Genomic DNA, 115,343 nt, shown 5'->3' with positions numbered 1-115,343 from the left:
TGCATCGCTGATGGATTGGCCCTTTCAAAATCAAAGGCTTTAATTGGAAGGGACCCGAAATCATACCGATCATTTGATAGAAGGATCTGGAATGAATCCTCAGGGAACACCTCACCCAGTGTTTCGATGATTTGAACCAATAAAGTCTGGACATCACGATTGGAATGGAACACTTCCGTCACCTTGAATAATTCCCGATAACGACGTTCTTCTTCATATATTTCCTGTATCTTCCATAAATGAGTGAGGTACTGATTGCTTGCTTCCCAAAATCCCGAAAGCCAGTCGGCATCAACCGATACAGTCCCCTTATTCCCTTCAAGGATCAAGACATAAGCTTCCACGTCGTCTTTTTGGAACAAAAAGCCTGATTGGCAGAAAGCACCACCACGGTCAATTGAATAATAAGGAGTATCCATGAAGCTTCCGGCGAAGTGTGGACCCACAGTCGGCCCCCCCTCACGTCCGTGCGATTCCAATAAACAATATTGGCCATTTCTTCTTACATACAACAGGGCTTTATCGATTTCGATACTCTCCTCGAGCAAGATGAGCCATGAATGAAACGTAAAGGATTGTTGTGACCCGCGGGAATCTTCCAGGATATGATCAAATAATTTAGATTTATAAAGATGTAAACGATCAGTTAGAATGGTCATTATCTCACCCGTACCTTAAGAGGTTTATGTATCTTTCGTTCAGCGTGATTTTGCAAGGACCACATCGTCCTTGTATACGATGAGCCATAAAGAGCCATTTGCAGAAAGCCGATGGATCTCGAGCGGCTTTACTTTCCCGGAAAGGTCCAGGGTCATCCGATGCCCATCATCGATTATCACGGACTTGCTTGTTTCTTCGTATTGAAATGACTGACGGGTGGAATGGGTAAACGAGGGCTCCCCCTTGTTCTTTTGCACTTCAAGTTCATTCGAAAAAAGGACCCAGCGTTCCTGGCCGATCCTCACCCAAAGTCCATCTCCGTCGGCATTTATTTTCATTTCCTGTATTTGTTCTTTCAGCGCCACACTGTGAAGTGCGCTAAAGTGATACTCACGTTCTTTCTCCACTTCATAAATGACGAGGATCGGTCGATTTCCACTATTTTTAGAGACCGCAACAACAGCGTTCTGATTTTTATCCTGTTGTTTTAGTACTTGCGCGGACATGAGTGGGGCATCCTCCGTTTCCTCTGGGGACGATAAAACATAACCGATGACAACTACAAACAAACAAGACAAAATCAATAAAAATCGTATGTACCTTTCACGCTTCGATTCTTTCAAAAACATTCACCCGACTAACTTATTTACCATCCTTCATTATATCATAGGAAAAGACTGAAGGACGATTCCGGATGGAATTATTTAGTGCAAAATGCGGTCAAATTCATGTTGAGTCTCTCTATCACCATGTTCGTTCACGGCACATTATATTAGACGGAGTGCGGTGCAGCCAGGTTTTCGAATGGTTCAGATTTTCATCAGATTTTACACATCCTGCAAGCTCCTGCTAAAATTGAGTCTTACGAGCGATCTTTGTTCTCCACCCGGTTTCAATAGAAACTGCTCATATCTCCTTGACTTCTATTCTTCTACATCATATAATGTTCTTTGTGTAAAATAATGCAGCTTCAGTGAAGCCTTTATGACTGTATTTTGTTCCTCTTTTTGTTGAGGTGTATCTTGTAACCCTCTGCTGCTAGGGCGAAGGTACATGAAAACAAAATACTCATAATTGTTAATTCACAGGTGTTTTTATTTTACAACAAAATAAAAACAATAAAGGAGGAGTCTCTCATGGCTCGTTATACTGGTCCAAGTTGGAAATTATCTCGTCGTCTTGGAATCTCTCTAAGCGGTACGGGTAAAGAATTAGAAAAGCGTCCTTACGCTCCAGGTCCTCATGGTCCTAACCAACGCAAGAAAATCTCTGAATACGGTTTACAACTTCAAGAAAAGCAAAAACTTCGTCACATGTACGGAGTAACTGAACGTCAATTCCGTAACCTATTTGACCAAGCTGGCAAATTACAAGGTAAACACGGTGAAAACTTCATGGCTTTACTTGAGTCTCGTCTAGATAACGTTGTTTATCGTTTAGGTCTTGCGCGTACTCGCCGTCAAGCTCGTCAGCTTGTTAACCACGGTCACGTAACGGTTAATGGATCTCGCGTAGATATCCCATCTTTCCGCGTACAACCTGGACAAACGATCTCAGTTCGTGAAAAGTCACGCAACCTTGACATCATCAAAGAAGCTCTTGAAGTGAACAGCTTTGTTCCTGAATTCTTGACTTTCGATGCTGACAAGCTTGAAGGTACTTTCACTCGCGTTCCTGAGCGTTCTGAATTACCAGCTGAAATTAACGAAGCTCTTATCGTTGAGTTCTACTCTCGTTAATCTTTGTGAAGAAGAAACTCTGCTCTTTATGGGCAGGGTTTTTTTGTTTTTCTGGGTGGTGTTTTTTGGATTGGGACGCTTGTTTGAGATGGTCGTGGATAGTGAGTCGTTGGCTGGCTGGTGCATTGGTAGGGAAAGCGGTGCGATTATTCAAACTCCGGTGGATTTATCCCAAAGCCGGTGCATGCCAAAAAAAACCGCTCGACCATCCCCTTCTACTCTCCGCAATTTCCACCCACATCACCACCGGATCCTAAACACCTAGACTCTGTGACAAGCAATAGCACAATATCGTACCAAAAACGCACAAAAAAACAACCAGCGCAATCCCCGAACAGAGATTGCGCTGGTTTCATGCACCACTCGTTTTTACACGTACTGAATTTTAAAGTATTTCTTCTTCCCGCGGCGGATGATCGTGAACTGTCCTTCGATCATGTCTTTCTCATCGATCACGTGCTGAAGATCCGTCACACGTTCACCGTTGATGTAGATTGCACCGTTCCCTACATCTTCGCGTGCCTGACGTTTGGATGGGGAAATCTTCGCATTTACGATCAAATCAACAAGACCGATCGCATCGCCCTTAGGTTGCTCGAATGATGGTACATCCTTGAAGCCTTCAAGGATTTCTGATGCTGAAAGTGACTTGATGTCTCCGCTGAATAGGGCTGCTGTAATACGGATCGCCTGTTCGAGCGCTTCTTCACCGTGGATCATTTTTGTCATTTCCTCTGCAAGTGCTTTCTGCGCTTTACGTAAATGAGGTTCCGTTTCAACGGATGCAGCAAGGGACTCAATCTCTTCATGAGAAAGGAACGTAAAGTATTTCAAGTATTTCACAACATCGGCATCGGCTGTATTGATCCAGAATTGGTAGAACTCGTATGGAGACGTCTTCTCCGGGTCGAGCCAGATCGCACCGCTTTCCGTTTTACCGAATTTTGTTCCATCCGCTTTTGTCACAAGTGGAATCGTAAAGCCGAATGCTTTTGTTTCTTCTTCATGTGTTCTGCGGATTAGCTCAAGTCCGGTAGTAATATTCCCCCACTGATCGCTCCCACCGATTTGAAGCTTACAGTTGTAATTGTCGTATAAATGGTTGAAATCCAGCGCCTGAAGAATCGTATACGTGAACTCCGTGAATGAAATCCCTGATTCCAGACGTGATGAAATCGTGTCTTTTGCTAGCATGTAGTTAACACCAACGTGCTTACCGTAATCCCTCAGGAAGGTCACGACATCCATCGCACCGATCCAGTCGTAGTTATTCACCATGACCGCACCATTTTCTCCTTCAAAATCAAAAATACTCTCAAGCTGGTTCTTGATGCTTGACGCGTTATGTCTGATCGCATCAATCGTCTGAAGTTTACGCTCTTCATTTTTACCGCTCGGATCCCCGATCAGGCCAGTCGCGCCTCCTACTAATACTAGCGGACGATGCCCCTCATTCTGGAAGCGGCGAAGTGTAAGGAACGGTAGCAAATGACCGATGTGCATGCTGTCTGCTGTCGGATCGATTCCACAGTAGATCGAAATGCTCTCTTTATCTAAAAGGGATTTCAACCCTTCTGCGTCCGTCTGTTGGTACGTGATCCCGCGCCATTCTAAATCCTTCAATAATTCCATGTCCAATCTTCCTCCTTCAACTATTCCATTCATCCGACATCCGCTGGACAAATAAAAAAGTCCCTGCATCTATGCAGGGACGCTGTCGCGCGGTACCACCCAAATTAAGGAAAAACATCCTTCACTCAAAAAAGATAACGGCTTTAACCGTTTGCTGCTACTAGGGGTTCACAGCAAAAGCTCGAGGATGTAATTCATCTGCATTTTGTGTCAGTTTTCAGCGGCCACTGACTCTCTGGATAACAGGGAATGCACACTACTTGATCCTTTCATTGCGGTAACAACTATATGTCAAATGAATGATAAATCAACACTTATCTATATTAGGTTTTTACCATAATGGACGATACAAGTCAAGAATGTCAAGAAAATCTTATATAGAAACACCCTTTTTATTTGACTTTTTACGACAGCTTCCAGCAGATATGCTATAATAGGAATGTTCTAGGGGGAGTGAAAATATGAGAGAAACGTGGAACAAATTACTTGAACGATTAGATCCTGTCATCAGGTTCTTTACAAATACCAAAGTACAGAAACGTGCAAGAATTACATATGGGGTATTTTGGAACCTCGCACTGGTAACCGCGGTCATCTTGGTCCTCGGTACCGCTTTTGCCGGCGGAGTGGGTGCCGGTTACTTCGCTTCCTTGGTAAAGGAAGAACCGATCCGACCATACGATCAAATGAAAAAGGACATCTACAACTATGAGGAAACGTCGCAGCTCTATTTCGCCGATGATGTCTATCTCGGCAAACTGAGGACGGACCTCGAACGTGAAGAAGTGAAACTTGAAAATGTTTCCGAATATCTTCAAAATGCAGTCATCGCCACTGAAGACGAGTACTTCAACGAACACAATGGTGTCGTTCCGAAAGCAATCATGCGTGCGGTACTGCAGGAATTCACCAATGCCTCCACTCAATCCGGCGGAAGCACGCTTACTCAGCAGCTCATCAAGAACCAAATCCTGACGAATGAAGTTTCCTTTGAAAGGAAAGCGAAGGAGATCCTCCTTGCCTTGCGTTTGGAACGCTTCTTCGAAAAGGACGAAATTCTTGAAGCCTACCTGAACGTCGCTACACTCGGACGAAATTCCTCCGGACGAAACATAGGCGGGGTTCAATCCGCTGCAAAAGGGATTTTCGGAGTCAATGCAAAAGATCTTACACTGCCTCAGGCTGCATTCATAGCGGGACTGCCTCAGGCACCTTTCAGCTACACTCCGTTCAAGAACAATGGAGAGCTGAAAGAAAATCTTGAACCCGGAATGACACGAAAAAATACCGTACTATACCGTATGCACCGAGAAGGTTATATCACGGATAAAGAGTACGAAGATGCTGTCGCCTACGATTTAACGAAAGATTTCATCGAGCCGAAAGCTTCTCCGAACGAAGAATATCCATGGTTGACAGCCGAACTCGAAAGCAGGGCCATCTCGATCATGACAGAGGTCCTTGCAAAGAAAGACGGGATCTCTAAAGAGGATCTTGTGAATAATGATGAACTTCAAGAGAAATACCATACACTTGCGGACCGTAACGTTCGTCAAAGCGGTTATGAAATTCATTCGACGATAAACAAGAAGATTTATGATCAAATGCAGAAGACGAAAGACGCCTATAACATGTACGGCCCTCCTAAGACCGTAACAAAGACCGATGATGAAACCGGAGAAGAAGTGCAAGTGGAAGAACCGGTCCAAGTCGGTGCCATTATGATAGAGAACAAATCTGGTAGAATCATAAGCTTCATCGGTGGACGTAACTTCAAGACCGAACAGCTGAATCATGCCACTTCGTCCTACCGATCGAATGGTTCCACAATGAAACCGCTCCTTGCCTATGCACCAGCATTGGAATACGGTTATATCTCACCAGGTTCTCCGATTCCTGACGTGGAATTGAACATCAATGGATGGACACCTCAGAACTATTCACTTAAAGAACGAGGGTTATATCCAGCACGACTGGCACTTGCAGAGTCCTTGAACCTGCCTGCTGTCAGAACCTATGCAAATATTTATGACAGGAATCCCTTCAACGAATTCCTGATGAAAATGGACTTTGCCAGACTTGGCCGGGTGGATAACAACTTATCCCTCACCCTTGGTGCAACGACCCAAGGTGTCTCGGTCGAAGAAAACGTCAATGCCTACACGACGTTCGCCAACGGTGGTAAATTCATCGATGCTTATATGATCGAGAAGATCGTCGATCAAGATGGAAACGTAGTCTTCCAACATAAATCAGAACCGGTTGATGTGTATAGTCCACAGACTGCATATCTGACTCTTGATATGATGCGTGACACACTTGACCATTCGAGGGGAACAGGGCGTTATGCGAAAACATTCCTGAACTTCTCATCCGACTGGGCCGGTAAATCAGGGACTTCCCAGGATTATAAGGACCACTGGTTTGTCGCTTCCAATCCTAGCATCACCTTCGGGACCTGGTTCGGTTACGATACGCCGTCCGATTTGAATACGCCAGCTTCCCGGGCACAATTCGGCCATTATGGGCTAAGGAACATCCGCCTATGGTCATACCTTTTGAATGATACAAGGGACCTTGCACCGGACTTGATTGATCCGGCAGGCTCATTTAAAGAGCCGGGCGGCATCGTGCGCCGTTCATTCTGTTCCATCTCCGGTCTGCTTCCTTCAGAAGCTTGTACGAAAGCCGGACTTGTGAAGAGTGACCTGTTCAATGCCAAATATGTTCCGACCAAAACGGATGACAGCTTATTGATGAGCCGTTACGTCATGGTCAACGGAAAGAAATATCTGGCTCTTCCTAATACACCGGAAGAGTTCTCACAGCCAGGGGTCATCCTTAACCCTGATTTCGTGAAGAATGTATTCGGTAAGGTTGCAGGGGATGCATCCAAATTGATTCCTCAAGATGATGAGCGATACAAGAATGTACTGATTGCGGAGAATAAAATCTCCGATGATGGTGCGGCACCAGGGACGGTTAAAGCGTCCGCAAACGGAAATAAAATCACATGGACTCCTTCTGGAAGTGGCGATGTGGTCGGCTACCGGGTCTATTCCAAATCCGGCAGCAAAGTAGGAAGCGTCAAATCCGGCGATAACTACTCCGTTTCAGTTGGCAACGGTGAATATTTCGTAAAGGCTGTCGATGTAGCCGGAAAAGAATCCTCACCGTCGAACACGGTTCAAATCGGTAAACCGGAACCGAAGCCTGAAAAGCCTGAACCGAAACCTGAGCCAAAGCCTCCAGGCGGGGATAAACCGACAGATCCAAAGCCTCCTAAACCAGACAAACCAGATGATCCACCACCTGCCGATGGCGGTGGCGGAGATGGCAATGGGGACGGAGATGGAGATGGAGGAACAGAACCTCCTGCTGAACCTGCAGAACCGACAGAATAATTTCTTAAAAACGGGCAAACGATCGTTTGTCCGTTTTGTTTGGATATAGTTAACCAAATTATATTCTTAAATAGTTCTAGCTGATGATTGGAGTGCAAGTCGAAGACTCCTGCGGGAGAAGTGGCCAATGTGAGACCCCGCAGGCAAAGCCGAGGAGGCTCACGGGTCACCCGCGGAAAGCGAAGTCTTGCACGGAAATCATCAGCGGATTTTTATGTGTTTCTTTTTTCTTTGTTAAGAACAAAAAAAATCCCCATCCAATAGGACAGGGATTTTTTTTGTATCAATCTTCCATCGTACTCAAATCACCAGTAGGTAAATCAAGCTCCCAAGCCTTCAGGACACGACGCATGATTTTACCGCTTCGTGTTTTTGGAAGTTTATCCCGGAATTCGATTTCACGTGGAGCGGCATGTGCGGCCAAACCTTTTTTGACAAACAAGCGGATTTCCTCTTTCAGCTCGTCTGTCACTTCATACCCGTCACGAAGTGCGATGAACGCCTTGATGATTTCACCGCGTACAGGATCAGGTTTCCCGATGACACCGGCTTCAGCGACTGCAGGGTGCTCAACAAGCTTACTCTCCACCTCGAATGGACCGACACGTTCACCGGATGTCATGATCACATCATCGACGCGGCCCTGGAACCAGAAGTAGCCATCCTCGTCCATATAAGCAGAATCCCCCGATACATACCAATCACCAGGCATGAAGTAAGACTCATACTTCTGCGGGTTATTCCAGATTTGGTTCATCATGGACGGCCATCCCTTTTTGATGGCCAGGTTCCCCATCCGGTTCGGAGGGAGCTCATTCCCCTGATCATCGACGATCGCAGCCTTCACTCCCGGGAAAGGTTTCCCCATCGATCCAGGCTTGATTTCCATACAAGGATAGTTACAGATTAACTGTCCTCCTGTTTCAGTCATCCACCACGTATCATGAATACGTAAGTTGAAGACCTTCATTCCCCAACGTACGACTTCAGGATTAAGCGGCTCTCCCACGCTCAGGATATGGCGAAGGGAGCTTAGGTCGAACTGTTTCACGACCTCATCGCCGGCACCCATCAGCATTCTGAAAGCGGTCGGGGCACTGTACCACACGGTCACACCGTAATCTTCAATCGTTTTATACCAGTTCTCCGGCTTGAAACGGCCTCCGACAATGACATTTGATGTACCTGTCAGCCAAGGCCCGAAGATTCCGTATGAAGTTCCCGTCACCCACCCAGGGTCTGCCGTACACCAGTATACATCTTCCTCCTTGAGGTCGAGCACCCATTTGGAAGTTTGATAGTGTTGAAGCATTGCATTATGAACATGCAATACACCCTTAGGCTTGCCTGTCGAACCAGACGTATAATGCAGGATCAGACCGTCATTCCGGTCCACCCACTCAATCGCGAGCTTATCACTGGCTTCTTTGAACTTTGCATTGAAGTCAACATGGACATCATCTTCTTTCACATTGTCCCCGATCAGGAATACATGTTTAAGATGAGGCAGTTCGCTTACAGGGACACGGTCAAGCAGTTCAGGAGTCGTAATCAGTACCTTTGCTTCGCTATCCTCCAGGCGATCACGAACAGCACCTTCCATGAATGCTTCGAATAGAGGGCCAACAATCGCACCAAGCTTCACCGCTCCAAGAATCGAGAAGTACAACTCGGGTGACCTTGGCATAAAGATGAACACACGGTCCCCTTTTTCCACATCACCGTACTGCTTAAGTACGTTCCCCGCCTTATTGGAACATTTCTTCATATCGGTGAACGTATATTTTTCATCACGTCCAGGATCCCGATAATAAAGGGCGACTTTGTTTTTCCGGAATGATTCTGCATGACGGTCAATCGCCTCATATGCTAAATTGACCCGCCCTGTTTCAGACCATGAGAATTCCTTCTCGACGTCCTTCCAATCAAAAGAACCATACGTATTCTCGTAGCTTTCCAGATTGTAATTCCCCTTTGTGACTGGTAGCGCTTCCACTTTCATATACCGAATCCCCCTTATGTAAGAATTTACATCCTTATTATAGTATATAATTGTTATTTTCTCAATTTTTTAAAAAATCAGCAAGGGCACTTAGCTACTGTACGTAAGGCCATAACTCCCAATACAGTGCGTTTTAATAGGTATTTCAAAATAATATTTAGACGATGAAAAGTAAATCAAACGTCTGAAAATTTCGTGAAAGCGCTCTACTTTTTCCTGTTTCATGTATAATAGATTAGGAGGAATATCATTAGGTGGTGTCCAGATGAAAGTAAAGAAAACCTATAATGCAACTGAGTTGAAGACAACAAAAGGAAATTTGATCATTGAAGGTCCCATTCATGCCGAAGAGCTGGCAGGACTTGATTTCCATGAGGATCTTGTTGCTTTCCGGCCTCCTGCACAGCAGCATAAAGCGCTAGTCGAAATCGCCGGATTACCGGAAGGGCGAATTATCATTGCAAGAGATCATCATACCATTGTCGGCTATGTTACATATTTGTATCCCGATCCACTTGAGCGTTGGTCACAGGGGAAAATGGAGAATCTCATAGAACTCGGTGCCATTGAAGTCATCCCCAAGTTCCGTGGAGCATCAGTAGGAAAGCATCTATTAAAGGTATCCATGATGGATGATCAAATGGAAGACTACATTGTCATTACAACAGAATATTACTGGCATTGGGATTTGAAGGGTACCGGGCTCAACGTTTGGGAATATCGTAAAGTCATGGAGAAGATGATGAATGCAGGCGGTCTCGAATATTATGCGACGGATGATCCAGAGATCAGTTCGCACCCGGCAAATTGCTTGATGGCAAGAATCGGGAAACGGGTCGATCCGGAGTCCATCCAACGCTTTGATCAGCTCCGCTTCATGAACCGTTTCATGTATTAAACGATTCGTTTTTTTCTAACTGCTCATATCCTATGATTAGCAACAACAAGTAGGAATACAGCTTTCGATAAAGAGGTGGAAAACATGATTGTAGAAGAAATTATGAATACGAATGTGGCTGCTCTGCAGCCTGAAGATACGATCGAATCAGCCATCCAATTGATGAGGGATAAGAAAATCAAGCATATCCCGATCACGAATGAGGATTCAGAAGTAGTCGGGATCGTCAGTGACCGTGACGTAAAAGACGGGACGCCCTCCATATTCAACAATGATTCTTCTGCTCCTGAATTGAAGAAACCGTTGAAATATATCATGAAGACGGATGTCATAACCGGACATCCCCTCGACTTTGTGGAAGAAGTCGCCGCATTGTTCTTTGAACATCATATCAGCTGCCTTCCCATTGTCAGGGAAAATAAGTTGATCGGCATCATCACTGAAACGGATCTCCTTCATACGTTGATCCAATTGACAGGGGCCAATCAACCCGGTTCCCAGATCGAGGTGAAAGTACCTCACAGGGCAGGGATATTATATGATGTCGCGGGGATCATACGCCGTCATAACAGCAATATCCTGAGTGTACTTGTTTATCCTGATAAAAAAGATGAAGCCTTTAAGATCCTTGTATTCCGGGTTAGGACGATGAATCCGATGAATGTGATAGAAGATCTGAAGAAAGAAGGATATGACGTGTTATGGCCGAACATGCCGGGAATGTCTTCATGAAGAAAGATGCCGTATTCGTATATTCAGATGAACTATTGCGATACCGCTTTAACGATCAGCACCCTTTCAATCAAACCCGATTGACGCTGACGATGGATTTACTGAAAGAAATCAATGCACTTCATCCAGACGACATCGTACCGGCCAGAATGGCGACGGATGAAGAATTATGTATGAACCATGACCCCCTCTATGTAAACGCTGTCAAGAAAGCGGGTACAGGTCACCTTTCCCCTGAGCAGGCCGAAGGATACGGAATCGGTACCGAGGATACCCCCATTTTCAATGGGATGCATGAAGCAAGTGCTTTTCTGGTCGGCGGTGCATTAGTTGCTGTGGATTATGTGATGACAGGCAGAGCAAGACACGCCCTTCATCTTGGAGGAGGGCTTCATCACGGGTTCAAGGGCAAGGCTTCCGGGTTTTGTATTTACAATGATAGCTCGGTGGCCATCCGTTATTTACAAGAGAAATACCGTGCCAGGGTGCTGTACGTGGATACGGATGCCCATCACGGAGATGGGGTGCAGTGGTCATTCTATGACGATCCAGACGTTTGCACGTTGTCCATCCATGAAACAGGAAGGTATTTGTTCCCCGGTACCGGCAACATCAATGAACGGGGGCATGGTAAAGGGTATGGATTCTCATTCAACGTTCCCCTCGATGCTTTTACGGAAGATGAATCCTGGCTCGAGGCATACGAAACAAGTTTCAGGGAGGTAGTGGAGTACTTCAAGCCCGACGTCATCCTGACTCAAAATGGGGCAGACGCCCATTACCACGATCCGTTGACTCACCTTTCAGCCACCATGAACATTTACAGGGAAATCCCCCGCATTGCCCATGAGCTTGCCGAGGAGTATTGTGATGGTAGATGGATTGCAGTCGGAGGGGGCGGATATGATATCTGGAGAGTCGTTCCGAGGGCCTGGTCCTTGCTCTGGCTTGAAATGACCGGTCGCTTGGATGCTGCAGATGAATTTCCCCAAGGCTGGGTGGAACGCTGGAAAGAGAAAGCAGGAGTCCCTCTACCAACCCAGTGGGCGGATGTCCCGGATCTATATGCTCCCATCCCTCGTAAAGAGGAGATCACGGAGAAGAATAGACACACGCTTGAAAAAGCTCTTTATCCCATCCGACAGCAGATCAAGCAGAAGCCAGGAAGTTAATATGCACGAAAAATGGCCCGGATTCTCGCAGATTCCTGGCCTTTCATTTTCACCCACCTCCAAGGATAAACCCATCCTTTAAAAAAGCATCCCAGCCTATAAAGCCGGGATGCCTCCGTATCCTTATTCTTCTTCATAACCAGGATCACTGATGATGATCTCCACTCTTCTATTTTTTTGCAAATTCGCCTCGGTATCATTCGATGCAATCGGTCGTGTATCTCCGTAGCCCACCGCAATGAACCTTTTGGGATCCAGCCCCTCGTTATCGATCAAATATCGAATGACGGCACCTGCCCGAGCCGATGATAATTCCCAATTGGAAGGAAATTGATAGGTGGAAATCGGTCTATTATCGGTATGCCCTTCTACCTTTACAAAGTTGGGGATTTGACTCAACAGTTCCCCTACTTTATTCAGGAGTGGATAGGAACTCTCCAAGATTGCTGCTTCACCCGAATCGAAGAGCGCCTGCTCCTGAAGGACCAGGACGACTCCCCTATCTGTTCTGGTCGCCACCACGATATCATTCAGCTTATTTTCCTTCAGATACGATTGAATGCCTGTCAGTAATTCCTTTAGATTTTCCTCATGGACGTCATCGTCCACGATTTCAGGGTTGCTGGAAGGTTTTTCAAAAGGAATGACAGATGGATAGAATTCAAGAATCTGTTTTTGCTGAAATGATTCAGCGATTGCCCTGAATTTTACAATATCGATCTGGGACATGGAGAAAAGAAGAATAAAGAATACAAGAATAAGAGTGATCAAATCTGAGAAAGTCACCATCCATCGCGGGGCACTGGACTTCGGCTCGGGAGCGCTCCTCCTTCTTTGCCTCATGAAGCGGATGCCTCCCGTTCCTCGGCATACTCCATCAATTCCTCATGTGATAAGAATACTTTAAGTTTTTCCTCTAAAAGTCTCGGATTTTGACCTGATTGAACGCCGACAACCCCTTCTATGATGACCTGCTTCATGAAGACCTCTTTCTCTGTGCGCATGGCCAGTTTAGAAGCCATGGGAATGAACACTAGGTTGGCAAGCAATGATCCATACAGCGTGGTGAGTAGCGCTATCGCCATATTAGGTCCGAGAGTAGTGGGATCATTCAAATTCTTCAGCATGAGGACAAGGCCGATCAACGTCCCGATCATCCCCCATGCAGGTGCATATTCACCCGCTTTATCAAGTAAACTTCTGCTTTTGCGGTGACGTTCTTCCAGTGCGATGATTTCAGCCGTCATGATATCCGTTATCACATCCGGCTCGACACCATCGACGGCCAGGAGGACCCCTTTCCGGATGAATGGATCCCCAAGCTCCTCTACTTCCGCTTCCAAGGCGAGAAGCCCCTCCCTTCTCGCTTTCTCTGACAAAAGGATGAAGGTGCGGATCACGCCCTGAAGGTCGTAGTTCTCCTCACGGAAGGATTCACGCATGACTCTGCCCAAATGCTTCAGTTCCTTAAGTGAGAAACTGACCAGCATGGCAGCGATCAAACCACCGATGACAATGAAAATGGAGGGAAGGTCCACGAATGAACCAAACCCTGAAAGCCCCTCGTTCGTCATGATCGCAAATGCTACAAATAGAAAGCCTACGACCACCCCTATGGGCGTAAGTACATCAAGCTTCTTCATATTGACTCTCCCCGTCAATCCGTTCTTTTGTCTTATGCTCTGTTCCGCTACACTGTCATACCCCTCGGATATCCTTCAGGAAGTCCAAGAAAAGCATGATACAGAGTCACTTCGTCTCATTATCACGATCGGCAAAATTATTTTGTTGAGCGGCGGTATTCAATGCGGTGAGGTAGCACAACCGTCTCTTCTTCAACCGTCTCTTTGTTCATGTATTTCGTCAACAGCCTCATGGCCACTGCACCAATATCATATAGAGGCTGAACGACAGAAGTAAGCTGTGGTCTCACCATCAAGGCAAGTCGTGTGTTGTCGAAGCTGATGATCTCGACATCATCCGGGATTTTGACTCCGCTGTCCTGTGCACCATGCACAACCCCGAGAGCAGTCTCATCGTTCCCTACGAAAATGGCTGTCGGCTTATCATTCAATTCAGAGAATCTTTGCCATGCTTCAAGACCTGAATCATACGTGTATTCGCCTTCGACCACGAGATCGTCACTGAATTCCACTCCTGCAGATGCCAGTGCTTCCCTGTACCCTTCAAGTTTGAACTTCATATTGATCGTATCGTGGAATGGACCACTCACAAATCCGATCCGCTTATGACCCTTATCAAGTAAATCTTTGACTGCATCATATGTCGCCGCCTTATAATCAATGTTCACAGACGGTACCCTATTCGTCTCTTCGACTGCTCCTGCAAGGACGATCGGAACCGGGGAACGCTCAAATTCCTGAACATGTTCGTCGGAAATATGTCCACCCATAAAGAGAATTCCATCCACCTGCTTACCAAGCATGGTGTTTAATAGATGCAATTCTTTTTCAGAGTTCTGATCGGAATTACTTAAGATGATGTTGTACTTGTACATCGTGGCAATATCTTCAATTCCGCGCGCTAATTCCGCGTAGAAGATATTTGAAATATCAGGGATGATGACCCCGACTGTTGTCGTCTTCTTACTCGCTAGTCCACGTGCGACTGCGTTAGGTCGGTACCCAAGGCGATCGATGACTTCAAGTACCTTCTTTCTTGTCGCAGGCTTAACATTGGGATTTCCGTTTACTACTCGTGATACAGTAGCCATTGAGACATTCGCTTCACGCGCTACATCGTATATTGTAATATTCATTATTGACACTCCTTTAACTTCTCGGCTTATTACTGTTATTTTACACTAAATATTCCATAAGAAAAAAGCGATTACAAACGTTTGTTAAAAAATGCACATATTTAGTGTGAAAAAGTACATTATAACAGTCTTTAGTCTATTTATCTGCAATTATGTTGATTATCATACGACAGACTTTTGATAACTGCAATGATTTAGGATATACCTTTCAAACCCGCTTTTGATTTCCGTGCAAGACTTCGCTTTCCGCGGGTGACCCGTGAGCCTCCTCGGCTTCGCCTGCGGGGTCTCACATTCGTCACTTCTCCCGCAGGAGTCTACGTCTTGCACTCCAATCAAAAGCTAGAATTGACGTTAATCAACAAAATATTGTAACAGTATCTCAACCACATCTTCCTCATGACCAAAAAGACTGGACTCATGCAGAGTCCAGTCTTTTTGGTTGCGTTATATTCACATACTGTTATTAAACGTTGATGGTGCGACCTTTCAGTAGTTCCTGGTAGAAGTGGTCGAATTGGTCGAGGTCCATTTGCTGTGCTGAGTCGGATAGGGCTACAGCCGGGTCCGGGTGTACTTCTGCCATTACACCGTCCGCTCCGATGGCGATCGCTGCTTTTGCAGTCGGGAGGAGAAGATCCCTGCGCCCTGTGGAATGAGTGACATCCACGAATACAGGAAGGTGAGTCTCCTGCTTAAGGATCGGCACTGCAGAAATATCAAGCGTATTCCGTGTCGCTTTCTCATAGGTACGGATTCCGCGTTCACAAAGGATAATGTCCCCGTTACCTTGTGAGATGATGTATTCAGCTGCGTTGATGAACTCATCGATCGTGGCAGCAAGCCCTCTTTTTAGTAATACAGGCTTCTTCACGGATCCTGCCGCCTTCAATAATTCAAAGTTCTGCATGTTCCTTGCACCGATTTGGATCACATCAATGTATTCAAGGGCAGGTTCGATGTCCGCTGGATTGACGATTTCACTCACTACGGCAAGATCATACTCGTCCGCTACCTTCTTAAGGATCTTCAATCCTTCAATTCCAAGTCCTTGGAAATCGTAAGGGGACGTTCTTGGTTTGAACGCTCCTCCACGCAGCAGTTTCAATCCTTTCGCTTTAATGGCCTGTGCCACCTGTGCCACTTGTTCATATGATTCAACTGCACATGGTCCGAAGATAAAATGCGGATTGCCATCACCAATTGCATCTCCATTGATATTCACGATTGTATCTTCGGCCTTCTTCTTGCGTGAAACAAGAAGCGCCTTTCGATGATCGTCTTTTTGCAGCTCCAGACCGGCTTTGAATACTTCCTTGAAAATATGTTCAATGGTCGAATTTTCGAAAGGACCATCATTATGTTCCTTGATTAAATCGAGCATCCCTCTTTCACGAACAGGATCATATCGGTATACTCCTTGCTTTTCCTTCACACGCCCGATTTCCTGAACGAGTTTAGCACGTTCATTAATGGTGTCTAATAGTTTTAAGTTCATCTCGTCGACTTTTTTTCGCAATTGATCGAGCTCTTGATTACTCACAATACAGCACCCTTTCTTGATTTTATCCTGTTCATACCGAAAAAACTGTTTCAGTTTCAATAAAGTATGATACATTTTTTATAGATATTGAAACTAATTATAATAGATGATTTCTTAAATGTCACGACAAATTTCTTTATTAATTAAACGCTTTTAAGCGCTAAAGTATTTTAGTATCTTATGAGACTGATTAAAAGTAGGTGTATAATTTGCAGAAAATTTTTTCATTGGACATCGGGACACGTTCGGTCGTCGGCATCATATTGGAAGAAAGAGATGGGAAATACCATGTCATCGACATTGAAGTAGAAGAGCACAAAGAACGGGCCATGCTTGACGGTCAAATTCACGATGTGCCTGCAGTTTCGGAGGTCATTACCTCCATTAAGCAAAAGCTTGAGCAAAAACAAGGGACCCTTCATAAAGTTTGTGTGGCTGCCGCGGGAAGGGCACTGAAAACGGAAAAATCGATTGCCTCTTTTGCAATCAAGGGGAAACCACTCCTGACGAAGGAAGATATTCTCCACCTAGAGCTCACGGCTGTTCAAAAGGCACAGGCGCAGGCAGCGGAGAGTGAAAAGGATTCACAAAGCTATCATTATTACTGTGTAGGTTATTCAGTCTTGTATTATCATCTTGACGGAGAGGAAATCGGAAGTCTGGTCGATCAACAAGGGAATGAAGCCAGTGTCGAGGTCATCGCCACCTTCCTGCCGAGAGTGGTGGTCGAATCGTTACTTGCCGCATTGAATCGTGCAGATCTTGAGATGGAAGCCCTGACACTCGAACCGATAGCGGCAATCAATGTCCTGATTCCACCGTCCATGAGGAGATTGAATGTTGCCCTTGTGGATATAGGTGCAGGCACGTCTGATATCGCCCTTACCAACAAAGGGACCATCACTGCCTACGGAATGGTTCCGACTGCTGGGGATGAAATCACTGAGGCCCTCAGCGATGCCCTGCTTCTTGATTTTCCATTGGCGGAAAAGGCCAAACGGGACTTGTACCGTTCCGACACGATCTCGGTGACTGATATATTAGGGTTCGACTCTGAGATCCCTTCGAATGAAGTGGTAGAGAAGATATTCCCTGCCATCAGTAACCTTGCCAAGAAGATTTCACACGAAATACTTCTATTAAACAATCAGAAACCACCGCAGGCTGTCATGCTTGTTGGAGGAGGCAGCTTGACACCACAACTGCCGAGAGAGCTCGCCAAATCACTGAGCCTTCCTGAGAACAGGGTAGCCGTCAGAGGGATAGAGGCCATACAGAATCTTTCCATTACAGATATACTTGCCAAGGGACCTGAACTGGTGACGCCTGTAGGGATCGCCATTGCAGCGAAACAATCACCCGTCCAATATGTAACCATCCATGTGAATGATCAACCGATCCGTTTATTTGAGGTAAAGGATTTAACGATCGGGGATGGTTTACTTGCTGCAGGCATCAAGATCAATAAACTGTACGGCAAGCCTGGTAGTGCCTACTTCATCACTGTGAACGGACAAGATGTCACTCTGCCGGGTGGATACGGGCATCCCCCAACAATTTATAAAAACGGCCAAGAAGTGTCCGTTGATGACAAGCTGATGAATCATGACAGAATCACCGTGATCAAAGGGGAAGATGGAGCTTCCCCACATGTGAGAATTTCAGATTTAATAGATGAAACGCCTGATAAAACGGTCATCATTGATGGGAATTCTCGTACTATCTCACCGGTGCTCAAAAAAAATGGGGCACATGTTAAAGCCGATTGCGTGATTGAGGATGGTGACAAGATCCAGTATGTGGGCAAAGAAACCATCACGGATGTCTTGAGAAAATCGGGCCATGAAGACTGGTTGGAACACATGAAGCCATTCCGTTTGACCATCAACGGCAAGGAAACCTATTTTCCCTCATTAGGTGGGAAAGTACTTTTAAATGGGATGGAGGCAAGACCCTCCTCTTCCGTTTCACACCTTGATACATTGACAGTAGAGCCCCCAAAGCAGATAACAGTCGGGATGATCCTTTCAAAAAGGAATGAATATCAAGAGAAGTCGATTAAGGTCCTCTTCAATGGTAGCCCGGTAATCCTGAGACAGTCATCTGCATCCGTCTACAAAGAGGGGAAGCCATTAAATATGGTTGACACAGTGCATTCTGGAGATTCCATCACGATTGAGGAAACAGTCACTCAGCCTTTTATTTTCCAGGATCTCTTTAAACACGTTGAAGTCAATAAGCCTGATCATGCTAACACGTCTTTCCAGTTAATCAGGAATGGAGAAGAAACTACGTTCTATGGAGAGATACACGCCGGGGACAGTCTGGAGATTAGATGGACAACGGCACATGAAAAATAGGAAAGAATAAAAAAAACTGGCGTAAAAGCCAGTTTTTTTATGATCCAACCTGTCCAGGGATGCTGCTCGGTTTATTCGTGCTGTGGACGTTGGTTGAGTCCGATGAGGGGATGGACGTTGATACGGAAGATGTTTCGGATGATTCCGATGTCACTTCTTCCCCCGCTTCTTTTACTTTACTTCCAATTTCCTTTAGATCTTCTGCCGCTTCTTTTGTCGTCGCGATAACATCAGTCGAGTCATCTTTTACTTGATTTACCTGGTCGATGACTTCGCCGTTCACTTTTTCATATAGCTTTTGTGCATCATTGATTGCTTCCTTCAATACAGAAGAAGCCGACTTGATTCGATCTTGCCAATCATTCACTACTCCTGAAGGGTTCTCCTTCACTTTTGAAACCATGTCCATCGTCGAGTCTTTCATTGAAGATGTACCATTGGTGACCTTTTTTCTTGTGTTTTTATCCAGCATGGCGACCGCACCGCCGACGACTGCGCCGACTACGATACCTTTCACTAGCTTACCGCTTCTCTTTTCCTTTACGGTAGGAATTTGATTACCAGTGTTCGATTCAGTCATTCTATTTTGGTATGATTGTACCATTTAAATTGATCCTCCTATGTTATGTGTTGGATTTGTTATTACGTTTAATTCCCCGTCCAGATGCAAATAAACTTTTATTGTGGAAATTCCTATTATTACCGACATTTATACAATGACACTGAGGCTATTACATAAAAAAAGAACCTGCGTATGCAGATTCTTTTTATAGTTTGCTTAGTTCCTTTTCGGTGATGTTCCAGTGGGAGGCGTTCCAGCCTGGTTTACCGTCGATGAAGAGGAACGCTTGGGGGGATTCATGCTTGATCCCGTACTTTTCGGCAATATGGTTTGAAAGTTCCCTTGATTCCTGTACGGCCAGATAAAAGCCATCTTCCTCCCTATTATTGTTGAGAAACGCCTGATAATCATTGAACGCGTTTGAACTGATCGGACATGTAAGGCTGTGCTTCATCAAGAAGAAGCGCGGCTTCGTCTCAGCCAGCTGTTCAAATTGTTGAACCGTTTCGATTTTTTGCATCTCTATGTTCATCCTTTCTAGCACGATCCTTCTAAGGAACGCTGTCAAAAATAGCGTGTACAAAAAAGCGGTGAAGTAATCATATCACTTCACCGCTCTTCCCTACAACTATTATTGATTGTATGTCTTTTCAGTCTCATCAAATGCTTTTTTTGTTTCCTCAAGCTTTTGATTGAGATCATCTGTTTCCTGGGCAGGGGTCGCGTCTCCAACAGCCACTCCCTCAAGCTCTTCATTCACAGCTTCCGTTTCGCCCTTCGTTCGGTATGACTTGAACTTGTCTTTCACTGTATTGGATTGTTCCTGTACCGTCTTTGAGAATGCTGCAGACTTTTCTTTCGCTACGGCTGCTAATTCGTTGCTCTTTTCAACCGCCGTATCCTTCCACTGACCTGATTTTTCCTTAATGACAATTGCCTGCTCGTTTAGGTCGTTTCGAAGATCCTTACCTGACTTAGGTGCAAGTAATAATGCTGTGGCAGCACCTACAATCCCCCCGATCAGTGTTCCGATCATGAAATCCTTTGAGTTGATGTTGTTGCTGTCAGTTGCTTGCTGGTTTTGAGTTTGGTTTTGTTGTGTCATTTGATATTTCCCCTCTCCTAATTGTTATAAGATCTTGCTCTTGTAACCAATTTTTCTTGAGTTTGAACATCTTCAGGTGTGGGTTTTTTATGAACAGCTTTATCATGGAGATTCGGCTGTTGTTCCTTTTTTTGCTTCCATTTGTCCTTCAGTTCGATAAAGGCATTCCCCCATCCAACAACCTGGGAAATCTTCCCCTGGTTCCTCTCGAGTTCAGTCGAGATGGATGTGCTGACTTTCTTCACCGAATTGTTTAGGCTTTGAATGGAATGGCCTACATCTTTTACTGCATAAACCACGGTGTTGAGATCTTCGGATTTCCGTTGGATGTCCTCCGCTAACAGATTCGTTTTATGTAGTAATTCAGTAGATTCCTTTGTTACTCCTTGAAGCTGGGATTCGAGACCATTCAAGGTCGATGACACACTATCGAGTGTAGAGCCCAGTGATTTCAAGGTTTTCATCACGCTGATAACTAAAATGAAAAATGCAATTGCGATTACCGCTACACTTAGATAAAGAATTATTTCCATATCGTACACCTCCATGTATAAAAATTCTTTACCCACCCCTTACACAAATAAAACATTATAGTAGGATTTCTTCTTCCAGCAAGCGAATTCCTGCCTGTTTTAAAAAAATACTTTTTTATCTTTTCATGTTTTCTTATTTATCATCCCAGTAAAATTTAGGGTACAATATAGGTTGAAACGTTAAAGGGGGTAATAAAATGAAAGATCCACGCATTGAAAAATTGGCTCGCAACCTGATCAACTATTCTGTTCAGTTACAGCCAGGTGAAAAGGTCCTCATCGAAAATTTCGGATTGCAGCGTGAACTGGTCACGGCTCTCGTGAAAGAAGCTTATGAAGCAGGCGGGTATCCATTCGTATCCATCAAGGATCATTCGGTCGACAGGGCGCTCCTCATGGGTGCACAGGAAGAACAGTATAACATGATGGCAGAATTCGAAGCCAATGTCATGAACGGAATGGATGCGTATATCGGACTGCGTTCCGGTGACAACATCAATGAGCAGTCGGACGTTCCTGATGAAAAAATGAAAATTCATGGTAACACGATCGGCAAGAAAGTACATAGGGAAATCCGCGTACCAAAAAAGAAATGGGTCGTGCTCCGCTACCCTAACGCCTCAATGGCCCAACTTGCAAAAATGAGCACAGAAGCATTTGAAGATTTCTACTTCAATGTCTGCAACCTTGATTACAGTAAAATGGACAAGGCAATGGACAATCTTGTGGAGCTTATGAATAATACGGATAAGGTCCGCCTCGTAGGAGAGGGGACAGACCTGACATTCTCCATCAAAGATATTCCTGCCGTGAAATGTGCAGGACGCCTGAATATTCCTGATGGAGAGGTATACTCTGCTCCTGTCAAGGATTCCGTGAATGGCACGATCTCCTACAATACACCGTCCCCGTATAATGGGTTCACTTTCGAGAATGTCAAGCTTACATTCAGGGATGGCAAGATTGTGGAAGCAACAGCCAATGATACGGACAGAATCAATAAGATCTTTGATACAGATGAAGGAGCAAGATACGTCGGTGAATTTGCCATCGGGGTGAATCCTTACATCCAACATCCGATGCAGGATATCCTCTTCGATGAAAAGATCGACGGAAGCTTTCACTTCACGCCAGGTGAATGCTACGAAGATGCGTACAATGGAAATCACTCCAATATCCACTGGGACATGGTCATGATCCAAAGACCTGAATACGGTGGAGGGGAAATCTACTTTGATGATGTCCTGATCCGCAAAGACGGACGATTTGTGCTTCCGGAACTCCAAGTGTTGAATCCCGAAAATCTGAAATAATAAATGAAGGCCCGTCCCTGGTGCTATGACGCACCTTAGGAACGGGCCTTTCTAATTAACCAATTATTCAACCTACGTTCAGTTTTCTTCTAACTTCTCTTTGAGCGTCGTTTCATAGGCTTCCTGGAACTTTTGGACATCGCCCGCTCCCATGAAGATCAGGACGCTGTTCTCATGATCCAATAGAGGGGTGGTGTCGTTTTCGTCAATGATTTCCGATCCTTCGATTTTGCTTTGAAGATCGTTAATCGAGAGCTTCCCATGATTTTCACGGGCTGACCCGAAAATCTCGCATAAGTACACTTTATCAGCCATATCAAGGCTTTCAGCGAATTCGGTCAGGAATGTTTGCGTTCGTGTGAACGTGTGCGGCTGGAAGACGGCGATGATATCCCGATCCGGATATTTCTGTCTTGCAGAATCAACAGTCGCTTTAATTTCAGTTGGATGATGGGCATAATCATCAATCAGGATTTGAGACCCCAGTTCTTTTTCCGAGAAACGGCGCTTCACTCCCTTGAAGCTGCTTAACCGCTCCTGGACCACTGCCGTATCCAACTCTTCATAGTGGCAGATCGCGATGACGGATAGCGCATTCAAGATGTTATGATCACCGAATGTAGGGATCTTAAAGCTTGCATAGAATTCATTCCGGACAAACACGTCGAAGGAAGTACCTTCGCGGTCACGATTCACATTTCGTGCCTGAAAGTCGTTCTCTTCAGCAAAACCATAAAAGACGACCGGAACCTGAGCCTGGATTTTTTGCAATTGCTCGTCATCACCGCACGCAATGATTCCTTTTTTCACCTGCATGGCCATCTCCTGGAATGCAGAGAATACATCATCGACATTGGCGAAATAATCAGGGTGATCGAAATCTATGTTCGTCATGATGGCATAGTCAGGATAGTACGATAAGAAATGACGTCGATATTCGCAAGCTTCAAATACGAAATATTGAGCATCTACTTCCCCTTTTCCTGTTCCATCCCCGATCAGATAGGATGTCGGTTTGGCACCGCTTATTACATGGGCAAGGAGTCCGGTCGTAGACGTTTTACCATGTGCACCCGTAACCGCCACGCTTGTGAATTTCTGCATGAAGTCACCAAGGAACTTATGATACCTTGTGATTGGTACACCCTGTTCCACCGCTGCTTCAATTTCTTCATGTGTGTCAGGAAATGCATTCCCTGCGATCACGTGCATATCCCCTCCGATGTTCTCTTTTTGGAAAGGTAGGATTTTTATATTTGATTCATCTAGAGACTTTTGCGTAAAGAAGTATTTTTCTACATCAGATCCTTGGACCTCGTAGTCCATATCGTGGAGTATTTGGGCAAGGGCACTCATACCCGATCCCTTGATTCCTACGAAATGATATATAGTCATAATAGAACCTCCAACAATCATCAATCTAAAGCATTATATGAAATGTATATTATTTTTGCTATCCGTGAAATTCGATCAGCAGGTCATGTTCTTCATCGCCCCAAACAATATGGGTTATGAAAGAAGTATACGTATGCTCTGACAACCTATGATACGGTAACATAAATCTTTCAACTTGAACATTATATCACTTTTTATCGGCGCTGACCATGAATGGACAGCTAATGCCCTAAAGGATGTATAACGGAGCTTCTTCTTTAAGGAACGCTCTCCATAATACTCCTTTTTCCTGATTCTTTTGACGGAAATGACGCCTGATTGACACCGCTGCATCGCAGTTAGTGGCTTCAAATACAGGACCTATGATCCACTGATCCGTCACAAGAGGGACTTTCCTTACGAAATAGATGGATCCTTTCTTGATTGCTCCACAATCCAGGCTGCCTCTGAGCTCTTCTTCCTTGCCATGGATGATGCTTTCTCCCTTGATCACGACGGCATTATCCCCTGAAAGACAGTCGGTGATGATGATTGGTTCGGGTGCCGCGGTCAAAAGAAGGGCCCCCATCATCCTCAATGGTTCACTCAGCTTCGTCGATTGAAGGAATTGAAAGCATACTGTCTGCCCGTTGATCGTCTTATAATCCAGAAGATACCATTGCAGGAACACATTTTCTTGCTCTTGTGACAGAAGTGGTGGTTCCTTTAATTGAAAGCGTTTGGCGAATATCATCTTGGCTCTGACCTTTTCACGTATATTCGTTTCCTTCAATGCGTAGTCAAGGGCATGCCGGTATAATTCGTCCATTTGCCTTTGGGCGATTTGCTGTTTTTTTCGCCGGTACCGGCTCAAATCCAAGAGTTCCTTCTCGTGCATTCTCTCACCTATCCAACTTCAACTATTTCATGCAAACTGCAAAGATTGATTCAGGAGTATCTTCCCAAATTCATGATGCCTGGGGAATATGTATGGACCATCAATCACGGTGTATGTACCCGTACCCCATTCATCCGTCGTACAAACTTCCTGTCAGACTAAAAAAACAGGTATCCTATCAATGTCATAAACAGGATACCATGTAAAAAATAATTGTACTAGTTTAAGCCAATGTCTCCAATTCACTCTCCGATATGAGGACATCCCTGGGCTTGCTGCCTCTTGATTCAGAAATGACTCCGCTATTTTCCATCATTTCCATTAATCGTGCCGCGCGGTTATAACCGATCCTGAATCTTCTTTGCAGACTCGAAGCTGAAGCTCCTCCCTGATCGATGACAAATTCGCACGCTTCTAGGAACAGTTCATCTTCTTCTTCAGTCACTTGCGCTTTCTTGATCAGCTCATCTTGTTGAAAGATGTAATCAGGTTCCCTTTGCTCCCTGACGTGATTGATGATTTCATCGATTTCATCATCGGAAACGAAGGTGCCCTGAAGCCTTACCGGCTTGGATGATCCGTTCTCAAGGAATAACATATCCCCTTTACCAAGCAGGCGTTCGGCTCCGCTTCCATCGATGATCGTTCTTGAATCGACTCCGGATGATACAGAGAACGCTACCCTTGTCGGTACATTCGCCTTGATCAAACCTGTGATGACATCAACGGAAGGACGCTGAGTGGCGATGATCAAATGGATTCCGCATGCACGTGCCTTTTGAGCGATACGGCAGATGGCTTCTTCCACGTCTGCAGGCGACATCATCATGAGGTCTGCCAGTTCATCGATGACAATGACGAGGTAAGGAAGCTTATCGCTATACTGTTTGTTCCGCTCCGCCAATTCGTTGAAGCGTTTAATATCCCTCACACCCGTATGAGCAAACAATTCATATCTTTTTTCCATTTCCTCAACGGCCCATTTCAACGCTGCTGTAGCAGCTTTGACATCGGTGATGACAGGACTGACAAGATGGGGGATTCGATTGTATGGTGCAAGTTCCACCATCTTCGGATCAATCAATAAGAGCTTCAACTCATCAGGTGACGCTTTATATAGAAGACTCACCAGGATGGAATTGATGCACACGCTTTTTCCAGATCCGGTCGCACCAGCAATCAGACCGTGAGGCATTTTACTTAAGTCGGTCACGATCGGCTGACCTGAAATATCAAGGCCAAGCGCCGCCGTCAGGGCAGATTTGGATTCCTGGAAGGCGGGACTTGCGATCACTTCGCTGATACAGACTGGCCGGCTTTCCTTATTCGGCACCTCGATCCCGATCGTATGCTTTCCGGGAATCGGCGCTTCAATCCGGATATCCTTAGCAGCAAGGCTCAGCTTGATATCATCTGAAAGATTCGTGATTTTGTTCACCTTCACCCCGGGCTCCGGCTGCACCTCGAATCTTGTGACCGATGGTCCTTGTGTGACATTCACGACCTTCGCCCTGACATTGAAATTGTGAAGCGTCTCATCCAGGAGTGATTTCTGGGCATCCAGCCAATCACTGCTCAGTTTCTTGGATACTGGAGGCACAAGGTATTCCATATCCGGGAATGTATATCCCTTCTTGTTTTTTACGGACGAAGCTAGTGCGTTATAGCTCTGGGCCGCTTCTTCCCCTTGGATCATGTCTTTATGATCACGGCTCGAATCAGTCATTCCTTTTTCAGGTAAGTCATGCTTCCTCTCTGTGGGTTCTAGGGGGGCATGCTTCACTTCAGGAGGATGAGATTCTCTTCGTTCAGTAGGTGCAGACTGTTCATGTTCATCTGCCTTCGCCGCCTGCATTGTCGGTTTCGATCCTTGAAAGCGATCATGGGCATTACCTGTTTGCGATCCTGAGAGCCTTTGCCTTTGATTCATCTGACGTTTATCCTGTTTCAGCATCAGGACGTTGAACGGAAGGTGCGACCTCTTCCTGGTTCTCGGTGCTTCTCTCTCGCTCGGGTCCTGTTTCTGATGGAGATCGACTTCTTCTTTCTGGCTCGTTTCTACTTCCTTGGTCAAGACAGTCGATTCGACTGATTCTTCTTGTGGAGACTCTGTGTTGTTCTCTACCCATTCATTTCTGCTATCAGATTGATGCTGATCGCCGTCAGTATCTCCCTGTTCGTTATACTCCATAACGCCCTGAATTTCAGGGGAAGCATCGTTTTCTTCTACGGATTTTTCTTGTCCGATTGGTAAAGTGGGCTGCTCTTCCTTTTGTGAAGAATCCAATTGCACGTCCAAAACAGAATCCTTCGTTTCTTCCATTGTAGAGGATTCAGTATCACCCTCTTCCCGCCAATCAGCTACCCCGGATGTTTCTTGTGAGGATTCAATGCTCACCTCAACCTCTTCTACTCCCTCTTCACTATCTGTTGATGTTTCAATCCTTCCGGCCGGTCCACTGTCAGAGATTTCCTCTTCACCCTTCGTGAACGAGAACTCATTCCCCACCAAGGAGGCTTGGATCAACGGTTCTTCCGTTTTTGGTACTTCACTGAAATCAGGGGGATAGACATCCACTTTTTCTTCAGTCGCCTGTGCACGATTATGTAAAAATTCCTTCAGCTCAAATTCCACTTCATCTTCTTTGACGGACTTGACTGGTCTCGCCTTAAACCCATAGATCGGTGATGGGATTTCAGTCGGGCGAAAAGGTCTACTGTTCCCTTTCTCCACTTTTTTTGTCTTTTTATGTTTATCATTCGTCACGGTATCCGTTGATGTTGATTCTTTTTTCACCGGTTTTTCAGGCTGGCTTTTCCTCGATTTACGATCGATTTGCATGCCTTCATTCCGAAGGGACTTCCGCCTGTCCTTTTGTTCGGCTTGTTCAGGCTCTCTGCGCTTCCTTACCGGGCGCGTGTCCTTTACTTCCTCCCCATCTGAAATAAGAGGAAAACGGAAGTTCCCTTTTGGATACTGGTATGTCATCCTTGCTTCGACTTCCCTGGAATGATTGATTGCCCTGTTATTTGAGAAAACTCTTTTTTCGGATTTCGGTTCTGTTTCTTCTACTTCTTCGACATATTCTTCGGTTGTTTCATCCTGATCGGATAGTTTATTCATGATTTTTTTAAACCAACTCACAATTATCACTCTTTCTTTGATACTTATCTTATATTTTATCAGTTAAAGAGAAAAATTCGAGTAATTTCGCTAGAATTAGAGAATTGTTAATTAAATGTGTCGAAAGCAATATTGGTGTAATATTGTTGGGATGGGAAAAGTTAGATTAAAGATTTAAAGAATGACCCTTCTCTACCGCAGTTGAATTCCGAGGAAGACTTCGCTTTCCACGGGTAGCCCGTGAGCCTCCTTGGCTTTGCCTGCGGGAAGAAAAGCAGAAGGGCTTTGAAGAGGGGCGGGTGGCATAAGTCGAATCTGCCTGGAAGGCGCTCTTTGCCTTCTTGGTCGGTTTGCCTTATGACATGTGCATCTAAGCCTTGGAGCTGGACACGTCTCACATTTGCTACTCTTCCCGCAGGAGACTTCGTCTTCCACTCCAATCAACAGCTGGAATCAGCTAAAAAAATTAGCCTTTTACAGAGGAAAAAAGAGATGTTGAACACCTCATGATTCTGTGTCTTATAACCAACATAATTTTTAAATATATTTAACATTACAGAAGATCAACATACACCTTACAAATTAAAAAACCCTAAGCCATCCATCATCGACTCAGGGCATTACGGTGTAATTCAATTATCCTTTAAAAGGCTGTCCAACTTCATAGCTGTCTTCAAGTACCAGGATCCCTTTTTCCTGAGGGGCATTCGGCAGGTCAAGTTCTTTTGCTGAACAGATCATCCCGGATGAAGGGACACCGCGGAGCTCTGCGTCTTTGATGACCATCCCGCTCGGCATGACTGCTCCAACTTTGGCGACAACGACTTTCTGACCTTGATCGACATTAGGTGCGCCGCATACGATTTGCAGGGTTTCTCCGCCTACATCCACTTTACAGATGTTTAATTTGTCGGCGTTCGGGTGCTTTTCCTTTTCCGAAACAAAGCCTACTACGAATTTAGGGGAGAAGTCTGCCTCCAGTACTTCTTCCACTCCGTTTTTCTTCAATGCTTCGTTGATTTGCCCGAGCTTATCGTCGTTCATCTCAACTTGTCCTTTTTCAGATAACTCCATGTAGCTAACCGCATTGAATAGGTTATAGCCGACGGTTTTGCCTGTTTCCTGACAGAAGATGCGGACAGCGTCCCCTTTTCCTTCATGATCGACTTTTCCTTCGAATCCAGGTTGTAGCGTAATGATCAGGGTGTCCCCGATTCCTTCAAGATTATAAAATACGTTCATCAATGTTTTCTCCCTTCACTTTTTACGATTTTTAGCCAGGATGAAGATCGGTTCAAGCTCTCCATCTTCATAGACGAATGATAATGCCGTTATCGGGACATTGCCCGTGGTGAAAAAGCTCATTGTCAACTGTGCCAGTACATCATAGCCGGTTTCATTCCGGATATCCCCAATGACAAGCACGTCTTGATGCGGTACGGATACGGTCATCTCGCCTTGTATATCTCCGCTGATTTTCTTTAGGAAGGCATCGTTCAAAATACGACTGGCGTCATAGCCGTCATTATTATTCAAGAAATAATAGATGTTTCCGGCAACCTCGTCTTTCTTCATCTGAGTCGGCAGCCCTCTGACGTTGAACAACGCAGTCTCTTTCATCTGCTCATGAGACCAACCTTCTTCTTTCAGCATGTTCTCATCGATCAGCCGATAGGTCGAACCAAGATCGATTGCATAATAGATCCTTGTTTCGGCCGTATGGTCATCCGTGACGAGCGGGATTCCATCATTAGATTCGGTGGCGAATGAAGTGGACCGGATGACAGGAAATACCTTTTTCTCTTTACTGTCCATATCGGCATCCGTCCCCATTACATTCAGCGCTTCCTCAACGTAATACACAACTTCATCGACAATTTTTTTATTATTTTCTTTCCACTTAGAGACGATGGGCGGAAGTGCTACCGTAATCCCTTTCTTGGTCTCGGTATTTTCTATGCGCAGGGAATCTTTCTCCCGATCATATGTAAACGTGCGATTCGGTTTTTCCAATCGCTCCTGAAGGATCCCTTTCAATTTTTTAATATCCATGGTTCCCCTCCTTCTTATACTGAACATCGTACCGTTCGATTAATAAACTGTCACTTAGAACATTTTACAATAAAATCGCGATAATACAAAAAAAATCCTTCATTTAAAAAGGGATACCCATTAAGGATATCCCTTTTCATCATTTGGATAGGCTGTTCATGAATTCTTGAATCTCTTCTTTTGTTTTGCGGTCCTTGCTTACAAAGCGGCCGGTTTCCTGTCCGTCTTCGAATGCAAGGAAGCTTGGGATCCCAAAGATATCATTCTCGATGCAAATATCGATGAATTGATCTCGATCTACATATAAAAATGTGTAATCGCTATATTCATTTTCTATTTCAGGCAAGATCGGTTCGATCACCCGACAGTCGGGGCACCAGTCAGCCGAAAACATAAAGACATGTTTACCATTTTGTTTTAATTCGTTGAATTCTTCCATCGTTTCTAGTTTGCGCATGTTATTTTCCTCCTGTATCGATCGTCATCTGGCCGGGTTTGATCCAGCCAATCTTTCTCATATATTCCGATAGTAACAGGGAGATGGCTGCAGGTCCAACGAAATGCAACAGAAGGACTTTCATGGCAGTATCCCAGGAGAACCCCATCGTCTTGAATGTCATGATCTGCCCGACCAAACCACTTGTCCCCATACCTGCACCTGCAGCATTATTTTCCATAAGCCAGAGCGTCGTCCCGATTGGTGCAAGGATCATTCCAGCAATGGTTGGCGGCAGCAGGATACGGGGGTGCCGGATGATATTGGGCACCTGAAGCATGGAAGTGCCGATTCCTTGAGCAAGGAGGCCACCCACTTTATTTTCCCTGTAGCTGATTACCGCGAACCCTACCATTTGAGCCGCACACCCAATCGTTGCCGCTCCGGCTGCGATACCACTAAGGTCAAGCATAAGTGCAATGGCGGCACTTGAGATCGGCGCGGTTAATGCAAGCCCCATGAGTGCAGCGACCAGGATCCCCATGATGATCGGCCTTTGTTCAGTCGCCCAGCTGATCCAGCTCCCAAACATGGTCATGAAATCCCCAATCCCGGGACCAGCAAAGGATGCTACTGAAAAACCTGCAAGAATCGTCACAAATGGTGTGACGATAATATCCACCTTTGTTGTCTTACTCACAAATTTACCGATTTCGGTCGAAACGACGGCTGCAAGGTAAGCACCTGCCGGGCCACCTAGAGTCGCACCTGCCGCCCCAGTCACCACAGCTGCAAACAACACAAGCGGCGGCGCACCCAATCCGAATGCAATGGCCACTCCGATTGCAGGTCCCATCAGCCCGATGGCCAGACTGCCCATTTCAATGAAGAATGTACTGACGGATTGTGGCAGGAACGTCGCCTGCTCCCCGATCGTTTTTATGATTAATCCAATGATCAATGAACTGAATAATCCGAGGGCCATATAACTTAAAGCATCTATGAAGTAAACTTTTGCGGATACCTTTATTCCCTTACGTTCCAAATATTGTTTCATTTTCAATCTCCTTTTCAGATGATAAGGAATACACACATTTACTAGTGTAAAGACACATGTAGTTTTTGTCTATATGTATTTTACGTAATCATATTTTTCTAAAAGTTCATAAAGTTCGTTGCAGGTGAAGAATCGAGTAGCGGAGTATTCGCACACTTGGCCGATAAAGGGTGTAATCATCAGAATGAAGGGGCGAATTAATCCGATAAAGGGTGTAATCATCGGAATGAAGGGGCGAATTAATCCGATAATGGGTGTAATCATCAGAATGAAGGGGCGAATGGATCCGATAATGGGTGTAATCATCGGAATGATGGGGCGAATTAATTCGAAAAAGGGTGTAATCATCAGAATAGAGGGGCGAATGGATCCGATAATGGGTGTAATCATCGGAATGAAGGGGCGAATTAATCCGATAATGGGGGAATCATCAGAATGAAGGGGCGAATGGATCCGATAAAGGGTGTAATCATCGGAATGAAGGGGCGAATGGATCCGATAAAGGGTGGAATCATCGGAATGAAGGGGCGAATGGATCCGATAATGGGTGTAATCATCAGAATGAAGGGGCGAATTAATTCGAAAAAGGGTGTAATCATCAGAATAGAGGGGCGAATGGATCCGATAAAGGGTGGAATCATCGGAATGAAGGGGCGAATGGATCCGATAATGGGTGTAATCATCGGAATGAAAGTGGTTTTTACGGGCATGAGTCCCATTTAGGTGATAGCAAGGAACCTCACGCGGTATATCGTAAAACAAAGTCTTACATCGAACCAACAACGGTCTTATAATGAGAGAACAACAAATTCAAAAGTAAATGACCATTATAAAAAAAGCCGATTTTCTACCGGGAACAGTAAAAAATCGGTTCGTCGTTTTATTTATGTTTTACAGAGCTGGCGATTTCCATCATCATTTCGGCATTGTCGGATAAAGCGTCCATTTGGGATTGGGTGGTCAGTTTCGTACCGCCGATCCCCACAGTGAGCTCATACTTTTCAGAATGGGGCAGTTCCTTGATGACGTAGTATCCAAATCGACCGTCATCCTTGAATTTCCCTTGCTGGATAATCGTTTCCTTCTCACTGATGGCCATATTATATAAAAGTTCACTATCCTTCTCTTCTTCTGGATTGGCGAACAGGATGAACGTATCAGAGCCTTTTGAAATAATGATATTATTGGAAGATTCTTTTTCAATCTTGGCACCGAATGGAAGATAAAAGCTTACATCACCGGCTTTTTCTTTAGCATTCTTGGGATCATCCTTGAACGTATCTTCCACCGTTTGCGCTGTCTGCTCTTTTTCTTTGTCTATCGTTGTATTGCATCCAGCCAAACTGAGTACAAGAAAGAAGAAAACAATCGACATAAATGTTTTCAATCTCTTATCCTCCCTTTTAGGCGAGTGTAGCACCTTATGTTAACTTACTTAGGGCCTATGCTAATAATACCGTCACATAGTACTATTGACAACCCTTTCATCCAGAAAAAACCTTTATTTTGTGGCATTGGTGGTTACTTTTTCTAATGGTGGGGTAAATATGATAAGATGACTAAAAAAGGAGGGGTTAACGAATGGAATTGACTGTCTACCTTGCAGGGGAAATACATAGTAGCTGGAGAGAGGATTTAAAACTGAAAGCGAAGGAGCTGGACCTGCCTTTAACATTTGTCGGTCCTATGGAGAATCATGGACGCTCTGATGATATCGGGGAGGAAATCCTTGGTGAACAGCATGACAAAGTTCTCCGGGACGATGCTGCCTCGGCCATCAATAATCTCCGGACGGAGCTTCTTATGAAGAAGTCCGACCTTGTCGTTGCACTATTCGGGGAAAAATACAAACAATGGAATACAGCGATGGATGCCAGTACCGCAATCGCCATGAATAAGCCGCTGATATTGATCCGCCCTGAAGAACTGCACCATCCTCTTAAAGAACTATCGAATAAAGCAAATGTAACATGTACGACAATTGAACAGGCAACGAAAGTACTTTCATATATTTTCGAAACCGAATAACCAGATTATTCAATAACTGACAGTAATTTTGACTTTAAGACCTAAAAAGCATGCCGGTATAATGATACCCGGCATGCTTTTTCATTGTAGATAATTGTGTCTCTCCACCCAAATTATCTTACTATTCTAAAATAATAAAATGTTGGTAAAATAAAAACATTTTATGATATAATTACTAGTTTTAAAAGTTTTTTTGACTTTATGAAAATATTAAAATATTATAGTAAAAGAACTAAGGAGGTTGTAATATGTCGTCAATCAATAAACAGAAAATTGTGGATAGTGTTCCACAAAAGGGATTCTTCGGACATCCTAAGGGGCTATTCACGCTCTTCTTCACTGAGTTTTGGGAGCGCTTTTCTTACTATGGAATGCGCGCAATCCTCGTTTACTACATGTATTATGAGGTATCAAAGGGTGGCCTCGGCTTAGATGAAGGTACAGCTTTAGCAATCATGTCAATTTATGGTTCACTTGTCTATATGTCAGGTGTAATCGGAGGCTGGCTTGCCGACCGATTATTCGGTACGTCCAAAGCAGTCTTTTATGGCGGGATTTTGATCATGTTCGGGCATATTGCCTTATCATTCCCGGGTAGCTTATCGATGTTTTTCGTTTCAATGGTATTAATCGTACTGGGTACAGGTCTATTAAAGCCGAATGTATCCACTATCGTTGGTGAAATGTATGCAGAAAATGATACACGCCGCGATGCTGCGTTCAGTATCTTCTATATGGGAATCAACATGGGTGCGTTCCTTGCACCACTTCTGACTGGTGCACTTATGAAGAGCTATGGATTCCATTGGGGATTCGCACTTGCCGCAATCGGTATGTTCTTCGGACTAGTTGTTTTCATGATCACAAAGAAGAAGAGCCTGGGTCTTGCTGGTACGTATGTACCTAACCCGCTTAATGCCGTTGAAAAGAAAAAATACGGCTCAATGACTGCTCTTGTAGTAGTTGTACTTGCCATCATCCTTGGAATTACGATTCCTAATGGATGGTTCACGCTGGATGTATTCATTAATTTAGTCGGAATTTTCGGTATCCTGGCTCCTACAATTTACTTCATCGTCATGTACAGAAGCCCGAAAACGACAGCGACAGAACGTTCACGCGTACTTGCTTATATTCCATTATTCATTGCAGCAGTCATGTTCTGGGCAATCCAGGAACAAGGTTCTACAATCCTTGCTGCATATGCAGATAAACGTACACAACTGGATTTCTTGGGAATTGAGATTTCTCCTGCCTGGTTCCAGTCACTGAACCCACTATTCATCATCCTGCTTGCTCCGATCTTTGCAGGAATGTGGGTGAAGCTTGGTGATCGTCAGCCAACGATCCCTCAGAAATTCGCATTTGGTCTTTTATTCGCTGGACTTTCATTCTTAGTTATCCTTCTTCCTGGATACTTCACAGGAGAAGATGCATTAGTTAGTCCATTATGGCTTGTATTGAGCTACTTTATCGTTGTACTTGGAGAGTTGATGTTATCACCTGTCGGTTTATCAGCAACTACCAAACTTGCACCTGAAGCTTTCTCTGCTCAAACAATGAGCCTTTGGTTCCTGGCTTCTGCCGGAGCACAGGCACTGAATGCACAGCTTGTAAGGTTCTATTCAGCGGATTCTGAAATGCTTTACTTCGGATCCATCGGTGGAGCAGCAATTCTATTAAGTATCATTCTATTCATGATGTCTCCGAAGATCCAAGAGTTCATGAAAGGTGTCAAATAAGAATCCCCCACTTTCTTTCAGGGGATCTACATGATATAGCAAAAGGCTTTGCGCAAATGCGCAAAGCCTTTTATCATATTACCAGAACCAGCAGCAATTCCTGCGGCGGCATCTTCCACGGTTATCTTCTGCACCTAGTACATTGTCTCGTCTACGGCATCTTCCGCGATTGTCTTCTGCACCAAGTACGTTATCTCTTCTGCGGCATCTTCCGCGATTGTCCTCTGCACCAAGTACGTTATCTCTTCTGCAACATCTTCCGCGGTTGTCCTCAGCACCAAGTACGTTGTCTCTTCTGCGGCATCTTCCACGATTGTCCTCAGCACCAAGTACGTTGTCCCCGAATAGATCCCAGCAATTGCTCCTGCGTCCTCCGACACGGTCATTTCTTCTACAGCTCATAATCTAACCTCCCTGTAATGGAATTATCAGTAAAAATCACCGATATAGTTTATCCTATGAAGGGGTCATTAGATTGGTATGGGCCAAGTATTCAGGTATCTATAAATAGTTCAATATCAGCCTTCGAGCTGTTTGCGATACTTCCATTGCCCAATCAATAACTGGACAACGTGAAGGAACATTTCATCCCTTGTCACCGCACCGTTGGTAAACACACCTACCGCACCATCATTTTGACGGATGTCAGACCGATTTGTGAATTCTTCCATAATCGGACCAAGTTCCCTGCCTGCTTTCAGTTCCTTGGCGATTTCCGCAGGAAGCGATATACGCGCCCCTCCTGCAATGATTTCATTGCCATTTCGATCAACAAGTGCCCCCCAGTTACAGAGGAACATACCGTAAAGGGTTTCTGTCACTCCACCTTCAAGACCGATTCCAACTTCACAGTCTGACATCCTTAGTACGTTTTTGGCACGATTCAACGCTCCTTCAATTGTCTCCTGATCTGAGAAAGGCTGTTCATTGACATTAGATTCCGTCTTCAAGCATTCGAAATAGTTATCAGCATAGTGCTCCCTGAACCCTTTCTGAATGGCTTCCACCTTTGCTTTGTTCTTTGTTCCAATTGCGATTCTCAACAAATTGCCTTACCTCTTTTCTTTCTATATGCTTTACATGTCAGATCCTTCTTAAGTTCCTGCATCTCCTACGCTAAAAAAACTGCCTCCTTGGAGACAGTTCATGATTTGCTTGTTCACTCATCCATTTTGTTTTATGGATTCGATGGTAGAACGATCACATTGCTTAACCAGCTTAACAATCAGTTCCTTGGCAGCTGCATAATCGTCAACATGGATCATGGATGCGTGTGTGTGGATATAGCGTGAACAAATGCCCACAACCGCACTTGGCACACCCTCATTCGACATATGCACCCTTCCGGCATCCGTCCCGCCTTGCGACACAAAGTATTGATATGGGATGTCGTTTGATTCTGCCGTATCCAAGACGAACTCCCTCATGCCTTTATGCGTCACCATTGAGCGATCAAGGATCCTGAGAAGCGCACCCTTGCCCAGTTGCCCAAACTCATTCTTATCCCCTGACATATCATTCGCTGGGCTTGCATCAAGGGCAAAGAAGAGATCAGGATTGATCATATTCGCTGCAGTCTGTGCTCCTCGAAGACCCACTTCTTCCTGGACAGTCGCTCCAGAGAACAGTGTGCTCGAAAGTTCAACACCTTGAAGTTCCTTCAATAATTCGATCGACAAGCCGCAACCATAGCGATTATCCCATGCTTTCGCAAGGATTTTCTTCTCATTCGCCATCGGTGTGAATGGACAGATCGGAACGATTTGCTGCCCCGGTTTGATGCCGATTTCCAGTGCGTTCTCTTTACTATCCGCCCCGATATCAATGAGCATATTCTTCATATCCATTGGCTTTCTGCGTTGTTCCTCTCCCAATAGATGTGGTGGGATACTTCCGATCACACCGATGACAGGTCCGTTATCAGTAATGATCTGAACACGCTGTGCAAGCAGAACCTGACTCCACCAGCCACCTAGCGTTTGAAAACGCAGCATGCCATTATCAGTGATGTTCGTGACCATAAAGCCGACTTCATCCATATGGCCAGCAACCATGACCACGGGATCTTCTGCCTTGCCCCGTTTTACTCCAAAAATACCCCCAAGACGGTCCTGTACGATTTCATCGGAATACTGTTCCAATTGCTCCCTCATGAATTGGCGCACGGCATGTTCATTGCCAGGTGCACCAGGCAACTCGGTTAACGTCTTAAATAAATCCAGTGTATCTTGTTTCATTTATTCGGCCCCTTTATCATTAAAATCAGATTATGTATACGTTCATTTTACAGAACTTTCTCACGTCTTACCACCAATTCGAACAAAACCGGTTCTCTTTTTTTCTGATTCTTTGTTAGAATGTACCTATATACGTGTTTGTAATCATGGCTTGGAGGGATAATGATGAATTGGAAATCGTTTATCTTAGGATTGGGGATCGGTGCAGCGGGTGGTATCTTACTAAGCGATAAACTGAAGGATGCACGCTTCATTTCTGCCGAAAAAGTGTTGAAGGACGTAAAGGAAGCTTTTAAGAAGGAAGGAAAGGTCGATGGCTCCTGGATTACAATGAAGCCGGAGGAATTAAAAAAACATTCCATATCCACTAACGTTTATAAAGGGGGTATATCCAGGAGAGTCGAGGGGCGTCTTGAGCAATATGAATTCCTGGCAGACGCACATACGGGAACGATCATCGAAGTTTATCCAGTCACTCATTAATGACAAAAGGATGGCAACCACTGTGTGGAGCCACCCTTTTTTCTTTCACTCTGTTAAACGCCTCTGCTCGATTCCGCGCATCAGCTGGAAGCTTCATAAAATCCACTATATTCCGAAACAAAGCTCAACGAGTTCTACGGACTTCATCAATGACTTCTCCATCTTTATTCCACTTCAACGCCCTGTATACAGCATCATGATAAAATAAGAACCAATATTCCCCACTCAACGCCCGGTTGATCCATTTGTCTTTTGCCTTTATGGAAGTCATTGGATAATCATCGTAAGCAAGGACCCATAGAGGATTTTTATGGGCATGTGTCGGCATGATGTCCGCCATATGGATGAAGGTTTCACCACCATCCTCAAGGACGATGATCGAATGTCCGTCACTGTGTCCCCCAGTGTGAATCATCCTAAGCCCCGGAAGAACGATCAACTCTCCTTCAAACGTCTCTACCTGATGGGTGATGCCTTCCCAATTCTCTTTCCAATATGTATTGCGGGAACGGATATTGGGCTCTCTCATTTCATCCCATTCCACCTTTGAAGTATAGATGGTCGCGTTCGGAAAAGCAGATACAAGCTTTTCACCCTCATACTTCGTCAACCCGCATGCATGATCGAAATGCATATGCGTCATTAGAATGATATCGATATCCGCCGGAGTCAGTCCGAGCTCTGATAACGACTCTTCCACGGCTGATTCCTCAAGGACACCATAATTCCGTTTTTGCTTATCATTCAGCTTTCCTTTACCCATCCCTGATTCGATCAAGATGTTTTTACCCTGATAGCGGAAGAACAATGGATCGGTCCTTAATTCGATCTGGTTCAATTCGTTGACGGCATACTTTTTGGACCAAAGAGGTTTCGGTACCACACCGAACATCGCCCCTCCATCCATATGGGTGACTCCACCATTCAACCAATGGATGGTCAAATCCCCAACTTTCATCGTTTCCATCATGTCTGATTCCCCCTTTATTCATATGTCTTTATTTTATCAGAATTTATGGACAACTTACACAGATAAAGACCCGTTGTCACCCGGAATGCCATTTCATCCATCTCTCCATCGAATTGGATTCCGTAAACATCGTTGCTTGTGGAGAAGCGGGGAGTGGGGGATTTGTGCTAAAAGGAACTCTGTTTCCGCGGGGCGTCAGATAGCGTCTTCCCGCAATTACTATGCTGCGGATTCTCATCTTTCGAGCAGAATCCTTAGGAATCTCCGCCTTACACATCAATCAACTGCTGGAACCGACTTACTATCAATGTTCCTAAATGAAAAGAAGTGCCCCATATAACTCGGGACACCTCTTCTTCATTATTGGTTTTGGTACTGCGCTTCGACACGATAAATCCGCTGGCCTTTAGCCGAGAATTTTTCTTCGTACTCGGTCATGATGTTGCCTTCGAAGTCGCTTTTGTGAAGATCGAGACTGAGGAACTTCAAGTGCAGTCCGTACCACGAGAAACTCTTCAATGAATACTCGAACAATCCTTGGTTGTCGGTTTTGAAATGGATTTCTCCACTTTTGATCAGGATATCCTCATATAACTTAAGGAAGCTTTCATGTGTAAGTCGGCGCTTCTCATGGCGATTCTTAGGCCAGGGATCGGAGAAATTCAGATACACTCTGCTGACTTCGCCGGATGCGAAGTATTCAGTCAAATTACGAGCGTCTACATTCAATAGCTTAACATTTGGGAGATCTGCCTCGATCAGACGGTCAAGGGCCGTCACGATGACACTCTCATACAGCTCGATGCCGATATAATTAATTTCTGGGTTGGCCCTTGCCATTTCCGTGACAAATTGACCCTTTCCTGTTCCTACTTCTATATGGATTGGATTGCCGTTACCGAAAACGTCATCCCATTTTCCTTTTTTCTCTTCGGGATTCGCAATCACAAATTGTGGATTGTCGCTTATTTTTTCAGAAGCCCAAGGCTTATGTCTTAAACGCATGCTGTGACACCTCATTCATTAGTTTTAAAGCTGCTTTCATATAGGATGTTGTAAGGGCTTGTCCCCATTAGAAGCCGCAAGCTGAACGCCCAACATTTCATATGAAAACAGCTCTACCGAAAAAACAATAACAGATGTACGAAAACAGTGCAACTACTAATTAGGATGCACGTTAAAAGCACGTGTGATTAAACCAAAATAGCACGAATAAAAGAAAAAGGAATTCACACACTAAACGTGAATTCCTTTTTTTAAAATAAGAAGATTTAAGTTGAAAGGGTGAAGCGTATGCCTTTAAATTCCCAGTATCAGTTAACATTATTAAAAGATATATTATCCAATCATCAAACCGATTGTTGCGGTAGCGTATCCGAATGCGAGCAAGTCGAACGACTGGTAAAATCGCTGATGGTCAATGTCGACATCGATCAAAATATCAAGCCGATCCTGCAGGAAATCTATGATTACAGCCAAAGCGGTGCAGGCAGCTCCGATCTTGACTCCCATATTACGAACAACAAGCAGAACCTTGCACAATGGGTTTCTGATATGGATCAATTCTCCTGACTACACAATTTTATGCAAGTACTCGATCCAGTGGTTCATTTCATGGAACCGGCCCTTTCCTTTATGCCACTGGATGGAAAGAATTGTTTGGGCCACTACATACCACTTCATTCTCAGTCTCAAGTTGTCTGTAAGGGGCACTCCGTATTGAGTGAGCCACTCATCCCACTCTTCCTCAGGGATATACCAGTACAACAACAATCCTACATCAAAAGCCGGGTCGGCGATCATCGCCCCATCCCAATCAATCAGATACAGCTGGTTGTAGTCAGAGAGCAGCCAGTTGTTATGGTTGACATCCCCATGGCAAACCACGTATTCATCCTGTTGCACTTCATCAAGTTCTTTTTGAAGGAAGGATAATGCTTGCCTGACGATTGGGAGGGATAAAAGGTCGAATTCAAGACCGGTCTCCACTTCCGTCAGCATATGATCAGGTTGAAAAGGTTCTTTCCCCAATCTTTCAAGCATCGTGGAAAGGGGCTTCGAAGAGTGGATCTTCTTCAGTAGCCTCGCCACACGTTCATTCTTCATTTCTTCAGGATTCAATTCCCTTCCATTCAACCAGTGCTGTGCCGTGATGACGTCCCCATTTTCCATTCGCTTGGTCCACACCAGTTTCGGGACGATCCCTTCTGCTGATAATACGGCTACAAATGGAGAAGAGTTACGTTTAAGAAACAGTCTCTGCTCCTGATACTGTGCAAAGAAAGCTTCTCCTGTCGCACCGCCTGCGGGGACTATTTCCCAATCTTGGTCAAATAAGTGTTCCAATATATTCACCTTCTATTGGTCCTTAGTCATGTTTCGTTTATCTTAACCTTACTTTATTATCGTCATTTAAACGTGTTAGTTGAACAATCATTCATTAAAAAAATGCCTTCATAAAACAAAAAAGACAGCTATTGGGCAGTTCAATCAATAGCCATCTATTTTCGATTTTATCGTCATCTTCTCATTTCGTCAAGCATTGGAACGATGTGTCAGCGGACAAGCACGTTGGAAGAAAGAGCTTCAACCGTGATCGAATCTCCGTCCAGCTTCCCTAACCCATTCACATTTGCTTGATTTCCGTCAACCAGAATCGTCCAAGCTTCACCTTGTGGCAGGGGTATTTGCAGCGTGCCGGTTCCAGAATGGAACAGGAGAAGGAGTTCCTTCCAAGGGCCATAAGAATGGACATGTTGATAATGGACCTGGACCAGATTCTCGGAAGGATGTGAGACCATGGCATATTTTCTGATGCTCTCCGTAGTTCCAAGCCGGAGGGCGCCGTGACTTTTCCTGATTGAAATCAGTTCCCTTACGTAATCGATATCTTCACTATACCTCTCCCTGGCGAGCCAATCCAGCTGGTTTACCTCGATGGGGGAATCATAGCTGTTTTCAATCCCCTTCTTTGTTCGGAAAAACTCCTGACCTGCATGAATGAACGGGACACCTTGAGAAAATATGACCATGCTAGTCGCAAGCTTATGTCTTTTTTTCAATGTTCCATCATCTTCTTCAAGGCAGGCCTTCATCTTATCCCAAAGCGTATGATTATCATGGGACTCCACATAATTGACCGATTGAACCGGTTCTTTAAAGATCCCCACTTCACCTGCTTTTGTCCCGATGCTCCCGGTCACTACCTGTTCCACTTTCTCTTCCAATTTCCCGTGACCAAGGGCAAATCCCTTATCATACAAATTGAAGGTACTCCCTTTGATGGTATCCCTGAAACAATCATTGAATTGACCGATCCCCTCCAAGTGATGGGCATTCCGGAGATTTGCTTTTTCATTGGCAGGAAGCGGGGTATTCAAATCCCAGCCTTCCCCAATTAGGATCGCGCCTGGTAAGATCTTGTTTACCTCTTCACGAATTTCCTTCATCGTGGTGATATCGAGGATCCCCATCAGATCGAACCGGAAACCGTCCACTCCGTAAGCCTCTATCCAATACATGATGGAATCCTTGATGAACTTGCGCGCCATCGCACGTTCCGAGGCGAAGTCATTTCCGACCCCTGTTCCATTGGAAGGCAAGCCGTTTTCATCATGCCTGAAAAAATACCCTGGAACGAGCTTTTCAAAGGAAGATGTTTCCTTAACGAATACGTGGTTATAGACCACGTCCAGGATGACCCTGATATTCTCTTCATGAAGGGACCCGATCGCCGCCTTCAGCTCGCGTATCCGTTCAGAGGGATCATCAGGTTTCATGCTGTAGCTTCCTTCCGGGGCATTGAAGTTTAGTGGATTGTAACCCCAGTTGTAGCGTTTGTCCCGTGGATCATCCGATACACCGTCAAAATCATTCACCGGGAGCAGCTCCACATGTGTAATGCCGAGTTCCTTTAAGTACTTAATGCCACTAGAATAACCGTTTGGTGTTGAAGGATCTTTCTCTGTGAATGCAAGGTATTTACCTTTGAATTTCATTCCGCTTTCCTTCGCGCTTGAAAAGTCCCTGACATTCAATTCGTAAATGATGGCATCCACCGGGGACGATAGGGGCTTCAACGGTTTACAAACTGGCCCGATGCGCTCCGGGTCCACTACATATCCCCACTCGCTATTATAAGAAACAGACTTCGCATAAGGATCCACCAGCTCATTCCAGACCAAGTTGATACAAGTCATAAATGTATAGTGGAGCCCCTCTGCATCCCTGTTGATTGTGAGCTCCCAGACACCATTCCCCCCTCTGTTCATTGAATGAGTGACGGGTTCTTCATCCTGCGGTCCCTTCAATTTAAGCTTTACTTCTGTTGAAGTGGGAGACCACACCTTGAAAACGGCTGAGCCTTCATGGAGCGTCACACCAAGATCATTGCCGTCATAATAAAATCGCCGATCGAACTCTTCCGTACGAATGACCGCCCCGATCTGCAGGTCTGTTTTTGTTCCATGTTCATCGACGATATCATACGTAATCCCGAAGTCCAGTTCTTCGGAGAGCGTTGCAGTATATTTCATACTATCATCCAAAGGGATTTTCTCTTTCAGTTGGAGTTCCATTTCCCTTCCATCTTTCAATAAGGCAAACCGGCTGGAATGACCACCGTGATATGCATACGGGAGAATGAACGTAATCGTTGAGAATGTATCCAAGAATGCTTCATATTGCCTACTAATGACTAACACTTCTGCCACCTGCTTCTATTTAACATTTTCCAGTTGCCGGGAAGGACCTTGACGTCCAGATCCACCTTTCCATCGATGCTGCCTGCCGTTTCTCCATCAGCGTGGACAGGTACCTCTTCCCTGCTTCCGATCCTGATCTGTCTTCCCTTTAATGTATGAACTTCTTTCAATTCAGTATGTTTTCCGAAAAAGACGGAAATAAACAAAAACAATAGCTTCCATTTCGATAACCCCGATACAATGGTGATATCAAGCTCCCCATCGAAGGGACATGCACGTGGTGAAATTTTCATCCCACCGCCGAAATACGGCTGATTCGAAATCGTGATGAACCAAACGCCGTCCCACTTCTCTTTCACGCCGTCTACCTCAATTTCCATACGGTAGGGCGTGAATGTCAGCGTTTCCACGCAAAGAAGGATCGGGTAGACCAGTTTCCCCAATGACCACTGATTCAATCTTTTCTTCAAGCGTGATTCATTTGCCTTTTTAGCAATGGAGGCATCGAAGCCTACCCCTATATTATTCACAAAATATTGTTTTTGCCCCCCGCCTAAAGAGAAAAGACCCGCATCGAAAGAAATTCCTTCACCAGATGAAATCGTATCTTCGACCAGCCGATAGGCCTCCTCGGGATCGGATGGCCAATGAAAGCCCCTGGCAAAATCGTTTCCACTTCCACCCGGGATATACCCGATTGCAATGTTATCAAAACCCGCGGTGCCGGAAATGATGGAATTCATTGTGCCATCCCCTCCGACCCCGATGACATATAGCAAATCATTGGGATATGTACTTCTTAGCTCTTTGATGATTTTTCCTACATCCGCTGGATGATGAGTGATATGAAGGTCGTATGGGATGTTGATTGTCTTTTGGATCTTTTTCCACGATGTGAGGGACCGGTCATTTCTGGCGGAGGGATTCACAATGAATACAGTCTTCATCGTGAATCCTCTTCAGGTAAAGATTCCCACTCTTTAAGGGTTTCATTTTGGTAGTGCATCCGCTTGAAGGATGTTGTTTGACAATAATCCAGAATGCTTTTCGCTGCTTTCAATTGGACACTTTTAATCGGTGATGGATTCGACCGTTGCTGCTGGAACCATCCTTCGTGCATTCTCTTATCTATGAAATGATATCCTACCGGGGCAAGTGGATAATCAATGTAACCATTCCTGCTGATCACCCCTTTGTGAATGGGCAGGTCCACCCCTGCGAATTCAACGATCTGCCCGATGATCCTTTCCATCCTCCGCAAGGAAATCAACGGATTCAACACTTTCTTTTCAGTGTCGCCCCATTTCTTCAACCAGAAACGTTCACCGGAACCGATATAGGCAGTACCGTCTTCAAACTCTAGAAACGACAGGCACCATATCGCGGTCGGCGTAATCATGATAACCTCCAGCTCTAAGGGGGCATTCTTTATTTTGAAGACAGGGTAATATAAAACAAGCGTATTATCCGGAAAGCGCTGAAGCAGATACTTAAGGCGCTCATCATAGGAGTAACTGTTATCCACATAAGATTTCTGGGAAATGGTCGAGCTTGCCCATCTTAATTGAAAATCGAAGATGGAGTCCAGGAAGTGCTGCTTCAGCTCCTCTTCCGTTGCACTCTCTGAATGATGCCCCATCTCTAGCTCGATCTCGTCATCATCCGCCTGTGAAGGGATTCTTTCCTCATTCGGCTCATCTTCTTCCTTTTTCCGAAAAAGAGAGAAGAGTTTCCGTTTCACAGAATGTCTCTCAGTTTCTGGTTCTTCATTTTCAAAAACGGGGACCGAGCCCCCATTTTCCCAATGGTGTTTCATTTTTTCCCATTGCTGTTTTTTTAATCGGACAAATTGGGAAGGATATCTATATAAATCGATCTCGTATCTTGAAACATAATCTTGGAGTTTAATTAGCTGCGCCACATGGGATCCTTCCTTTCGAGTTCATATTAGGGCATGTCTTTCATTTGTATGGTGTGAATCGCTTCGTATTTAGGTGTACGGTCCATATGCGTTTGATACAGCACCACTTCCTTGATCTGGTGAAGTCGTGTATTTTCTGGGTTGAAACCGCTCAACCACTCTTTTGAAAATGATGATGGCCCTTTCCACTTCCGCCCTATGGTGATATGCGGGCTGAAAGGCTTCTGATCCAACTGGAAGCCGGCTTCTTCACTCGCTTCAAATACCTTTTCACGGATCTGGTGAAGACGGGGAGAAGGTTGAACCCCCATCCAGAATATTCTTGGTGCCTCACGATTCCCAAATGTGCCAAATCCAGAGAGCGAGAGCGTAAAACATCCTATTGTTTTGATCGATTGTTCCACAAGGGTGATGGCATTACTTAGCCCTTCACCCGAGGACTGCCCCAAGAAGGCAAGGGTGATATGATAATCCTCAGGATGGACCCACTTTCTGAGTGGATCTTCTTCCTTGAGCGGAGCCGTCAGTTCCACAATCTCTTCTTTCATTTCGGACGGTAATGATAGTGCAAAAAAATAGTGAGGTTGTAACATGACAGTTCATTCCTTTTTGTCAGGCTTGTTCCCGTGATGCCTTCTTATTAAACCATCTGACTGAAGGAGTCAGGTTGCATCGTTCAGCCGCCTCTGATCCTCTGCATCTTTCGGGCCTTTTGATTACCTTCTATTTTAGCAAAATGTGCTAAGAAAAGAATCACTGAATACAACTGCAACAAAAATGAAATACAAAGCCAATTTAGTTGATAAGATTTATGTGAATGAGTACGATAGTAATAGAATGTGCAGGAAAGGAAGTTGACGATGAAAGTAGTACAGAATATTGCTGAATTGATCGGGGACACGCCCCTTGTCAAATTGAACCGACTGAACCCCGCTGAGGGAGCGGATGTTTATGTAAAGCTTGAATTCTACAATCCGAGCAAAAGCGTTAAGGACCGTGCGGCTTTTCAGATGATCATTGAAGCTGAAAAAGAAGGGCTATTGAAAGAAGGGTCCACCATCATCGAACCGACCAGCGGCAATACGGGTATCGGACTTGCCATGAATGCAGCAGCAAGGGGATATCGTTCCATCCTCGTCATGCCAGACACGATGACACAGGAACGGATCAACCTCTTGAAAGCTTACGGGGCAGAGGTTGTATTGACACCGGGCGATGAGAAGATGCCAGGGGCAATCGAAAAGGCAAAAGAACTGACAAAAGAAATTCCTAACAGCTTCATGCCGATGCAATTCGAAAATGCAGCCAACCCGAACGCGCATCGCCAGACAACGGCGCTTGAAATCATTGAAGCCATGGATCAAATCGGGAAGCCCCTTTCCGCTTTCGTCGCAACGGCAGGGACCGGCGGAACGATTACGGGAACAGGTGAAGTGCTGAAGGAACACTACCCCGACATCCAAGTTCATGTGGTAGAGCCTGCAGGATCGCCTGTCCTATCAGGTGGAAAACCAGGAAAACATAAGCTTGTCGGCACAAGCCCAGGCTTTGTGCCGGATACGTTGAACACGGAAGTATATGACAAAATCCACAAAATCGAAGACGAACAAGCCTACGATATCGCCCGTCGCATGGCCAGTGAAGAAGGGATCCTTGTCGGACCATCATCCGGTGCAGCCTGCTATGCAGCCATCGAAGTTGCCAAAACATTGTCCCCGGACGATGTGGTCATCTGCATCGCATGTGACACCGGAGAACGATATCTCTCAAGCGACCTCTTCCGCTTCTAACCATCGAAGGTACGTCCCTCATCGCGTTAACGCGATGAGGGACGTACCTTCTTTTGTTTTACATGATCAGTCAATGAGACAATGCTTTGTTACGGATTTTGAATATGACGATGGCGAGGATGGATAAGGTGACAAACGTGATGAAGTAGCCGCTCGTGATGACATTCATGATATGGAACGGTGCCCGATGGACGTAGGAAGCCTTTACCCACCCTCCTTCCTCTTTTACGGCAATTCCAGAGGAAACCGGGACTCCTTTCCGCGCATAATAGTTTGTTCCGACAGGGTAATAGTTTGAAGCATCTCCGTAATAATTTCCCGTCACCTCATCGGCCTTTGTCTTTACCTCCCCAATCAGTCGGCCAATATCATCTTCCTCTACCTTCTCTCCAAGCTTCACTTCATATACCTTCCCTTCCCACACTACGAAAGGATACGCCCATGATAATGCATGGGCGTGGAAAACAGCCAAAAAGACAAACATCATGGTCAATGTGGCGATCCTCTTCATGATAACCAACCTCCATGAATCAACGTTTTTAACACGAATATGGAATATATTAACTATATCAGATTCTGATTCCAAGCAAGGATACATTTCACGAATTCTTAAATAAAAAAAGCCCGCCCCTCCGCAAGAATGCAAAGGGTACGGGCATTATTACTGTTCCTTCATTTTCCGGTAATGCGAGATGAACAGGTCGGGTGAAGACTTTACGATATAGGTCAGTACCCCTTCAATGGTGTGGAGATAAAGAAACGTATAACGTGCGGAAAGATGCTTCTTCGTTATATCCAATACCTGGGGAAGCGTAAAGCTTCTCTTAGGGGTCACAATCCGATCTTCATAAAGGTACAAATATTCTTCTTTCTCGACCGTCAGCTGCTGGTTGTCTTCAATCAACCGTTCTTTTTTCATATAAGCTTGAGAACAGATCCAATTCATCTCGCAACCTCCGTTAAACTTCTTTCTTGCACGCTGCTTTGATTCGATCGGTAAACCATGATTGCAAAGCCATCGTTACTGGGCCTGGAACACCCTGTCCGACGACTGTATCATCCACCTTGATGACCGGCATGACTTCCGAGGTGGTACTTGCAATGAAGATCTCATCCGCCTCGAACAGTTCCTCCACGGTGAAGGTGCGTTCCACAAACGGTACACCGTTTTCATCCGCCAAATCTTTAATGACTCTTCTTGTGATTCCATTGAGGATCAAATTCGTGACAGGATGAGTATAAACGGTCCCATCCTTTACAATGAATACATTCGATGACGAACCTTCCGTCACCGTCTCCCCCCGATGCTGGATGGCCTCGAAATCTCCTTTCGAAGCAGCCTCTTCTTTCGCAAGGATATTCCCCAGCAGATTCAGGCTCTTAATGTCACATCGCAGCCAGCGGATATCTTCGACAAGCGTCGCTGTCACGCCTTCAGACATTTGCTTAACTGGGCGCTTGAATTCCTTTGTATAAGCAATCACACTCGCCGGGACATCTTTCCCAGGAAAATGATGCTGCCTCGGGGAGATCCCCCTGGAAACCTGCATATAAATGAACCCGTCTTCGACCTTGTTGACTTCAATCAACCTACCTACCATGGAAGTAAGTTCCTCCATCTCATAAGGGACGGTAAGCTTCATTTTTTCTGCGCTTTTATACAAGCGTTCCAGATGCTCACTCATTGTGAACACGGTTCCCTCATACACACGGATGACCTCATAAATCCCATCACCGAATTGATAGCCACGGTCTTCAATATCCACTTTCGCATCTGATCTTTCTATATATTCCCCATTAAGAAATACCGTCTGTTCCATCTTATCTCCTCTCCTCCCGGGTCTTCTAAATTATGACCGACATGCTAATTCATAAATGGCTTGAGCATAAATCGCAGTAGCCTTGAGGAGATCTTCTATATACATATATTCATCCTTCTGGTGGGCGATATCCTCACGACCTGGGAATAACGGACCGAATGCGACACCCGCTTCAAGACTTCTTGCATATGTCCCGCCTCCGATGGTGATCAGTTCCCCTTCTTCACCGGTTTGGTCTTCGTACACTTTCTTTAACGTTTGTACAAGCTCATCATCCGATGATACGTGGTGAGGCTTGCTGTCGGTGAATTTCTCAACGGTAAAGCCTTCAATGGAATGAAGTGTTTCTTTCGCTTGTTCCATATCATAATGGACTCCGTAGCGCATATTCAGTCCCAGACGGCCGCCTTCACGATCGAAATACCGAAGTTTACCTACATTGATTGTCAAGTCACCGGTGATTTCATCATGATGATTCACACCAAGATTCACGCCGCGGGATTCTTTGTAAAACTTCTCTTTTGTAAAAGAAAAGAAAGCCTCTGCATTTGAGTCCAATGGCAGTTCTGTCAGGAACGCAGCAAGATATAGGCCTGCATTCCTTCCGTTATCCGGCTCCATTCCGTGAGCAGACACACCTTCCACTTCAAAGATGACTTCTCCATTTTCAAGATAATAGCTGCCTTTGATTTCTTCCTTTCTCGTGAAGATTTCAAACTGTTGCACCCATTTCGTATGGTCCTCTTCCAAGTGGACAACGGCCTTTGCATAGTCCGGCACCATATTATAGCGACGTCCCGACTCAAAGGATATCACTCTGTTTGGAGATGCCTTTCCTTCATCATTGATCGTCTGAACAAGATCGTAGTCCGCAATCCCTTTCTCAGCGTAGATGATCGGGAAATCAGCGTCAGGAGCGAATCCGATTGAAGGCATTTCTTCTTTTTTGAAATAATGATCCACGCATCTCCAATCACTTTCCTCATCGGTCCCGATAATCATCCGGATCCGTTTCGTGAAGTCGGGTTTCAGTTCTTTGACGATTTTCATCGCATAGTAAGCAGCCATCGTCGGCCCTTTATCATCGATCGCCCCGCGTGCAAAGATCTTTCCATCCTTGATTTCACCGCCAAACGGATCCACACTCCATCCGTCACCTTCAGGAACGACATCAACGTGACAAAGAATGCCCAGCAGGTCATCTCCTTCCCCGAACTCAAGATGACCGGCAAGGTGATCCACGTTCTTCGGAGTAAAGCCGTCCTTCTCCCCAAGCTCCAACAAGAAAGTCAGCGCTTCCTTGACACCTTTCCCAAGAGGGGCATCCTCTGTTGCATTCTCTTCATCCAACACACTCTTAATCTGCAAGAAATTCTGTAGATCCTTCAATAAATCATCTTTTCGCTTTTCTACTTCCTGTGTCCAATTCATCATTAACACCTGCTTATTATGTATTTATACAACATTCATCTCCCATTCTATACTGTTTCAGAAGGAAATCCAAACAAGGAGAAAGGCCAAATTTAAATTTTCAACTGTTAAATTTTCAGAATTATTCATCTTATTAATAAGAACCTCATAAACTGTTGTAAGCAATGAACTCAGCGTTAATTGTTTGTAAATTTAGATAATATTTATAGAATTTTTGTAGAATTAAGGGTACAATAATAATTGTCAGACATCTTATGAGTACACGATAAAAAGAAAAGGGGTTGTCTAAAGCGCATAGTACATAGGTAGCACTTCTTGAGGTGCACAAATGACGGTGTAGTCTTTGACTTTGGAAAAATGATGAGGGAGTGGTTCTTTGAAACCTTCAACCAATCGTATGCTAACAAGGATTAAGTCTGTATACATGTACATCAATAAGAAAGGTACTGTAACAACTCAAGATCTCGTTGACGAATTTGGCATTACTCCTCGCACCATTCAAAGAGATCTCAACGTGTTAGCGTATAATGACTTGGTACAAAGCCCAAGCCGTGGCCAATGGACAACAACCGAGAAGAAAGTAAAGATGTCCTCGTAGAGAGAAAGATAGAGTCCAGCCCCTGAAGGTTGATGGCCTTCAGGGGCTGGACTCTTTTTTTAATGCTTCGCTTAAGATCCAGAACGATAATCCTTCAGCATCTGCACTTCTTCATCCGTCAGTTCGCGGTACTCCCCAAGCTCAAGGTCTTCATCAAGCTTCAAAGGCCCCATTGAAAGGCGCTTCAGATAGACAACGCGCTTCCCTACGCTTTCAAACATCCGCTTCACCTGATGGAATTTTCCTTCCGTGATGGTCAGCTCAATTTCGGATGTTGAGCCTGATGTTAAAATGACCAGATCACCAGGCTTTGTATGATAACCATCTTCCAGTGTCACACCTTCTTTAAAAGCTTCTACGTCACGGTCCGTCACCTCTCCGTCGATGACGGCAAAGTATGTTTTTGGTACGTGCCGTTTCGGGGAAAGTAGCTGATGCGATAATTGTCCATCATTGGTGATAAGCAGCAGCCCTTCCGTGTCCTTATCAAGCCTTCCGACTGGGAAAGGACTGAAAATCTGGTCTTCGATCTGGAGGATATCGATGACGGTCTCGTCATTCGCATCCTCTGTTGCAGATATCAGACCCGGAGGCTTGTTCATCATCAGATAGATAAATTCACGATACTCCACTTTCTCCCCGTACAGCATCACGGTGTCTTTCTCTGTATCCACATGGACCTTTCCATCTTTCATTACTTCTCCATTTACTTGCAAGCCGCCATCCTTCAGCAACTTCTTCACTTCTTTCCTGCTTCCATATCCCATGTTCGCAAGTAATTTATCTATTCTCATCATTACACTCCTATTCTCATAATTTTTTGATGCTCAGGTTTGGGGTAAACGCCCATTCAACATTCAATCTTACACATAGCCTATTAAAGATACGCAAGAAACCTACATGGAGGACTTGAGGTGATAGAGATGTATCCTTATCGACAACAAGGAACCGGCGGCATTTTGATCCCGATCCCACTTCCCGGCGGAGGACAGCAATATCCCGGATATCCTGGATATCCAAGTTATCCCGGGGGTGGAGGCGGAAGCGGCAGCTTCAATGACCGCCTTGACCGTCTTGAAAGACAGTATCAGCGGTTGGACCGCAGGGTGGACCGCCTTGAAAGACAAGTGGAAAGGTTGGAACGTAAACTCGGGTATTACAATCAGTAATAGGTACCAGAAAGGGGATGAACATAAATGATCATCCCCTTTTCTTTTATCCGATTCTCAAGCGACTTCTCAGTCTATCAATCCTGTCCCCGAATAGCTTGTCCGCCAGCTTGCTTCTCAAACTTAAATAAAAATAAACCAAAGCCCCTGCTCCACCGCAGATCACAACAAGGATGATCGACTGAAATGTGGAAGCGGGATTCAAGAATTGCTTTAACACGCCATACAAAATCAATACAACAACAGCCATGGCCACATTCATCATCCCGATGGCCACCGTCCGCCTGAAAATAAGGTTGAATTTGTAGCGTGCGTACTTCTTGATCACATATAAATTAATCGCGATCGCAACGGCATAACCGATCGTCGTTGCAAGCACCGCACCCTGTGTTTCAAACAACCGGATCAGCGGAATATTCAACACCAGCTTCAGCAGCAGGCCGACGAGCAAGCTGAAAATCGTGAACTTCTGCTCATCGATTCCCTGAAGGATGGCTGCCGTAACGGCAAATAGTGCAAACAAGATCGCCACAGGCGCATACGTCCGGAGAATGGACGTGCCAAGTGCGTCACTATGATAAAACAACGTGTAAGTCGGTTCCGCCAACAGTGCAATCCCAATCGACGCAGGTACCGTCAGGAATAGCAAAATCTGAAACGATTGGTCGATATTCCTGCGCATCGTACTCCTGTCACCGCTTGTATACGATGTCGTAATCAGCGGAATCAACGTCATCGAGAAAGCAGTTGCCAATGATACCGGTATGATGACAAGCTTGTGAGTGTAGAAATTCAATACGGCAAAAGCATGGTCAGAAATTTTGGCATTGCCGATATCCGCCATCGCCGTGTTAAACGTGATTTGATCGACAAGCTGAAACAATGGATTGGCTAGGCCAACAAAAATGAACGGTATGGAATAAGCAATGATCTCTTTGTACATTTTAGGCAAGGAAATATCTTCTTGCCCCCGGTCCTCTTCCAGAAGCTCATCCAGATGAGGCTTCCGTTTAAACCAATACCAGATCAGCACGCCAAGACTCGCGAGCCCCCCGACAAAGGCGGCAAACGTCGCTACGCTGATCGCTGTCGTGACTGAGCCATCCATGATGTCCAGCACGACATAAATACCACCAAGCAAAAAGATGATCCGTACGATTTGCTCGATGACCTGTGAGACCGCAGTCGGCCCCATCGATTGATGACCCTGGAAGAAACCTCGGATCAAGCTCATGAACGGAATAATGATCAAGGCAAAACTGACCGCCCGTATGACCGTCATCACCTGCGCGACGGAAATGACCTGTTCATCACTCTTGATCGTCATTTCCGCAAAGACCGGAGCGAAAATGTACATCACCAGGAATGAAAGGATCCCCGTCAATGTCATCAACAGCAAGCCTGATTTAAACAGCTTCCTCCCAACCGCGTATTCACCGATTGCATTATATTTCGAGACAAACTTCGAAACAGCCAATGGAACACCGGCCGTCGCGATTGTCAGGAAAATGGTATACGGAACATATCCATATTGATAGAGAGATGCCCCTTCCTCATGACCCTTCAACAACTCATCAAACGGTATAACATAAAAAAGACCCAAAAACTTAGAAATGAAGGTCCCTAACGTTAAGATAAACGTTCCTTTTATTAATTTAGATGACATAGTATCCCTCTCTGAGAAAAGCATGTTTCCTTTCCGGAACATGCGTGATGCTTCAAATAAATTTTCACACTATCATAGTTTACTACTGTACGTATCGAATGACAATTTTTTTCGGACAGAGGTTGCTTTTCCCCGCTGCTTAGGTCTTTTTCCCCTATGCTCACTGAAAAATCATCCAGCATCCATTAACTTTACGATCTTAACTTTTTAACAGTGCACGTTTTTGATATGATTAACTTTTAAGAAGTAAAACGATAAAGTTGGTGAAATAATGTCAGCATATGACGTAATCGTTATAGGAGGAGGACCATCCGGTTTGATGGCAAGCATCGCGGCCGGTGAGAACGGCGCCAAGGTCCTCCTAGTAGATAAAGGGACGAAGCTTGGCAGGAAGCTGGCGATTTCAGGAGGCGGCCGCTGCAATGTGACGAACCGTCTGCCGATTGATGAAATCATCAAGCACATCCCCGGGAACGGCCGCTTCCTTTACAGTGCTTTTTCCGAGTTTAATAATGAAGATATCATCTCTTTCTTTGAAAACTTGGGCATCCAATTGAAAGAAGAAGACCATGGACGGATGTTCCCGGTCTCCAACCGTGCACTGGATGTAGTAGAGGCGCTTCTGAATAGAATGAAAGAACTGCGGATCGAAACCAGAACGAACACGGCCGTTGAAGAAGTGATGTACGAGGATGGCGAAACAAAGGGAATCCGGTTGATGAATGGAGAAGTGATCCATGCAAAAGCCGTCGTCATAGCGGTTGGCGGAAAGTCCGTTCCTCATACTGGATCGACCGGGGACGGATATCCATGGGCAAGGAAAGCAGGACACACGATCACCGAGCTATTCCCGACCGAGGTACCGTTGACTTCCGATGAACCCTTCATCAAACAAAAAGCCTTGCAAGGGCTGTCTCTCCGTGATGTTGAACTGAGCGTCCTGAACCCTAAAGGAAAAAAACTGACCTCACATAAAATGGACATGATCTTCACGCACCTTGGCATTTCAGGTCCAGCCGTATTGCGCTCCAGCCAATACGTCGTGAAAGCGATGAAGAAATGGAATCTGACCCACGTCACGATGGTCATCGATTCGCTCCCTGAACAGAACGAAGAACAGCTCTTTCAATCTCTTTATAAGGGTGTAAAAGAGGACGGGAAGAAATCCGCCAAGAACATCTTCAAAGGACTTGTTCCCGAGAGGTATCTATTATTCTTACTCGAAAAGGCAGGCATCGATGAGGACGAAAAAGGCGACCACCTTTCCTCCGAGAAGGTCCGTCAGCTCACAAAGCTGCTAAAGCAGTTCACGTTCACAGTGAACGGCACGCTTTCGATCGAGAAAGCCTTCGTGACGGGCGGTGGGGTTTCAGTGAAAGAAATCGAGCCAAAAACGATGGCATCAAAGAAAATGCACGGCCTATTCTTCTGCGGTGAAGTCCTCGACATCCATGGATACACCGGAGGCTACAATATCACAAGCGCACTCGTGACCGGCAGACTCGCCGGCTTCAATGCCGCAAAAGTGTAAAACAAAAAAGGTTGATCGTCTGAAACTCGACGCATCAACCTTTTTATTTACGATAAACCACCATTGCAGAAAAACAATATATCTGTTCATCTACCTCTTCATTCAGGGCAGCAATATGATATTTTATATCAACGATCTTCTTTTCATCCATCTTACTCAGAAAGTGATTCATGTCCTTCTCCAAATCCTTTTCATGCTCATAATCAAACACCTTCACCTGGATCATCCCATCACCCCTCTCCCCTTATTTACATTCAGTATGAACAACTATTTTAATTTTCAATCAATTCCATATAAAAAAAAACACATCCCTTTCATCGAGGAATGTGTTTTCTCAAGAATCGTACATTATTTCTTCGGTGCCGTCTCGCCAGCCCAGTTCAACATGCCACCTTCCATGTTTACCACTTTATAGCCTTGCTCCTGCATATAATGGGCAACATTTCCGCTGCGATTGCCTGAACGGCAGATGAAGATATACTCCTTGTCCTTGTCAAACTTGTCCAGTGACTCAGGAATGTCACCCATCTTGATATGACGTGCCCCAGGGATCATACCCCCAGCCACTTCCTCATCTTCGCGGACGTCAACCAACAATAGGTCTTCGCCGTTTTGAAGCTTCTCGTTCAGTTCATCCGTTGTGATCGTCTTGATTTCAGTCATTTCCTTCACCCTTTCAAGGTCATTTCAGTTTGATTATATCAAAGGAATACCCATACACAAAAAACTTTACACTTATGGGGATTTCGGGGGAGTATGGCACGCCTTTTCGTTACACGGTGCCTGGCTCAAATCACACCTTTTGTGCCTGGCTCAATTCACCTCTTTTGTGCCTGGCACCGCCAACTCCCTTCCACCAAAATCCAAGTAAAAAGGGAAGGTCCCTCACCAAGGTCCCTTCCCTTCATTACAATCAGTTCGCCACGATATTTACAAGCTTACCAGGTACCGCAATCACCTTGCGGACGGTTTTCCCTTCGATCTGGCTCTTGATTTCTTCGTTTTCCATTGCTGTTGCTTCAAGATCTTGTTTATTCATATCACGTGGAATCATTATTTTCGCCTTCACTTTACCGTTCACTTGAAGGACGATTTCGACCTCATTATCAACAAGCTTCGACTCGTCGAATGAAGGCCATTCCATATATGTGATGGAATCTTCGTGTCCTAGCTTTTGCCAAAGTTCCTCTGTCATATGAGGTGCAATCGGCGCAAGAAGCTTCACAAATCCTTCAATATACTCTTTCGGCAGAGTCTCTGCTTTGTACGCTTCATTGATGAAGACCATCAGCTGCGAGATTCCTGTGTTGAAACGAAGGCCTTCATAGTCTTCTGTCACTTTCTTGACCGTCTGGTTGTAAATTTTATCAAGGCTGCTGTTAGGTGTGTCGCTCACTTTGCTTGATAGAGATCCATCTTCTTCGACAAGCAGGCGCCATACACGGTCAAGGAAGCGGCGGGCACCGTCAAGTCCGTTCGTGCTCCATGCAACGGATGCTTCAAGCGGTCCCATGAACATTTCATAAAGACGAAGTGTATCGGCACCGTGCGATTCAACGATCTCATCCGGGTTGACGACATTCCCTTTGGATTTACTCATCTTTTCATTGTTTTCACCGAGGATCATCCCTTGGTTGAAGAGCTTTTGGAACGGCTCTTTCGTTGGCACTACTCCGATGTCATATAAGAATTTGTGCCAGAATCGTGCGTACAGAAGGTGAAGGACTGCGTGCTCTGCCCCACCGATGTACATATCGACCGGAAGCCAGTCATCCATCTTCTTCGCATCGGCAAGTGCTTCCTCGTTATGAGGATCGATGTAGCGAAGATAGTACCAGCAGCTTCCTGCCCATTGCGGCATCGTATTCGTTTCACGACGACCTTTTTTGCCTGTTTCAGGGTCTTCGACATTGACCCAGTCGCTGATGTTGGCAAGCGGTGATTCACCTGTGCCGGATGGCTTGATTTCCGTCGTTTTAGGAAGCACAAGCGGAAGTTCGCTTTCCGGTACACCCGATGTGGTGCCGTCTTCCCAATGAATGACTGGAATCGGCTCACCCCAGTAACGCTGACGGCTGAACAGCCAGTCACGAAGGCGGTAAGTTACTTTCTTCGTGCCGATTTCTTTTTCTTCAAGCCAGCTGATCGCTTTGGTGATCGCGTCTTCTTTCCCAAGACCGTTAAGGAAATCGGAATTGACGTGTTCTCCATCACCAGTGTAAGCTTCCTTCTCAACATCTCCGCCCGCTACCACTTCTACGATTGGCAAATCAAATTGTTGGGCGAATTCGTAATCTCTTTCATCATGGGCAGGAACGGCCATGATAGCACCGGATCCGTAGCTTACAAGAACGTAATCAGCAATCCAGATCGGCATTTTGCTTCCGTTTGCCGGGTTGATGGCATAAGCACCAGTGAATACACCTGTTTTTTCCTTTGCTAGGTCGGTACGTTCAAGATCACTCTTCGTTTTTACTTTATCAAGGTAGGCTTCAACCTTTTCTTTCTGTTCTTCTGTTGTGATTTTTTCAACAAGATGATGCTCCGGGGCAAGAACGGCATACGTTGCACCGAAGATTGTGTCTGGACGCGTTGTGAAGACATCGAATGATGCATCATGTCCGTCGATGTTGAAGATGACTTCAGCACCTTCAGAACGGCCGATCCAGTTGCGCTGCATATCCTTGATGCTTTCCGGCCAATCGACATCTTCAAGATCGTCTAGAAGGCGATCCGCATATGCCGTGATCTTTAGCATCCACTGTTTCATCGGGCGACGTTCAACCGGATGTCCACCGCGCTCACTCTTCCCGTCGATGACTTCTTCATTGGCAAGAACCGTACCAAGCGCCGGACACCAGTTAACCGCTACTTCATCCACATAAGCCAAGCCTTTTTCATAAAGCTTAAGGAAAATCCATTGCGTCCATTTGTAGTATCCAGGATCTGTTGTATTCACTTCGCGGTCCCAGTCATACGAGAATCCAAGTGCCTTGATTTGACGGCGGAAATTATCGATGTTCTGTTTTGTGAACTCCGCTGGGTCGTTACCTGTATCAAGCGCATATTGCTCCGCAGGAAGACCGAATGCATCCCATCCCATCGGATGAAGGACATTATACCCTTGCATACGTTTCATCCTTGAAAGGATATCCGTCGCCGTGTATCCTTCAGGGTGTCCTACGTGAAGGCCTGCCCCTGATGGATAAGGGAACATATCCAAAGCGTAGAAATTCTTTTTCGACTCGTCCTCGGTCGTTTTAAATGTTTTGTTTTCTTCCCAATACTGCTGCCATTTTGATTCAATGCTCCTATGATCAAAACTCATATTGAGATCCTCCTTTAAAAGATGTGATTTGAAAAGCACATTGTTCTTTATCGCTGTAAAGCAACCGGAACACGTTGCATTTCTTGATAAAACAAAAAAACTCTCATCCCAAATAAAAATATTTGGGACGAGAGTTATGTTTACATTCTCCCGCGGTACCACCCACATTAGTGTACGCGCACTCAGCTTCATTCATCCTTAACGCGGAAAACGGCAAGTCTTACTGTTCGTTCACACTTGCAACTCAGCAGGCGAGTTCATGATGCTCCCGGTTGACTTTCACCACCCGTCAACTCTCTAAGACAGAAAACATTCACTACTACTCCCGATCAACGTCTAAATATAAGAATCATTATATGTATTCACTATTTTAGGAGAAAATATTCAGGAGCGCAAGCCCAATGTTGTGGAATTCCATAAATTCGAGACCATTTTGATTTATAAAAAAAGAAACGACCCCATACAAGAGTCGTTTCCCCTAAATTATTGAACCGTATATCCACCATCAAGCACCACTGCCTGGCCGGTGACGCCTCTAGCTGCATCACTGCACAGGAACATCGTATAATCGGCAATCTCTTTAACGTCAAGAAGCCTTTTTTGCGGTACAAGCGGATAGATGACTTCCTCCAGCACTTTTTCAAGTGGGACATTTCGGTTCTTTGCCAGATCTCCAAGCTGATTCTGTACAAGCGGGGTATCCACATATCCAGGACAGACCGCATTCACGGTGACACCATGTTCCGCAGCTTCTAGTGCTGCGACCTTAGTCAAGCCGATGACTCCGTGTTTGGCAGAATTATAAGCCGCTTTCCCGGCAAATCCCACCAGACCATTAATCGATGCCATATTGACGATTCTTCCGAAGCCCTGTTCTTTCATGATCGGCAATGCATGTTTGATCGCCACAAACGGGGCCGTCAGCATGACTTTTAGTAAAAATTCGAATTTCTCCGTTGGGAAGTCTTCGATTGGTGAGACGTGCTGAAGTCCTGCATTGTTAATCAAAACATCAAGCCTTCCATAATGATTCACAGCAGTCCCAATCGCTTCTTTAATATCTTCTTCAGACGTCACGTCACAGCGGATGCCCACTGCTTCATATCCTTCTTTCTTAAGGGAGAGTGCAGCATCCTGCACTCCTTCTTCCTTCAAATCAGTCAGCACCACTTTTGCACCGTTTGCAGCGAATTCCTTTCCGATCTCATAACCGATTCCCTGAGCTGCACCGGTGACAAACACGACTTTATTCTCTACCATGAAGAAACTCCTTCCTTAAATACCTAATCCCAAGCTGAATAAGATAATGGCTAATGTCAGCCCAAGTAACGGAACAATGACCGTGAGTGCCCCGACTGCACCATAGGCTTCACCATGCGTTTCGTTACAGATCGAGCGAATCGTCGTGACAACGTATCCGTTATGAGGAAGTGAATCCAGTGCTCCAGAGGAAATGGCCACAACCCTGTGTAGGGCTTCCGGATTGACACCCATATCGACATAATGCGGTGAGAGGATCGGGAGTGCAATCGCCTGACCGCCGGATGCAGATCCGGTCATACCTGCGATGACACTTACCGCAATGGCACCTCCGATTAGAGGAGAACCCGGGATATTGGTCATAAAATCAACAGCCGTCGCAAATGCAGGGACCGCTTTCGCCACTCCACCAAATCCGACCACCGCTGCTGTATTCCCGATGGCAATCAATGCGCCGATCGTTCCTTCTGAAACTGCATTCCAAAAACCTTTGAAATATTTTCGATTTAGGACGTAAGCAGAAATGACCCCGCCAAGTAGCGCAATGATCAACGCCGATTGCTTTAACGAATCGTGGAAGATGAACGCAAGGACGAGGACAATCAGTAATGGGATCAGACCCATCAAAGGATTAGGCAACGGTCTGTCTTCATCGATGACCGGATCCTCTTCACGTGACTGGAATCGTTCCCCTTTTTTCACTGCTTTCGAAATCATGCGCTTCAACCACCAGTAACCGAACACAGCCATGAACACAGCGACAATCAAGCTGACTTCCCAGCCGGCATATGGCGTCGTCCCTAAATATTCAATCGGGATCCAGTTTTGGATCTCAGGAGATCCTGCCGACGTCATCGTGAATGTAACCGAACCGAATGCAAGTGCTGCAGGAATGAATCTCCGTGGCAGGTCCGCCTGTTTGAAGAGACTGACGGCCATCGGGTAAACCGAAAAGGCCACAACGAATAAACTGACCCCTCCGTAAGTCAACACGGCACATGCCAAAACAATGGCGAAGACCGCAAATTTCATTCCCAATTTTTCAACAACAAAACGCGACACACTATCAGCCGCTCCGCTATCCTCCATCACCTTACCGAAGATCGCACCAAGCAAGAACATTAAATACCACGCGGCAACGAAACTCGTAAATCCTGACATATAATTTGAAACCAGATTCGCTTCCCCTTCACCCGCCAGCTGCGGGAATAGCGGCATCCCGCTTAACACGGCCACGAATATGGCAGAGATCGGGCCGACGATTAGTATATTCATCCCCCGCATGGTTAAAAAGATTAATAAAATAAGTCCACCTATGAGACCAACCATACTTAACATATTGTGTTCCCCCTTTTACTTTCTGATTTTCCCCAACCTTTTTGTAATCGTTTACATTTTCTCGAATGCCAAATGCCCTCTCCTTTCCTTCATAATCACTCAACTACCTACATGCAACAATTGTGCCAACTTTCAAATTATGATTATCAAGGTTCACTTCACTCTGTCCGTCCGAAGTTTCGGACTCTCCCCCACAAACATTCACAAAATGTACACAAAATCATATAACCGAAAAAACCGTCCGGAAAGTCGGACTACATTCCGAGTTTTCGGACTATTCAAGAAGATGATGCTTATTTAATTTTTCATACAGAGTCGATTTACTGACTCCCAAGGCTGATGCCACTTTTCGTTTATCCGATTTGAATTTCTTCAAGCTCTGTTCCAACACGCTTCTCTCCGTATCATCCAGGATTTCCTTTAACGATTTTGATTCTGCATGAAAGATTGTCCCCGATTTCATATATTGGGGCAGTGAATTCATTGTGATCCGATCGTCACTCGATAAATAAGTGGCCGCATTGATGATATTTTCCAACTCCCTCAGATTACCCGGCCAGCTGTAGGAAGTAAGGACTTCCATTACTTCTTGGTGGAATCCCTTGATCCTCTTTCCAGATACTTTCATGGATTTCTCCAGAAAAAAATCGGCAAGCCCCGGGATGTCATCACGTCTTTCCCGCAATGGAGGGACATTGAACGGAACAACATTGATACGATAATAGAGGTCACTCCTGAACCTTTTTTCTTCCATCATTTTCTCAAGGGGGCGGTTGGTAGCGGCAATGATCCTTACATTCACTTGATCGACCCGTGACGAACCCACCGGCTCTACCTCTCCTTCCTGCAATACCCGCAGGAGCTTCGACTGCATATTGAGGGGCATGTCCCCGATTTCGTCAAGGAACAGCGTCCCTTTGTGAGCAAGCTGGAATTTTCCTTTTTTCCCGCCTTTTTTCGCACCCGTGAAAGCCCCTTCTGCGTAGCCGAATAATTCCGATTCCAAAAGTTGCTCCGGAATCGCCGCACAATTCACTTTGATGAATGGTTGAGTGCTCCTTTCACTTAATTGGTGAATACTATGGGCGAATAATTCCTTTCCTGTCCCACTCTCCCCTCTGATCAGGATGGAGATGTCACTCGGAGCGATCATTTTAGCCTTCTCTTTCAACTCCCTGATGCTTTCAGATTCCCCAATAATATCGTTGAGGCTGTATTTCACCCCTGTGTTGATATCTTGTATATAGCTTTGAATCTTAGATATCATATTCTTTACATGGGAACTCATTTGCATCCATTCACTTGTATCCCTGAAGATGACACTGCCGAAAGCACCGATCGTCTCACCGCCCACGATGATCGGGATGCGGTTGGCGATCATATAATTGCCCTTGATGTACTGAAGATCGGCTACTTCTTCCTTTCCGGTTTCCACTACCTTGTGCATCCTTGTATTTTCGATCACAGTCGTAACATGGCTGCCAATCGCCTTTTCACGGTCAACCTCCAAGAATTTGCAATAGTTATCATTGATATAAATGATAATCCCTTCTTTATCGACTACAACGAGCCATTCAAAAGCGTTCTCCAGGATGATTTCAATCATTTCAACGGAGACTTTCTTTAATAAGCTGCTCATACACTCTCCCCATTCCCAATCTCATTTCGTTAAGCCGGTCATTCTCCCACTATTCCAAATAATCTTAATTATTATAGTAGCATATCTCCGCAACCTTGGATGCGTTGGAACGTGCATTAAATACAGGAAGTGTGTTTATAACAAGGCTGAAGGGGGAACTCTCTAAGTAAGCATGAGGAGGTGATGGAATGAAAGCAGGTCAATTAAAAATCTATTACCTGGAGGACGATGGAACCATTCCGAACAATCCGGATTTGCCTGTCATCATCTACCCAAGTGAAGTCGAACACACAGACGAATTGGAGAACATCTTTCATCACAATCAGTGGCGGAATAGCTGGGTGAACGGCATCCACGAATACGACCACTATCACAGTAATACCCATGAAGTACTCGGGGTCATCGAAGGGCATGCACATATTCAGCTCGGTGGTGAGCGGGGTGTGAAAGCTACGATTCAGAAGGGGGATGTAGCCATCCTGCCAGCAGGGACCGGTCATAGGAAAATTGCCTGCAGTCCCGATTTCAAAGTAGTCGGCGCATACCCCGACGGAGCAAGATACGATACAAAGGAAGGATCATTAAAAGACCGGCCACAAGTCCTTTTCGACATCAAGAATGCTCCTCTTCCAGAACTTGATCCCGTCCACGGCAATCATGGACCGATTATGAAATATTGGATACGCAACAGGAAGGGAATCAGTGAAAGTTAGGAAACCATTCATCCCTTTCTTTTAAAAAAAGTTGTAATGTGATTCAGTACGTGTTATTCTATTATAGCGATGAGCTGAATTGTGTAAGTCGGTGATCACGCCTTAATGGCAACGAACTATGTGGAGTTTGGATCATCCGCCTCAATTTTTTGCAAGTGGGCTTCCGTAGGAAACGGAAGCCCTTTTTATTTTGCATTATCAGAGAGATAGTGAAATAGAGAAAAGCCAATGAGATATCCTTCTCATTGGCTTTTATTGTACGGGTAACGAAACCGGTACTTCTTTTTCTTTCTTTAACGGCCGGTCATAAAGACTTGCCAATGAGAGTGAAAGAATGAAGAAACCGATCAGCGTCATGAATAACACCTGCATACTGAACAAATCGACCAGCACGCCTCCAATCAGCGGTCCGATCATTCTTCCCCCCGTAGCTGTACTATTAACGATTCCTTGATAAAATCCTTCCCGTCCCTTTGGTGCAAGCGAATTCGCAATCGTCGGCACGGCTGGCCAAATCAACATTTCACCCACTGTCAAGATGATCATCGAAACGGCAAACCACTGAAACTGCCCTGAAACAGACGCCACCCCAAATGAAATCATGAAGATGACAATTCCAATCATGATCTGTAGCTTCAGATTGTCCTCGAACCGCTTGATCACCTTTCCTAACAAGGGCTGAGCGAGTACGATCAATGCCCCATTAATGGTCCAAAGGAGACTATACTGCTTCAAACTGATATTGATTTCCTGTGTATACGTGGCGATCGTCGACTGCCACTGTACATATCCGACCCAGCATAATAGATATGCTGCACAGAGAATCAGGAGTGCGGTCAGTTTGGATTTGTTTCTGATCACTTTTTTCTCACTCAAAATTGAAGCCTGACCAGTGGAATCTGCCGATATATGGCGATACCCGAAAAGGGCAATCAAGAAAAAGGCAAGATACATGAGTAAATTTGCAAGGAAGATATAGTTGAATGAGAAAGAGGCAACCAATCCACCCAACGCAGCTCCGACTGCTACACCGATATTCTGTGCCACATACACGGAATTGAACGCTTTGCGTCCTCCCTCAGGCCATACAGAACCAGCCATGGCATACATGGAAGGGAACACGATACCGGATCCGAAACCGATAATCGTCAAGAATACTACATAATAAGGCCAACCATGCCAAAGATTCATGCCGATCAAGGCAGTCAATGTAATCATGATCCCTAGAAGGATCGAGCGATAACCCCCTAATTTATCAAAAAGACTTCCCCCGATAAGATTCCCCGCTACACTGGCACCAGCATTGATCATCAGTACCAATCCTGCCACTGATAGAGATTTACCGAGATGTTCATGCAAATAGATTGTATTAAGCGGCCACAAGAAGGAAGAACCGGTGACATTCACCATCATCCCAATAGCAAGCAACCATAGTGATTTGGGCATTTTCTGCTTCCTCCCACTTATTTATTTCGAGTCCCAAAAGAATTTTACTCCTTTTGATGTGGGTGAGCAAGAACTATTTTTGAATTTTTCAGCTGTGTTTTTTTGTTTGGAAAGGGGAAGGAAAAGGGGGCGTGGTTGGATTGTTGTGTTTTGAGCCTGGCTCAATTTCGGCACTTTGAACCTGGCTAAATCACGGCACTTTGAGCCTGGCTCAATCACGGCACTTTGAGCCAGGCTCAATCACAGCACTTTGAGCCTGGCTCTATCACGGCACTCTGAACCTGGCTCAATCACGGCACTTTGAACCTGGCTCAATCACGGCATTTTGAGCCTGGCTCAATCACGGTATTTTGAGCCTGGCTCAATCACGGCACTCTGAACCTGGCTCAATCACGGCACTTTGAACCTGACTCTATCACGGCATTTTGAACCTGGCTCAATCACGGCACCTTGAACCTGGCTCAATCACGGCACTTTGAACCTGGCTCAATCACGGCACTTTGAACCTGGCTCAATCACGGCACTTTGAACCTGGCTCAATCACGGCATTTTGAGCCTGGCTCAATCACGGTATTTTGAGCCTGGCTCAATCACGGCACTTTGAACCTGGCTCTATCACAGCACTTTGAACCTGGCTCTATCACAGCACTTTGAGCCTGGCTCAATCACGGCATTTTGAGCCTGGCTCAATCCACCACGCTTCCAACAAAAAAACTAGGCACCCAAGAAGCACCTAGTTTCCACAATCATTTTCCATTGTTTTGATTTGATTTGACCGGCTGACCTTGTTTTTCGTACCGTTTCTTCGCCTGTTTCACAGGATTGTTTTCCGCTCCGAATTCTGTATCCAGATTACGGAAATCGCTTCTTGTTTTTTGTTCAGGATTATTTTGCTTAGAACGTTTTTTCAATGTAATTTTCCTCCCACTACCGTCGGATCGTGTTCTAATAAAATCATCTCATTCTGAAGGCTTTGTAGCTGAAGCCTCATGCGGTGAAGCTGTTCACGCTGCTGTGCATTGGCGCTATGTGCCAGGTCACGTACATCATTGACGGACTCTTCAAGCTTTTGCATCGCATTTGTGTATTCCTCGTCGTGATAATGCTCTTGCTCCATACCTGATTTATATTGTTCTTGAGCGTAACGAATGGCATCTTCACATTTCTGGATACAGTCTTCAATCGATTGTCTTGTTGCCATATCGACTACCTCCTGCTCTCTTTGATTTAAAGAAGAGTGAATGTCTGCTCTCCTTCTTCATTAGTTTTAACCTTCCGAACGCATTCAAAAGTGGTAATCTTCGCCTATTTCCACAGTGAGGATACCTTGATGACCCCGTTCATGTTAAAATCGTCTTTGATGAGAATACCCATACATAAAGACGAAGAATTTAGGAGGTGTTTGTCATGGTGACAAACCCGTTTCCATATGCAGCAGATAACAAACGCTACCATACATGGAATTATCATTTACGGAATCACTTTGGCCACAAAGTGTTCAAGGTCGCGCTTGATGGTGGCTTTGACTGCCCGAATCGTGATGGTACCGTTGCTCACGGAGGCTGTACTTTTTGCAGTGCGGCAGGCTCTGGCGATTTTGCCGGTGACCGTGTCGATCCATTGGAGAAACAATTCAATGACATCAAAGAAAAAATGCACAAGAAATGGAAAGACGGCAAGTATATGGCTTACTTCCAAGCCTTCACGAATACCCACGCACCGGTGGATGTCCTTCGTGAGAAGTATGAGTCGGTCTTAAAGCAGGAAGATGTCGTAGGGTTATCGATCGCAACACGTCCCGACTGCCTTCCTGATGATGTCGTGGAATATCTTGCGGAACTCAATGAGCGAACCTATCTATGGGTTGAACTCGGACTTCAGACTGTCCATGAAGAAACTGCTTCGCTGATCAATCGTGCCCACGACTATCAATGTTACGTGGACGGAGTAAAAAAGCTGAGAAAACATGGCATCAGGGTGTGTTCACATATTATTAACGGCCTGCCGAAAGAGAATACAGAGATGATGATGGAGACGGCCAGGGAAGTAGCGAAACTTGATGTGCAGGGGATCAAGATCCATCTTCTGCATTTATTGAAAGGGACACCGATGGTCAAGCAGTATGAGAAAGGACTGCTTGAGTTCATGGACTTCGATGACTATGTAAAGCTTGTATGTGACCAGCTGGAGATCCTTCCTCCCGACATGATCGTCCACAGGATTACTGGTGACGGACCGATTGAACTTATGGTCGGACCGATGTGGAGCGTGAATAAGTGGAACGTCCTGAACGCGATTGATCATGAATTGAAGGAACGGGACAGCTGGCAAGGAAAATATTTTAATGTGGATGTGAAAGCATGAAACTGGAAAGAATTTTACCATTCGCCCGAAAGTTATTGGATAATGCGGTGAAACCGGGCGATATTACAATCGATGCAACACTCGGAAATGGACATGATACGTTGTATCTTGCTCAGCTTGTAGGGGAGAACGGAAGGGTTTACGGATTCGATATCCAAGAAGAAGCCATCCAGAATACGAGAGATCAACTCTCCACCCATGAGCTTCTAGACCGTGTAACCCTGTTTCAGCAGGGCCACGAAACCGTCATGAATGTCATTCCTCCTGTCCATCATGGAAAGATAACCGGAGCCATCTTCAATTTAGGTTATCTCCCCGGAGGTGACAAGGAAATCGTCACCCGTCCGAAGACGACCATATCGGCAATGAACCAGATTCTTGAAATGATGGCACCTGAAGGGATCCTCATACTCGTCATTTATCACGGTCATCCAGAAGGTGCCGTTGAACGCGACTACCTTCTGCGATATGTCGAGCAGCTCGATCAACATTATGTACATGTACTGAGATACCAATTCGTCAACCAACTCAATAACCCTCCATTCATCCTTGCACTGGAGAAAAGATAAAAAAAAGAGGGACGTACCTTTAGCACGCTAAAGGTACGTCCCTCACTGCTTTAAAGCAGTGCATCGGCGATGAGTTGGAATGATTTGAGTTTATCTTGGAAGTCATAAGTGATGGTGACCAGCATGATTTCATCGGTTTGGTATTGTTCGCTCAGTTCAAGGATTTCCCTCTTCACTTTATCAGGGTTTCCGACAATCATGCGCTTACGGTTCTCTCTCACGCGGGCTGCCTCGAAAGGACTGTATTGATAGGCAGCCGCTTTCTCTGGACTCGGTGTTCCCGTAGATCGCATCCCCTGTTCAATCATGATCAACGACAAGTCCATACTTGATGCGATTCTTTCCGCCTCTTCATCCGTTTCTGCACAAATCGTGAACACAGCCACTGTATTTTTCGGTTTGTCGAGATAGTCGGATGGGACAAAATTGTTGCGGTAAGCTTGTGTGTATTGCGGACCGCCTTCTCCGTTGATGAACTGCGCAAATGTATATGGCAACCCTTTTTGTGCCGCAAGCATTGCGCTCGAAGGACTAGAACCTAGCATCCACACCTCAGGCATCGATTCGATTTTCGGTGCCGCAGTCAACCCTTGATACGGATGGGAAGACGGCAGGGAATCCGTCAGATAACCAAGCAGTTCATCAATTTGTTCTGGATAACGATGGACATCCCGATGCTTGCCTTCGCTCAACGCCATGGAAGCCATCGGCATTCCCCCGGGAGCCCTTCCAAGGCCAAGATCGATCCGGTCGGGATTCAATCCTTCAAGTAAACGGAAATTTTCAGCAACCTTATATGAACTATAGTGCGGCAGCATCACTCCACCTGAACCGACACGGATCCGTGAGGTATTCTGTGCCAAATGAGCGATCAATACCTCCGGTGATGAGCCGGCAAGGCTCGGGGAATCATGGTGCTCCGATACCCAGAAACGGGTGAATCCCAGTTTCTCAGTCATTTGGGCAAGTTTCACTGTATGGTTTAACGCCTCTTGAGGGCTCATCCCTTCTGAAATAGGCGACTGATCTAAGACGCTTAATTTAATACTCAAGATTGGACATCTCCTTTATCTGATGTGAGTATTATTATCAATTCATCGGTAAAAAATGTCCAATCACATGCTTAAAGGGTGACGGCATAGAAGCCGTCACCCTTTATCATTCATACTTATTTGTAGATCAATACCTTACCGACAGTACCGTCAGCACTTTGACCTGTCACACGGAACTTCAATCCGTAATTCGGTACATCGCGGCCTGCATCTACAAGACCTTTATTGCTGTAGTCTGCACTGTCATCGAACAGTGGAGTCTGTGCAGTCTGATTATCTTTCATTGTGATTCCAAAAATACTTGAATAATCCAGGAACATCTTCTCAGACTTGTTCAAGCTGAATGCAGCATCGTGAACTTGGTAGCGTGTAGAGCCGACAGCCCCGTCACTCCAGTAGTTCGTGCTTTGATCTGCATCGACAATACCATTGAATCCTTCTCCAGGATGGATGCCTGTCCAGTTTTCACTGAATTGCTTATCAACGTACCATACGAGTAAGCCATCATCGAACGTCATCAAGCTTGCTCCGCGGCGGATGTTCGCAAGACCTTTATCCACCCCGTTATGACTACGCCATTCCAGCAAGTAGTAATGCTCGGAACGCTTGATTCCATCACTCTTGTCAAAACCATTCAACGTAAAGGCTGTTTCCCCTTCTGCATCATCAAACAATACTTCTTCGCCATCAACGACGATTGAGAGGTCATCAGCATATAAACCAGGGTTGGAAACCGCTGCATCCGTCACATATTCGATTGCGACTTCAACTTCTTGACCCGCGTAAGCAGATAGATCGAATGAAGCGTCAATCCAGCCATCCGATGAACCAGTGATCCCGTTACCAAGGTTTGCATCATATGGATTTTCGTTTGTTGTGAAGTCACTTGCAACAGGGTGACCATTCACTGTTACATATGCATAATCCCAATCCTTTTCAATATCATACCAAGCTTTGAAATTGAATTGAGCAGATGTTGCATTTGTCAGATCAACTTTTGTCGATAAAGTATTATGCAAGTCATCCGCACTTCCGGAGAAGTACTCATATTCACCGCTTGCCGGCTGATTGATCACTGTTTCTTTTTGTGGGAGATTCACTTTGATTACATCATTGTTCGTCCCTTTGGTATTCGCTTCATCAAGTATTCCTTCCAACCCTTTGGAATCGATATCTTCTAGAGCCACTTCTGAACCAGTCAACCAATTCCCTTTCGTCCCTTCATTATCGACAACCGCCGAAGCTTGAAGCATTTCTTTCATATACGGACTGAATCCAGTAGGCATCGTTCCAGGGATGTCACCCGCCCAGCTTCCGCTCGACATGATTGACCAGTAGCTGATTGGTTCACCTGCACCTGAATATTGAGTATCATACTCATCAGGCAGGCCAAGGTCATGTCCGAATTCATGCGCCATTACACCAACCGCACCGTCTTCAGGCTCAATTGTGTAATCATAAGCTCCCATCGTACCGCCCCAGTATGGAACAGTCGCTGTAGTACCAGGAAGTTTGTAAACTCCGCCAAGATTCCAGCGGTGAGACCAGATTGCATCAGAACCAAGGGAGCCTCCACCCGCTTCTTCACCCACACCAGAGTGAATGACCATCAAGTGATCAACCAATCCATCTGGTTCAAGGTAATTTCCGTCACCATCATAATCAAATCGATCCCACTGGTCATAATCCTCAAGATTGACATCGGGATCTGCAGCTGCTGCTTCCAATGCTTCTTTTACAAGGCCTCTTGCATCCACGTCACTGTCATCTTCGGTCGGATAGTTCCCCCCGTATTCAGCAGCGGACTTGCTTGCCGTATACCAGCCTGCAACTTCCCCTTCCACGGAATAGCTTCCGCCGGATTGCTGTTCATAGTATTGCTTCATGGATACATATGTTTTCCCATCCGGACCTGTCCATCCGCCTTCACCGAATAACATGTCTTGATAATGCTCGCGGGAATAGGCATCTTCTCCCTCATAATGCATGTCCGTTTCTTCAGGAGCCAGCGTGTTATGAGGCTTATCAGGATAGTCAACCAACAGGACGAGTACTTTATCGGTACGCATTTCACCATCGTATGCTTCTTCTTTCACCGATCCAGGACTGTTTTTCTTGGCTTGTCCCAATTTATTTCCTTTTCCTGAAGTCAAACTGTTATTTTTCATTTCCTCTTGCAATTTTACCTTTGTTTCTGCCTCTTTCCCATGAAGTTCCCCTTCTTCTTTCTTGGCACTGTCTGCTTTATTTTTAAGGAACTTGTTTAACGCTTTCTCTGCTTCTGCCGGGCTTGCGTTTTCTGCGATTTTCCCATTCTTCTTCAACATCTCGATCAGACGCTCATCGTTCGCAATGCCTAAGTCGAATGGTCCTCCATGACTGTGATCTTGCTTAACGGTCGGCTTCGCCAATACATTCTCCGGCACTACGGTCGAAGCTGATGCAGGTACCGCAAAAGCACCGATACTCAAGGCCGCCGTCATCGCCATCGATAAAACTTTACGTGTTTTCAACACGTCATTCCCCCTTCGTATGTACTATATTTTTACAACTAATTACAATATACAAGATTTTTCTGAAAAATCCATATATTCTGACAACATTTGAATATATTCGACTAGTAAAAAAATTAACAAGAGTCTTTCTGCTTACGTAAATTTAGAACGAAATGGAAAAAGGCTAGCCCTATTGTTATAGGACTAGCCAAAAAATATTTTCCCTTGACGCAAACACGCCAACATCCATTATTTTACTTTCTTTAACTTACGGTACATTTTACCATTCCAAAAGAAGAACTTTGTCACCCAACCTGCTTCTCCTAGGAATTCCTTTGAAAAAGCCTGGACCCTTTCCTGCCTCCTGGCTTTCTCATCGGACAGATAAACCCCGATCAATCCTTTATTGATCAAGCGGTGAAATCCTGCATGAGGAAGGCCGTTCGTGTGTTCATCCGCTTTCCTGAGGAAATGGATGAGTCTTTCCTTCAGGTGTTCCTCATCTTCATAATAAAAACAGAAATTCAGGTCGCCTCCCTCATGGTCCTCCTCTTGATCAATGAAATAATCGAGAAGGATATGAAGGCCCTGTATATAAGGAAAGTAACCACATTTGATTTTTTCAGTGTAAGAAGATTGAAAGTCCGGCCGGCTCGCGTAAGCCACAAGGCAAAAGATCCCGAGGGTCGAGCCTGAGCATGCAGAAAATTCGTACCAATCCATTTCCGGAAGGCGGGAACGATGAGCCTCAAACCACGATTTCAGCCTATCTTCCCTCTCTTCCTTCTTCACATGCTTATGTATTTGCAGATCACAATAATACGCACACAACTCCAGTAGCTCACGTTTGATCTGTTGATAATGTGGGATGGCAGCCAATGAATCCTGACATGTTCTGACGAGGTCGTGTAAATAGCCCGCATCATCCTGATCTTCACGGAGCGCATAATATTGAACGGGCTCAGCCCCGACAGTGAGTGCGTCTTTCATCGATTGATGAAGGAGCTCGAAATCCGCCGGATCGAGGGACGTACTGCGATCGCAAAGATTGTCAAGATAATCACTGATGGTTTGGTAAGCCACCGTGAAGCGGATCGTCTCCCTTTTCATCTTCTGCGATAAGATGGACAGGATCGATCCCCCTTCACAATGAAACGTTTTATGTTCGATACTTGCCAAAGCCTGATTCCTCAACTCTTCGTTTGGTATCGAACCGGCCCTTCCCTTCCAGTAATCCAACTCCTGATGAACGAGAGGAAAGATATCCCGGTAAACTTTTGTCATCAATGAAAAAGGACTTACAGGTACTGACAAGCACATCACCTCATTATAAGATATATCCCAATGCCTTCAGACGGCTTTCGACAAAGACCTTGGAATACTCGAAGATTTCTTCTCTTTCCGGTTCATTATAGATTTCATGATAGCATTTCGGCCACTCTTTATAATGCATCTCTGAAAGCGAAAGCTCATTGAACCATTTCTTGACCGCCTTTTTATCGACAATCTTATCATCGCCCGCCTGCATGACCAGAAGCGGGACATCAGGCATCTTGTCAAGATTGAGCTTCGCAAGTTTAATGGCTTGAGTGAGCTCCCTGTACCATCTGACGGAAACCTTTGTAATATATAACGTATCATTACTGTCAATTTCCCTTACATCCGCATTCCTCGTTGCCATGTCGACCGTTAGCCCAGACGGGAATTTCACCATTGGAGCAACCTTGTTCAGCCCAAGTGACAGCAGTTCCACAGGCTTCGAAGGTCCGTCCACAAGCCCCAGACATGGAGATGATAAAATCACCCCGGCAAGATTGATGTGCGATTCCTGAAGCATCCTTACTGCAATGAGCCCTCCCATGCTGTGGCCGATGAGGAATACAGGTAGATCGAATTGATAGGCAGCCTGCACCCAGTCTTTCACTTCTACCATATATTCGTCAAAGGAATCGATATGTCCTCTTTGCCTTCTTGACGTCATCCCCTGCCCCGGCAGGTCACCCATGATGACATGGAATCCCGATGACCGCCACATTTCAATGAGCCATCCATACCGGCCATGATGTTCCATTGCTCCGTGAATGATGACGATGACTGCTTTTGCCTCTTGATCTGTTTCCCATTTCCACATGGCAAACCCTCCTTAAATGTTTCTCAAATGGTTCGTATCTGCTACCATTATTATAGTAAATATTATTGAAAGGGGTAGTAAAAAATGCTCTATCCATATCATGATAAAAAACCTGTGATTGCAAAATCTGCATTTATTGCTGATTATGTAACGATTTCAGGGGATGTCGAAATCGGGGAAGAATCCAGTATCTGGTTCAATACTGTCATCAGGGGGGACGTAGCGCCTACCAGGATCGGTAGCAAAGTGAATGTACAGGATAATTCCATCCTTCATCAAAGTCCTGATAACCCCCTCATCCTTGAAGATGAAGTCACCGTGGGCCACGGAGTCATCCTACATAGCTGCAAAATCAGAAAAAAAGCCCTCATCGGAATGGGTTCGATCATCCTTGATAACGCCGAAATCGGAGAAGGCGCATTCATCGGCGCCGGCAGCCTTGTTCCCCAAGGAAAAGTCATCCCTCCGAACACCCTCGCCTTCGGCCGTCCCGCAAAAGTCGTGCGGGAATTGAACGAACACGACATCAGCGAAATGAAACGCATCTCCAGGGAATACGCAGAGAAAGGTCAGTATTATAAAAGCATCAAACCACTTTGACGCTTATACTTGGGATACCCCAACATTCCGATGATTACTCTTGTTAATTTACGGGATGTTGGGGTTAGGTTGGAGTGGATTTGGTACCGGGGTGTGGGGGTGGCGGTTGCGCGGGGATTTGTGCGTGGGTTGGTTGCCCGGATTTGAGCGTGGGTTGGTTGCCCGGATTTGAGCCTGGCTCGGGTTGCCTGGATCTGAGCCTGGCTTGGTTGCCCGGATTTGAGCCTGGCTCGGTTGCCTGGATTTGAGCCTGGCTCGGTTGCCCGGATTTGAGCCTGGCTATGCCAATCCCAAAATTTATCGGCCGTTTTTTCATTTTATCTGCCAAAAAAAATTTTTATCTGCCATTTTTTCATTTTATCTGCCATTTTTCCATTTTATCTGCCAAAATTTCGATTTATCGACCATTCTTCAAAAATCGACAATTATCGCAAGCTCGCGCACAAACAAAAACACTCGCTCACCCACTCAACAACTCACCCATTCCCACACCGAAACGCAGACCCCCCCAAAAAATGCCGAACCGACCGAACCACCGAACCCGCATCACAACCCAACTCCCACTTAAACCCCAACTCCCCCATCCAAGCACCACAACCATAAAAACACCAAATCCACCCCAAAACAAAAGCCAACACCCATAAAAAGTGTTGGCTTTCTCATACCTGTTATTACTTAAGAGCCTCAGCCTTCAAGACTTCAGCTTTGTCCGTACGCTCCCAAGGAAGGTCAAGATCGTTACGGCCGAAGTGTCCGTAAGCAGCTGTCTGCTTGTAAATCGGACGACGAAGGTCAAGCATCTTGATGATTCCTGCAGGGCGAAGATCGAAGTTGTTGCGTACAACATCAACGAGTACGTCTTCAGAAACTTTGCCAGTTCCGAATGTATCAACTGAAATGGATACCGGCTGTGCTACACCGATCGCATACGCCAATTGAACTTCGCATTTTTCTGCAAGTCCGGCTGCAACGATGTTTTTCGCTACATAGCGGGCTGCGTATGCCGCTGAACGGTCAACTTTCGTAGCATCCTTACCAGAGAAGGCACCGCCTCCGTGACGTGCATAACCACCGTACGTATCAACGATGATTTTACGTCCTGTAAGACCAGCATCCCCTTGAGGTCCACCAATGACGAAGCGGCCTGTAGGATTGATGAAGTATTTTGTGTTCTCGTCGATCAGTTCCTTTGGAACAACCGGATCGATGACATATTCTTTCAGGTTACGCTGGATTTGCTCCAGTGAAACTTCTGGATGATGTTGTGTTGAAATGACGATGGTGTCGATGCGGACAGGCTTGTCATTTTCATCATATTCTACCGTTACCTGAGTTTTACCGTCCGGACGAAGGTAAGGAAGGGTTTCTTCTTTACGAACTTCAGTCAATTGACGGGATAATTTATGTGCAAGTGAGATTGGAAGAGGCATAAGCTCCTTCGTTTCGTTACATGCAAATCCGAACATAAGACCTTGGTCCCCAGCACCGATCGCATCGATTTCAGCATCGCTCATTTGTCCTTCGCGCGCTTCCAGTGCTTGATCGACACCTTGTGCGATATCGGCAGACTGTTCGTCGATTGAAGTCAATACGGCACAAGTTTCAGCATCGAAACCATATTTTGCACGAGTGTATCCGATTCCGCGGATGGTTTCACGGACGATTTTCGGGATATCAACATACGTATTCGTCGTGATTTCCCCTGCAACAAGTACAAGACCTGTCGTTACGGATGTTTCACACGCTACACGTGCATTCGGATCATTCGTTAAGATCGCATCAAGAATTGAATCAGAAATTTGGTCACAAATTTTATCTGGATGTCCTTCCGTTACGGACTCAGATGTAAACAGACGACGTTTTGTTGACATTGAGGTTCCTCCTTAAGCATATTGCCGGCTTTCCCCGGCAAATGAATTAAACAGATACGGTACTCATTTCCCTAAGTAGTATGAAGTAAACATGGTTTTTTTATAAGGCAGAGTATGACTCCCTTATCTAAACTCATGAAATTTAGTCACCTTTGCTGCATGATAAAATAGAAAAAACCTTTCCTCCATAAAAGTACAAAGAGGAAAGGTTTCACATCATAGCCGCGCCTTTTCTCTCTTATCGTTCAAGGTTATCCACCTTGCCTCAGTTTAGCACCTTCGCTTAATGGGTCCTTCAAATTCCAAGGACCAACTATCTATTTAGCAGGTTGCTGGGTTTCATAGGGTCTGCTCCCTCCACCAGCTCAGGATAAGAGTATCCGTTCAAGGTACAATAATAACGTTAACGATACAGGGTGTCAAACATTTTTTCAGATGAAAAGTTTAACAGAAGGACGATCATGTTACGTGAGGAAACATGCTACCTCCGAGTTACGTTAGAAAATAGAAATATGATTAATTTCAAGCGGATTCCAGCAGTTGATTGGAGGGCGAAGCGAAGACGTAAGTAGTAAGGATGTTATGCGAGACGTTCCAGCTCCCGTGTTTAGAGGTAAGTGACCGTGGCAAGAGCCTCACAAATGTACCATGCCTAATGCCAGTCGCATCTTGTGATTCCTCCACTCGTATACACGCTTGCAAAAAAAGCAAAGCCTTCCACAGAATCAGGCGGCAATTTAATCCCCCATTTTAATAAGAAGAAAAACAAGATGCCATAATGCAGCCTAAATAATTTAAATATTACAAATTTAAGTCACATTATAAAAAACCGCTAAATAGTATAGACTAATAAATTAATTGTGTTATACTAATTTTTGAAAAGATACAACTTATGGGAAGTTAAATTTATATAAAGGAAGGGTTCTAATGAATTCAGTGAGCATGTCTAACGAGTTAACAGAATTACTTAGCGGGAAAAACATCAAAAATCAACTGTCTGTTTCACAATTAGTGGAAAAAGTCCTTCAACGAAATGAAGGCGTTTTAACTTCTTCAGGTGCGGTAAGAGCTGAAACCGGGAAATATACAGGACGCTCTCCTAAAGATAAGTTCATTGTCGAAGAGCCTTCAACGAAAGATAAAATTGATTGGGGAACCGTGAATCAGCCGATTTCCTCTGAATCATTCGATAAATTATACCATAAAGTCCTCTCATACTTAAAAGAAAAAGAAGAAGTATTTGTATTCAATGGATTTGCAGGTGCAGATCCCAAACATAGACTCCCGATCCAGGTCATCAATGAGTTTGCCTGGCACAATCTATTTGCGCATCAGTTGTTCATCCGACCGGAAGTGGAAGAGTTATCTTTACACAACTCCGAATTCACGATTGTGTCGGCTCCGAATTTCAAGGCTGACCCTGCCGTTGATGGAACAAATTCTGAAACATTCATCATTGTTTCATTTGAAAAGCGCATCGTCCTTATCGGTGGTACGGAATATGCGGGGGAAATGAAGAAATCCATTTTCTCTGTCATGAATTACATGCTTCCTGAAGCAGATATCCTTTCCATGCACTGCTCGGCAAATGTGGGCCGTGAGGGGGATGTCGCATTATTCTTCGGATTATCCGGTACCGGTAAAACAACTTTATCCGCTGACCCGAACCGCCGCTTGATCGGTGATGACGAACATGGCTGGTCCCCGAACGGTGTATTCAACATCGAAGGTGGCTGCTATGCGAAATGCATCGGTCTGACTCGCGAAAAGGAACCTCAGATCTTTGATGCGATCCGATTCGGTTCCGTATTGGAGAACGTTGTCCTTGATGATGAATCCCGCATCGCGGATTATGATGATAACTCCCTGACGGAAAACACACGCGCCGCTTATCCGCTTCAAGCGATGGAGAACATCGTTGAACCGAGCGTTGCAGGTCACCCGAATACGATCGTCTTCCTGACTGCGGATGCATTCGGCGTACTTCCTCCGATCAGCAAGCTGACAAAGGAACAGGCCATGTATCATTTCTTGAGTGGATACACGTCCAAACTCGCTGGAACAGAGCGCGGCATCACTTCACCGCAAGCAACATTCTCTACTTGCTTCGGATCACCATTCCTGCCGTTGGCAGCGACTCGTTACGCGGAAATGCTCGGTAAGAAGATCGATGAGCATAATGCGGAAGTTTACCTCGTCAACACCGGTTGGACAGGTGGAGAATATGGTGTGGGTAACCGCATGAAGTTGTCTTATACACGCGCCATGGTTCAGGCAGCGCTAGAAGGTGAATTGACGAACGTTGAAACAGAAAAAGACGAGATCTTCGGCCTGAACATCCCGGTTCATGTACCAGGTGTTCCTGATGAAGTCCTTCAACCTGTGAAAACATGGGCAAATGAAGAAGCATATAAAGTTAAAGCAACGGAACTTGCGCGTCAATTCAACGATAACTTCAAGAAATTCAATGATGTTCCTGTCGAAATCGAATCAAAGGGCGGTCCATCAGTAAAATAGTCGTAAACAAAAAAACCAGCTTACTCACTTTATGATGTGTAAGCTGGTTTTTACGTGTCATCAAAAGGACTCCTTCCCTTTCAACAAACGCTAAAGCCCCTTCTTCCGTCCGGTAATCAAATTCCAAAGGAACACGATTACGGCAATGACCAATAATAGATGGATGATTGCGCCGCCGATCTTGAAAATCAGTCCTAAGAGCCACAGGACGACAAGGATCCCGATGATGGTCCACAACATGTCTACCGCCTCCTTCATCATGTATTGATGCTAACTTTCCCTAAAAGTCCTGTTTTAAAACAAAAAGATCATTTACTGAAAATTACGCTTTACTAAATATTAGAAATTTTGGTAATATATCAATTAAAACTTATAAAGGGGATAGGGGTAATGATCAGAATATTGACAAGAGCGGATGACGAAAAATGTCAGCAGTTGATTCAACAAGAACCTGCAGAGAACTTATTCATCATCGGGGATATTGAAGCATTCGGTTATGAACAGGATTTCCAGAGAATCTGGGGTGATTTCGACGAACAGGGAAATTTAAGGGGAATCCTCCTCAAATATAGAGAAAACTTCATTCCCTACTCTCAAGGTGAATTTGATGCAGAGGGATTTGCTTCGATCATCAATGAATGTAAGGACTTTTCAATCATGTCGGGGTTGAAGGCCGTAACCTCTAAAGTGGAGCCGTTCCTCACAAAGAAACACAAATCGAAACGACAAATGTATTATGCCAAATTGGATCACCAGAAATCGTTATCGGACGAAAAGCTTGATCATGTTATGGAAGCAACCGTTAATGAACTGCCTAGACTGGTTAACCTCCTGAACAGCATACCTGAATTCAGTGGCGGAAGTTTTACGGTCGAGAAAAGAAGGCATGGGATCGAGAAAGGAGTGGCCCGCAGTTATTTCATTGAAGAAGACGGTCAGTATATTTCCTCCGCTTCCACGACTGCCGAAAACAGCATGTCAGCGATGATCGTTGCTGTCTGCACCCACCCTGATCATAAGAAAAAAGGATACGCAACCCAGTGCATGACCAAACTGTGCAGGGATGTCCTCGAGGAAGGCAAGGAGCTATGCCTTTTCTATGACAACCCCGAGGCAGGAAGGATTTATAAACAGATTGGCTTTGAGGACATCGGATACTGGATGATGTATAAATTTTAAATGAAAAATAGGAGGATCCCTAATCAAGGATCCTCCTATTTTCATCAAGCCACTGCATCCGTACGATGAGTGATCAACTTTGCCTGAACTAGGCGTTTTCTAACCGTGATACCGATCCAACTAGCCAAAAATGCTTTGATCAGTCCGACTACGATAAAAGGATAAACCCCTGCAGCCATCGCCTTCCCCCAGCTGAGGTCGGCGACAACCTTCAATTGGATCATCCCGATGATCAGAATGACGACCATTCCGATTGTATTCGCCACCATCGCCATTGTAAGGTTGAACGCTGTCTTCTCCAGGATGAGACCCGTAAGAAAGGCGGCGATGATGAAGCCGAAGATATATCCGCCAGTCGGTCCGACAAGCACCTGTGCTCCTCCGCTGAATCCAGCGAACACCGGGACACCGACTGCTCCAAGTGCTGCATAACCGATCATCGAAAACGAGCCATATCGACTGCCGAGTATGGTGGCCGTAAGCCCCACCGCCAACGTTTGTCCGCTAATCGGTACAAGTGGAAGTGGAATTTCAATCTGCGCAAAGATCCCTGTGATAGCGGCAAAAATGGCGCACTGGATGATCATCCTTAATTTCTGTCCATTCATGACCTGTACTCCCCTTTTTGTAAACTCTATATATTTTAAAGTTAACACATTTACACCGGTTCGGAAAGTGAATTTTCACCTTTGAAAACTTTTTCCACGAACCAACGAATCAGATAGGAAAGCACCATATAAATGAAGAATGACCACAAGGGATGCCAATGATATGCCTTGTAGTAATCAAGCCATCTAAATAAGGGTTCACTGATGAATGAAGCCCCTCCCGCCAACACGACATTTGCTACAAAGAAGGCCTTCCCTTTAGGAAAATATAGATAAAGGAGCATATAGGTGACCGGGATCAATCCATAATCAAATAGATAGGCCTTTGGATAGATGGGAAACAATTCTGTCGGATACCCCCACCAGCCGAGCTCAAAGCCAAGCCCATCCAGATTCGACGCCACCAAAATCCAAGTAAGTCCGAGAAATAACACCTTAGGCAGTTGCTTGCGGTTCACCAGTTTAAAGAAAATCAGCCAAAAAATGATTATCAATGCAATGATCAGCCACCATTTAAACGTAAGGAAATTATGTTCTAACCAGTAATCAATGTTCAATTTTGTAGACTTCATCAGTTCCTTGTGCACAAAGTCATATTGTTTCATCCGTCTACCTCGTCTTTTTACTAGTTTAAGGTTTAGTATGTACATATTCCCTCAAAAAGGATCCCAATTAATTCAAGTGAGGTCAAAAGATCATCTTTTAATCGAAATCAAAAAAAAGAACCCGAAAAGGGCTCTTAATTCGTTGTATTCAATGAGATCAACTGATAGAAAATCGTTGTTTTGTCTTCATGCCACTGAATCTTTTCTATTTTGGCGTATCCTCTTGAAGGGCTTTTTTTGGTTGTCTTGACCTCAATCGGGGTATGGATCGGATAAAGACGGTATCCCTCTTTCTCCAATTGGAACAAGTTATCATCCACCCGAATTTCTTTTCCTTTCGTGACAAGTAACGTATTAAGCTCAAGCCCCATTCCCATGGTGATTCCCCTTTACACCTGTTTTTTCATCCACTCACAGAGCATCTGGACAATTTCACGGTTTTTCAACGGCGGGAAATAATGGGTAAATTCATTGAAATAATAAGTTTCCACTTTCTTTCCTGCCTCTTTCAACCTTTTTTCTAATCTATATGCGTGATGTATTGAAACGTTCTCATCTTTTTTTCCGTGTATGATCAAGACCGGGACGTCCAGTTCCTCGACCGAGTCCAGCGGTGTCCTCCACTCATAACGTTCCGGATATTTATTCGGGCTCCCGCCGATCACTCGTTTCATCATCCTGCGGAGATCCTTTCTTTCCTCATAGGTAAGAAACATATCCGATACCCCTCCCCATGTGACGATGCTCGTGACCCCATTGGTTCCGATCCCGGTCAGGAGCGCCATGACGCCTCCCCTTGAGAATCCGAAAACATGGACACGCCCCTCTTTCACTCGCTCATGCTTTTTTAAAAGTTGAAGGGCCGAAAACGCATCCTCCCGGTCATCCCCGGCAAAATCCTCGTTCCCTTCCCCTCCCCTGTTGCCTCGATAATAGGGAGCGAACACGATGAAGCCTTGCTGTGCAAATTGAGCAATCCGGGCTGGCCTCACCATCCCGACTCCTTTAATGCCGCCCCTTAAATATAGAAAACCGTCATATTGCCCGTCGCTTACCGGCTGTGCCAGTAGGCCCTTCACTCTCAATCCTCCGGAATAGTAGACGATTTCATATAGTTCGACATTTGGATTCGGAGAAGGAAATAAGGTCTTTTTTACGACTGTTCCGTTCTTCATACTCTCTTCCTTTCAAAAATGGGCACTGGGTATTCACACATTTTTTGCCCAACACATAGACTATTTTATCAAATCTCACACTGGAGTGATTAACACTCTCCCATAAAAGCATCCTACCCCTCTGTAAGAGAACAGAAACGCCAGAGAGGGGATGTTTTGTGGTTATGCTTCATTTTAAGGAGGAAAACATTCATGAAAAGATGGACCAGAATCGTCTCGAGCCTGCTACTGACGATCTTATTGACCATTGGACTGACAGCCTGTAGCACCGAAAAAAATGAGAATCAGAAAGTTCGGGTTGCCGAAGTGACACGTTCCATATTCTACGCTCCCCAATATGTCGCCCTTGAAAAAGGTTTCTTTAAAGATGAGGGTCTTGATGTCGAACTCACCACCACATGGGGCGGTGACAAAACGATGACCACCCTTCTTTCCGACGGAGCAGACATCGCGCTTGTTGGTTCTGAAACGTCCATTTACGTTCATAGCCAAGGAACGGATGATCCAGTCATCAATTTCGCCCAGCTTACTCAAACGGACGGTACCTTCCTTGTTTCGCGTGAAAAGGTTGAAGATTTCGATTGGGAACAGCTAAAAGGCTCAACTTTCCTTGGACAGCGAAAAGGTGGTATGCCTCAGATGGTAGGGGAATATGTACTGAAGCAACACGGCATCGATCCCCATAACGATTTGAACTTGATCCAGAATATCGACTTTGCCAATATCGCCAACGCTTTCGGTTCAGGAACCGGTGATTATGTACAGCTGTTCGAACCGACTGCCTCCATCTTCGAAAAAGAAGGCAAAGGCTACATCGTCGCTTCATTCGGAACGGAGTCCGGCCACGTCCCATATACAACGTTCATGGCAAAGGACAGTTACATGAAGGAAAACAAAGAAGCTGTTGAAAAGTTCACAAATGCATTGTACAAAGCACAAAAATGGGTGGCTGACAGCTCTCCTGAAGAAATCGCCAAAGTCATAGAACCATATTTCGCCGATACAGAGCTTGATATCATTGAAACCGTGGTCGACCGCTACAAATCCCAGGGATCCTACGCAACTGATCCGATCCTGGATACGGAAGAGTGGGAAAACCTGCAACGCATCATGGACGAAGCCGGGGAACTGCCGGGGCATGTCGACCACGAGACACTTGTGAATACTTCGATCGCTGAAAAAGCAAGTAAATAAGGAGTATACGGTTCTTGGAGCGGTTTGTTTTGGTGCTAGGGGGTTGTTTGGTGCCTGGCACAAACCACCGCTCTTCACCAAAATCTATACACAGGGCTGACTCCTTGTCAGCCCTTCCTTAATATTAGAAAGACTGGAGGCGCATGAATGTGAATTTCCTGTGCTTAGATAAGATTCATCACACTTACTTTACCCCGAAAACGGCAACGAATGCCCTGTCCGATATTTCATTTGAAGTGAATGAAGGTGAATTCATCTCTTTCATCGGACCGAGCGGCTGCGGGAAGACGACTCTTCTTTCGATCATCGCCGGGTTGATCAAGCCAACAGAGGGAAAGGTGCTTTTGCATGGCAAACCTGTCGGGTCCGGGAAGAATCAGATGGGGTATATGCTTCAGCAGGACTATTTGTTTCCTTGGAAAACAATTGAAGAAAACATCTTTTTAGGATTGAAGATCATGGAGACCTTTTCAAATGAAAAAAAGCAAAAGGTCTATGAATTACTCGAGGAGCTTGGCCTTTCTGGAGTGGAGACCTCCTATCCGAGAGAGTTGTCGGGGGGGATGCGGCAAAGGGTCGCGCTTATCAGGACACTTATCACCGAACCGGAGATCCTGCTGTTGGATGAACCTTTTTCTGCGCTTGATTATCAAACGAAATTGAAGCTTGAAGATCTTATTTTTACAACCTTGAAAGCTTTGAATAAGACAGCTGTGCTCGTCACCCATGATATTGGAGAAGCCATTGCGATGAGTGACAGGATCATTCTCTTTGCCTCAAAGCCTGGGCGGGTGCATAAAGTATTTGAAGTACCACAGGAGTTGAAGGAACTAAAGCCGTTTACGGTGCGGAATCATGAAGCGTATCCGCCATTTTTTCAAACGATCTGGAAGGAGCTTGAGGGCCTTGAATCAGGAAACCATTAAGAAGAAACATGCTGAATACATTCATTCGCTTCGGAAAGAGAGACGGCTGGTATGGTTCTATCAGGCTTTGATTTTTGTGGTGTTCTTCTCCCTTTGGGAAATTTCAAGCCGCAACAGCTGGGTCGACCCACTGATTTTCAGCTCACCGTCTAAGATCTGGGGATTGTTCCTGGATAAATTAGCGGACGGAAGCCTCATAGCAAATTTATCGGTGACACTCGGGGAAACCATTCTTGGATTCATATTGGGGACATTGCTTGGGACGATGCTCGCCGCGCTCCTTTGGTGGTCACCCTTCCTGTCCAAAGTATTGGATCCCTATCTTGTCATCCTTAACGCTATGCCAAAGGTGGCACTCGGGCCGATCCTGATTGTCGGACTTGGTCCAGGATTCACGTCCATCATCGCGATGGGGACCGTCATTTCCGTCATCATCACAACGATTGTCGTCTACACTTCGTTTAAAGAAGTTGATCCCAACTATTTGAAAGTCATGATGACGTTCGGTGCCAAAAGGGGGCAGATGTTCAAAGAAGTGGTCCTTCCGGCATCATTCCCCACGATCATCTCAACGCTGAAAGTAAATGTAGGTTTATCCTGGGTCGGGGTCATCGTCGGTGAATTCCTTGTATCTGCAAAAGGACTGGGGTACATGATCATTTACGGATTCCAAGTGTTCAATTTCACGCTCGTCCTCCTCTCCCTGCTGGTCATTGCCGTGTTTGCGACAATTATGTATAAGGTTGTCGAACAATTGGAGAAGAGATGGATCAAGTCATGAATTGTAAATGTTTTAAGGCAAGTTCCACTACTTTGTCTTTCATGATGAAGCTGAATTCAGGGTGAGTCTGCATCTCGGCAAGCTCGCCTTCCCATAGCTTGTAACCATTGGTTTCAAGGTAATCTTTCTTCCTCACCAGCTCTTCCGCTTGGGCGAAGAAAATCGTCTTTACGAATGGGTCACGGTCATATACCTTATATTCCCCCACAAAAGTGGGTTCGGTGATGACACCGCCTGTTTCTTCAAACGTTTCCCTGATGGCCGCTTCTTCAAGCGTTTCCCCCTTCTCCCTCTTTCCCCCGGGGAATTCGAGGCCTCGCTTCTTATGATGGGTCAGCAGCCATTTATCCTCATAACGGCAAATAACGAGGACATGCTGTGAATCCTGTCCGAAGAAATGTTTTTGAAATGCAAGTTCCACTTTTACACCATTGGCATCGATAAATTGTTCCATGAGCATTCACCTCTCCTTTATCTAATCACAAATAAAAAGCATTGGTCCACAATTAAGTATGGGGACCAACACTTTTATCCATCTCAGTAGCGGGGAGTATCCTCATCCAGGATACGCATGCTCTCAATATGTTTCTTCGCTTCTTCATCACCTAGATCATGGATCATGCTGTATACCTGTCGTAGGTTTTCATCGTATGCATCATTCTGTCTGTCAAAATGATACTGGATATACGGGACATGGGCACGATAGAAATTCTGCCAATCAACTGAATGGCTTGAGTCAAAGATTTCACGCAATCTGGTTATCTCTTCATCCGTTGCCGAAATTTTAAAGTTCCATGGTGAATCCGTCGAGCTCCTTGAAATTTCACCCGTGGCGATTTCAATATAATAGTCATGACGTTCGTCCAAGCTTTACAACCCCTTCCGTTTTATATCATTCTTTTTCCTCATTTGAACGTTTTCTATTCACTCCTCGATCTAAACGAAAAGCGAGGAGGGAATAGTGAAGGATGTCTAGGCAAGGAATCGGGCAGATTGCCTTATAAGAGTGAAAATTAATTGGAGATAACATGAATATTGTCTGTATTCTTAAGTATAGTATCAGTAAGAATCGATTTTTAATGGCAAGGCGCTTATCATAGAAGATTTCGGGTAAATACAAAATAAAATCTAGAGTAATTCCATCTCATTTCTGTTAAGATGGATGAAAGGGAGGTGAAGTGCATGAAGTTGATTGAAGAAATTTATGAAATGTACCGCGGCAGAATCAAAGGTACAGACGAAGACTTAGACCTCATTGCCCTTACGATCTTAGAAGATACTTCCAGAAACGAGATTATCGAACTCATCCAGGAGATGGAAACGGAAGAACTGGAATATTTCCTGCGACTATACATATTCGAAACATTGAAAGAAAAATGGTCAAAAAGTGAAGAACGAGTCAGGCTGGAACGTAAAAGCCTCCATTGACCCCTTACAAAAAGCCTTAAACAGCAAATACTGTTTAAGGCTTCTTTCTTATCCTTTCAAATCGACTGCCTGCCCTTTGGTCGGATGTGGTGCATGATTCGTTTGCATATCCCTGAGCATGACGGTTACATTGGCTGCCTGAGTGGACATTTGACTCTTTAACAGATTCATACTGAGTGTGTGCTGAAGTTCCGCTACCTGCTTCCCCATGATGGAAGATACATTCACGGTAATCCCTCCCTTCTCTTTCATCATACCAAAATCACCCATCTTTCAAATAGAGCGGATACGAGCAATGTGCGGGACTATTATACTAGGGAACGCATTTCAAAAAAATGTAGAAATTAAAGACTGATATTACCACCTGCTGTGATAAAATAATGGATAAAAGGGGGCCAGAGCTGTGTCTTTAACACTTGTGTTGATTATTGCAGTCGTTATATGCATCCTGGTGATTTTCGTCAGTGCCTTGACAACGTCGAAAGCATATACGACCGTTAAGCATACCATTGATCCGCTTGAAGATAACCCACACCTGAAGCATATGGATGAACAGAAGGAAGATTCAGGCGATGAAAATCAAAAATAAGTAGAAGCAAATAAATCCCCCCGGCGATAAGTGCCGGGGGGATTTTCAATATTAAGCAAATACTTGCTTTAAGTCTTCTTTACTTTGACTGAGCCAGAACTTCATTAATTTCTTTGCGCCTTCCAAATCATGAAGCTTCGCCTGTCCGCATTGCTTTTCGTTTGCAGCGGGAATTTCCTCGATTTCGACTGCTTCCTCCATTGTCGCTTGGAGCAGGTCAATGATTTCTTCCACCTTAGGCTCACCACTGACAACAAGATAGTATCCTGTCTGGCATCCCATCGGAGAAATGTCGATAATATCAAAGTGAGCATAAGGTTCTGCATATTTACGGATGGTGAATGCAAGCAGATGCTCCAGTGTGTGTATGGAGTCAGGCTTCATTGCCTGTTTATTTGGCTGACAAAAACGGATATCGAATTTATTTACAAGGCCGTCACTGCCAACCTTATGCACTCCACAATGTCTTACATACGGTGCTTTCACCGCGTTATGATCTAGTTCAAAGCTTTCTACTGATGGCATATATGATCACTCCCATTGATTTCTATTCTTAGTATAACGTAAATTCATAGTAATTTCATCAACTTAATATGTTTTGAGTTCTTTTTTCTTTTCCATCCCTGTTACACACTTCGCCATTAGGGGGTTTCGGCCCTCTTTACAGTTATATTTCAATTCAGGAACCATCTCCTTTCATCAATATAGGAATGTTTGATATAGTAGAAGAAAATAGACGAGGAGATCACAGAATGAAACGCGTTTTATTGTTACTTTTCCGATTTTACCAAGTCGTCATCTCCCCTCTGAAACCCCCGACTTGCCGATTCTATCCGACCTGCTCACATTACGGAATGCAGGCTGTGGGGAGATTCGGTGCTTTACGGGGAGGTTATCTTACGATCAAAAGGATCGTGAAATGCCATCCCTTCCATCCTGGTGGAATCGATCATGTTCCCGAGGAATGGCCATCACGCAAGACCGAAGACTAGCTCCCATACTCGGAGGTGGTCTTTTTTTATGGCTGTTTCTTAAGCATTATTGCTTTAGAAGGATCAAGTAGTGGTTGAATTGCCCTCCAGGTACTCGCTTTCCGCGGGGCGTGAGTTGAGCCTCTTCGGGCAATGCCTTGCAGGGTCTCTACTTTCACGCAATTCCCGTAGGCGAAGCCGAAAACCGGAAAGGAAAATCCACGTGCCTCCTATGTGATAAATCTAAATAGATCAATTCACGCGCCGAGTTTGTGGACCAGACCTTTATACGGAAAGATAAAATGTGAAAACCCACGAATATCAGAGTGCTAACCGCAGTAGAGATTTTTGCCTTCGTGCCGTGTTCTTACCTTCTATTCCATTAAGAAACGGGAGGTTCAATAAGAACTAAACTAAGCTACAAACTTTATTCAAATTAAGTTGTGTAGGCTTATCATTATTCATAACCGATTCCAGCGGTTGATTGGAGTGCAAAACGAAGACTCCTGCGGGAAAAGCGAGTTAGGTGAGACGTGTCTAACTCCAGTGGTCTGCTCCCGTTTGAAAATTAACCTTCGACTTTTGAGGCAAAAAACGCCTCTAAAGACGAAGAACATTTTTCAAAGGGAGCAAAACGCCCACTTCCGTTTTTCGGACCCACAGGAGCGAGAGCGACGAGGAGGCTCACCAACCGCCCGCGGAAAGCGAAGTTTTGCACGGAAATCAATAGCGGTGATGAATGGAATCAAATAAGTTGAGAAGTCAAAATAAACTTCTCCATTTAGGGCTGCCTAAAAACAAATCCAAAATCAGGGTAGCGTGAGTATCTTGACGGTTTCGTTCATATCAGGAGGCTCACGGGCTACCCGCTGAAAGCGAAGTCTTGCACGGAAATCAATAGCGGGGTTCAAAACAGTCACCCCCAAAATATCAACTAACTTTGCGAAAAGAGCCTTTTTTTATTTCCCTCGTCTTTCCTTTACGGATTAGGAAAAGATAATAACAAGCCATCCGAAAACTTTTACCTTGCCAATTTCGGCTCACGATAGTAAAATAACGTTTGTGCTAAATCGTAATCATTACAATTTATATTGCATATACATTGATGAACGAAAAGGAGGATATCCCTTGAACTATATTCGAATCGGTTTGTTTTTATTAATTTCATTTCTCCTCACTGCATGCGGGGCTTCTACCACTGAAAAGAAATCGGAAAATGAAGAGCTGGAAATTTACACAACGGTGTATCCGCTAGAGGATTTCACGAAAAAAATTGGTGGGGAGTATGTTGATGTCCACAGTATCTATCCACCAGGAGCAGATGAACATACGTTTGAACCTTCTCAGAAAGATATGATCGACATGGCGGAAGGTGATGTATTTTTCTATGTGGGCATGGGGCTCGAAGGATTTGTCGAAAAGTCCAAATCAATATTGGAGCAGGAAGATGTAACGGTTGTTCCCGCAAGTAAAGGACTTGAAATCGAGCATTCGGAAGATGAAGAGCATGATGAACACGGAGACGATGATCATGGCCACGAACATGATGGTGATCCCCATATCTGGCTCAACCCTGCTTATTCAAAACATATGGCGGACATCATAGCAGATACTCTGATTGAACAAATGCCAGAGCATAAAGAGGACTTCCAAGCAAACCTGAAAGAGTTGAATCGCGAACTGGATTCTCTTGATGCCGAATTTATGCAGATGGCAGAAGCCGCACCGCATAAAACGTTCTACGTTTCTCACGCTGCATACAGCTATTGGGAAGATCGTTATGGTCTTCACCAGGAAGCCATTGCCGGATTGAACACGTCGGATGAACCTTCACAGAAAGAATTGAAGGCAATCATCGAGAAAGGGAAAGAAGACGATGTCAACTACATCTTATTTGAACAGAATGTCTCATCCCGACTGACAGAGGTTGTCCAAAAGGAACTGGGTGCAAAATCACTGAAGCTTCATAACCTCTCTGTGCTGACTGAGAAGGATCTCCAGGAAGATGAAGATTATTTTTCACTGATGAGAAAGAACATTAAAACCTTGGAAAAAGCACTTCAATAGTCATCTTTCAACACCACCTGATTTAGGGTGGTGTTTTTTTATTTTATCTGTGTTTGCAAGTATGAATATATTTTTCCATTAAGTGGACAATAAGGGAAGCTAATGAAATGGTAAGGGAGAATTGGAAATGGATGAATTAGTTTTAGCACGATCTTTATTCGGGACCACGATGGCTTTTCATATTATCTTTGCAACCCTCGGTGTCGGGATTCCTTTGATGATCCTTGTGGCGGAGATCATGTTTCAGCGTACGAATGATCTTGATTATTCTGTCATGGCGAAGCGCTGGACGAAGGCGTTTGCGGTGCTTCTTGGCGTTGGGATTCCGACGGGCACGATTGCCGGGGTACAGCTGTCACTCCTGTGGCCTGGGTTCATGGAGGTCATCGGCCGGGTGATGGCACTGCCTTTTCAAATTGAGATTTATGCTTTTTTCATCGAGGCACTGTTTATGTCCATTTATGTATACGCAGCAAACCGGATCAAGCCTTGGATGAGGATTGTCAGTCTGGTCCTGGTGGCAATCGGGGGCCTTGCATCGGCCGTGTTGATTACGAATGTACATGCATTTGAAGGGACGCCTGCAGGTTTCGATATTGTGGATGGGAACATTACGAATGTCGACCCTTGGAAAGCGTTCTTCAATCCAAGTTTCTTTGTGACAGCCGGGCATGTCGCTTTATCTGCTTATGTTGCAGGGTCCTTTACGATTGCATCGGTCGCAGCGTTCAAGATGCTCAGACTTCCATTTGAATCACGAGTATACAAATTTCACGCAAAGGCGCTGATGATTTGCTTGCTCACTGGGGGAGTGTTCGCATTCTTCACCGCAATCAATGGTCATGAGTCCGCCCAGAAGCTTCAAGAATACCAGCCTGAAAAACTGGCTGCCGCAGAAGGTTTATTCGAAACCCAGACACATGCACCTCTATCAATCGGGGGATTTACCGATCGGGAAGAGCAAGAAGTGAAATGGGGCATCGAAATTCCTTGGGCATTGAGTTTCCTGGCAGGAAACAGCTTTGATACCGAAGTGATCGGATTGAATGACTTCCCCGAAGAATATTGGCCACCATTATTCGTGCATACGCTATTCAATGCGATGGTCGGGATCGGCTCACTACTGATCGTGCTTGCACTCGTTGCGTACGTATGGAAGAAGCTTTTGAAGAAGGACCGTTTTCCAAAGTGGTTGATGTGGCTTTTCGTTGCAGCCGGTCCCCTCTCCATCCTGTCAATTGAGTTCGGCTGGATCTTCGCCTGTACAGGTCGACAGCCATGGACCATTTACCGGATCCTGAGTACGGAGGATTCCGTCACGTCGACCGGTAACATCGCGACGCTGTTTGTCCTCTTCGTCACGGTGTATGCCGTATTGGCTGTTGCCGTCGTATTGGTCCTGCTTTATTATTTCAAACGCAATCCGCCTCAAAAGGATATCGATAAAGCAGAAAGCACGGAAATTCCACTGAATGTATAAGGAGGGATAAATATGACTCAAGTGTTAATCGCCATTACGATCCTTTGGGGCTTCGTTTTCATTTATGCCGTGATGGCGACGATGGACTTCGGTGCAGGCTTCTGGTCGATGCTGTATATCAACCATGATAAAACGAAAGCAACCAATATTGCCAACAGATATTTATCCCCGACGTGGGAAGTGACGAATACGTTCATCGTCGCGCTGGTCGTGGCGGTCTATAGCTTATTTCCAGGTGCAGCCTATTCCCTCGGGACCGTCCTGTTGGTTCCAGGTAGTCTGATCCTCCTGCTGCTTGCGATACGAAGCGCCTTTCTGGTCTTTTCACATGTCGCAGATGATTACCGCAAACCGTTGACCTACATAACAGGAATAACCGGACTATTGATCCCGGGGCTTTTAATCAGCGTCCTGCCGATTTCCCACGGTCCATATATCGACTTTGAAGATGGCCAGACGCTCCTTTTGGGCAAGCTCTTCACCAGTCCACATGAATATGCGTTCTTTGGTTTTGCAGTGGCAAGTACACTGTTTCTATCATCGCTCTTATTGGCGGACTATTCGAAAGCATCCCGTGAATTCGAGGCGTTCAAGGTGTATCGTCGTGATGCAATGATCATCGGTCCCATCTCGGTTTTGATGGCATTTTTAATCATGTTCACAATGAAGAATGAAGCAAACTGGATTTATGAGCGGATGATGGAGGATTTGAACATCCTGCTCATTTCCCTTCTTGGATTCCTGGTTGCCGGTGCAGCTCTCTTCCTTCCAACGAATAAAGAGGGATTGAAAGGGATGCCGCGAGTCGCTGTAGTGGCAGTTACCTTTCAGTATGTATTGGCAAGCTACGTATATGGAAAGGCTCATCTTCCATATATCATTTATCCGGAAGTGACGATCCAGTCGGGGTTTACAGACCCGAATTCGTTCAGGGCAGTGTTCATCACTTATATCGTAGGCTTCATCATTCTTTTTCCAGGCTTTGTCTATTTCTGGAGTCTATTCATGAATGATAAGCGTTATTTAAGGCAAAAAAGTTAAAAAGAAGGCCTGGAGTTGTTGTCCAGGCCTTCTTTTAATCATTTGTATATGTTGACCTATAAGGAAAACTCTTCTGTGAATGATGTTACTTCATTCATTCGCTTCTCGTTCAATCCAACCCCGATTCCCGGCTTTTCGAATCGTTGCACAGAGCCTTTTTCAACTACAATCGGAGTATCGATAATATCTTCTTCCCAGTACTTCGATGAAGAGGATATGTCCCCCGGGATCGAAAAACCGTCCAAAGTGGCAAGACAAATATTATGGGCACGGGATACGCCGAATTCAATCATCCCCCCGCACCACAGTTTGATGCCGTTATCCTGACAAAGTTGATAGATTTCCAGTGCTGGGTTATACCCTCCCACTCTGCCCAGTTTGAGGTTGACGACACCGCAGCTATTTAAATGGATCGCACTTTTCATATCATGAGGGGTGACGATGCTTTCATCCAGGCATATAGGGGTATTGATCCTCCCTTGTAAAATGCTGTGTTCGACGAGGTCATCGACCCCAAGTGGCTGCTCGATCATCTCGAGGCCGAATTCGTCAAGTTCCTTCAGATGGTCAGCGTCTTGGAGTCCGTACGCTGAGTTTGCATCCGCGAGAAGCGCCAGGGAAGGAAATGCAGCACGTAAAGCACGGACAATTTCAATATCCTCGCCTTTTGAAATCTTGACCTTGATCCTCTCATATCCTTCTTCAAGCAGCCCCTTTGCTTGATCAATCATTGCTTGGGTTCCGTTCGCACCGACGACGGCACCTGCCAGTACACTTCTTCGTGTACCCCCGAGGAGGTTCCAGAGCGGTGTGTCCAGCTGCCTTGCATAAAGGTCCCAGATCGCCATTTCAAGCGAGGCCTTTGCCATTGCATTCCCCCTGACGGATTGAAACATCATACCAAGCTCACGGGGATGGGCCAATCCATGACTTTCAATCAGAGGGATCAACACATCCTTCAACATGTGATAGCAGGTTTTCACCGTCTCCTCCGTATACCATGGAGTCGAGAATGCCACCACTTCACCCAGCCCTGTGACCCCATCTCTATCAACGGCCTCGATGATGATTCCTTCCCTTCGTTCCACTTTTTGAAGGTGAGTGTTGAATGGGGATTTGAGAGGCATCGTAATGAGATGCAGTTTAATCCTTTTAATGTTCATCCCGGAACCTGCCTTTCTCCCATTCATCTCTCAATATCCTTCTGAGGATCTTATTGGACGCATTACGTGGGATTTCCTCCACGAATACAACCTTCTTTGGCTGCTTGTACGGAGCCAGATGCTGACTGCAGAATGACTGGATATCACTACCGCTCAATACGCTCCCTTTACTTTTAACAACGAATGCACATGGCACTTGGCCCCATTCGTCACTTGAAACCCCCGCTACACCTACATCTTCAACGCACGGATGCGAAGTGAGCACGCTTTCGATTTCTGCGGGGTAGACGTTCTCCCCGCCGGATATGATCAAATCAGAACGGCGGTCGAGGACGAACAAGAACCCTTCTTCATCCACATAGCCGATATCCCCTGTCGATAGCCATCCGTCTTGAAATGATTCTTCATTCGCTTCTTCACGGTTATAGTATCCTTTGGTCACATTCGGACCTTTCACCGTGATCTCACCCTCTTCGAAAGCCTTTGCCTCCCCTTCTGGATTGAGGATCTTGAGTTCTGAAGGAAACAGGGGCTTCCCGGCAGAGCCGAGCTTGGATAAACTATATTCCGGCGATAGTGTGACGATTTGAGAAGATGTTTCCGTCATGCCATATGTTTGATAAACAGGAATCCGTTTATCTTTGCATGCCTCGAGCATCGGAAGGGGTGCCGGCCCTCCCCCTAGAAGCATACAGCGGAAATTCGCGTGATAAGATGATTCGCCTACATCCTTCAAGAGCCGTTGAAGCATGTTACTGACCGCAGACATGATCGTGATGGAACCGTTCATCAATTCTTCATTGATCCGCTTCACATCAAACTGCTCAAAAAGGCGCACATTCATACCATATATGACGCTTCTCATCAAAATGGAATATCCACTGATATGGAATAATGGCACAGAGCAAAGCCAGGTATCATTTTCACTTATACCGAGGTTCAAAGAAGAGCCGATTGCGCTCCACCAGTGATTTCCGTACGTCTGAAGCACCCCCTTCGGAGCACCGGTCGTCCCGGAAGTATACATGACCGAACATACTTGGTCCAACTGAAAATGATCCTTTATCTCCACAGGTGCTGGATTCGTTGCTTCAAGATCTGAAATTTTCACTTTCCTTACATTCAGAGTTTCGACTTTTTCATAAAAGGCATCATCCATAATGACCGTATTCAATCCCATGTCCTGGATCTGGAATGAAAGTTCCCTCGTACTTAGCCGGTGATTCAGGAGCACGGTTGCAAGGCCTAATTGCTGTACGGCATGTATGATGGTGACTGCTTCGACCGTGTTCTTTATCATCAACCCGATGAATTGCTTTTCGGAACCATGGATAAGGCTCTGGATCCTTCCCGCAGTCTCGATGGTCATATCCCACAGATCGCGAAATGAATAATCGCGTGCATCACTCCTCAGGGCAATCCGGTCTGGTGTCAAGAACGATCGTTGTTTAAGCCAATTCGGCATTTGTTGGGATGTCATAATGCTTCTACTCCAATTCAAATAATAGTTTATCTTCATAGGCTACGGCCTTCCGATGTAACATATACACGCGCCCCGCTTACAATTGGGGCCGGGACTTAGGACCGTGATTTCCAACCAAATGAAAAAGCCTGATGAATCCGTCGAGATTCATCAGGCTCACCCTCTATTAAGGGAAACGAGGGAATTGTCCGAAGTCTGGTTTGCGTTTTTCTTTGAACGCGTCTCGACCCTCTTTTGCTTCGTCTGTTGTGTAATAAAGCAATGTAGCATCTCCTGCCAGCTGCTGAAGACCAGCTAACCCATCTGTATCCGCATTGAATGCAGCTTTAAGGAAGCGTAGTGCAGTCGGGCTCTTTTCAAGCATTTCAGAAGCCCACTGTACCGTCTCTTCTTCAAGTTTCTCATAAGGTACGACCGTATTGACAAGGCCCATCTCAAGCGCTTCTTCAGCATTGTATTGACGGCACAGGTACCAGATTTCTTTCGCTTTCTTGTGTCCGACGATGCGAGCAAGATAACCTGCACCGTAACCAGCATCAAAGCTTCCCACTTTAGGGCCGGTTTGACCGAAGATCGCGTTATCCGCTGCAATCGTGATATCACATACAACATGAAGCACGTGGCCTCCACCGATTGCGTAGCCAGCTACCATCGCGATGACCGGCTTAGGGATGACACGGATCAAACGCTGTAAGTCCAATACGTTCAAGCGTGGAATTTCATCTTCGCCAACGTATCCGCCATGTCCGCGTACACTTTGGTCCCCGCCTGAACAGAATGCTTTCTCGCCCGCGCCCGTTAGGACGATTACACCTACTTTGGAATCATCACGTGCATAAGCAAATGCGTCGATCAATTCCATAACGGTCTTCGGACGGAATGCATTGCGCACTTCCGGACGGTTGATCGTGATCTTGGCAATCCCATTATATGTTTCATATAAAATATCTTCGTAGTTTCTTTCTGAAACCCATTCAAAAGCCATTTAAACATCCTCCTTTATGTAATTGAATAAAACATCCTCTATTATTGTACCAAACTTTCGTGGATCTTCCACATGAATTGCATGTCCTTTGTCGAAAAAAGGAATAATTTCCCCTTTCGGGATCGATTTTCCCATCTCTTCTGCAATCGTAACAAACTTCTGATCAAGCTCCCCCACCATCAAAACGACCGGGAAAGAGAGGTCACGCAGTTCGTCCCACCAAGACGGCTGTGCCCCGGTCCCCATCCCCTTCAAGGAATTCGATAATCCGACGGGAGATTGCATCAGGCGCTGATGGCGAATCTCTTCCTGCACTCCGAGTGGCAATCTTTTTTGCGTAGAGAATAAAGGGATGCCTTCCCAAAAGTCCACAAAAGACTCTATGCCTTCTTGCAAAATCTTATCTGCAAGCGCGTGATCACTCTTTCGTCTCGCATCCTGCTCTTCCTTTGTTTTCAATCCAGGGGATGCACTCTCCAATATGAGTAACCTGACATATCCAGGGTAGAGATTTGCAAAGTGAAGGGCAAGCCTCCCTCCCATCGAATAACCGATCAAGACCGCTTCCTTGATGTCGAGCGTTCTCAGTAGGCATTCAATGTCCCGGGAGACGGCATCCATTGAGTACCGCTGGACATCGGTCGGCGACGCACTTCTTCCATGACCGATTAGATCGATTGAAATGCATTGAAAGTGATTCTTAAGCTGATCCGTGATGTTATCCCAAGTACGGGAGTCACCTGTGAAGCCGTGAAGGAAGACGAGCGGGAACCCTTCTCCTTTAACTTCTACAAAATAATCGATCTCATTCACACCGACAATCATCAAAGATTCCCCTTCAATATTTCCTGGGAAACAAAATTCCACATTTTCCGATGGATTGCAACATTTTCTTCTCTGTTTGTCAGCACTTCGATAATGTTGATCCCTTTTTGTCCCTCTGCATGCTTTAACGCTTCGCTATATTCTTCTTCTTCTTTCACCAATGTATAGCTCGCCCCATAAAAAGCAGCTGCGGAAGAAAAATCAAGATCCATCGGTGTGCCAAATAGCTCTTCGAAGTGTGTGCCGTCGCTTGCTTGTGGAAGATAGGAGAAAATGCCGCCACCGTTATTGTTCATGACGACGATTGTCATGTCCAGATTATATTTCTTTGCCGCCAGAAGTCCGTTGAGATCATGGAAGAAGGCAAGGTCCCCTATCAATAGATAAATGGGGGCTTGCACTGTGCTCATGCCGAGTGCTGTCGAAACGACCCCATCAATTCCATTCGCTCCACGGTTGGCGTAAACAGAAACTGACTTTTCACTGTTGAAGAAATAAGTATCGATATACCTGATCGGCATGGAATTGCTGGCAAAGATCGAGGCACCATCTGGAAGGTGTTCAATCAGTTGCTTGACCGCTTTTCCTTCATTCCACGGCTGATCACCGTCTTTTAGGATTCTTCTTGATGAATCGTTTACTGATTTCCACTTATTCATCCATTCTTTTTCTTCATGATTTATGCCAGCGCCAGTCTGTAAGTCCATACAGAAAGACCTCTCATCGCAATAGATGAACTCCGTAGCCCTTGCAATCGGATCCTGCCATTCCTCTCCGCTCGAGACGACCCAGTGGGGAATATCCTTCAGTCCTTTCAAGAAAAGGGTCAATGGTTTGGATACAGGCATGGCACCGAACCGGATGATCAGTTCCGGGTGAAGCTCCTCGTTTACTTCCTTCACTTTAAGGAATGCATCATATGTCTCGATGACCCCATCCTTCGGATGTGATCCGCTTCTCACTTGCGAAAGGGGATCTGCAATGATCGGAAAACCATAATGCTCCGAAAAATCAGTAATGGATTCGAGGGCTGAAGGATCGAGTCCAGGTCCGCAAATGATCAGTCCATCACGTTTCTCCCTCAGGGTTCTAGACAGGTCATCGCGCATATCGGGTGTCAATCCCCTCACACCGCTTGAGACCCTTTTTTCACTTTGGTTGTTTGTGAATGTCACGTCTTCCAAAGCAGGGATCAAAGGCTCCCTGATCGGGAAATTGAAATGCACGGGTCCGGCGGGTGCCGACAGAGATAGACCGACACCTCTTGTTGCAGAAGCTTTTGCATATTTCAAAATGCCAGGGGTCGATTCAGGCAGTGCCATATCGACACTCCACTTCACGTGCTTTCCATAAAGGTCGATCTGGTTGATTGCCTGCGGTGCACCGACTTCCCGAAGCTCATGTGGTCGATCTGCCGTCAGGACAATGAGCGGTACCTTTGCATAGCGCGCCTCTACGACGGCAGGATAATAATTCGCTGCAGCCGTTCCAGACGTACAAAGAATCACGACAGGCTTGTTCTTAGCCTTTGCGATCCCGAGTCCAAAGAATGCAGCCGATCGTTCATCGACGTTGATATACGTCCTTACACCTGGATGGTGAGTAAATAATAACGCCAAAGGAGTAGAACGCGATCCCGGGCTTATGACCACCTCTTCTACTCCATTAGCTGTCAGCTCGTCTATAAATGCTGCTAAATACTGTGTTAATCGTTGTTGATGTTCATCCATTGATGTTTCCCCCTAATGCTCTCAGCATTGGTCGAAATTTCATTTGAGTTTCCCTGAATTCACTCTCGGGGTCGGAATCCGCTACAATCCCGCAACCAGCGAATAGAGTTGATTCGCTTCCTTGTAAGAGTCCTGAACGGATCGCTACCGCAAACTCCCCGTTTCCATACGCATCCATCCAGCCGACAGGTCCTGCATACAGTCCCCTGTCCATTTTTTCTTCCTGACGTATGACATGGAGTGCCTTTTCCCTCGGGACCCCTCCGAGAGCAGGGGTCGGGTGAAGCTTTTCCACCATTTCTAGAAGAGAGGTATGAAGGGAAGCCCTTCCTACAACGGGTGTATATAAATGCTGGATATCTTTCATCTTCATCAATCCCGGCTTTTCAGGCATGGTAAGTTCTTCACAGTAAGGGTTCAATGCCTGTCGGATATTCTCGACGACCAAATGATGCTCATATCTGTTCTTCTCATCATTCAGGAGCTCTTCCCCAAGTCTCTCATCCTCATCAAGTGAGCTTCCTCTTGCAATGGAACCCGCGAGACAAGTGGACAGTACTTCTTCCCCCGTCTTTTTGACGAGGCGCTCGGGTGTGGCACCGATAAAGCAGCTGCTATCTTGTTCGAAGCTGAATATGAAGCTGTCTGGCTGCTGCTTCCACAGGTTGTCCAATACAAAGTCGGACGTAACAGATGAATCAAAGGTTACTTTGCATTTTCGAGCAAGCACAACCTTTTCCATCTCCCCGGCCTTCAACGTATCCACGACGTTCTGTACCGAATCTTTCCATTCGGCTGGATTATAGTCCTCGACACCATTTACCGTCGCTTCATCAGGTGTGGAAGGATATTTGGCCTTCCTCAGTAATTCATCCTTGAATTGAAGCAACTCATTCAGCGAATCCTCATCCTCCGGTCCACATAGGACGTTCACTGTCAGATAATCCGATTCTTTCGATTTCGTCAGCATAAAAGATGGGATTTGTAATGTGCCGTTCTCGAAATCATCCCATTCTCCGCCTTTTTGATTCAAAGGATCAAACCGGAAGCCTCCGAACATTAATGGTCCGGTTCCCGCCCACCGATCAGTGGAAAGGATGACCGCTTCCTCGATAAAGCGCTTCCACTCATTCTCAACCGCAAAGAATTGATCCCTTTCATCCTCCGTAGAAATCATCAACGCCGATCCAAGCCCTGCGATCGTAATCGTATGATCCCGGTCCTTCCATAAGAAGCGTGCCCCTTTGAACAAAGAATGGCCTTCATTGTAAAAAGAAAGCGGATCGATGGAATCGATTTTTTCCACGATGCTGAACAGAACGGGGTGTTGATATTGTTTAGCCTTTTCCCTGGCTGTATCATATGCATTTTCAATATTGGTTTTATGGATGGTAACCAACCCGAATTCCCCCAAACAATCACGTACATGATTCAAAACTTATTATAAGATACACCTCAGTACAAGGTGTGTCAACGATATGAATGATAAACAATCAATATTATCCTTATTATATAATAAACCCTTTTTCCGTATTTGAGAAACCTAAAGGGTTGTAAATGTGTTCAAATATTGGAAGAAACTTTTGGATTTATGGTTCTGCTGCTTGCAGCAAGACCAATCCCGCACACTCTTAACAGATGCCACCATACCGAAAAAAAGATTGACACTCCCCTTCCCATTACCTACACTTTAATCTGTAAAGGAATTGTAATGTTTTCAGAAAAATTCCTTCAATTTAAGGAGAGAGGTTTATGGCACAACAAATGACTAATACGATTGAAGCAGATAAAGGTTTTAAAATTTGGTGGCAGCTCACAAGGCCCCATACGTTGACTGCGGCATTCGTTCCCGTCTTGCTAGGAACTGTACTTGCCCTTCAATATTCAGATGTAAGATTCTCCATGTTTTTAGCGATGCTTGTGGCATCATTGCTCATACAGGCCGCTACCAATATGTTCAATGAGTACTACGATTATAAGCGTGGACTCGACACAGAACACTCAGTCGGGATCGGCGGTGCCATCGTCAGGAACGGAGTGAAGCCGTCAACGGTCATGGCGATTGCATTTTCCTTTTACGGAATCGCCCTTCTGTTAGGATTTTATATCGTCGCCAACAGCACATGGTGGCTGGCAGTGATCGGGCTAGTTTGTATGGCAGCGGGGTACTTCTATACGGGCGGACCCTTGCCGATTGCATACACCCCGTTCGGAGAAATTGTCGCAGGTTTGTTCATGGGTCTGATCATCATCCTGATTTCATTTTATATCCAGACAGGCATGATCACCACCGACAGCATCCTTATATCCGTCCCTGTATCCATTTTGGTCGGAATGATCCTGATGGCGAACAATATCCGCGACCTTGACGGCGATAAGGAAAACGGAAGAAAAACCGTCGCCATCTTACTCGGTCGCAAAGGAGCCATCGTGCTTCTTGGCAGCATGTTCGTCCTGACGTATGCATGGATTGCTGGATTGGTCCTATTCGGGGACATGTCCCCTTGGATTTTTGTTTCTTATCTTAGTATCCCAAAAGCGGTGAAAGCTACAAAAGGGTTTATTGGTAAATCACAGCCGCTTGAAATGATGCCTGCCATGAAGGCGACGGCACAAACCAACACGATCTTCGGTTTCCTCCTTTCGATTGGATTACTGATTGGATACTTATTTTAGCTCTGTAAGGTGAAAACCGGGTTTAGATGACCCGGTTTTTTTTTGCTTAAAAAGCAACAAGGGGAATCATCCAGGCATGCTTTTTTATGTTTTAATCATGGCAGTTTCGGATAAAGTATGATTAGACAATAAAAAAAGTCACTCGGTTCAAGGAGCCGAATGTCAAAATAAAGGATGTGAGAAGATTGCTTACAAATCAACAGCAAGAAACCTTGAAAAGAGAACTTCTTCAGCAACAGTCTCAGTTAAAGGAGCATTTACATCAAGACCTCGACAGTCTTCATCATACGAACGAACGGGATAATGCAGGGGAACTCTCCCTCTATGACAACCATCCAGCCGACATGGGCACAGAGCTATACGAACGCGAAAAAGATTTCGCAATCGACGATCATGCAAAAATTGAATTGAACAAAATAAATCGTGCCCTGCAGGCGATGCAGGAAGGAACGTATGGACAATGTAAGGAATGCGGGAAGGAGATTCCTTTTGAACGACTGGAAGTCCTGCCGACGACCCTATTCTGTACAGAGCATTCGCCAGAACAGTCCAAAGCAGGGGACCGTCCCGTTGAGGAAGACGTCCTCCAGCCGCCTATTGACAATGAATTCAGGCATCAATCCGACGGAAATGTCCGCGATTACGATGACAGTTTCCAAGAAGTGGCGCGCTACGGAACATCTGAAACCCCTTCGGACTTCGAGGGAGATTATGAAGATTATGGAGAGTTATATCAGGGTGAAGACCATTCAGAAGGATTCCCTGAGGATTATGAAAGCTTTGCCGCAACCGATATAGAGGGCTCCGATCGCAAAACGTATCCGTCCAAGAAACATGATGACTATGAGGAGATGCTTGAAGCAAATCACATGGAATCGACGATTGGGGATATCCCTTATAAAGACGGCGACAGTTACATCAATAACAATGACAAGAAGAAGAAAGACTAAGCATGAACGCCAAGGCACTGCAGTGCCTTGGCGTTCAACGTGTCAATATGAAACTGCTCACTCTTTGCCCCTTCTTCGACTGGATGCATTCACTTACGCCAAAAGGTGGTGCAATCCGCCTTGTCCATCATATTGAAATCAATCATTTTCTTCAACAATGAATAATTCACCGTACTTTTCCAAGGGATCCGGATCAACATCTTCGTATGTTCATACCCTGCTTCCACAATGCTTTCTGAAAAATGCATGATCCCTTCCCTCTCAGGAGCAACAGCCAAATGCTGTTTGGATGCGCTAAAACCGATGATAAACGTGCCATGGTGGGTGAACATCGGCTGATTCCACTTAATGACCGGTACTAAATCCGGGTATTGATTGGTGATCCAGCCCAATACCTCTTCCGTTCTTGAGTGTTGTGAAGGGTTGTCCAGCCCCTCTAGAAATTCCCTGAATACTTCCATCCAAATTCCTCCTGATCAGAATAATAGTCAGATTTCAACTAATCATTCAATCCTTTACCATCAAGGATATGCTGCTTATATTTCTCGATCCTTGATTCACGGGTTTTCGATTGCTTCGCCTTTGAGAAATATAGGATATAGGCTCGTTGACGCCCTGGCGTCAGTTTCTCGAAAGCCACTTTTAATTGGGGCATGTCCATGAACTTCTTTTGAAGCTCTTCAGGGACTGTGTATTCCTCTGTTTTCTTCAAGGGCACTTCCAATCCGGCTTTTTCCACTTCAATGGCTTCCCTGATATATTCTTTCAAGATGCTGTTCATTTCTTTTATCTCTTCGCTGTCTGTGAACCTGATTTGACGGGCAGCCTGTACATTTTCCGTTTGTTGCACCAGGATTCCATGTGGATCCTTTAGAAGGGCACCCTTGTGAAACAACAGCGCGCAGTACTCTTTAAAACCATGCATCAATACAATGTTTTTATCCTGGAATGTATAGCAAGGATGCATCCACTTCACGTCTTCTGTCAGCTCTTCGAATTCAAGGATGATCTCACGCAACGCAACGAATTCATCCTGCCACTTCTTCGTTTTTTTCAAAAGACCATCAACCTTGCGATTCTTTCTGTTTGTCATCGTTCCACACCCCTATTATCTATTCTACAGCCCCCGTAAAGTCGCTTGTTATACCATTCATTTTACCACTTCCCGATAGACTCACCTAATAAAAAAAACACTTTTCTCAGTTTAGAGAAAAGTGTTTTTCATGGCGACCATCCTAAATGAGGGCATTTTCACCTTCACCTCATCATGCTCCCCTGGCCGATCTTCCATATCTCCCTGGCGTATTCCTGAATGGTACGATCACTCGAAAAATAGCCGGAATTTGCAATATTATGCAGACACATACGGGACCAATCCGCTCTTTGCTCGTATGCTTTACCTGCTTCTTCCTGAACCTTTAAATACGAGTCGAAATCCCTCAGTACAAAGAACTGATCATTCTCGCCGAGAAGGGAATCGTAAATCGTTTCAAAATGATCATCCGCATCCGGCAGGGTATCATCTAGCAATTGATTCAGTACCTTCTTGATCCGTGGATCGTGGTGATAATACTCCATCGCGTAATATCCACCCTGCTTCTGATAGTTCATCACTTCATCGGCGGTCAAGCCGAATATAAAGATGTTCTCTTCCCCTACCTGCTCCAGGATTTCAATGTTGGCCCCATCCAATGTTCCAAGGGTAAGTGCACCATTCATCATGAATTTCATATTGCCCGTTCCCGAAGCTTCTTTACTTGCAGTTGAGATTTGCTGTGATAAGTCGGCAGCCGGGATGATTTCCTCTGCGAGGGATACACGATAATTCTCCATAAAGACGACCTTGATACGGTCCTTTACGATTGGATTGTCATTTACTAGGTCAGCGACCGAGTGAATGAGCTTGATGATTTTCTTCGCATAGAAATAACCTGGTGAAGCTTTAGCACCAAACACAAAGGTCCGTGGATGGAAGTCATAATGGGGATCCTCCAGACAGCGATTATACAGATGGAGGATGTGCAGGACATTCAGCAGCTGCCTCTTATAGGCATGCAGCCTCTTCACCTGTATATCGAAGATTGAGTTCGTATCGACCTTCATCCCGTTGCTGTCGAGGATCCGGCGGGCCAGCCGCTCCTTATTCAACTGCTTCACTTTATAGAGATCCTCAAGGAAAGAGGCATCATCCTTATACTTCCCGAGGTCCGAGAGCTTCTCTGGCTGATGGACCCACTCTGTTCCGATTGCGGAAGATATAAGATTCGACAATGGGGGATTGCTATTCAGCAGCCACCTTCTATGTGTGATCCCGTTTGTTTTACTATTGAATTTAGCTGGATAATATTGATAGAATAAGTTCATTTCCCTTTGTTTCAGTATTTCCGTATGAATCTTTGCCACACCGTTTACACTGAAGCTTCCGGCGATTGCCAGATGAGCCATCTTTACAACACCATGCGAGATGATGGCCATATCCTCGATTCGTTTCCAGTCCCCAGGATATTCTCTCCAGAGCTCTTGGCAGAATCGCTCGTTGATTTCATTCACGATCATGAAGATCCTTGGAAGGAGTGGTTGGAAGATCCGGACCGGCCACTTCTCAAGCGCTTCTGAAAGAGTCGTATGATTCGTATAGGCAAATGTTTTGATTGTCACGTCCCATGCTTCTTCCCAATCAAATTCATATTCATCCACGAGTACCCTCATGAGTTCAGGGATGGCGAGGACTGGGTGTGTATCGTTGATGTGGATCGAAACATATTCATGGAGGTCCTTCAAATCCCCAAATCTATAAATATATGAATCAATGATGGACCGGATGCTGGCAGACACCAGGAAATACTGTTGCTTGAGTCGAAGGATTTTTCCTTCATCATGGGTATCATCAGGATACAGGAATTCAGTGATCGCTTCTGTTTCCCGCTTGTATTTCATCAGATCCTTCCCCGCCTTGTATGCAGCTGGCTCTGCACTCCAGAGGCGAAGGGTATTGACAGTCGAGGTTTCATGTCCGACAACAGGCATATCGTAAGGAACTGCCGATACAAGCTCTGCATCCACGTGGCGGAACTTCATCACGCCTTTTTCACTGTACGATTCCACATGTCCCCAGAACGGGACCTCCACCGTAAGATCCGACTTCCGGACTTCCCATACGTGGCCATGCCGCAGCCACTGTTCGGGTAGCTCCATTTGGAAGCCATTGACTATTTTTTGTTCAAACAGGCCGTGTTTGTAGCGGATTCCATACCCATGCCCAGGTAAGTTCAGGGAGGCTAACGAATCAAGGAAACAGGCGGCCAGCCTCCCGAGTCCTCCATTCCCTAACCCTGCATCATGCTCGACTTCTTCGATATCTGCCAAGTCGATGCCGAGATCCTTTAGGCCTTCATCGACGACTTCATAAATCCCCAGATTCATCAAGTTCTGTCTCAGTAAACGCCCCAATAGGAACTCGATCGATAAATAATACACTTGCTTCCTTTTATTGAAACGATATTGCTCATTCGTGTGGATCCAGTTCATGCTGATGTATTCCCTGATCAGATGCCCAAGGGCGAAATACTGATCCTGGGAGGTGGACTCAGGAAACGTTTTTCCATACATCATTTCGAGCTTCTTCAAGAACATCTCTTTAAATTCGATATGATCAGAAAACATGGCTTTCACTCCTCGATACAAGGTCGGCATATAGCTGGTTGTATTTAAATGCAGATTGCGCCCAGCTATAATCCTTATTCATCGCAGTTTGTACAATATGTTTCCATGTTTCCCTATCATGATGATAGAAGTCCAGTGCCCTTCTATACGTATAGAGCATGTCATGGGCATTGAAGTTCTTGAATGAAAAGCCATTCCCTGCTTTACTTACTTCGTCATATGACTGCACCGTATCGTTCAATCCACCCGTTTCACGTACGATCGGTAACACTCCGTATCGCATCGCTATCAACTGACCAAGACCGCACGGCTCGAATTTCGAGGGCATAAGGAACAAGTCTGACGCCGCATAGATCTCTTTCGCCAGCTCTTCACTGAACCCGATCTTCACCCTCACCTTATCGGGATATTGTGACTCCATCTCGCGGAAGAATTGTTCAAACTCCCAATCACCGGTACCAAGTAAGACGAATTGGACATTTTCCTGTATCATTTCATGAAAAATACCCCTGACCAGCTCAAGCCCCTTTTGTACCGTCAAACGTGAAATGATTGAAACCATGGGGATATTTTCATTCACTTCAAGATTCAACTTCTCCTGAAGCCCTAGCTTCGTTTTCGTTTTCCCTTCAAGATTGCCGCTTCTAAACGGGATCGGTCCCTCTTCCGGATTGTATACTTCATCATCAATCCCATTTAGGATTCCCTGAAGCTGATTGGTTCGCTGCCTCAGGACTCCATGGAGCTTCTCACCATAATAAGGGGTCAGGATTTCGTCCTTATAAGTGGGACTGACGGTTGTGATGAAATCAGAGGAAAGGAGTGCTCCCTTCATAAAATTGATGTTCCCGTAGAATTCCAGATATTCCGGGTGAAAGTAATGATCTGGGATCCCCAGTAAATCCGTCATGACCCCCTTTGGAAAAATGCCCTGGAACTGCAGGTTATGAATGGTGAAGACACTTCGGATGAATTCATATCCGGGGCGGCCCTGGTATTCAGTCTTTAAGAGGAAGGGGACCATCGCCGTATGCCAATCATGGCAATGGATGACATCTGGATAAAAGTCCAATGCTTCCATTGATTCCAACACGGCCCGTGTAAAGAACGAGAACCGTTCACCATCATCGAAATAGCCGTACATTCGGTCACGATTGAAATAATACTCATTGTCCACGAAATAATATGTAACCCCATCGTGTTGAAGCTCTTCGATCCCGCAATACTGGTTTCTCCAACCGACGGAAACAAAAAACTCTTTCTTTTTTTTCATCCTGCTCAGGAATCCATGGGGAATCCCCCCATATTTCGGGAGAATCACCCTGATATCCGTCCCTAGGCTCCGTAGCTCCTTCGGTAGGGCCCCGGCAACATCCGCTAAGCCTCCTGATTTAACGAAAGGCACACATTCCGAAACTGTAAACAAAACTTTCACGAATTCATCAGCGCTCCTTGAATCATCCCTTTGCGGATGACGATCGGGTTATCGGGATCTCCTATCAGCCTGACCCCATCCTCGATCCTCACATCTTTATCCAGGATGACATTCTCTAATACACAGTTATCTCCAATTTGGCTCTTTTGCATAATGATACTACCCGAAATTGTCGTGTTTTTTCCAACCTTCACTGCCCTGAACATCGTTGAATTACGGACATTTCCTTCAATATAGCATCCGTTGGCAATGATGCTGTTCTTCACACTGGCATAGGATGTATAGCGTGTAGGTGGCTCATCCTTCACCTTCGTGTAAATCGGGGATTCTTTCTTGAATAGCTCTTTCCAGGAAGAAACATTCAATAATTTCAAGCTCGTATTGTAGTATTTATTGATGCTATCAACCGTTTCAACGAACCCGATATGCTCATACCCGCACACCTTATATCCGCTATCCATGTCCTCGACTACGTCCTTCATGCATGTATAACCTGTCTCATCACGACTCTCGATTAAGTCCCTCAAGAGAGACGTCTTGACGAGGTACATCTCAAGTGATTTCCCGTTGTGCCTGATTTCCGTGATATCACACCCAATCATCATGTGGCGCTCAAGGACAGGACGGTAATTGATATTGCAGACCGTGTAACAATTACTGATGATGGCATATTCCTGACTGCTGCGGTAGAAATAATCTAGATGATGGGCAAAGTGATTGAATGACCCTACGCCCTCATCCGTTGCATCAAGTCCAGGTGCCGGAAAGAAGAAGAGTCCATCCCGCTTTCGATTCAAGTCCCAGTTCTTGCCTGACCCAAGATGGTCCATCAGCGAACGATACTGGAACTTAGGGAAAATCGCAACCGAACCTATATCCGAATTGACCATATTTGAAAGCACGAAATCAATCAAGCGGTATCTTCCTCCGATTGGAAGGGCAGCAAGGGACCGATGTAAGAGCAGATCCTCTAAAGATTGATAATAACCGGTGGCATCAATAACTCCTAGAATTGTATTTTTCACGATCATTCCTCCTCTAAAGTTGTCCGTTAAAAATCATTACACTTCTTCTTGTTCAAGCAATGTTTCAATGAACGCCTCCGTCACAAGGATCACTTCATCAGATCCTTCTTCCGGCATGATGCAGACCCCGCTTGGCACTTTGACATTCGTCGGCACAATCGCCTGTTCGATGTAGGCATTTTCCCCGATTATTGCATCGGGCATGATGACCGACCTTGTAACATGTGCTCCCTTTTTCACCGTCGTCCCTTGGAATAACACTGATTTTGTGATTGTGCCTTCAATCGTGCATCCTTCATTAACAAGGGACCCTTCGACCAATGCATCCTCTGAGATGTATTGAGGCGGCTCATTCGGATTAACCGAATACACTCTCCAATCATGATCAAATAGATTCAACTCGTTATTTTCATCAATAAGATCCATGTTTGCTTCCCATAAGCTTTTGACTGTTCCTACATCCTTCCAATATCCCTTGAATGGATACGCCATCAACTTCTTCTTTTCATCAAGCAAAAGTGGAATCACATCTTTTCCAAAATCATGGCTGGAATGTGGATTGCGTTCATCCATTTCCAGATAATCCTTCAAGATGGACCAGTTAAAGATATAAATCCCCATCGAGGCAAGGTTGCTCTTAGGGTAAGCCGGCTTCTCTTCGAACTCAGTGATCCTCATCTCTTCATTCGTATTCATCAAACCGAAACGGCTTGCTTCGGCCCAATCCACTTCGATGACCGATATTGACACATCCGCTTTCTTCTCAATATGATAGTCAAGCATTTTACTATAATCCATCTTGTAAATATGATCTCCTGATAATATCAAGACATATTCGGGATCATACTGTTCCAGGTAATTCATATTTTGATAGATGGCGCTTGCTGTCCCTGTATACCAACGCATTTCTGATGATTCTGCATATGGGGGAAGAACGGTCACACCGCCATTCCTCCTATCGAGATCCCACGCACTCCCGATCCCGATATACGAATTCAGGACAAGTGGCTGATACTGCGTCAGCACCCCCACAGTGTCAATCCCGGAGTTTGTGCAGTTGCTCAGTGTAAAATCAATGATGCGGTACTTCCCTCCAAATGGTACGGCAGGCTTCGCCAGGTTCTTGGTTAACGAACTTAATCTGCTCCCCTTACCGCCTGCTAATAACATTGCCACACATCTTCCTTTTGCCATTCTAGACTCCCCTTTCATTTCCTGGTTTCAAATAAACCGCCGCATATGGCGGGATGGTCATCTTAATATATCCATCCTTCCCGTGGTAAGCCTCAGCATGCACTGATAACGGTAAAGGATTCACCTGATGAGAGCCCCCATATTTCTCATCATCGCTGTTCCAAATTTCTTCATAGAAGCTTGCACGGGGTACACCGATTTTGTACTCGTGGTAGACTTGGGGACTGAAATTACAGATGACAACAAGCGATTCGTCGTTCTTTCCCTTTCTAATGAAAGAGAAGATTTGCTGATTGGCATTGTTCACATCAATCCATTCGAAGCCATCCGAACGGTGGTCAAGTTCATATAATGCTTCAGCACCTTTATATAAATGCAAAAGATCCTTGAAATATGAATTGAATTTGTGATGGAATTCGTAACCTGTTAAGTGCCAATCCAACTCTTCAAGGTCCTTCCACTCTGAAAACGGAGCCAGTTCGCTTCCCATGAAAAGAAGCTTCTTCCCAGGATGAGCCATCATATACGATAGAAGCAGCCGGTACTGCGCAAATTTCTGCCAGTAATCACCCGGCATTTTATTCAATAAAGATTTCTTCCCATGTACGACCTCATCGTGTGAAAAAGGCAGAACGTAATTCTCGGAGAAGGCATACAACAGGGAAAATGTCATCAGGGAGTGAACATCTTTCCTTTCATGATGTGGCGTCTCCATATAATCGAGCACATCATTCATCCACCCCATATTCCACTTATAATTGAATCCAAGCCCTCCATAATGAACCGGAGAGGTCACTTGCGGCCAGTCAGTCGAATCCTCCGCGATCATCAGAATGGAAGAATCGTATTCAAATACCGCCTGGTTCAGCTTTTTCAAGAATTCGATTGCGCCCTCATTCGGCGACTGCTCACCTTGATTCGCCCAGTAAATGATATTGGCGACGGCATCAATCCGGAATCCATCTATATGATAGACTTCCATCCAAAAACGGGCATTCGAGATCAGGAAACTCCTTACTTCCCCTTTGCCCAAATCGAAATTCGCCGTTCCCCATGTATAGTTCTCACGGTCACGTTCTTCCCCGTATTCATATGCAAAGGATCCATCGAACTCATACAAGCCATGAGCATCTTTACAGAAATGTCCGGGAACCCAGTCCAGGATCACCCCTATATCGTGTCGATGGCATTCGTTGATGAAAGCCATCAGGTCATGAGGTTCCCCGTACCTGCTTGTCGGTGCATAGTAGCCGGTACTCTGATACCCCCAGGACCGGTCAAAAGGATGCTCTGTGATCGGCAAGAGCTCAATATGGGTGAAACCATGTTCCTTCACATAGGGGATCATTTCTTCAGCAAGCTCTGTATAGGATAGAAACTTGCCTTTCTTCTTTTTCCATGTTCCCAAGTGCACTTCATAAATGGACAATGGCTGATCATATACCGTCGACTCCGACCTCTTCTGCAGCCACTCTTCGTCGCTCCACCTGAATCCTCCAAGGTCATACACGATACTTGCTGTCTGAGGACGCTTCTCCGTTGCGAATCCATATGGATCTGCCTTCAGCTTCCTCTCTCCGGATAATGACGTTATTTCATATTTATACGTCTCACCCGTCAAATCACGGTTCACCTGGATGACCCATAGGCCTTCCTGGTTCCATCTTTCGAGTTCGAACCCTGAACTCTTCCATTCATTGAATGAGCCTACAAGAGAAACACTTCTCGCATTAGGAGCCCAAACGCAAAATTCTGTATAGGTGCCACGGGGATTTCTCCTCACATGAGCACCCATAAACTGATACGCTTGCTGTAAATTTCCCTCATGAAATAAAAAAACATCATAATCAGATAACATCATTGCGTTCATCACTTCACCTACATTTTTCAATCTATTAACTACTTTCTGCCACTTATGAAAAATCCCTTTTTATATTCATCGCTCTAATCCGACATAATCCTACACCAATCCGAAAGAAAACGATTTCATTGTTATATACAGGAAAATGATAGGGGTTACACGGACGGATATTGCTGAATTATGTCGAAAATTATTTAAGAGAGAAAAATGGACAAAAAAGAAGGATTCCGTTATACAGTACGGAAACAAGGAGAAAAGTACCAACCACCCATCACAGATAGCTACCTGATAAAAATGTAGAAACATGCAAAAAAAGGTACGTCCCTCATCGCGTTAACGCGATGAGGGACGTACCTTAGAAAATGAAGACAAGAAAGGAGAGTGTCCCCGCTCTCCTTTCTTCTGTTTACTTCTTCAATGCTTCATACTGACGAACGACTTCTTCTGTGATCGGGCTCGTTTCATCCAGGCTACCTACATTTTTGAGCACGAAAGGCCTTCGTTATCTTTGATCATATTCTGAAGCTCGACTGCTTCCTGATCTACAGGATGAATGAACATCAGGGAGGCAGCAATGGTTTTGGCGAGGTACGAATGGATAAGCACGCTTTTCGAGCTTCTGTGTTCGTGAGGAACAGTCCGTCATCCGGACCCAGCTTACGCATTGGCGACCCCATCATTCAACTATGCATTCTTGAACCGCTCGAAGTTTTTATCGATATAGAAGAGGTGCCCGCTCTCATACAGCCTTTATTGCTTCACCTTGTAAGCACCGGTTTCTTTCAGTGTCCTCTAGTCACATACCAATAACTATTTCGAGGTATCCCGCCACATTCAAAAAAAACGCCCTATGCACGTTCATAGGACGTTTCAAGTAGTTTAAGAAAATAGGCTAATTACGGTCGAGGAAAAACAAAAAAATAAAAAAGACTATCTGAACGATAGTCTTCATGAATGACCCGTACGGGATTCGAACCCGTGTTACCGCCGTGAAAGGGCGGTGTCTTAACCGCTTGACCAACGGGCCTTACTGGCGGAGAAGGAGGGATTTGAACCCTCGCGCCGGTTGCCCGACCTACACCCTTAGCAGGGGCGCCTCTTCAGCCACTTGAGTACTTCTCCATTTGGCTCCGCAGGCAAGATTCGAACTTGCGACCGATCGGTTAACAGCCGATAGCTCTACCACTGAGCTACTGCGGAATAATATTAAGATGGTGGGCCTAAGTGGACTCGAACCACCGACCTCACGCTTATCAGGCGTGCGCTCTAACCAGCTGAGCTATAGGCCCATGGAGCGGGTGATGGGAATCGAACCCACGACATCAGCTTGGAAGGCTGAGGTTTTACCATTAAACTACACCCGCATATATATGGGGCGACTGATGGGAATCGAACCCACGAATGCCGGAACCACAATCCGGTGCGTTAACCACTTCGCCACAATCGCCATGTATATGATAAGAATAAAAAATGGTGGCTCAGGACGGAATCGAACCGCCGACACATGGATTTTCAGTCCATTGCTCTACCAACTGAGCTACTGAGCCATCATATGTAAACTTCCTAAACATAGAGTGTGAAAGTCCATCGTCCAGCTTTCAGAAAGACTATTCAAGATGCTGCTCAAGCTGTACGCTGATGCATAATCGATGAAGCTTATTCACCGTGCTCTACCAACTGAGCTACTGAGCCACACTATGTAATTAGTGGCGGTCTGGACGGGACTCGAACCCGCGACCTCCTGCGTGACAGGCAGGCATTCTAACCAACTGAACTACCAGACCAAAGTTTTTTGCGTTAGCAAAAGAACTAACCTTGCGCCAGCAAAATATCTTACATTAAATCATTTCAGTGAAATAATGTTATTATCTTGCTTTAACAAAAAAGGTATTGCGGGGACAGGATTTGAACCTGCGACCTTCGGGTTATGAGCCCGACGAGCTACCGAACTGCTCCACCCCGCGACGATAAAAAATGTTTATTGGTGTTGTGATTTTACGGAAAAAGATCCGTTATAACCACCCCGACTTCAGTCAGCTTACTCATGATACTACTCAGTCGGTGCGCTGAAGTGCGAGCTCCGAAGATTATTCGGTCGTGCTCCACCCCGCGACGATAATAAGGGTAAAAATAAGATGGCGGAGGAAGAGGGATTCGAACCCCCGCGGGCTTTAACACCCCTGTCGGTTTTCAAGACCGATCCCTTCAGCCGGACTTGGGTATTCCTCCGTGTTCAAATGTAAATGGTGGACCTTGTAGGACTCGAACCTACGACCGGACGGTTATGAGCCGTCTGCTCTAACCAACTGAGCTAAAGGTCCGAATTGGTAGCGGCGGAGGGGATCGAACCCCCGACCTCACGGGTATGAACCGTACGCTCTAGCCAGCTGAGCTACACCGCCAAGAAACATTTTATAACTATTTTGTTTTCAAGACTTTTTCAATCTACTAACGTTTCATGAAAAATCTTGGTGGAGCCTAGCGGGATCGAACCGCTGACCTCCTGCGTGCAAAGCAGGCGCTCTCCCAGCTGAGCTAAGGCCCCATCTTAGGTGGTCGGGAAGACAGGATTCGAACCTGCGACCCCTTGGTCCCAAACCAAGTGCTCTACCAAGCTGAGCTACTTCCCGATGAAGATGGCGCGCCCGAGAGGAGTCGAACCCCTAACCTTTTGATCCGTAGTCAAACGCTCTATCCAATTGAGCTACGGGCGCAACTATTTATTTAGCACAATTAATTCTCTTGAAGAACTAACTGGTGCCGAGGACCGGAATCGAACCGGTACGGTAGTCACCTACCGCAGGATTTTAAGTCCTGTGCGTCTGCCAGTTCCGCCACCCCGGCAAAATCTTTGGAGCGGAAGACGGGATTCGAACCCGCGACCCCCACCTTGGCAAGGTGGTGTTCTACCACTGAACTACTTCCGCATATGGTGCGGGTGAAGGGACTTGAACCCCCACGCCTTGCGGCGCCAGATCCTAAGTCTGGTGCGTCTGCCAATTCCGCCACACCCGCATGAATGAATAATTGAAATTTGCCTTTTGCAAAAATCAATGGTGAGCCATGAAGGACTCGAACCTTCGACCCTCTGATTAAAAGTCAGATGCTCTACCAACTGAGCTAATGGCTCAAAACCGAAGTGGTGCCGGCAAGAGGACTTGAACCCCCAACCTACTGATTACAAGTCAGTTGCTCTACCAGTTGAGCTACACCGGCGTGTTAAGTTGTTTTGTGTACTCGTACAATATACTCATGATTGAATACATTGTAGGGATTAAGGAAGGATATTTTTACTCCGCTGTCGCTTCGTAAAAAATCCATGGTGGAGGATGACGGGATCGAACCGCCGACCCTCTGCTTGTAAGGCAGATGCTCTCCCAGCTGAGCTAATCCTCCATATAAAGCCTGGCGACGTCCTACTCTCACAGGGGGAGAGCCCCCAACTACCATCGGCGCTGAAGAGCTTAACTTCCGTGTTCGGCATGGGAACGGGTGTGACCTCTTCGCCATTGTCACCAGACA

At 45.4% G+C, this 115,343-nt stretch carries 107 protein-coding genes, 21 tRNA genes, 1 rRNA gene, 1 riboswitch and 2 other annotated features (1 of these 132 running past the window's edge); of the genes, 34 read left to right on the top strand and 95 right to left on the bottom strand.

Going from position 1 to position 115,343, the window contains the following annotated elements; translation table 11 throughout:
* Positions 1–659, bottom strand: the start of a protein-coding gene (locus LCM10_RS18130; protein ID WP_224877674.1) for a sensor domain-containing diguanylate cyclase. 1,174 nt of this gene lie to the left of the window's left edge; only the first 659 of its 1,833 coding nucleotides appear in the window; the start codon lies at positions 657–659; its stop codon lies off the left edge, out of view.
* A 39-nt stretch (positions 660–698) separates the two neighbouring features.
* Positions 699–1,283, bottom strand: a complete 585-nt coding sequence (locus LCM10_RS18125; protein WP_224877673.1) for a hypothetical protein — start codon at positions 1,281–1,283, stop codon at positions 699–701.
* A 513-nt stretch (positions 1,284–1,796) separates the two neighbouring features.
* Here LCM10_RS18125 and rpsD point away from each other — a divergent pair.
* Positions 1,797–2,399 carry a 30S ribosomal protein S4 gene (gene rpsD, locus LCM10_RS18120; RefSeq protein ID WP_071619207.1) on the top strand — a complete coding sequence of 201 codons (603 nt, stop codon included), beginning with the start codon at positions 1,797–1,799 and terminating at the stop codon, positions 2,397–2,399.
* 369 nt (positions 2,400–2,768) lie between these two features.
* On the opposite strand, the gene tyrS is transcribed toward rpsD, so the two are convergent.
* The gene (gene tyrS, locus LCM10_RS18115) at positions 2,769–4,031 is read right to left on the bottom strand and encodes a tyrosine--tRNA ligase (protein ID WP_224877672.1); all 1,263 of its coding nucleotides are present in this window, start codon (positions 4,029–4,031) and stop codon (positions 2,769–2,771) included.
* A gap of 72 nt (positions 4,032–4,103) precedes the next feature.
* Positions 4,104–4,313, bottom strand: a binding site (T-box leader).
* Between the two features lie 179 nt (positions 4,314–4,492).
* Between tyrS and LCM10_RS18110 the strand changes: the two genes are divergently transcribed.
* Positions 4,493–7,435, top strand: a complete 2,943-nt coding sequence (locus LCM10_RS18110) for a transglycosylase domain-containing protein (RefSeq protein ID WP_224877671.1) — start codon at positions 4,493–4,495, stop codon at positions 7,433–7,435.
* 283 nt (positions 7,436–7,718) lie between these two features.
* Here LCM10_RS18110 and acsA read toward each other — a convergent pair whose 3' ends face one another.
* The gene (gene acsA, locus LCM10_RS18105; protein WP_224877670.1) at positions 7,719–9,437 is read right to left on the bottom strand and encodes an acetate--CoA ligase; all 1,719 of its coding nucleotides are present in this window, start codon (positions 9,435–9,437) and stop codon (positions 7,719–7,721) included.
* Positions 9,438–9,702: 265 nt separating this feature from the next.
* Between acsA and LCM10_RS18100 the strand changes: the two genes are divergently transcribed.
* From LCM10_RS18100 to LCM10_RS18090, 3 genes are all read left to right on the top strand, one after another.
* On the top strand, positions 9,703–10,335 hold the full coding sequence (locus LCM10_RS18100) for a GNAT family N-acetyltransferase (RefSeq protein WP_224877669.1): 633 nt from the start codon (positions 9,703–9,705) through the stop codon (positions 10,333–10,335).
* A gap of 84 nt (positions 10,336–10,419) precedes the next feature.
* Entirely contained in the window at positions 10,420–11,067 is a 648-nt protein-coding gene (locus tag LCM10_RS18095; RefSeq protein WP_224877668.1) for an acetoin utilization AcuB family protein, read from the top strand.
* Entirely contained in the window at positions 11,064–12,239 is a 1,176-nt protein-coding gene (locus tag LCM10_RS18090) for an acetoin utilization protein AcuC (protein ID WP_224877735.1), read from the top strand. Before LCM10_RS18095 ends, LCM10_RS18090 begins: the two co-directional genes overlap by 4 nt.
* Positions 12,240–12,362: 123 nt before the next feature.
* Here LCM10_RS18090 and motS read toward each other — a convergent pair whose 3' ends face one another.
* The 4 genes from motS to LCM10_RS18070 all read right to left on the bottom strand — a co-directional run bounded on the left by motS (position 12,363) and on the right by LCM10_RS18070 (position 16,561).
* Entirely contained in the window at positions 12,363–13,082 is a 720-nt protein-coding gene (motS, locus tag LCM10_RS18085; protein WP_224877667.1) for a flagellar motor protein MotS, read from the bottom strand.
* Positions 13,079–13,882, bottom strand: a complete 804-nt coding sequence (motP, locus tag LCM10_RS18080; RefSeq protein ID WP_224877666.1) for a flagellar motor protein MotP — start codon at positions 13,880–13,882, stop codon at positions 13,079–13,081. The genes motS and motP overlap by 4 nt, the downstream gene beginning before the upstream one ends.
* Before the next feature lie 137 nt (positions 13,883–14,019).
* On the bottom strand, positions 14,020–15,018 hold the full coding sequence (ccpA, locus tag LCM10_RS18075; protein WP_224877665.1) for a catabolite control protein A: 999 nt from the start codon (positions 15,016–15,018) through the stop codon (positions 14,020–14,022).
* Between the two features lie 466 nt (positions 15,019–15,484).
* Positions 15,485–16,561, bottom strand: coding sequence for a bifunctional 3-deoxy-7-phosphoheptulonate synthase/chorismate mutase (locus LCM10_RS18070; protein ID WP_224877664.1), 1,077 nt, complete (start codon positions 16,559–16,561; stop codon positions 15,485–15,487).
* A 200-nt stretch (positions 16,562–16,761) separates the two neighbouring features.
* Here LCM10_RS18070 and LCM10_RS18065 point away from each other — a divergent pair, with 200 nt between their 5' ends.
* Positions 16,762–18,921 carry a cell division FtsA domain-containing protein gene (locus LCM10_RS18065; protein WP_224877663.1) on the top strand — a complete coding sequence of 720 codons (2,160 nt, stop codon included), beginning with the start codon at positions 16,762–16,764 and terminating at the stop codon, positions 18,919–18,921.
* A gap of 37 nt (positions 18,922–18,958) precedes the next feature.
* On the opposite strand, the gene LCM10_RS18060 is transcribed toward LCM10_RS18065, so the two are convergent.
* The 4 genes from LCM10_RS18060 to LCM10_RS18045 all read right to left on the bottom strand — a co-directional run bounded on the left by LCM10_RS18060 (position 18,959) and on the right by LCM10_RS18045 (position 21,121).
* Positions 18,959–19,525 (bottom strand): YtxH domain-containing protein, encoded by a 567-nt coding sequence (locus tag LCM10_RS18060; protein ID WP_224877662.1) that lies wholly within the window; start codon positions 19,523–19,525, stop codon positions 18,959–18,961.
* A gap of 163 nt (positions 19,526–19,688) precedes the next feature.
* Positions 19,689–20,003: a bacillithiol system redox-active protein YtxJ gene (gene ytxJ, locus LCM10_RS18055; protein WP_224877661.1), complete on the bottom strand. Its 315-nt coding sequence runs from the start codon at positions 20,001–20,003 to the stop codon at positions 19,689–19,691.
* A 111-nt stretch (positions 20,004–20,114) separates the two neighbouring features.
* Complete coding sequence (locus tag LCM10_RS18050; RefSeq protein WP_224877660.1) at positions 20,115–20,588, bottom strand: YtxH domain-containing protein; 474 nt, start codon at positions 20,586–20,588, stop codon at positions 20,115–20,117.
* 17 nt (positions 20,589–20,605) lie between these two features.
* Complete coding sequence (locus tag LCM10_RS18045; protein WP_224877659.1) at positions 20,606–21,121, bottom strand: DUF948 domain-containing protein; 516 nt, start codon at positions 21,119–21,121, stop codon at positions 20,606–20,608.
* Between the two features lie 197 nt (positions 21,122–21,318).
* On the opposite strand from LCM10_RS18045, the gene LCM10_RS18040 reads away from it, so the two are divergent.
* Positions 21,319–22,434, top strand: coding sequence for an aminopeptidase (locus LCM10_RS18040; protein ID WP_224877658.1), 1,116 nt, complete (start codon positions 21,319–21,321; stop codon positions 22,432–22,434).
* A 78-nt stretch (positions 22,435–22,512) separates the two neighbouring features.
* Here the strand turns inward: LCM10_RS18040 and murC are convergent, their stop codons facing one another.
* The 7 genes from murC to LCM10_RS18005 all read right to left on the bottom strand — a co-directional run bounded on the left by murC (position 22,513) and on the right by LCM10_RS18005 (position 31,375).
* A complete protein-coding gene (murC, locus tag LCM10_RS18035) occupies positions 22,513–23,829 on the bottom strand; it encodes a UDP-N-acetylmuramate--L-alanine ligase (protein WP_224877657.1) in 1,317 nt (438 codons plus the stop codon).
* A 229-nt stretch (positions 23,830–24,058) separates the two neighbouring features.
* Entirely contained in the window at positions 24,059–24,706 is a 648-nt protein-coding gene (locus LCM10_RS18030; RefSeq protein ID WP_224877656.1) for a hypothetical protein, read from the bottom strand.
* Between the two features lie 223 nt (positions 24,707–24,929).
* Positions 24,930–27,695: a DNA translocase FtsK gene (locus tag LCM10_RS18025; protein WP_412103421.1), complete on the bottom strand. Its 2,766-nt coding sequence runs from the start codon at positions 27,693–27,695 to the stop codon at positions 24,930–24,932.
* A 771-nt stretch (positions 27,696–28,466) separates the two neighbouring features.
* Positions 28,467–29,072 carry a YtpR family tRNA-binding protein gene (gene ytpR / locus LCM10_RS18020; RefSeq protein ID WP_224877654.1) on the bottom strand — a complete coding sequence of 202 codons (606 nt, stop codon included), beginning with the start codon at positions 29,070–29,072 and terminating at the stop codon, positions 28,467–28,469.
* 15 nt (positions 29,073–29,087) lie between these two features.
* A complete protein-coding gene (locus LCM10_RS18015) occupies positions 29,088–29,882 on the bottom strand; it encodes a DUF1444 domain-containing protein (RefSeq protein ID WP_224877653.1) in 795 nt (264 codons plus the stop codon).
* A gap of 139 nt (positions 29,883–30,021) precedes the next feature.
* Entirely contained in the window at positions 30,022–30,339 is a 318-nt protein-coding gene (locus LCM10_RS18010; protein ID WP_224877652.1) for a thioredoxin family protein, read from the bottom strand.
* Position 30,340: 1 nt separating this feature from the next.
* Positions 30,341–31,375 (bottom strand): PTS transporter subunit IIC, encoded by a 1,035-nt coding sequence (locus LCM10_RS18005; protein ID WP_224877651.1) that lies wholly within the window; start codon positions 31,373–31,375, stop codon positions 30,341–30,343.
* Positions 31,376–31,559: 184 nt separating this feature from the next.
* Between LCM10_RS18005 and LCM10_RS18000 the strand changes: the two genes are divergently transcribed.
* Positions 31,560–31,814 (top strand): hypothetical protein, encoded by a 255-nt coding sequence (locus LCM10_RS18000; protein ID WP_224877650.1) that lies wholly within the window; start codon positions 31,560–31,562, stop codon positions 31,812–31,814.
* Complete coding sequence (locus LCM10_RS17995; protein ID WP_224877649.1) at positions 31,811–32,098, top strand: hypothetical protein; 288 nt, start codon at positions 31,811–31,813, stop codon at positions 32,096–32,098. Before LCM10_RS18000 ends, LCM10_RS17995 begins: the two co-directional genes overlap by 4 nt.
* 157 nt (positions 32,099–32,255) lie before the next feature.
* Here the strand turns inward: LCM10_RS17995 and LCM10_RS17990 are convergent, their stop codons facing one another.
* Entirely contained in the window at positions 32,256–32,762 is a 507-nt protein-coding gene (locus tag LCM10_RS17990; protein ID WP_224877648.1) for a hypothetical protein, read from the bottom strand.
* Between the two features lie 194 nt (positions 32,763–32,956).
* On the opposite strand from LCM10_RS17990, the gene LCM10_RS17985 reads away from it, so the two are divergent.
* A complete protein-coding gene (locus LCM10_RS17985; protein ID WP_224877647.1) occupies positions 32,957–33,403 on the top strand; it encodes a YtoQ family protein in 447 nt (148 codons plus the stop codon).
* Positions 33,404–33,651: 248 nt separating this feature from the next.
* A complete protein-coding gene (locus tag LCM10_RS17980; protein WP_224877646.1) occupies positions 33,652–35,145 on the top strand; it encodes a peptide MFS transporter in 1,494 nt (497 codons plus the stop codon).
* Between the two features lie 78 nt (positions 35,146–35,223).
* Here LCM10_RS17980 and LCM10_RS17975 read toward each other — a convergent pair whose 3' ends face one another.
* From LCM10_RS17975 to LCM10_RS17965, 3 genes are all read right to left on the bottom strand, one after another.
* Positions 35,224–35,547, bottom strand: a complete 324-nt coding sequence (locus LCM10_RS17975) for a hypothetical protein (protein WP_224877645.1) — start codon at positions 35,545–35,547, stop codon at positions 35,224–35,226.
* Positions 35,548–35,663: 116 nt separating this feature from the next.
* Entirely contained in the window at positions 35,664–36,191 is a 528-nt protein-coding gene (locus LCM10_RS17970; RefSeq protein ID WP_318247510.1) for a DUF84 family protein, read from the bottom strand.
* Positions 36,192–36,308: 117 nt separating this feature from the next.
* Entirely contained in the window at positions 36,309–37,382 is a 1,074-nt protein-coding gene (locus tag LCM10_RS17965) for a M42 family metallopeptidase (RefSeq protein WP_224877644.1), read from the bottom strand.
* 162 nt (positions 37,383–37,544) lie between these two features.
* Between LCM10_RS17965 and LCM10_RS17960 the strand changes: the two genes are divergently transcribed.
* Positions 37,545–37,865 (top strand): PepSY domain-containing protein, encoded by a 321-nt coding sequence (locus tag LCM10_RS17960; protein ID WP_318247509.1) that lies wholly within the window; start codon positions 37,545–37,547, stop codon positions 37,863–37,865.
* 124 nt (positions 37,866–37,989) lie between these two features.
* On the opposite strand, the gene LCM10_RS17955 is transcribed toward LCM10_RS17960, so the two are convergent.
* Both LCM10_RS17955 and trmB read right to left on the bottom strand, forming a co-directional pair.
* Entirely contained in the window at positions 37,990–38,832 is an 843-nt protein-coding gene (locus tag LCM10_RS17955; RefSeq protein WP_224877732.1) for a YtnP family quorum-quenching lactonase, read from the bottom strand.
* Between the two features lie 363 nt (positions 38,833–39,195).
* Entirely contained in the window at positions 39,196–39,840 is a 645-nt protein-coding gene (gene trmB / locus LCM10_RS17950) for a tRNA (guanosine(46)-N7)-methyltransferase TrmB (protein ID WP_224877643.1), read from the bottom strand.
* Positions 39,841–40,128: 288 nt separating this feature from the next.
* Here trmB and LCM10_RS17945 point away from each other — a divergent pair, with 288 nt between their 5' ends.
* Positions 40,129–40,407 carry a YtzH-like family protein gene (locus tag LCM10_RS17945; RefSeq protein WP_224877642.1) on the top strand — a complete coding sequence of 93 codons (279 nt, stop codon included), beginning with the start codon at positions 40,129–40,131 and terminating at the stop codon, positions 40,405–40,407.
* Here LCM10_RS17945 and LCM10_RS17940 read toward each other — a convergent pair whose 3' ends face one another.
* The 5 genes from LCM10_RS17940 to thpR form a co-directional block, all read right to left on the bottom strand.
* Positions 40,408–41,181: a phosphotransferase family protein gene (locus tag LCM10_RS17940; RefSeq protein ID WP_224877641.1), complete on the bottom strand. Its 774-nt coding sequence runs from the start codon at positions 41,179–41,181 to the stop codon at positions 40,408–40,410.
* 209 nt (positions 41,182–41,390) lie between these two features.
* Complete coding sequence (gene pulA / locus LCM10_RS17935; RefSeq protein ID WP_224877640.1) at positions 41,391–43,538, bottom strand: type I pullulanase; 2,148 nt, start codon at positions 43,536–43,538, stop codon at positions 41,391–41,393.
* Entirely contained in the window at positions 43,532–44,485 is a 954-nt protein-coding gene (locus LCM10_RS17930; protein WP_224877639.1) for a diacylglycerol/lipid kinase family protein, read from the bottom strand. Before LCM10_RS17930 ends, pulA begins: the two co-directional genes overlap by 7 nt.
* The gene (locus LCM10_RS17925; RefSeq protein ID WP_224877638.1) at positions 44,482–45,279 is read right to left on the bottom strand and encodes an NERD domain-containing protein; all 798 of its coding nucleotides are present in this window, start codon (positions 45,277–45,279) and stop codon (positions 44,482–44,484) included. The genes LCM10_RS17930 and LCM10_RS17925 overlap by 4 nt, the downstream gene beginning before the upstream one ends.
* A 206-nt stretch (positions 45,280–45,485) precedes the next feature.
* Positions 45,486–46,052, bottom strand: a complete 567-nt coding sequence (gene thpR, locus LCM10_RS17920; RefSeq protein WP_224877637.1) for an RNA 2',3'-cyclic phosphodiesterase — start codon at positions 46,050–46,052, stop codon at positions 45,486–45,488.
* A gap of 267 nt (positions 46,053–46,319) precedes the next feature.
* Between thpR and cysK the strand changes: the two genes are divergently transcribed.
* The gene (gene cysK / locus LCM10_RS17915) at positions 46,320–47,249 is read left to right on the top strand and encodes a cysteine synthase A (RefSeq protein WP_224877636.1); all 930 of its coding nucleotides are present in this window, start codon (positions 46,320–46,322) and stop codon (positions 47,247–47,249) included.
* Between the two features lie 70 nt (positions 47,250–47,319).
* On the opposite strand, the gene LCM10_RS17910 is transcribed toward cysK, so the two are convergent.
* The 4 genes from LCM10_RS17910 to pepV form a co-directional block, all read right to left on the bottom strand.
* Positions 47,320–47,760: a hypothetical protein gene (locus LCM10_RS17910; protein ID WP_224877635.1), complete on the bottom strand. Its 441-nt coding sequence runs from the start codon at positions 47,758–47,760 to the stop codon at positions 47,320–47,322.
* A 150-nt stretch (positions 47,761–47,910) separates the two neighbouring features.
* The gene (locus LCM10_RS17905; protein ID WP_224877634.1) at positions 47,911–48,195 is read right to left on the bottom strand and encodes a hypothetical protein; all 285 of its coding nucleotides are present in this window, start codon (positions 48,193–48,195) and stop codon (positions 47,911–47,913) included.
* A gap of 13 nt (positions 48,196–48,208) precedes the next feature.
* A complete protein-coding gene (gene dat, locus LCM10_RS17900; protein WP_224877633.1) occupies positions 48,209–49,069 on the bottom strand; it encodes a D-amino-acid transaminase in 861 nt (286 codons plus the stop codon).
* 30 nt (positions 49,070–49,099) lie between these two features.
* Positions 49,100–50,500 carry a dipeptidase PepV gene (gene pepV, locus LCM10_RS17895; protein ID WP_263621557.1) on the bottom strand — a complete coding sequence of 467 codons (1,401 nt, stop codon included), beginning with the start codon at positions 50,498–50,500 and terminating at the stop codon, positions 49,100–49,102.
* A gap of 376 nt (positions 50,501–50,876) precedes the next feature.
* Here pepV and LCM10_RS17890 point away from each other — a divergent pair, with 376 nt between their 5' ends.
* Positions 50,877–51,098, top strand: a complete 222-nt coding sequence (locus LCM10_RS17890; RefSeq protein ID WP_224877631.1) for a DeoR family transcriptional regulator — start codon at positions 50,877–50,879, stop codon at positions 51,096–51,098.
* 71 nt (positions 51,099–51,169) lie between these two features.
* Here the strand turns inward: LCM10_RS17890 and LCM10_RS17885 are convergent, their stop codons facing one another.
* The gene (locus LCM10_RS17885; protein ID WP_224877731.1) at positions 51,170–51,892 is read right to left on the bottom strand and encodes a pseudouridine synthase; all 723 of its coding nucleotides are present in this window, start codon (positions 51,890–51,892) and stop codon (positions 51,170–51,172) included.
* 129 nt (positions 51,893–52,021) lie between these two features.
* On the opposite strand from LCM10_RS17885, the gene LCM10_RS17880 reads away from it, so the two are divergent.
* Positions 52,022–52,267 carry a hypothetical protein gene (locus LCM10_RS17880; RefSeq protein ID WP_224877730.1) on the top strand — a complete coding sequence of 82 codons (246 nt, stop codon included), beginning with the start codon at positions 52,022–52,024 and terminating at the stop codon, positions 52,265–52,267.
* Between the two features lie 46 nt (positions 52,268–52,313).
* On the opposite strand, the gene LCM10_RS17875 is transcribed toward LCM10_RS17880, so the two are convergent.
* Entirely contained in the window at positions 52,314–53,933 is a 1,620-nt protein-coding gene (locus tag LCM10_RS17875) for a polysaccharide biosynthesis protein (RefSeq protein WP_224877630.1), read from the bottom strand.
* A 271-nt stretch (positions 53,934–54,204) separates the two neighbouring features.
* Between LCM10_RS17875 and LCM10_RS17870 the strand changes: the two genes are divergently transcribed.
* Complete coding sequence (locus tag LCM10_RS17870) at positions 54,205–55,464, top strand: NAD(P)/FAD-dependent oxidoreductase (RefSeq protein ID WP_224877629.1); 1,260 nt, start codon at positions 54,205–54,207, stop codon at positions 55,462–55,464.
* Positions 55,465–55,507: 43 nt separating this feature from the next.
* On the opposite strand, the gene LCM10_RS17865 is transcribed toward LCM10_RS17870, so the two are convergent.
* The 6 genes from LCM10_RS17865 to LCM10_RS17840 form a co-directional block, all read right to left on the bottom strand.
* Positions 55,508–55,690, bottom strand: a complete 183-nt coding sequence (locus LCM10_RS17865) for a sporulation protein Cse60 (protein ID WP_224877628.1) — start codon at positions 55,688–55,690, stop codon at positions 55,508–55,510.
* Positions 55,691–55,812: 122 nt separating this feature from the next.
* Positions 55,813–56,127: a rhodanese-like domain-containing protein gene (locus tag LCM10_RS17860; RefSeq protein WP_224877627.1), complete on the bottom strand. Its 315-nt coding sequence runs from the start codon at positions 56,125–56,127 to the stop codon at positions 55,813–55,815.
* 250 nt (positions 56,128–56,377) lie between these two features.
* Complete coding sequence (gene leuS / locus LCM10_RS17855; protein ID WP_224877626.1) at positions 56,378–58,792, bottom strand: leucine--tRNA ligase; 2,415 nt, start codon at positions 58,790–58,792, stop codon at positions 56,378–56,380.
* 120 nt (positions 58,793–58,912) lie between these two features.
* Positions 58,913–59,134: a binding site (T-box leader), on the bottom strand.
* A gap of 141 nt (positions 59,135–59,275) precedes the next feature.
* The gene (locus LCM10_RS17850; RefSeq protein WP_224877625.1) at positions 59,276–60,052 is read right to left on the bottom strand and encodes a 3-hydroxybutyrate dehydrogenase; all 777 of its coding nucleotides are present in this window, start codon (positions 60,050–60,052) and stop codon (positions 59,276–59,278) included.
* A 15-nt stretch (positions 60,053–60,067) separates the two neighbouring features.
* Positions 60,068–61,390 (bottom strand): GntP family permease, encoded by a 1,323-nt coding sequence (locus tag LCM10_RS17845; protein ID WP_224877624.1) that lies wholly within the window; start codon positions 61,388–61,390, stop codon positions 60,068–60,070.
* Positions 61,391–61,664: 274 nt separating this feature from the next.
* Positions 61,665–63,029: a sigma-54 interaction domain-containing protein gene (locus LCM10_RS17840; RefSeq protein WP_224877623.1), complete on the bottom strand. Its 1,365-nt coding sequence runs from the start codon at positions 63,027–63,029 to the stop codon at positions 61,665–61,667.
* 188 nt (positions 63,030–63,217) lie between these two features.
* Between LCM10_RS17840 and LCM10_RS17835 the strand changes: the two genes are divergently transcribed.
* Positions 63,218–63,742: a cupin domain-containing protein gene (locus LCM10_RS17835; protein ID WP_224877622.1), complete on the top strand. Its 525-nt coding sequence runs from the start codon at positions 63,218–63,220 to the stop codon at positions 63,740–63,742.
* Between the two features lie 252 nt (positions 63,743–63,994).
* On the opposite strand, the gene LCM10_RS17830 is transcribed toward LCM10_RS17835, so the two are convergent.
* The 3 genes from LCM10_RS17830 to LCM10_RS17820 all read right to left on the bottom strand — a co-directional run bounded on the left by LCM10_RS17830 (position 63,995) and on the right by LCM10_RS17820 (position 66,389).
* Positions 63,995–65,188, bottom strand: coding sequence for an MDR family MFS transporter (locus LCM10_RS17830; RefSeq protein WP_224877621.1), 1,194 nt, complete (start codon positions 65,186–65,188; stop codon positions 63,995–63,997).
* 746 nt (positions 65,189–65,934) lie between these two features.
* Positions 65,935–66,099, bottom strand: a complete 165-nt coding sequence (locus tag LCM10_RS17825) for a glycogen biosynthesis protein GlgD (protein WP_224877620.1) — start codon at positions 66,097–66,099, stop codon at positions 65,935–65,937.
* Positions 66,096–66,389: a YtzC family protein gene (locus tag LCM10_RS17820; RefSeq protein ID WP_224877619.1), complete on the bottom strand. Its 294-nt coding sequence runs from the start codon at positions 66,387–66,389 to the stop codon at positions 66,096–66,098. Before LCM10_RS17820 ends, LCM10_RS17825 begins: the two co-directional genes overlap by 4 nt.
* A gap of 206 nt (positions 66,390–66,595) precedes the next feature.
* On the opposite strand from LCM10_RS17820, the gene LCM10_RS17815 reads away from it, so the two are divergent.
* Both LCM10_RS17815 and LCM10_RS17810 read left to right on the top strand, forming a co-directional pair.
* Positions 66,596–67,552 carry a TIGR01212 family radical SAM protein gene (locus LCM10_RS17815; protein WP_224877618.1) on the top strand — a complete coding sequence of 319 codons (957 nt, stop codon included), beginning with the start codon at positions 66,596–66,598 and terminating at the stop codon, positions 67,550–67,552.
* Positions 67,549–68,121, top strand: coding sequence for a class I SAM-dependent methyltransferase (locus LCM10_RS17810; RefSeq protein WP_224877617.1), 573 nt, complete (start codon positions 67,549–67,551; stop codon positions 68,119–68,121). The genes LCM10_RS17815 and LCM10_RS17810 overlap by 4 nt, the downstream gene beginning before the upstream one ends.
* 50 nt (positions 68,122–68,171) lie before the next feature.
* Here the strand turns inward: LCM10_RS17810 and LCM10_RS17805 are convergent, their stop codons facing one another.
* The 4 genes from LCM10_RS17805 to LCM10_RS17790 form a co-directional block, all read right to left on the bottom strand.
* Positions 68,172–69,173, bottom strand: coding sequence for an LLM class flavin-dependent oxidoreductase (locus LCM10_RS17805; RefSeq protein ID WP_224877616.1), 1,002 nt, complete (start codon positions 69,171–69,173; stop codon positions 68,172–68,174).
* Between the two features lie 116 nt (positions 69,174–69,289).
* Complete coding sequence (locus LCM10_RS17800) at positions 69,290–71,662, bottom strand: immune inhibitor A domain-containing protein (RefSeq protein WP_412103420.1); 2,373 nt, start codon at positions 71,660–71,662, stop codon at positions 69,290–69,292.
* Between the two features lie 255 nt (positions 71,663–71,917).
* Positions 71,918–72,982 (bottom strand): tetraprenyl-beta-curcumene synthase family protein, encoded by a 1,065-nt coding sequence (locus tag LCM10_RS17795; protein ID WP_224877615.1) that lies wholly within the window; start codon positions 72,980–72,982, stop codon positions 71,918–71,920.
* 13 nt (positions 72,983–72,995) lie between these two features.
* Entirely contained in the window at positions 72,996–73,799 is an 804-nt protein-coding gene (locus LCM10_RS17790; RefSeq protein ID WP_224877614.1) for an alpha/beta fold hydrolase, read from the bottom strand.
* 84 nt (positions 73,800–73,883) lie between these two features.
* On the opposite strand from LCM10_RS17790, the gene LCM10_RS17785 reads away from it, so the two are divergent.
* Positions 73,884–74,399, top strand: a complete 516-nt coding sequence (locus LCM10_RS17785; protein WP_224877613.1) for a gamma carbonic anhydrase family protein — start codon at positions 73,884–73,886, stop codon at positions 74,397–74,399.
* Between the two features lie 671 nt (positions 74,400–75,070).
* Here LCM10_RS17785 and metK read toward each other — a convergent pair.
* Positions 75,071–76,270 carry a methionine adenosyltransferase gene (metK, locus tag LCM10_RS17780; RefSeq protein WP_224877612.1) on the bottom strand — a complete coding sequence of 400 codons (1,200 nt, stop codon included), beginning with the start codon at positions 76,268–76,270 and terminating at the stop codon, positions 75,071–75,073.
* A 235-nt stretch (positions 76,271–76,505) separates the two neighbouring features.
* A riboswitch (SAM riboswitch) is annotated at positions 76,506–76,647 on the bottom strand.
* Between the two features lie 550 nt (positions 76,648–77,197).
* Here metK and pckA point away from each other — a divergent pair.
* Positions 77,198–78,787 carry a phosphoenolpyruvate carboxykinase (ATP) gene (gene pckA, locus LCM10_RS17775; protein WP_224877611.1) on the top strand — a complete coding sequence of 530 codons (1,590 nt, stop codon included), beginning with the start codon at positions 77,198–77,200 and terminating at the stop codon, positions 78,785–78,787.
* 90 nt (positions 78,788–78,877) lie between these two features.
* Here the strand turns inward: pckA and LCM10_RS17770 are convergent, their stop codons facing one another.
* The gene (locus tag LCM10_RS17770; RefSeq protein ID WP_224877610.1) at positions 78,878–79,027 is read right to left on the bottom strand and encodes a lmo0937 family membrane protein; all 150 of its coding nucleotides are present in this window, start codon (positions 79,025–79,027) and stop codon (positions 78,878–78,880) included.
* A 150-nt stretch (positions 79,028–79,177) separates the two neighbouring features.
* Here LCM10_RS17770 and LCM10_RS17765 point away from each other — a divergent pair, with 150 nt between their 5' ends.
* Positions 79,178–79,966, top strand: coding sequence for a GNAT family N-acetyltransferase (locus LCM10_RS17765; RefSeq protein WP_224877609.1), 789 nt, complete (start codon positions 79,178–79,180; stop codon positions 79,964–79,966).
* Positions 79,967–80,010: 44 nt separating this feature from the next.
* On the opposite strand, the gene LCM10_RS17760 is transcribed toward LCM10_RS17765, so the two are convergent.
* The 4 genes from LCM10_RS17760 to LCM10_RS17745 form a co-directional block, all read right to left on the bottom strand.
* Positions 80,011–80,574: a biotin transporter BioY gene (locus tag LCM10_RS17760; RefSeq protein ID WP_224877608.1), complete on the bottom strand. Its 564-nt coding sequence runs from the start codon at positions 80,572–80,574 to the stop codon at positions 80,011–80,013.
* A 50-nt stretch (positions 80,575–80,624) separates the two neighbouring features.
* A complete protein-coding gene (locus tag LCM10_RS17755; RefSeq protein ID WP_224877607.1) occupies positions 80,625–81,179 on the bottom strand; it encodes a CBO0543 family protein in 555 nt (184 codons plus the stop codon).
* 134 nt (positions 81,180–81,313) lie between these two features.
* Entirely contained in the window at positions 81,314–81,556 is a 243-nt protein-coding gene (locus tag LCM10_RS17750; RefSeq protein WP_224877606.1) for a DUF2584 domain-containing protein, read from the bottom strand.
* Positions 81,557–81,568: 12 nt separating this feature from the next.
* Entirely contained in the window at positions 81,569–82,354 is a 786-nt protein-coding gene (locus LCM10_RS17745; protein WP_224877605.1) for an alpha/beta hydrolase family protein, read from the bottom strand.
* Positions 82,355–82,546: 192 nt separating this feature from the next.
* On the opposite strand from LCM10_RS17745, the gene LCM10_RS17740 reads away from it, so the two are divergent.
* From LCM10_RS17740 to LCM10_RS17730, 3 genes are all read left to right on the top strand, one after another.
* The gene (locus LCM10_RS17740; RefSeq protein ID WP_224877604.1) at positions 82,547–83,548 is read left to right on the top strand and encodes an ABC transporter substrate-binding protein; all 1,002 of its coding nucleotides are present in this window, start codon (positions 82,547–82,549) and stop codon (positions 83,546–83,548) included.
* Positions 83,549–83,697: 149 nt separating this feature from the next.
* Positions 83,698–84,474, top strand: a complete 777-nt coding sequence (locus LCM10_RS17735; protein WP_224877728.1) for an ABC transporter ATP-binding protein — start codon at positions 83,698–83,700, stop codon at positions 84,472–84,474.
* Entirely contained in the window at positions 84,455–85,255 is an 801-nt protein-coding gene (locus LCM10_RS17730; protein WP_224877603.1) for an ABC transporter permease, read from the top strand. Before LCM10_RS17735 ends, LCM10_RS17730 begins: the two co-directional genes overlap by 20 nt.
* Here LCM10_RS17730 and ytkD read toward each other — a convergent pair.
* Positions 85,245–85,709, bottom strand: coding sequence for an RNA deprotection pyrophosphohydrolase (ytkD, locus tag LCM10_RS17725; protein WP_224877602.1), 465 nt, complete (start codon positions 85,707–85,709; stop codon positions 85,245–85,247). The two genes, LCM10_RS17730 and ytkD, sit on opposite strands and share 11 nt — an antisense overlap.
* An 83-nt stretch (positions 85,710–85,792) precedes the next feature.
* Entirely contained in the window at positions 85,793–86,122 is a 330-nt protein-coding gene (locus tag LCM10_RS17720; RefSeq protein WP_224877601.1) for a hydrolase, read from the bottom strand.
* Positions 86,123–86,437: 315 nt separating this feature from the next.
* Between LCM10_RS17720 and LCM10_RS17715 the strand changes: the two genes are divergently transcribed.
* Positions 86,438–86,683, top strand: coding sequence for a DUF6154 family protein (locus LCM10_RS17715; protein WP_032087259.1), 246 nt, complete (start codon positions 86,438–86,440; stop codon positions 86,681–86,683).
* Positions 86,684–86,731: 48 nt separating this feature from the next.
* On the opposite strand, the gene LCM10_RS17710 is transcribed toward LCM10_RS17715, so the two are convergent.
* Positions 86,732–86,938, bottom strand: a complete 207-nt coding sequence (locus LCM10_RS17710) for a hypothetical protein (RefSeq protein ID WP_224877600.1) — start codon at positions 86,936–86,938, stop codon at positions 86,732–86,734.
* A gap of 148 nt (positions 86,939–87,086) precedes the next feature.
* Here LCM10_RS17710 and ytzI point away from each other — a divergent pair, with 148 nt between their 5' ends.
* Positions 87,087–87,272, top strand: a complete 186-nt coding sequence (ytzI, locus tag LCM10_RS17705; RefSeq protein WP_224877599.1) for a YtzI protein — start codon at positions 87,087–87,089, stop codon at positions 87,270–87,272.
* 51 nt (positions 87,273–87,323) lie between these two features.
* On the opposite strand, the gene LCM10_RS17700 is transcribed toward ytzI, so the two are convergent.
* The gene (locus tag LCM10_RS17700) at positions 87,324–87,797 is read right to left on the bottom strand and encodes an S-ribosylhomocysteine lyase (protein ID WP_224877598.1); all 474 of its coding nucleotides are present in this window, start codon (positions 87,795–87,797) and stop codon (positions 87,324–87,326) included.
* Positions 87,798–88,024: 227 nt separating this feature from the next.
* Between LCM10_RS17700 and yidD the strand changes: the two genes are divergently transcribed.
* The 4 genes from yidD (at position 88,025) to LCM10_RS17680 (ending at position 92,831) form a co-directional block, all read left to right on the top strand.
* Positions 88,025–88,264 carry a membrane protein insertion efficiency factor YidD gene (gene yidD, locus LCM10_RS17695; RefSeq protein ID WP_224877597.1) on the top strand — a complete coding sequence of 80 codons (240 nt, stop codon included), beginning with the start codon at positions 88,025–88,027 and terminating at the stop codon, positions 88,262–88,264.
* A 1,107-nt stretch (positions 88,265–89,371) separates the two neighbouring features.
* Positions 89,372–90,310, top strand: a complete 939-nt coding sequence (locus LCM10_RS17690; RefSeq protein ID WP_224877596.1) for a metal ABC transporter solute-binding protein, Zn/Mn family — start codon at positions 89,372–89,374, stop codon at positions 90,308–90,310.
* 127 nt (positions 90,311–90,437) lie between these two features.
* Positions 90,438–91,790, top strand: a complete 1,353-nt coding sequence (locus LCM10_RS17685) for a cytochrome ubiquinol oxidase subunit I (protein ID WP_224877595.1) — start codon at positions 90,438–90,440, stop codon at positions 91,788–91,790.
* Positions 91,791–91,802: 12 nt separating this feature from the next.
* Positions 91,803–92,831 carry a cytochrome d ubiquinol oxidase subunit II gene (locus tag LCM10_RS17680; protein WP_224877594.1) on the top strand — a complete coding sequence of 343 codons (1,029 nt, stop codon included), beginning with the start codon at positions 91,803–91,805 and terminating at the stop codon, positions 92,829–92,831.
* A gap of 56 nt (positions 92,832–92,887) precedes the next feature.
* Here the strand turns inward: LCM10_RS17680 and menC are convergent, their stop codons facing one another.
* The 6 genes from menC to LCM10_RS17650 form a co-directional block, all read right to left on the bottom strand.
* On the bottom strand, positions 92,888–93,994 hold the full coding sequence (gene menC / locus LCM10_RS17675) for an o-succinylbenzoate synthase (RefSeq protein WP_224877727.1): 1,107 nt from the start codon (positions 93,992–93,994) through the stop codon (positions 92,888–92,890).
* Positions 93,984–95,474 (bottom strand): o-succinylbenzoate--CoA ligase, encoded by a 1,491-nt coding sequence (locus LCM10_RS17670; RefSeq protein ID WP_224877593.1) that lies wholly within the window; start codon positions 95,472–95,474, stop codon positions 93,984–93,986. The genes menC and LCM10_RS17670 overlap by 11 nt, the downstream gene beginning before the upstream one ends.
* Before the next feature lie 169 nt (positions 95,475–95,643).
* Positions 95,644–96,462, bottom strand: a complete 819-nt coding sequence (gene menB / locus LCM10_RS17665; protein WP_224877592.1) for a 1,4-dihydroxy-2-naphthoyl-CoA synthase — start codon at positions 96,460–96,462, stop codon at positions 95,644–95,646.
* Positions 96,463–97,287 carry a 2-succinyl-6-hydroxy-2,4-cyclohexadiene-1-carboxylate synthase gene (menH, locus tag LCM10_RS17660; protein ID WP_224877591.1) on the bottom strand — a complete coding sequence of 275 codons (825 nt, stop codon included), beginning with the start codon at positions 97,285–97,287 and terminating at the stop codon, positions 96,463–96,465.
* On the bottom strand, positions 97,287–99,017 hold the full coding sequence (gene menD / locus LCM10_RS17655; protein ID WP_224877590.1) for a 2-succinyl-5-enolpyruvyl-6-hydroxy-3-cyclohexene-1-carboxylic-acid synthase: 1,731 nt from the start codon (positions 99,015–99,017) through the stop codon (positions 97,287–97,289). Before menD ends, menH begins: the two co-directional genes overlap by 1 nt.
* Positions 99,010–100,416 (bottom strand): isochorismate synthase MenF, encoded by a 1,407-nt coding sequence (locus tag LCM10_RS17650; protein ID WP_224877589.1) that lies wholly within the window; start codon positions 100,414–100,416, stop codon positions 99,010–99,012. Before LCM10_RS17650 ends, menD begins: the two co-directional genes overlap by 8 nt.
* 353 nt (positions 100,417–100,769) lie before the next feature.
* Here LCM10_RS17650 and LCM10_RS17645 point away from each other — a divergent pair, with 353 nt between their 5' ends.
* Positions 100,770–101,693 (top strand): 1,4-dihydroxy-2-naphthoate polyprenyltransferase, encoded by a 924-nt coding sequence (locus LCM10_RS17645; protein ID WP_224877588.1) that lies wholly within the window; start codon positions 100,770–100,772, stop codon positions 101,691–101,693.
* 176 nt (positions 101,694–101,869) lie between these two features.
* A complete protein-coding gene (locus LCM10_RS17640; protein ID WP_412103418.1) occupies positions 101,870–102,643 on the top strand; it encodes a TraR/DksA C4-type zinc finger protein in 774 nt (257 codons plus the stop codon).
* Positions 102,644–102,732: 89 nt separating this feature from the next.
* Here the strand turns inward: LCM10_RS17640 and LCM10_RS17635 are convergent, their stop codons facing one another.
* From LCM10_RS17635 to rrf, 30 genes are all read right to left on the bottom strand, one after another.
* Positions 102,733–103,104: an iron chaperone gene (locus LCM10_RS17635; protein WP_224877586.1), complete on the bottom strand. Its 372-nt coding sequence runs from the start codon at positions 103,102–103,104 to the stop codon at positions 102,733–102,735.
* A 38-nt stretch (positions 103,105–103,142) separates the two neighbouring features.
* Entirely contained in the window at positions 103,143–103,736 is a 594-nt protein-coding gene (locus LCM10_RS17630; RefSeq protein WP_224877585.1) for a YdeI/OmpD-associated family protein, read from the bottom strand.
* 164 nt (positions 103,737–103,900) lie between these two features.
* Positions 103,901–106,306 carry a glycogen/starch/alpha-glucan phosphorylase gene (locus LCM10_RS17625; RefSeq protein ID WP_224877584.1) on the bottom strand — a complete coding sequence of 802 codons (2,406 nt, stop codon included), beginning with the start codon at positions 106,304–106,306 and terminating at the stop codon, positions 103,901–103,903.
* A complete protein-coding gene (gene glgA, locus LCM10_RS17620) occupies positions 106,296–107,741 on the bottom strand; it encodes a glycogen synthase GlgA (RefSeq protein WP_224877583.1) in 1,446 nt (481 codons plus the stop codon). Before glgA ends, LCM10_RS17625 begins: the two co-directional genes overlap by 11 nt.
* On the bottom strand, positions 107,738–108,766 hold the full coding sequence (locus LCM10_RS17615) for a sugar phosphate nucleotidyltransferase (RefSeq protein ID WP_224877582.1): 1,029 nt from the start codon (positions 108,764–108,766) through the stop codon (positions 107,738–107,740). The genes glgA and LCM10_RS17615 overlap by 4 nt, the downstream gene beginning before the upstream one ends.
* Before the next feature lie 36 nt (positions 108,767–108,802).
* Positions 108,803–109,960, bottom strand: a complete 1,158-nt coding sequence (locus tag LCM10_RS17610) for a glucose-1-phosphate adenylyltransferase (protein ID WP_224877581.1) — start codon at positions 109,958–109,960, stop codon at positions 108,803–108,805.
* 1 nt (position 109,961) lies between these two features.
* Entirely contained in the window at positions 109,962–111,830 is a 1,869-nt protein-coding gene (gene glgB, locus LCM10_RS17605; protein WP_224877726.1) for a 1,4-alpha-glucan branching enzyme, read from the bottom strand.
* A gap of 465 nt (positions 111,831–112,295) precedes the next feature.
* Complete coding sequence (locus tag LCM10_RS20700; protein WP_263621549.1) at positions 112,296–112,427, bottom strand: hypothetical protein; 132 nt, start codon at positions 112,425–112,427, stop codon at positions 112,296–112,298.
* 349 nt (positions 112,428–112,776) lie between these two features.
* Positions 112,777–112,848 (bottom strand) — tRNA-Glu (locus LCM10_RS17600).
* Positions 112,849–112,852: 4 nt separating this feature from the next.
* Positions 112,853–112,943 (bottom strand) — tRNA-Ser (locus LCM10_RS17595).
* A 3-nt stretch (positions 112,944–112,946) separates the two neighbouring features.
* Positions 112,947–113,021 (bottom strand) — tRNA-Asn (locus LCM10_RS17590).
* 12 nt (positions 113,022–113,033) lie between these two features.
* Positions 113,034–113,110, bottom strand: a tRNA-Ile gene (locus LCM10_RS17585).
* Position 113,111: 1 nt separating this feature from the next.
* Positions 113,112–113,185: transfer RNA gene (locus LCM10_RS17580), tRNA-Gly, on the bottom strand.
* 7 nt (positions 113,186–113,192) lie between these two features.
* Positions 113,193–113,268: transfer RNA gene (locus tag LCM10_RS17575), tRNA-His, on the bottom strand.
* A gap of 24 nt (positions 113,269–113,292) precedes the next feature.
* Positions 113,293–113,368, bottom strand: a tRNA-Phe gene (locus LCM10_RS17570).
* A 160-nt stretch (positions 113,369–113,528) separates the two neighbouring features.
* Positions 113,529–113,605, bottom strand: a tRNA-Asp gene (locus LCM10_RS17565).
* A gap of 106 nt (positions 113,606–113,711) precedes the next feature.
* Positions 113,712–113,785 (bottom strand) — tRNA-Met (locus tag LCM10_RS17560).
* Positions 113,786–113,957: 172 nt separating this feature from the next.
* A tRNA-Ser gene (locus LCM10_RS17555) sits at positions 113,958–114,050 on the bottom strand.
* 15 nt (positions 114,051–114,065) lie between these two features.
* A tRNA-Ile gene (locus LCM10_RS17550) sits at positions 114,066–114,142 on the bottom strand.
* Positions 114,143–114,146: 4 nt separating this feature from the next.
* A tRNA-Met gene (locus LCM10_RS17545) sits at positions 114,147–114,223 on the bottom strand.
* Between the two features lie 67 nt (positions 114,224–114,290).
* Positions 114,291–114,366: transfer RNA gene (locus tag LCM10_RS17540), tRNA-Ala, on the bottom strand.
* An 8-nt stretch (positions 114,367–114,374) separates the two neighbouring features.
* A tRNA-Pro gene (locus LCM10_RS17535) sits at positions 114,375–114,451 on the bottom strand.
* A gap of 7 nt (positions 114,452–114,458) precedes the next feature.
* Positions 114,459–114,535 (bottom strand) — tRNA-Arg (locus LCM10_RS17530).
* Positions 114,536–114,576: 41 nt separating this feature from the next.
* Positions 114,577–114,665 (bottom strand) — tRNA-Leu (locus LCM10_RS17525).
* 8 nt (positions 114,666–114,673) lie between these two features.
* A tRNA-Gly gene (locus LCM10_RS17520) sits at positions 114,674–114,748 on the bottom strand.
* 3 nt (positions 114,749–114,751) lie between these two features.
* A tRNA-Leu gene (locus tag LCM10_RS17515) sits at positions 114,752–114,836 on the bottom strand.
* Positions 114,837–114,875: 39 nt separating this feature from the next.
* Positions 114,876–114,951 (bottom strand) — tRNA-Lys (locus LCM10_RS17510).
* 10 nt (positions 114,952–114,961) lie between these two features.
* Positions 114,962–115,037: transfer RNA gene (locus LCM10_RS17505), tRNA-Thr, on the bottom strand.
* Between the two features lie 104 nt (positions 115,038–115,141).
* Positions 115,142–115,217 (bottom strand) — tRNA-Val (locus LCM10_RS17500).
* Between the two features lie 7 nt (positions 115,218–115,224).
* Positions 115,225–115,341: ribosomal RNA gene (rrf, locus tag LCM10_RS17495) — 5S ribosomal RNA — on the bottom strand.
* Between the last annotated feature and the right edge of the window lie 2 nt (positions 115,342–115,343).

The sequence above is a fragment of the Rossellomorea aquimaris genome (assembly GCF_020171925.1).
Lineage (GTDB): Bacteria > Bacillota > Bacilli > Bacillales > Bacillaceae_B > Rossellomorea > Rossellomorea aquimaris_F.
The sequence above is the reverse complement of the archived record's forward strand: the minus strand, read 5'-3'. Positions and strand labels throughout refer to the sequence as shown.

Coding starts and splice junctions, on each gene's coding strand:
- LCM10_RS17995 (WP_224877649.1), top strand. CDS start 31,811: ATGAAGGGGCGAATGGATCCGATAAAGGGTGTAATCATCGGAATGAAG.
- rpsD (WP_071619207.1), top strand. CDS start 1,797: ATGGCTCGTTATACTGGTCCAAGTTGGAAATTATCTCGTCGTCTTGGA.
- LCM10_RS17850 (WP_224877625.1), bottom strand. CDS start 60,052: ATGGTAGAGAATAAAGTCGTGTTTGTCACCGGTGCAGCTCAGGGAATC.
- LCM10_RS17865 (WP_224877628.1), bottom strand. CDS start 55,690: ATGATCCAGGTGAAGGTGTTTGATTATGAGCATGAAAAGGATTTGGAG.
- leuS (WP_224877626.1), bottom strand. CDS start 58,792: ATGAGTTTTGATCATAGGAGCATTGAATCAAAATGGCAGCAGTATTGG.
- LCM10_RS17630 (WP_224877585.1), bottom strand. CDS start 103,736: ATGACAAACAGAAAGAATCGCAAGGTTGATGGTCTTTTGAAAAAAACG.
- LCM10_RS17830 (WP_224877621.1), bottom strand. CDS start 65,188: ATGCCCAAATCACTATGGTTGCTTGCTATTGGGATGATGGTGAATGTC.
- LCM10_RS17965 (WP_224877644.1), bottom strand. CDS start 37,382: ATGAAACAAGATACACTGGATTTATTTAAGACGTTAACCGAGTTGCCT.
- ccpA (WP_224877665.1), bottom strand. CDS start 15,018: ATGAATATTACAATATACGATGTAGCGCGTGAAGCGAATGTCTCAATG.
- ytkD (WP_224877602.1), bottom strand. CDS start 85,709: ATGGAACAATTTATCGATGCCAATGGTGTAAAAGTGGAACTTGCATTT.
- LCM10_RS18060 (WP_224877662.1), bottom strand. CDS start 19,525: ATGGTACAATCATACCAAAATAGAATGACTGAATCGAACACTGGTAAT.
- LCM10_RS17905 (WP_224877634.1), bottom strand. CDS start 48,195: ATGAATTGGATCTGTTCTCAAGCTTATATGAAAAAAGAACGGTTGATT.
- LCM10_RS17625 (WP_224877584.1), bottom strand. CDS start 106,306: ATGTTTTCTGATCATATCGAATTTAAAGAGATGTTCTTGAAGAAGCTC.
- LCM10_RS17770 (WP_224877610.1), bottom strand. CDS start 79,027: ATGTTGTGGACCATCATCGGGATCCTTGTCGTCCTGTGGCTCTTAGGA.
- LCM10_RS17845 (WP_224877624.1), bottom strand. CDS start 61,390: ATGTTAAGTATGGTTGGTCTCATAGGTGGACTTATTTTATTAATCTTT.
- LCM10_RS18095 (WP_224877668.1), top strand. CDS start 10,420: ATGATTGTAGAAGAAATTATGAATACGAATGTGGCTGCTCTGCAGCCT.
- LCM10_RS17945 (WP_224877642.1), top strand. CDS start 40,129: ATGCCTTTAAATTCCCAGTATCAGTTAACATTATTAAAAGATATATTA.
- LCM10_RS18015 (WP_224877653.1), bottom strand. CDS start 29,882: ATGGATATTAAAAAATTGAAAGGGATCCTTCAGGAGCGATTGGAAAAA.
- motP (WP_224877666.1), bottom strand. CDS start 13,882: ATGAAGAAGCTTGATGTACTTACGCCCATAGGGGTGGTCGTAGGCTTT.
- LCM10_RS17975 (WP_224877645.1), bottom strand. CDS start 35,547: ATGAGCTGTAGAAGAAATGACCGTGTCGGAGGACGCAGGAGCAATTGC.
- pepV (WP_263621557.1), bottom strand. CDS start 50,500: ATGAATTGGACACAGGAAGTAGAAAAGCGAAAAGATGATTTATTGAAG.
- LCM10_RS17670 (WP_224877593.1), bottom strand. CDS start 95,474: ATGACATCCCAACAAATGCCGAATTGGCTTAAACAACGATCGTTCTTG.
- pckA (WP_224877611.1), top strand. CDS start 77,198: ATGAATTCAGTGAGCATGTCTAACGAGTTAACAGAATTACTTAGCGGG.
- LCM10_RS17700 (WP_224877598.1), bottom strand. CDS start 87,797: ATGCCATCAGTAGAAAGCTTTGAACTAGATCATAACGCGGTGAAAGCA.
- menC (WP_224877727.1), bottom strand. CDS start 93,994: ATGAACATTAAAAGGATTAAACTGCATCTCATTACGATGCCTCTCAAA.
- LCM10_RS17815 (WP_224877618.1), top strand. CDS start 66,596: ATGGTGACAAACCCGTTTCCATATGCAGCAGATAACAAACGCTACCAT.
- LCM10_RS18005 (WP_224877651.1), bottom strand. CDS start 31,375: ATGAAACAATATTTGGAACGTAAGGGAATAAAGGTATCCGCAAAAGTT.
- glgB (WP_224877726.1), bottom strand. CDS start 111,830: ATGAACGCAATGATGTTATCTGATTATGATGTTTTTTTATTTCATGAG.
- LCM10_RS17745 (WP_224877605.1), bottom strand. CDS start 82,354: ATGAAGAACGGAACAGTCGTAAAAAAGACCTTATTTCCTTCTCCGAAT.
- LCM10_RS18040 (WP_224877658.1), top strand. CDS start 21,319: ATGAAAGATCCACGCATTGAAAAATTGGCTCGCAACCTGATCAACTAT.
- LCM10_RS17645 (WP_224877588.1), top strand. CDS start 100,770: ATGGCACAACAAATGACTAATACGATTGAAGCAGATAAAGGTTTTAAA.
- LCM10_RS17760 (WP_224877608.1), bottom strand. CDS start 80,574: ATGAATGGACAGAAATTAAGGATGATCATCCAGTGCGCCATTTTTGCC.
- LCM10_RS17715 (WP_032087259.1), top strand. CDS start 86,438: ATGAAGTTGATTGAAGAAATTTATGAAATGTACCGCGGCAGAATCAAA.
- trmB (WP_224877643.1), bottom strand. CDS start 39,840: ATGCGTTTAAGACATAAGCCTTGGGCTTCTGAAAAAATAAGCGACAAT.
- LCM10_RS17820 (WP_224877619.1), bottom strand. CDS start 66,389: ATGGCAACAAGACAATCGATTGAAGACTGTATCCAGAAATGTGAAGAT.
- thpR (WP_224877637.1), bottom strand. CDS start 46,052: ATGTTACAACCTCACTATTTTTTTGCACTATCATTACCGTCCGAAATG.
- LCM10_RS17955 (WP_224877732.1), bottom strand. CDS start 38,832: ATGGAAACGATGAAAGTTGGGGATTTGACCATCCATTGGTTGAATGGT.
- LCM10_RS18090 (WP_224877735.1), top strand. CDS start 11,064: ATGAAGAAAGATGCCGTATTCGTATATTCAGATGAACTATTGCGATAC.
- menB (WP_224877592.1), bottom strand. CDS start 96,462: ATGGCTTTTGAATGGGTTTCAGAAAGAAACTACGAAGATATTTTATAT.
- LCM10_RS17960 (WP_318247509.1), top strand. CDS start 37,545: ATGATGAATTGGAAATCGTTTATCTTAGGATTGGGGATCGGTGCAGCG.
- LCM10_RS17930 (WP_224877639.1), bottom strand. CDS start 44,485: ATGAAGACTGTATTCATTGTGAATCCCTCCGCCAGAAATGACCGGTCC.
- dat (WP_224877633.1), bottom strand. CDS start 49,069: ATGGAACAGACGGTATTTCTTAATGGGGAATATATAGAAAGATCAGAT.
- LCM10_RS18025 (WP_412103421.1), bottom strand. CDS start 27,695: ATGACATACCAGTATCCAAAAGGGAACTTCCGTTTTCCTCTTATTTCA.
- LCM10_RS17985 (WP_224877647.1), top strand. CDS start 32,957: ATGGAATTGACTGTCTACCTTGCAGGGGAAATACATAGTAGCTGGAGA.
- LCM10_RS18000 (WP_224877650.1), top strand. CDS start 31,560: ATGAAGGGGCGAATTAATCCGATAAAGGGTGTAATCATCGGAATGAAG.
- LCM10_RS17610 (WP_224877581.1), bottom strand. CDS start 109,960: ATGGCAAAAGGAAGATGTGTGGCAATGTTATTAGCAGGCGGTAAGGGG.
- LCM10_RS17790 (WP_224877614.1), bottom strand. CDS start 73,799: ATGTGGAAATGGGAAACAGATCAAGAGGCAAAAGCAGTCATCGTCATC.
- LCM10_RS17980 (WP_224877646.1), top strand. CDS start 33,652: ATGTCGTCAATCAATAAACAGAAAATTGTGGATAGTGTTCCACAAAAG.
- LCM10_RS17810 (WP_224877617.1), top strand. CDS start 67,549: ATGAAACTGGAAAGAATTTTACCATTCGCCCGAAAGTTATTGGATAAT.
- LCM10_RS17880 (WP_224877730.1), top strand. CDS start 52,022: ATGTATCCTTATCGACAACAAGGAACCGGCGGCATTTTGATCCCGATC.
- ytpR (WP_224877654.1), bottom strand. CDS start 29,072: ATGAACGTATTTTATAATCTTGAAGGAATCGGGGACACCCTGATCATT.
- metK (WP_224877612.1), bottom strand. CDS start 76,270: ATGTCAACAAAACGTCGTCTGTTTACATCTGAGTCCGTAACGGAAGGA.
- LCM10_RS17685 (WP_224877595.1), top strand. CDS start 90,438: ATGGATGAATTAGTTTTAGCACGATCTTTATTCGGGACCACGATGGCT.
- LCM10_RS18045 (WP_224877659.1), bottom strand. CDS start 21,121: ATGGAAATAATTCTTTATCTAAGTGTAGCGGTAATCGCAATTGCATTT.
- menH (WP_224877591.1), bottom strand. CDS start 97,287: ATGATTGTCGGTGTGAATGAGATCGATTATTTTGTAGAAGTTAAAGGA.
- murC (WP_224877657.1), bottom strand. CDS start 23,829: ATGACTATATATCATTTCGTAGGAATCAAGGGATCGGGTATGAGTGCC.
- motS (WP_224877667.1), bottom strand. CDS start 13,082: ATGAGGCAAAGAAGGAGGAGCGCTCCCGAGCCGAAGTCCAGTGCCCCG.
- LCM10_RS17910 (WP_224877635.1), bottom strand. CDS start 47,760: ATGAAGAGGATCGCCACATTGACCATGATGTTTGTCTTTTTGGCTGTT.
- LCM10_RS17750 (WP_224877606.1), bottom strand. CDS start 81,556: ATGGGAATGGGGCTTGAGCTTAATACGTTACTTGTCACGAAAGGAAAA.
- menD (WP_224877590.1), bottom strand. CDS start 99,017: ATGGATGAACATCAACAACGATTAACACAGTATTTAGCAGCATTTATA.
- LCM10_RS17870 (WP_224877629.1), top strand. CDS start 54,205: ATGTCAGCATATGACGTAATCGTTATAGGAGGAGGACCATCCGGTTTG.
- LCM10_RS18030 (WP_224877656.1), bottom strand. CDS start 24,706: ATGCACGAGAAGGAACTCTTGGATTTGAGCCGGTACCGGCGAAAAAAA.
- LCM10_RS18100 (WP_224877669.1), top strand. CDS start 9,703: ATGAAAGTAAAGAAAACCTATAATGCAACTGAGTTGAAGACAACAAAA.
- yidD (WP_224877597.1), top strand. CDS start 88,025: ATGAAACGCGTTTTATTGTTACTTTTCCGATTTTACCAAGTCGTCATC.
- acsA (WP_224877670.1), bottom strand. CDS start 9,437: ATGAAAGTGGAAGCGCTACCAGTCACAAAGGGGAATTACAATCTGGAA.
- LCM10_RS17765 (WP_224877609.1), top strand. CDS start 79,178: ATGATCAGAATATTGACAAGAGCGGATGACGAAAAATGTCAGCAGTTG.
- LCM10_RS17635 (WP_224877586.1), bottom strand. CDS start 103,104: ATGGAAGTATTCAGGGAATTTCTAGAGGGGCTGGACAACCCTTCACAA.
- LCM10_RS17860 (WP_224877627.1), bottom strand. CDS start 56,127: ATGACTGAAATCAAGACGATCACAACGGATGAACTGAACGAGAAGCTT.
- LCM10_RS17875 (WP_224877630.1), bottom strand. CDS start 53,933: ATGTCATCTAAATTAATAAAAGGAACGTTTATCTTAACGTTAGGGACC.
- LCM10_RS17740 (WP_224877604.1), top strand. CDS start 82,547: ATGAAAAGATGGACCAGAATCGTCTCGAGCCTGCTACTGACGATCTTA.
- LCM10_RS17840 (WP_224877623.1), bottom strand. CDS start 63,029: ATGAGCAGCTTATTAAAGAAAGTCTCCGTTGAAATGATTGAAATCATC.
- LCM10_RS17835 (WP_224877622.1), top strand. CDS start 63,218: ATGAAAGCAGGTCAATTAAAAATCTATTACCTGGAGGACGATGGAACC.
- LCM10_RS18010 (WP_224877652.1), bottom strand. CDS start 30,339: ATGCGCAAACTAGAAACGATGGAAGAATTCAACGAATTAAAACAAAAT.
- LCM10_RS17885 (WP_224877731.1), bottom strand. CDS start 51,892: ATGAGAATAGATAAATTACTTGCGAACATGGGATATGGAAGCAGGAAA.
- LCM10_RS18050 (WP_224877660.1), bottom strand. CDS start 20,588: ATGACACAACAAAACCAAACTCAAAACCAGCAAGCAACTGACAGCAAC.
- LCM10_RS17710 (WP_224877600.1), bottom strand. CDS start 86,938: ATGATGAAAGAGAAGGGAGGGATTACCGTGAATGTATCTTCCATCATG.
- LCM10_RS17755 (WP_224877607.1), bottom strand. CDS start 81,179: ATGAAACAATATGACTTTGTGCACAAGGAACTGATGAAGTCTACAAAA.
- tyrS (WP_224877672.1), bottom strand. CDS start 4,031: ATGGAATTATTGAAGGATTTAGAATGGCGCGGGATCACGTACCAACAG.
- LCM10_RS17680 (WP_224877594.1), top strand. CDS start 91,803: ATGACTCAAGTGTTAATCGCCATTACGATCCTTTGGGGCTTCGTTTTC.
- ytxJ (WP_224877661.1), bottom strand. CDS start 20,003: ATGCAAAAAATCGAAACGGTTCAACAATTTGAACAGCTGGCTGAGACG.
- LCM10_RS17800 (WP_412103420.1), bottom strand. CDS start 71,662: ATGGCGATGACGGCGGCCTTGAGTATCGGTGCTTTTGCGGTACCTGCA.
- LCM10_RS17785 (WP_224877613.1), top strand. CDS start 73,884: ATGCTCTATCCATATCATGATAAAAAACCTGTGATTGCAAAATCTGCA.
- cysK (WP_224877636.1), top strand. CDS start 46,320: ATGAAAGTAGTACAGAATATTGCTGAATTGATCGGGGACACGCCCCTT.
- LCM10_RS18110 (WP_224877671.1), top strand. CDS start 4,493: ATGAGAGAAACGTGGAACAAATTACTTGAACGATTAGATCCTGTCATC.